Here is a 115026-nt window from a genome sequence, read left to right as displayed (position 1 = left end):
TTGTGGATGATGCGCTGCTCGGTCTGCGTGAACTCGCGGCCTTCGACGCGCGTATGAAACCGCCCGTCGCCGCCGAAGAGGTTATCCACGACGAAGAACACGAGGTTCGGATCGAACACGAACAGCGACGTGCCGCGCAGAGGCTTCACATGGACCAGGTTGAGGTTGGTCGGGATCGGCAGATTGCGCGTGAATTCGCTGTACTTCTGCACCTTCACCGGGCCGACGGAGATTTCCGCCGAACGCCGCATGAAGTTGAAGATGCCCACGCGCATGAGGCGCGCGAAGCGGTCGTTGATGATTTCGAGGCCGGGCATCCGGCCGCGGACGATGCGTTCCTGCGTCGCGATGTTGTACGGACGCACGCCGGCTGGCTTGTTTTCGTCGGAGACCTGGTCGATCTCGCCGGTGACGCCCTTGAGGAGGGCATCGACCTCCTCTTGCGACATGAACTCTTCGTGGCCCATGACTCTCTCGTTCCTTGATTGGGTGCCGGGCGCTTACTGAACGACGAATTCAGTAAAGAGCACTTCCTGGATGTGCGCCGGTTGCTCGGGCGTGCTGGCGGCGGCTTCGACGGTTGCGCGCAGTTCGTCGGCGAGCTTGCGTTTGCCGTCGATGCCCGCGAGGTCGTCCGGATGTTTGGCGGAGAGCAGCAGCAGGATGCGGCTGCGGATTTCCGGCATGCGTTCGGTGAGCGCGGCTTGGCCTTTCTCGTCCTTGAGCTTGAGCGTGAGGCCGACGCGCAGGTAATGCATGATGCCGTCGTCGGCTTGCAGGTTGACTGTCAGCGACTCGAGCGGGAAGAACACGGGCGGCGGCAGCGGCGCGGGCTTCGCGGGGCCGTGCGCGGACTTGCCGACCACGAAGTAGGCGCCGCCGGCGCCTGCGCCGAGCAGAACGATCGCCCCGATGGCGATGATCAGAATGCGCTTGAGCTTGCCGCTCTTCGCGGGAACGATGGGTTGCTGGTTTGCAGTAGTGGTAGCCATGAATGCGTGCCTCTTTCGATAGGTTGAATTGTTCGCTATCGCGGCTTGTCGTGATGGGTCGAACAGAGGGGGTTTTTGGTGCCTTTTTGGGGTTCTCGGGCGGGGGCGGGCTTTTGCGGTTGCCCGTTTCGCGAGGGTGCCGTTCGCGGTTTTTGCGCCGTAATGGTTGGGGCGCTCGTTCTTTCTTTCTTCGTTCGTGTAACTTGTATTCGTGTCGGTCTATTAGCGTTGCCCCTCCCCGGGGCGGGGGTCACTTTCTTGGCTGTCGACCAGAGTAGGCGCTTTAGCGCCGTACTCTGGTCCCATGCAAAGAAAGTAACCAAAGAAAGCAGCTTCTTTCTGGCCCGCAGCAGCGAGAGCGTGGCCACTCCGCAGAAAGCATTGGCCCTCAGCTTGAACCAACCCTGAATCACCTTCCGCGCCCGCTGAGCGCCACGTCCTCCGAGCCCCTTGGCTCGATAAAACCAATAGGACACAACGGCTCCACTCAGAAATAATCTCGTGCCAAGCCAAGCCAAGCCAAGCCAAGCCAAGCCAAGCCAAGCCAAGCCAAGCCAAATCAAGCCAGGTCAAGCCGAGCCAATCAACGACGTGCAACCGGATGTGCCAGAAGCACGTCATTAACGACGGGCGCGGGCACAGGCGCCGCGCGTCGTGGCGCCTGCGCCCCGGACGGCCGTGCCGAAGCCGAAGGTTCGGGAAATTATTGGCAGTGGTACGAAGCGCCCCACTGGGTTTATCGAGCCCAGGGGCTCGGGGGACGTGGCGGTCAGTGGGCGTGGAGGGTGATTCAGGGCTGATTCAAGCTAAGTGCCAATGCTTTTCTGCGGAGTGCACCTTCATTCAAAACCGCGGGCGAAAAAAGCTGCTTTCTTTGGTCACTTTCTTTGCAGCAGCAAAGAAAGTGACCCCCGCCCCGGGGAGGGGCAACGCCAATAGACCGACACGAATACAAGTTTCACGAACGAAAGAAAGCGGACCGCTTCAGAGCAGGACAACGCCAAAGACCGAAGCCAAAGCAACGCCCATTGGGGAAAGAGAAGCCCTTAAGCAAAAGTATCCACAAGCCCCACGGTCCGCCGCACGACCGCGGCAACGGCCCCGCCGCCAGCGGCCTCAAGACCGCCACCGCCAACACCCCGCCCTCCGCGAGACGAAGAAGAACCTCCGCCCTGACCATCCCCCTGGGACTGACGCCCAAACGCCGACCCATCCGAGACACTCGTGCTCCCAAGACTGATGCCATTGGCTTCCATCGCCTCGCGAAGCTTCGGCATGGCAGCTTCCACCGCCTCACGAACCTGCGCATGCTGCGACACGAACAGCGCATGCGCATGATTGTCGGCGACCTGAAGCGTCACCTGCAGCGGCCCGAGATCCTTCGGGTTCAACGTGAGTTCCGCGCTCTGCTGATCCGACTTCGACACGAACACGACCTTCTGGCTGAAAGCATCGTCCCAGCCGGATGCGCCCACGTGCGGCGCAATCGCCGCGCTCGTCGCCGACGTCATCGCGCCTTGCGGGCTCGACACCCCCGCATTCGCCGATGCCGCCTGCAACGCCACCGCATGCGCGGCCGCATCGGCGGACTGCTTGTACGCAGCGCTCGCGCCGTCGGCCGCCGGCGTCAGCGCGTCCTGCGCCGTCGCAAGCGCGGCGGCGTTCGTCTGCGCCGCGCTCGCAGCCGCGTTCTTCGCATCGCCCGATGCGCCGTTCGTCAACGCGATGCCGCGCGCGCCCTTCGCGCCCGCGCCGAGCAAGGCGCCCTGCGTTTCGCTCGTCGTCCCGTCCGTCGCCTTGGCGCCGTTCGCGCCGTTCGCGGCATTGCCGCCGGCATGCGCCGCCGCAGCCACAGCGGCCGCATTGGCCTGCGCGCCGTTCATCGCGGCGAGCGCGGCTTGCAGCGCATCCTGAGCCGAGTTCGCGTCGGTGCTCTTCTTCGCGTCGCCGGTCGCGGATGCGTCGCCGTCCGTCGATGCCGCCGTGGCCGCGCCAGTCGCCGCATCGGTGAGCGCGGCGAGCGTCGCGTCGTCGGCATCGGCATTCGCGGGGTCGGCGGCGTCGGCGCGCGCCTTTGCTTCGGCGGCCGCTTTCGCAGCGGCATCGGCTGCATTCGCAGGCTTCGCGTTCGCGTTGGCGTTCGCGCTCGCGGCGGGCTTCGACGCGTCCGCGCCGTCGCTCTTGTCCGCATGCTTCGGCGCGTCGTGCGTCGCGTCGGTCTTGCCGCTCGCGTCCGCCGATGTCGACGCCTGCGCGTCATCGCTCTTGCCGGCGTTCGCGCTGTCGTCGGGCTTCGGGGCGTCGTGCACGCTCGACTTGTCGCCGGACGTGAGCGCCTTCGCCGCGAGCGCGTCCGCGTTCGCGCGGTCGGTGATGCCTTGCAGCGTCTGCCCGAACGAAACGCCCGCGCTCGCCGCGCGCTTGGCCGTCGATGCGCTCGACGAGCTCGCGCCCGTGAGCGCGCCGATGGTTGAAACGGAGGACATGTTCGACCTCTGAAATCCTGTAATGAACTACACGCGGCGCTCGCTGCCATGACAGCAGCGCCGCTAAAAATCCGTCAGGCGCGCTCGGCTCGCATGCGCAGCACTTTCGCCGCGTGCTCGTCCGCTTCGCGCTGTTCGACACGCGCCGCCTTGCGCGCGAGAACCGCTTCGCCCCGTGCAGCCAGCACCTCGTAGCTGCCGACCTTCTGCTTCTTGAGCCGCCACTCCGGCTTTGCCGCCTCGATGCGCTGATCCGCGGTCACGAGCAGCATGCGCTGCTGCGCGATGGCCGAATCCAGCGTATCGACGAACGCCTGGAAGTTGCGCAGCGTCTGCGCCGTCGTGCCTTGCTGGGCAGATGCCGTGAAGCGCGCGTGATACTCGTCGCGGTAGGCAACGAGCGATTCGAGCTGTTTCTCGGCCTCGTTGCGTTCCTGCTGCAACTTCCCGAGCTTCTTGGTGGCGGCGTCGAGCTCTTCTTGCGCGAGTTCGATGAGCGTGTTGATCGGCAGATTCTTGGGCATGACGTGGCGGTTCCTGTGGTCTTCAGGGCTCTACGTGTTCTTATGACGAATGGCTCGAATACTAGTCGAAAAGCTGATGCAACAAATCAAGACTCGGTTCGAAATTTGCCTGCTCACGAAAACCTTGCTGTAAAAACGACTCCATCCGCGGATACAGCGCGATCGCGCGGTCGAGCAGCGCGTCGCGGCCGCTCGAATACGCGCCCACGTTGATGAGATCGCGGTTGCGTTGGTAGCGCGACAGCATCTGCTTGAAAAGACGCACGCGTTCGAGATGCTTGTCGTCGATGAGCGAAGTCATCGCGCGGCTGATGGACTGCTCGATGTCGATGGCCGGGTAATGCCCCGCCTCCGCCAGCGACCGGTTCAGCACGATATGGCCGTCCAGAATGGCCCGCGCCGAGTCGGCGATCGGGTCTTGCTGGTCGTCGCCTTCGGTCAGCACCGTATAGAACGCCGTGATGGAACCGCCGCCTTCCGGCCCGTTGCCGGTACGCTCGACGAGCGCCGGCAGCTTGGCGAACACCGAAGGCGGATAGCCCTTGGTCGCAGGCGGCTCGCCGATCGCGAGCGCGATCTCGCGCTGTGCCATCGCGTAGCGCGTGAGCGAATCCATCAGCATCAGCACGTGCTTGCCCTGATCGCGGAAATATTCGGCGAGCGAAGTCGTGTACGCGGCGGCCTGCATCCGCAGCACCGGCGACACGTCCGCAGGCGCGGCCACGACGACCGAGCGCGCGAGACCGTCCTCGCCCAGAATCTGTTCGATGAACTCCTTCACTTCGCGGCCACGTTCGCCGATCAGCCCGATCACGATCACTTCCGCGCTCGTATAGCGCGCCATCGTGCCGAGCAGCACCGACTTACCGACGCCGGAACCCGCGAACAAGCCCATGCGCTGTCCGCGCCCGACCGTGAGCAGCGAGTTGATCGCGCGCACGCCCACGTCGAGCACCTTGTGAATCGGCTCGCGATTCAGCGGGTTGATGACCGGCGCGGCGAGCGGCGCATCGACCTTCGCGCCGAGCGGGCCGAGCCCGTCGAGCGGACGGCCGGACGCATCGACCACGCGGCCGAGCATTTCCCAGCCGACCGGCAGACGCTTCGCGCCCGCCATCGGATCGTTGATCGGCGCGCTTTCCAGCGGATACACGCGCGCGCCGGGCAAGAGGCCGCCCATTTCGGTGGTCGGCATCAGAAACAGCTTGTCGCCCGCGAAGCCGACGACTTCGGCTTCCGCCGTCGGGATCGCGCTGCCGGGCGGCAGTTCGATCATGCATTCGGAGCCGACGCCCATCTTCAGCCCGACCGCTTCGAGCACGAGGCCGGCGGCGCGCGTGAGGCGCCCGCACGGACGCAGCGGCTTGGCGATGGCGTTGCGCGACTTCATCGCGTCGAGCTTGTCGCGCCACGCGTCGATGTGCGGATTGCCCGCGAGCTTCGCGAGTTCGGCGATGGTGTGCGCGGCGTGCGCGTCCGGCGCGGCGTCGCCTGCGGCTTCTTCGCTCGCGAGCGGCCCGAACGACGCCCGCGCGATTTCCTGTTCCAGCGCGGACAGCCCGTCCTGCGTGATGCGATGGTTCACCACGGCTTGTTCCTCCCGAGCGCGGCAGCGACGCGTTCCCAGCGCGACGCGTTGGTCGCGTCGATTTCGCCGGTCGCGGCGTGCGCTTTGCAGCCGCCGCGTTCGATGGCCGGGTCCGGACGCACCGTCCAGCCCGCCAATTCCAGTTCATCCTTCAGATACGAATCGACGATCGGCAAGTCCGCCGGGCTCACGATCAGCGTCGGCGCGCCCGACAGTTCCGGCTCGGCGGCGATCACTTCACGGGCGACGGCGACGAGCGCGGTCGGATCGAGCGCCAGATGCTGACGCACGACCTGCTGCGCGATATCGACGGCCAGCCCGGCCAGCGTTTCCGCGATGGCGGCGTCGGCGGCCTGAAGCGCGGTCTTGAACGCATCGGCGATCTGCGCGAGTTGCGCGGCCTGCGCGAGCGCTTCCTTGCGGCCGTCCTCGAAACCCTTCGCGTGACCTTGCTCGAAGCCCGCCTGATAGCCGAGCGCCTGACCGGCGACGTGCCCCTTGGCGACGCCGTGCGCGTGCGCGTCTTCTTCGATGCGGCGCAGATGCGCTTCGAGCGCCGCCTGTTCCGCCGCGCTGTTGTCGACGGTGACGGGATCGAACGACGCCATCTCCCAGCGTTGATACGCGGAGACGGGCGCCTTCTCGCCCCGGTTCTGGGTGGCGGCGTCAGACATACGCGTCCTCCGCCTTGCCGCCTAGCTGAATCTGGCCGTTTTCCGCCAGATTGCGGACGATCTGCAAAATCTTGCGCTGTTGCTGCTCGACTTCCGACACGCGCACCGGACCGCGCGAATCGAGGTCTTCGGCGAGCAGTTCGGCCGCGCGCTGCGACATGTTCGAGAGGAACTTCTGACGCAGCCCGGGCTGCGCGCCCTTCAGCGACACGATCAGCGTTTCCGACTCCACTTCCTTCAGCAGCAACTGGATCGCGCGGTCTTCCAGGTCGAGCAGGTTTTCGAACACGAACATCTGGTCGATGATCTTCTGCGCCAGTTCCGCGTCGTACTCGCGCACGTTCGAGAGCACGCCTTCTTCGTGATTGCTCGACATGAAGTTGAGAATCTCCGCCGCCGTGCGAATGCCGCCCATCGGCGCGCGCTTCAGGTTGTCGCTGCCGGAAAGCAGCGTCGTGAGCACGTCGTCGAGTTCGCGCAGCGCGGCCGGCTGAATGCCGTCGAGCGTCGCAATGCGCAGAAGCACGTCGTTGCGCAGGCGGTCGTTCAGCAGCGACACGATTTCCGACGCCTGATCGCGATCCAGGTGCACGAGAATCGTCGCGATGATCTGCGGATGCTCGTTCTTGATGAGTTCCGCGACCGCGCCCGAGTCCATCCACTTGAGGCCTTCGATACCGCTCGTATCGCTGCCTTGCAGAATGCGGTCGATGAGCGCGCCGGCTTTCGTCTCGCCGAGCGCCTTCGTCAGCACCGAGCGAATGTACTCGCTCGAATCCAGCGAAAGCGCCGTGTGCTTTTCGGCTTCGCCGACGAATTCGGTCAGCACGTTGTCGAGCTGCTCGCGCGTCACGTTCTTGAGCGCCGCCATCGTGGCGCCGATCTTCTGCACCTCGCGCGGGGCGAGATACTTGAAAACTTCGGCGGCTTCTTCCTCTCCGATCGACATCAGGAGGAGCGCGGCTTTATTGAGACCTTCAGCGTTCATCGGACACCCAGTTCTTCACGACCGTCGCAACGATTCTCGGGTCCTGGCGCGCGACCATTCGCGCGTAGTCGAGATTTCGATCGAATTTGGCCTTGTTGCTTTCATGACCGAGGAGGCTGACCTCGGCATCCTTGTCTTCGTCCTGCTTCGCTTCGCCGCCAAGCGTGGGACCGTCCAGCAGCGAGAGTTCGTCGGCTGCGGCGAGCGCGGGCGCTTCTTCCGGCGGCGGCGGGAACGCGCGGCGCATTGCCGGCTTCACCATGCTGAAGTAGAGGAACAGCGCGACGATGCCGATACCCACGTACTTCGCGAGCGAGATGCCGCGCGCAATCATGTCCGGCGTGCGCCACCAGGGCACCGCAGGCGTCAGGTCCGCGTCCGACGAGAACGCGCTATTCACCACGTTGACCGAATCGCCGCGCTTCTCGTCGAAGCCCATCGCGTCCTTCACGAGCTGCTGCACTTGCGCGAGCTTGTCGGCGGCGAGCGGCTTCATCGTGACGTTGCCCTTCGCATCGACCTGGCGCTCGTAGTTGACGACCACCGCCACGGACAGACGCTTGATGCCGCCCGTCGCCTGCTCGTAGTGGCGCACGGTGCGATCCACTTCGTAGTTCGTCGTCGTGTCCTTGCGCAGATTGGTCGGCGTGGAACGCGTCGCGGTCGTGCCCGACGCGGCGGCGTCGATCGGCGCGGACGCCGGCTGCGGCGGCTGGTTCGAGAGCGCGCCCGGCACGCCCGAGGCGCCGCTGCCCGACGTTTCGCTCGATTCGCTCGACTGCTGGCTGCGGATCGCCGTGTTCTGCGGGTTGGCGTTCGGGCCGTAGCTTTCTGCGGTCTGTTCGAGCTTCGAGAAGTCGATGTCGGCGCTCACCTGCGAACGCGCATTGCCCGCGCCGAAGAGCGGCGACAGAATCGCGTCGATGCGCTTTTGCGTGTTGTGCTCGATCTGCTGCACGTACTTCAGTTGCGACGCGTCGAGACCGTTGACGGCGCTCTGGCTCGTGAGCAGGTTGCCGTCCTGATCGACGATATTCACGTTCTTGACCGGCATGTCCGGCACGCCCGAGGCCACCATGTGCGCGATCGCGAGCACTTGGCCTTCGTCGAGCACGCGGCCGGGGTAAAGGTTCACCATCACGGAAGCGGTCGGCAGTTCCTTGTCGCGCACGAACACGCTCGGCTTCGGAATGGCGAGATGCACGCGCGCCGACTTCACCGACGAAATCGAACCGATGGTGCGCTCCAGCTCGCCTTCGAGCGCGCGCTGGTAGTTGATCTGCTCGGCGAACTGGCTGATGCCGAACTTCTGGTTGTCCATCAGTTCGAAGCCGACCGAGCCGTTCTTCGGCAAGCCCTGGCTCGCGAGACGCAGACGCGTTTCGTGAACCTGCTCGGCCGGCACGAGAATGGCGCCGCCGCCGTCGGACAGCTTGTAGGGAATGTTGCCCTGCTGAAGCGCGGTCACGATCGCGCCGCCGTCGCGATCCGACAGATTGCTGAACAGCACGCGATAGTCCGGCTGGCGCGACCACATCACGAGACCGGCGACGACCATCGCCAGAATCGCGACGGCGACGATCAGCGGCACGCGCGGGTTCGAGCGAAACTGCGAAAGCATTGGCACCCGCTGCGCGAAACCGCCGGCGGAAAGGCCCGCGCCCGCCGCAGGCGCGCCTGCCGCGCCCGGCTGCGCACCCGCCAGGCCCATTCTGGCGTCGGGCGTGATCAATGAGTTGTTGGGCGTTTCCATTAGCGTCGAAGCTCCGAATCTTGGCTTCTTCCCGCGCCGCAGTGTGGTCCGCGGTTGAGGAAGTCTTTTCACGAGATGGATTATCCGCACTACCTTGCAAGTCGATTCGGTGAATAGAGCGGGGTTTTCCCCGTTCTTCGTACGCTTCGAAACGGGGCCCGCTGCTAATCTTTTTCATACCCGGACGAGCCATTTTTACCGGCCCGTCCGAGCCGGCCAGACGCCGGCAATTTCACGGTCTGCATCAATTTGCTGTCACACGGAGTCAATATGAACTTTCCGATTAATCCGCTATCCGCCGCGATGAGCGCCATTCAGTCGATGTCGGCGCAGGCCGCCGGCGGCGCGGGCAGCGCGGCCACGGTGTCGTCCGGCGCGGTGACCGGACAAAGCGCGGGTTCGGGCGCGGCCACCGCAGGCAGCTTCGCGGACGCGCTCAAGTCGTCCATCGACAAGATCAGCGCCAACCAGACGACTGCGCTCAACGAGGCGCATGCATTCGAAATCGGCGCGCCGAACGTTTCGCTCAACGACGTGATGGTGGACATGCAGAAGGCCAACGTCGGCCTTCAGTTCGGCTTGCAGGTGCGCAACAAGCTCGTGAGCGCGTACAACGACATCATGCAGATCTCCGTCTAACGCCCGGCGAGCGCCGCCGACCGTTCCGATTCAGTCCTTCGAGCGTGGCTTTGTTCGTGGCCTGCTCTTGGTTTTCGCCCTCAAACCCTTGCGCCCTAAAGCTTTTGCGCGTTTCTCCGATAACCCCGTTAGCAGCCCGGCGAACGACGGTTCGCTCGCGAAAGCGAGCCGCGCCTTCGTATTTCGAGCCGGCGCGGATGTTCGCAGGCCGGCAAAGGCCGGGCAGACGCGGGAGCGACACGGCGACATGCCGCGTGCTCCGCGTCGCGGGAAATTACAGGTTGCAGGCGGCGCGGGTGAAGGCTTCGAGCCACGCTCGCCGGCTGCATGGATTTGCACGGGACGAGACGGGGCCGAGGCACGCGCGAACGCGCGCGCCGGCTAACCGGGGCGAAAAGCCGTAACAGTCGTCGAGACAGGAGCCATCGATGTTTTCGCAGGGACAGGCGGGAGCCAACGCATATGCGCGCGTCGGCGTTCAGACCGGCGTCATGGGAGCCAGCCCGCACCGGCTCATCGTGATGCTCTATCAGGGCGCGCGGCAGGCCATCGCGCAGGCGCGCATGCATACGCAGCAGAACAACGTGGGCGCGCGCGGCCAGGCGATCGGCAAGGCAATCAGCATCGTCGAAAGCGGGCTCCAGCAGGCGCTCAACAAGGACGCGGGCGGCGAAATCGCGCAGCGGCTCGACGCGCTCTATTCGTACATGACGCGCCGTCTCTTGCAGGCGAACATGGAGCAGAGCGAGACGATGCTCGTGGAAGTCGACAATCTGCTGGCGACGCTCGAGGAAGCGTGGGTCGGTATCGGACCGGAAGTGGCGCAAATGACCGCCGCGGCCGTCTGAACGAAAATCGGTGGGCGACTGCCGCAGAAGAATGAAAACGACAGAAGAATACTTCGCTCACTACGAAGCCATTGCCGCGCTGTCCGCCCAGATGCTGAGAGCGGCGCGCGAAGGCGACCTGGGCGATTTGAAGGCGATGCAGGGCACGTATCGCGACCTCGTCGAGCAGTTGAAGGACGCCGATCACGCATCGGCGCTCGACGAGACCGCGCGGGCACGCAAGCTGGACCTCGTGAAGAAGATTCTCGCCGACGACGCCGCCATCCGCGACCTGACATCGCCGAGTCTCGCGCGTCTGTCCGCGCTCTTCGCGGTCAACAGTCCGGCGCGCGTGCTCAAAAAGATGATAGGACTGCGTTAGGCAGACACGCCGCGAGGCTTCGCGGACGTACTTGAGGAATCTCGGCATGACAGGATTCGACTCCGCGATAGCAACGCTCCTGGCCGGCCGCTCGGACCTCGTCCTTTCCGCGATCCGCGCAGCCGACGCGGTGAACGGCGCGGCGGGCGCCGCTGCGGGACGCACGACGACGCAGGCGGGCACGTCCGCCACGGTCGATACGCCCGACACGCCCGAATCCGGCGCGGCGGGCGCGGGCCCTGCGGCATCGGCGCAGACCGAGCTTTCCAGCGTCGCGCGCACGCTCGACGTCATCTCGCGCTTGTCCGGCACGGCGTCGGCCGTTATCGGCGACGCCCCGTTGTGGCCGACGCCGCCGCGCCCCGCGAGCGCGTTCGCCGCGCTCACCACCGGTCTTTTCGATACAGCGTTCTCGTCGAACGCCGCCGCCGTCGCGGCGGCGCGCGCCGCGAGCCAGAACTTGCCGCCGCTGCCGGCGTCGGTGCTGGCGGGCGAGCTGGCGAAGACCGTCGGCGAAAGCGGGCTCTTCTACGAATCGCATCTCGCGCAGTGGCTCGCAGGCCAGCGCACGGCAGCCTCGCTCGGCAACGAGCCGCAGGCCCGCGTCGATCCGCGCGCGTTGTCGCTGCCGTTCGATCTGGCAAACGAAGGCGCGCCGGACGCGGCGCACGCTGCGCCGGCGTTTGCCGCGTCGCCCGCTTTCCCCGATCTACACGACGCCGACCCGCCGACGCCCGCGCGCGCCGTCGAGATGCCGCAGACGCCGCAGCAGGCGGCGGCGCTCGCCGCGTCGGTGCGCGACGCGCCCGCGTCGGCCCTTTCGAATTCGCAGAGCGGAGCCGCAAGCGCGAGCAGTGCGAGCGCGCAGCCCGCGCCGTCCGGTTCGGGGTCGGCGATGCAGGCTTCGGTGGCGGCGGGCGTGCATCCGGCGACGCTCGACATCGTGCGCCAGCAGCTCGATCTTCTCGCAAACGGGCAGTTCCGCTGGCAAGGCGAGGCGTGGCCGGGCACGCGCTTCGAATGGGAAATCGCCCGCGAGCCGCGCGATGCCCGTACGTCGGAACCGTCGGCGGAGGAGCGCGCGTGGCGCACCCGCATCACGCTGTCGCTGCCGGCGCTCGGCACCGTGGACGCCGAACTGGTCCTGAGCGGAGAGAAGCTCGTCGCGCGCATCAACGCGAGCGACAAGGGCGCGGCCCGGCTCGCGGCGGATGGCGCGGCGTTCGCGCGTCAACTGGATGCGGCGGGCATCGCGCTGGCGTCGTTTTCGGTGCGTTCGATCGACGGCGCGGCGGGCACCGATGTCGCGCACGACGCAGGCCATGCGGCGCCGAAGCCGGTTCGGTCGCCGCTCGAACATCTGTTTCGCGCGTCGCCGCGCAATGAAGGAGGCGCGACATGAGCACGCCGTACGGCCGCAAGCAGGCGACCGCGCTTACCTACGAAGCCGGCAATCGCGAAGCGACGCCGCGCGTCGTTGCGAAGGGCTATGGGATCGTCGCGGAAATGATCGTGCAGCGCGCGAAAGAGGCGGGCGTCTACGTGCACGAATCGCCGGACATGGTCTCGCTGCTGATGCAGGTGGACCTCGACGCGCATATTCCGCCCGCGCTGTATCAGGCGGTGGCGGAACTGCTTTCGTGGGTGTATCGGCTGGAGAACGAAGAGCCGCTGCGGGAGGCGGGGCGGGCGGTGCGGTGAGGGTGGTCGTTGCCGGCAAAGAAATCGTTGCGTGCGTCGGCGGCAGCGGCTTGTAGCTCGAGCGCATGGCAGCAGAGTCTTGGGCGCGTCCTTGGCAGAAACAGGCGGCGGTTGCTATCCGCAATACCGAAGAGCCGCTCCTGAACACTTGTCTGAGCTCTTGCTGTAAGAGTCTTAGCCCGTTGTGCCCTGCGAAATGGGGCGCCCTATGGCACGTTCTGGACAGGCTCCGGGCGTGTGCTCATCGGATCCTGAACCATACGTGACTCGTCTAGATCTGCGATGTTTAGCTGGCCTCGCTTTGACGCAAGGTCGATACGGGCTTTGCGCCAGTCTCCAATCGAGCGGATGCGTCTCTGTTGCGCACCCGCCAAAGTCGCTTGGGTGTTCAGAAGTTCAAGTATATCGGCGACGCCTGCACCGTAACGGCGGCGAGAAGCTTCATATGCCCGCCGGGCCAGTGTCAACAGTTTTTCGCTTTGCGTAACCTGGGTTGTCGCAGTACATAGAGACTGCCACGCCCGCCAGACCTCCAACCCTGCTCGATCCCGAGCCAGCTCCAGCGTACTTTCCAGAACATCTGCTTCTGCGTGTGCGTGTTCTACCTGATAGTGACGTGCGAATCCATCGAAGAACGGAATGCTGATTTGCACGCCGATATAGGCTTGGTGGGAAATGGCAGGGAAACTCGCGGTGCCCAGTCCAGGACTCGCCGGTTGGTTGTTACGACTATACTCCGCAACCAGACTTAGGCTCGGAAGACCGTCTGCGCGCGCTCTTCCAATCTTGGAAACTGCCGCCTCGTATCTACCTTCGGCAACTCTAACTGCGGGGTGAGTGCGTCGCACATCGTCGATCAACGCGCCGATGGACTCGTTTAATACAGGGGCCGGCAACAAGGCTTCACCCGCACGTTCGACAACGATTGGCTCATCTGGCCGCAATCCCATGTCGGCCGCCAGCACGCCCAAGGCCGTCCGTAGTTCGCCCTCGGCCCTATTGACGTCGGCGACGGCCTGTTCGAGTTGCGTTTGTGCTTGCAAAGCATCTGAGATTGGCGCCGCCCCCTTGTCGACGCGCACTTGCGCAGCGGCCGCGCTTTCGCGCATCGTGTGTTCCACTTCGCGCGCCACATCTAATCCGGCCTCAGCTGTCTGGGCTGTGTTGTAGTCATTCGCCGCAGTGGCGAATGTTTCCTGGAGCACCGCATCCTCTTCCGCCTCGGCTGCTGCTAGCGTTTCGACGGCGCTGCGCATGTCTGATGTACGCGCGCCGAAGTCCATCAGCACCCAATTGAGTGAGGCAATTGTTGTACGGAGCGTCGCCTGCGAGCGGGAACTCAACTGTGGTCGACCGGCTACGTCGGTCACCGACGTTTCGCGCAAGCTACGCCAACTGCCCGTGACCGAAGGCAGGAGCGCGGCACGAGCCACGCCAACTGCGGCTGCTTCGGCCTTGACGTTAGCCCATCTCTCGCGCGTCTTCGGATTGTTGCAAAGCGCTCTCGAGATGGCTTCCGCCGCTCCGAGCAAACCTCCCATTCTCCCGAAGTGACAGGATTGCGTTCCTGCCAGCGTCGGAGCTCGGTTGTCGAATGACCCGCTGACCTCGGTCAGCAGGGGATCGAAGGAATACGCATGTCCTGCAGCACATAGGAAGGTCAAAAGCGACGTCGCGCACAAGATGATGAGCTTACCGTTCATGCATGCCCTCCAGTGCACCTTCCATCAGCGGGCCGAGAAAATACTGCGCCACACTTTGTCGGCCGGTTGCGATGTCTGCGGTCACCGCCATGCCCGCCGTTAGCGGGATCCATCTGTCGTCGACCTGGATCCGGTTGTGCTTTAACCGTATGCGTGCCGTGAAAACAAGCCCCTGCCGCTGGTCTCTCGCTGCGTCGTTGGCTACAGATACAACCTCGCCCTCAAGAAGGCCGTACCGAGTATAAGGAAACGCCTCGATTTTCACGGCTGCGCGCTGGCCGACCTTGACGAACCCGATATCCTTGTTCTCAACAGTGGCCTCCACCTCGAGTGCGTCATCGGGAACGATCTCCATCAAGGCCTGCGCCGTAGTCACAACCCCTCCGAGGGTATGCGTGGCGAGCTGCTGAACAGTGCCCGCAACTGGAGCACTGAGACTCATAAGTGCCTCGCGCGTGCGTGCTTTGATTTCGTCATTGCGGCCTTGTGTCAAGGCTTGTGTGGCCTTCTCAAGCGCGTCCAGTTGCTCGCGCCTGAATTGCGATGCAATCGTCGCTGCGTTGGCGCGCTGTTCTTCCAATCCCGCCGCAAGTTCGCGAAGGTGACTACGTTGTACCGCCAGATCGTGCTCTTGTTGGATCGCTTCTTGCTCTCTCTGCAGATAGTCGTGACGAGCGACGTACTGATCGGCACTGAGCGCGCGATAGTCGTCCGCTTGGGCGCGCGCCAGCGGAACAGTCGCCTCTAGCATCGCGATTTGTGAGCGTGTACCCTGCATTTCGGCGGCGCGCTTGACGACGCCGGAATGAGCCGAAGCTAGCCTGTCCGAATACTCCGTCCACACGCCTTCGACCTGTCTTTGAAGGTCTGCTAAGCGCTCGGGCGGCGCACCATCTACGTCGCCAACTACGGGCCGTTCCGCAGACGAGCTCAGTGCACCGAGCAACGCTTGTGCGCGTGCTACTGCCAGCGCTGCGTCCAGCCGTGACGACTTGGCTTTCTCTTCATCGGCGGCTGCCTGCGTTGCATCCAGTCTCACTAGCATTTGGCCTTCTTGTACGCGCTCGCCGTCACGCACGGCGATTTCGCGCACCACTCCGGTTAGGGCCGGCTGAATAATCTTGACACGTGCAGTTGGGACGAGTTTCCCTCGCGCGGTTGCAACAATGTCCAGTTGTCCAACGAAGGTCACGAGGGCAATAAGCAGCGCAAGCAGCGCAATTGCACGACCGGCCCAACGCGGAGCGGGGTGAATGGGCTTCTCGATGATCTCAAGATGTGCGGGCTGGAAGGCTAGTTCATGCTCCAGCTTCGCGGGTATGTCGGACTCTCGACGCACGGCCCACGCCGAGTGCCAAGTCGACGCATATCGGCGGAGCAATTCGACTAGCGCCTGTAATCGGAGTTGCATTGAGTTGAGCTACCTCTTTCTAGCGATTCTGAAGCGAAACAAGCTGGGCGTAATAGCCCTGCAACGCAATGAGTTCGTCATGAGTACCTCTCTCGACGATTTTTCCCTTGTCCATAGCCACGATCAGGTCGGCGTCACGCACCGCAGTCAGGCGGTGAGCGATGATGAGGACGGTGCGGCCGGCGCTCATAGCCTTCATGTTGTTCTGTATGATGCGTTCAGTTTCGAAGTCGAGCGCACTGGTTGCCTCATCAAAGATGAGTATGCGGGGATTGGTAAGCAAAGCCCGCGCAATCGCAAGGCGTTGCCGCTGACCGCCAGAAAGATTCGACCCGTTCTCACCGACGACCGTGTCATAACCCTCCTTCAGTTGACAGATGAACTCGTGCGCGCCAGCGAGCTTAGCGGCGTGTATGACGGTTTCCAACGAGGCACTCGGGTCAGCAAGGCTGATGTTTTCGCGAACCGAGCGATTGAACAGCCGGTTCTCTTGGAGCACGACGCCAATCTGCCGGCGAAGCGAAGCCGGATCGGCCGAAGCAAGATCGATACCGTCAATGCGAACGGTCCCTTGCTCGGGGATATATAGACGCTGCAATAGCTTGGTCAGCGTGCTCTTTCCTGAACCCGATCGTCCGACGATTCCTACAACATTTCCCGCATGATTCTCGAGAGAGACGTCTTGAAGAACTGTTGTCCCGTCTGGTCGGTAACGAAAGTGGACCCCATCAAAGCTAACGCCCCCTTGAACCGAAGACAGCGTCGTGCGGCTCTTGACTGACTCTGTGCGCGTGTTGAGAATATCCCCGAGTCGACTCATGGAAATCCCTACTTGCTGAAAATCCTGCCACAGTTGCGCAAGACGGAGAACAGGCGCAGCCACTCGTTGTGACATCATGTTGAATGCGATGAGAGCCCCGACCGTCAACTTTCCACTGATTACGAGTTTGGCTCCAAGGAAGAGCGTGGCAACGGTAACGAGTTCTCCAACTAACTGGATTCCCTGTTGCCCGACGTTGCCGAGAGACGTCACCCGAAAACCTGCTGCTACATAGTCGGCTAGCTGCGTTTCCCAGCGCCTAATAAACTGAGGCTCCAAGGCCATTGCCTTGACGGTTTCCACGCCCGAAACGCTCTCGACGAGAAACGACTGGTTATCTGCTCCACGCGCAAATTTCAGATCTAGACGTACACGCAGAACGGGCGTAATACCAGCAGAGATCGCGGCATAAACGGGCAACGAAATTACAACAATGAGCGTAAGCCACACACTGTAGATGCACATCACAGCAATGAAGATCACGGAGAAGATCAGATCGATGCTAGCCGTGAGTGCCTGTCCTGTTAGAAAGTTGCGGATGCTCTCCAATTCGCGCACGCGGGCAACGGTGTCTCCGACCCGTCGACTGACGAAGTAAGGAAGTGGCAGCGCAACTAAGTGCCGGAAAAGGCGGGCGCCGAGTTCGACGTCAATCCGGTTGGCTGTATGCGAGAAAGTATGATTGCGAATTCCTGTCAGTAGAACTTCGAATACAGAGCTAATCAATAGCGCGACACAAACAACGATCAAAGTGCTGTTCGTGTGGTTCACGAGCACTTTGTCCATCACCACTTGAAAGAGCATAGGGGTGACAAGCCCGAAGAGCTGCAAAACAACGGACAGGCCTACGGTTTCGAGCAGCAAGTGCCTGTAGCGGATCATCGCGGGGATGAACCACGAGAAATCGAAGCGGGCGAGATCGCCGGAAAGGGAAGCGCGAGAAGTAAATAGGATCGCCTGGCCGGACGATCGTGCAATGACCTCATCAAATCGGACGATGGTTGACACGCGTGTGCCGGCATTTAACACCAGAGCCGATGTCCCGTCGCAGCGAGCCATGACAAAATGCTCGCCGTGGCGATCAAGCACGAGCGCGGGTAGCGGCATCCGGGAGACTCTGCTCACATCGAATGGAACGAGTCTCGCCTTCAGTCCGATGGACCGAGAAGCCCGGATCAGCGTGCCTGGCTCAGCCGGAGAATCTAAACCAGCGGCATGACGAAGTTGGGCTTCCTCTGCCTGAATGCCGTGAAAGCGCGCAATTACGACAAGCGAAGCTAGCCCTGCGTCGACTGAGACGTGGCGGTGATCGAGTTGAGACGTATTATTTGAGAACATAGAGACCAACGGTGCGTGTGCGATCGAACGAATGCCCGATAGGAGACGACGCTATTCGCACCTCTTAGAGTGCGAATAGCCACGCGTAATGTGCGGGAGCCAATTACATGTCTCCACGTCTTTCGGATGAAAAGGCCCCTGCGAGAGGTCCGACCATCAACAGTTCGCAGCTGCCAAGGCCACCTCGACCGTCGAGTCGTTGGATCGGGGCACTATAGTGGCCACGCTACAACTGTTAAACCCGGCCATATCCGAAATGAGCTTGTCTACTTGAGTTTGTACGTTTTGCGCCGTGCAGCAATCGCCACCTAGACTGGCTTGGACGCCGCGAGAAGGCGATTCGCCGTCGCTCTCCAAAGCAAGTACAACGTCTGAATCCTCGGAGCTAGCAATACGCAAACGTGCGCCCTGGAGCGTCGGGTTCGCTATCACCAAGATGCACGTCTCTGCAGGCGGATTCCAGCGGCAATCTGAGTCTCTTGCCGCTGGTGGCGTGTTCACGACATTGCCATAGGAGTCCGCGGGCAGAACTCTGCCACCAGACTGAACTGGCGCTGAGTTAATCGAAACAGGCGGCGTGTACGGTACGATCACGCTAGTAACGCCAGACGCACCCGAGAGGCTTGCCGACGCCTCTGCAGCCTCACTGAGTCGACCATTGATAATGTTCGTGTGGCCATCAGAATATTGGATCAAGACTGTGCGATTCGAAGAATCCTTTGCGTCAGTCGCTTTGTACTTCAGATTACCATTTGCATCCTTAACGTAATCGATGCCTTGCCCATTTTGGTAATCTTGCATGTGACGCCATCCATCCGTATCCGTGAACTCGCTATGTAGGAGCCCGGAAGATATGGAGCTTCCGTTATAGACTGACTCTCCAGTTTGTCCTGCGCCGTCAGTCCACGAGCGGTGAAGACGCCCTTCTTGCGTCCAGTATCTCGTGACAACTGCACTGTTGAGATCTAAGGTAGCGTGCACCTCCGTTTCCACCCAGACGATGTCAGCATCGTAGGTAGCTACAGCGCAATGCCCGTCAGTGAAGGTGCACTTGGATGTCATCTTGCCAGTTGCAGGGTCGTAGTTCTGCACCTGAGTGATGGCGCCTGAGGTTGGTTCGATAACCTTCCAGTTGACCTGCTTGCCACTAACGAAATCTGCTTCACCGACAAGGCGACCGTCCTCGTAGTGCAGATTTCGCAAATGATCTCCGGTCACGCCGTCGAACTGCTGATCCTCCTCAATCTTCCCGCTGGTCGGATCCATGCGCTGGTAGTTCGTCTTTCCACCATCCGCGTTAAACAGGACCTGAGCAGTGACGCGACCGAAATCATTCAGGTATTGGTAATTGACTTGGTGACCATTCGCAAAGTCCGCAATCGCGACAGGCTTGCCTCCTTGGAAATAAACGTTGCGCAGTTGGGTTCCCGTTACGCCGTCGAATTGTCTATCTTCAAGCAGCTCACCGGTCGCCGGGCTGATCAGCTGATAGTTCGTCCGGATGCCGTTCGGGTTGTACAGGTTTCGAGCAACAACATTGCGATTTTCATCTACATACAGGTAATCGATTTGGTGTCCGTTTGCAAAATCGGCGATAGCGGAGAGCTTATCGCCGCTATAAAAAAGAGTACGCACTTGAGCGCCGGTGACTCCGTCAAACTGGCGGTCTTCGAGAATTGTTCCCGTCTGTGCGTTCACGATCTGATAGTTGGTCCGCACGCCCTTGTCGTTATAGAGATTTCTTGCGGTGACGTTACCGCTTTCATCGAGGTACTGGTAGTCAGCCTGACGCCCATTCACGATTCGCAATTGCAGATACGCGGTCGCCAGTGTAGATCACATTGCGGATCTGGGTACCGGTTACGTCATCGAACTGCCGATCCTCCATTAATCTTCCAGTTGCGGGGTCAAGAACCTGATAGTTCGTCCGAACGCCATTATCGTTGTAGAGGCTTTGCGAAGCGACCCGACCGGCGGCGTCAATGTTCTGCCAATCTACTTGGTGCCCGTCCTTGATATTGGCAATGTTGGTTAACTTCCCTTCCGAATAATACAAGTTGCGCACTTGAGCACCGGTGACCGCATCGAACTGACGGTCTTCGATCATTAAACCAGTTCCGGGGTCAAATAGCACATAATTAGTGCGAACTCCATCGCCGTTGTATTCGTTTTCCGCAGTAAGCTTGCCATCGGAGAAGTATTGACGGTCGATCAGCTTACCCGTGATGGGATCATAGTTGCGAATTTCAGTGATCAGGCCCGTCAAGGAATCAATAGCCTTGTAGTTGATTTGCTTTCCGTCAACGAAATCCGCCGATGCATAAGGAAGACCGTCTCGGTAGAGCGTAGTTGCCTGTTGCTGACCGCTTACTGGGTCGAATCGACGATCTTCTTTCAGAAGGCCGGTCGCCGTATCATAGAGTCGAACATCGGTCCGCTTTCCCTCGGAATCGTACACGTTAGCTTCCGATAGCATACCGTTTACATAGATCGAACCCTTGACGGAGCAAACGAGATTCCCACTTGTCCCGAATTCCAGCTGTTGCTTGAGTTGATTGTTACCAGTGAATGTGGTTTGGATCGATGTTCCATCTAGTCGAAATTGATAGTCAGTCGTGACTCTTCCCATACTGTCACGGATTGACATGGTATAGCTGCCGTCTGAACCCCGGGTGTATGCGGTGGTTGCGACAAGGTTTCCAAACTGGTCGACGGTTTCCGCCGTGCTGATAAGTTCGTCGGAGAACGCGAAACGTTGGGACTGGCCGTTCGGCAGGCGTATCGTCATTGAGGTATCCGAAAGTTCGCCCCCCCACAGATCTCCAATCGGCTGCGCGAACTTATTTCCGGATGCGAAACCCTTTGGAGCGATACCCGCCGCTTCTAGATCGAACGCACCATTTTTCCCATACTCGTCGGCATAAGTGGTCCCGGGAGCGGTGCCGCTCGGATGCAGTGAGGAAAACATGTTGGCGGCGAGCATGACCATTGTCATACGATCAAGTTCGGCTGGTAGTCCATCGACCGTGTTTTTTGCATGTAACTGAGTTAACGCAGTGAAAATCGGTTGAGTCGGTGAATCATTGTCGCCGTTAAGATAGATGTTCGCCCCTCCCGCCGCCGCGATTTCCTGCCTCACCTCCCAGTTGAAATACACTGCCTCGCCCTCAGCTCGGAGCCCGATCCGTGCTAGGTTGACCCCGACGTTCGGATCGGTTGGGTTTGGATTTATAGCGTTGAAGTAATCGCGATCGTTGTCTACGTTCGCATAGTGACCCAGTTCGTGACTAAGGTTTCCTACGAACCTTTCCGCGGACCAAGTCAGCACGTAGCCCCCAAATTGAATGTTGCTTCCCACGAAGCTTAAGCTATTTGATGTGTTCGCTAGGATAGCAATCGGTTGCATTTTCCCGCTGGCAACGTCTTCCGAGTAGCGGTATAACTGCGCGAGCAAAGTTGGACTTTTATTCATTAGCGCAACTGCCCCATCTGGAAGGTTACCAGCAGCGGCTCCCCAGAAAGCTTCGTTTCCCGTAATAGTTTTAAGTTCACTCATTGCCGTCATTCCTGTACAAATTGACCCTTATCAGACACCCGTTACTATCGCTTTGAAAGACAGCGATTAATCCCTTGGTGCCGCCAAACTTATATTGAAGCGCATTCTTGAAGCCACCGCGATCATTCGGCGGACCGAAGCGCTCCAGTACGTCAATCTTCGGAACGCATGTTGATTCGCTCCGTAGGGGTACGAAGAGGATCGTAAGCACGGCATCAGGTTTAATGCTTTCGTCATAATGAACATTCCGATAGTCGATGAACGGGAATCTCACCGATGGGCCCGATGCAACTGATTCCCGATCCCGAGACACATAGTTGAACGGAAGTAGCTTGCGAAATTTCCACTCTCCCATCGCTAACTTCAACCCAAAGAGCCGCTCCACCTTTTCTGGCTCGTCCAAGTAGTCTTGCGTAGTGAAGTCTTGAAGAGTCGCCAGGAAGCTTTGAGTGAGTGCATCACTTCGACTGTTAATACCGGTTACGGCCGAACCACACGCTGACGTCAAGAAAAGCAGAGTTGATATAAGCAACAGACGAACGGTGCACGGCACGGCCTCGTCCGTAGATGAGTGTCCTTCACCTACATCGGCATGAATCTGATGTTTGATTCTTTTCCGCATAGAACTTATTCTAGAGTTGGGCGGGAGTTGCTTTTAGGCGTCGACATGCCTTCATATCAGATCACGTCACATTTGAGTTCGAGGCACTAGAGGTTTCTACGGCCAATCGGTCTGCCAAAAGCGGACTAGCATGATGACCCGACCCGACTGTGGGCGCACGTGCTAACCCAAAGCTCATGTCCGCTCAATATCGGGCAAGGCGAGAGCAATGACCGGTTCGTGCGGCGAACGATGTTCCACGCCGAACTTCTGAGCAGATTGGTATTGCATTGAAGTCTCTTGAAGATCGGATTCTTTCTGAACTGTTAGCCGCAAACTTCGTTGTATGAGGCCAGCGTTAGAACGTGCCTGCAGTAAGCATCTCTCCGCAAATACCAACAGCGGGCGGACCATTATCGGCAGTCTTCGACGCCGGGAGCCGAGCCCGCGATAGGAGGCAGTTCAGCGCGCGGCGGAAATGACAAGTCCGCCAGTAAGATCGCCGTTAAACACACAGTATCGATTCCTTTCCAAGAATCAATTCAACCCGCTGAAATACGGGCTGAGATTCTCTCCTCGCTTTCTGCGAACGACTGAATCGCGCCGGGCATTCCCGAGGGTGTTGCTCGGTTAAACGCACCAGCGACTGCGACTGCCTTTGCCCTTCCGGTTGCCGTGTTCCCTAGCCCCAAGCGGATAAGAAATTGACTTCGGGACGTAATGTCTGAAATGGCCCAATAACCTATATTCCAATCAGCCTCTTCGTCGAGTCAAACGTTCGTGCAACAACTGTGCACCCGCTTCGTCCGCGCTGCACGGGCGACGCGCTCCACAACGTTCTTTCAAGACCCAGATTACAACACTAAAACGTTTATATTGTAAGTTGTGGACTTGTAAAATTAACTGGTATTTCATACGGCAATGGCTTCGATAATCGAAATAATTCGATTGCGGCGAGTATGTTTTCGTCGTAGGTCCGTCGACGTCTGACTAAGAGGGATCTAGGCCTATGAAACTATTATCGGTATCCACGATGGTTCGGGCGGCAACTTGTAGTACCCCATCGCGGCACATGCGATTGACGCAAGGACCGACCAACAAGTCCGGCTCAATGACGCTTTCGTCCAGGGCGTCCCTCTAGCGTCGCTGAGCGCGAACAGACGGGCATGACAACGTCGATCCCATTCCGTCGTCGCTCGTGGCGCAGAGTTACATTACCAACGCGCCCCGCGATGTGGTAAGTAAAGCCGCATACGCACGGCGCCTACGACATCGCATCGGGCGTTTAAGACTGTTCTGTGAACCTCGGGCGTCTGCAATCGCCGCCGAGTTCGATGCTGCACCGAACGCTTCGTTACGCGGCGATCTCCCGCTCACGCCGTCGCACTAGCCCGCAAACGCCCGCGCCACGATCCTCGCATGGTCGAACCGCGCCGGCAGCGTGCCGTAGACGCGCCCCGTTTCGCCCCGTGCATCGCCCAGACGCGTTTCGATGAACGCCTGCGCCACGTCCTCCGGCGCATGACGCGCGAGCAACACGCCCTGCGCACATGAGACCAACTGCTGCGCGATGCGCCGCGCCGACGCTTCTCTTTCCGATGCATCGCCCGTCAGCATTCCGATGAGCGCGCCGAGCGCTGCGCCCAGCGCCGGATGCGCGGATGCCGCGTCGCGCCAATCGTCGAGGAGCGCGTGAGCCGCGTCCTGCTCGCGCTCGAACGCGCGCAGCACGTCCAGGCACATCACGTTGCCCGAGCCTTCCCAGATCGAATTGACCGGCGCTTCGCGATAGAAACGCGCCAGCGGGCCGGATTCGACATAGCCGTTTCCGCCCCAGACTTCCATGGCTTCGCCGGTGAATTCGAGCGCGCGCTTGCAGACCCAGAACTTCGCGGCCGGCGTCACGATGCGCCGCCACGCGCGCTCGGACGGCGCGCTTCCTGCCGCCGCGCTCTGCTCGAACGCGCCCGCGAGCCGCATGAACAGCAGCGTCGCGGCTTCTGATTCCAGAGCGAGATCCGCGAGCACGTTGCGCATCAACGGTTGATCGACGAGCCGCGCGCCGAACGCGCTCCGATGCCGCGCGTGATGAATCGCCTGCACGAGCGCCGCGCGCATGAGCGCCGCGCTGCCGATCACGCAGTCGAGCCGCGTGAAGTTCGCCATTTCGATGATCGTCGGCACGCCGCGACCTTCCTCGCCGATCATGACGCCGTAGGCATCCAGGAATTCGACCTCGCTGCTCGCATTCGAGCGATTGCCGAGCTTGTCTTTCAGACGCTGCACGTGAACCGCGTTCTTGCGGCCGTCCGGCGCGAAACGCGGCACATAGAAGCACGACAGCCCGCCTTCGGCCGACGCGCGCGCGAGCACCAGATGCGCGTCGCACTGCGGCGCGGAGAAGAACCATTTGTGTCCGACGAGCCGGTATTCGCCGCCGCGCCCGCCCGCGCCGAGCGGCTCGGCGCGCGTGCGGTTGCTGCGCACGTCCGAGCCGCCCTGCTTTTCGGTCATGCCCATGCCGATCATCATCGACCGCTTGCCGGCGTCGAGCGGAATGTCGCGCCGGTCGTGCTCGCGCGACAGCAGCGGTCCGGCGAGCCGCGCGTACAAAGCCGGTTCGTTGCGCAATACCGGAATGCTGGCGAACGTCATCGTGATCGGACACAGCGAACCGGATTCGAGCTGGCCGTGCAGAAAGTAGCTGGCGCAACGCGCGGCCATGGAGCCGGCGCGGGCGTGCGGTTCGAACGGCAATGCGTGCAGTCCCTCGTGCCGCAGCCGGCGCAGCAGTTCGTGCCACGCGGGATGAAATTCGATCGCGTCGATACGCTCGCCGCGCGCATCGTGCGTCGCGAGTTCCGGCGTATGGCGGTTGGCCAGATCGGCGAGCGCGAGAACATCGGGCTGCGTGAGCGCGCAGCCGTCGCGCGAGAGGGCGTCGGCGTGCCAGCCGGCGCCTTCACGCTCGACCGCCGCCGCCAGCGCGCAATCGGTGGCAAACGCGTCGTAACGCTCGAGCGGGGGCGCCTGATTCGTGACCTCGTGCGTCTGACCGAACCGGCTGGCGGGGGCATCGGCGGATGAAGCATTCATACAGCGGTCTCCTGTCTCGGGCGGCGTCGGAGCCATCTCGAATTCATGAATCATAGGCCGGCGTTTCGGCGCACGGGTAGAGGCATCGCTCTCTTCATTGGCGGCCGGGCGAGTGCGCCCGGTTGTCACAACGACGACAAGTTTTCTGAGGCGCAGTCCTAAAGGCACGAGAGCTGAGACAAATCCGATTGTTCAGTCCGCCATGCCGACTTGCAGGACCCCGAACCTATAATCGTTCGGCCTGAATCGGGCGCTCGGCCCGGTGCAACAACGCTTTTCTGGAAGTATTCTCAATGAGCATCAACCTCAATCAGTCGGTGCAGGGCGCTTTAAACGAAAGCGTGTTGCAGCATCTCGCCGCGCGCGTCGGCTGCGCGCCCGAATCCGCCAAGCGCGTCGTTTCCCTGTGCGGGCCCGCGCTCATCGGCTCGATGATGAACAAGGCGTCGTCGCTCGACGGCGCGCGCAATCTGTTCAACGCGGTCATGTCGCCGGCCGTCAACACCCATATCGCCGAAGAACTGCCGCACTTCGTGCTGAACGAGGACGGCATGCAAACGCTGCTCGCCACGAGCGCATCGGTGGACGGCGCGGTCGCCTCGCACGACAACGTCAACGCGCTCTCCGAACGTATCGCCGAATATTCGGGCGTGCCGGCGCACGTCACGCGCGTTTTGGCCGGCGTGGTCGGCGCGACCATTCTCGGGCTGCTCAAGCGCCACTTCACGCAGCACAACGGTCAGGTCGGCCAGTTGCCCACGCTGCTCGGGCACCAGTTGCCCGTCGTTCGCGCGAACATGACAGACGCCTTCGCGCAGGCGCTCGGCCTCGGCTCGGTCGGCGCGTTTCTGGCCGGCGTGGCGTCGCGGCTGAAGGCGGTGTCGTCGCATCTGGAGCATCCGTCGACGCAGGAAGCCGCCGCGTTCCCGATCCATAGCGACCTCTACCCCGCGCCCGAGAGCGAGGAAACGAAGGACAAGTCGAGCAAGCGCAAGTGGCTGTGGGTGGCGAACGCCGCCGCGCTCGCGCTATTGGCGGCGCTCGTGGCGCGCGGCTGCTCGACGGAAGACAAGCACAAGGACGCCGCGCAGGATGCGCAAGCGGACGCGTCGGCTTCGGGGGCTGCTTCCGATGCGGCGGGCGCCCCCGCGTCGTCCGACGCCGTGGGCGGCGCGGCCGTGGCCAGCCAGGCGTCCATGCCGACGCTGCTGCCGGGCAAGAACGCGCTCGCCGCGATCACCGTCGATGCGTCGGGCGTGCCGACCGTCAAGGCGACCGTCGGCAGCGACGAGGAGCGTCAACGGCTGATCGACCTGATGTCGATGAAGTTCGGCGCGGACAAGTTCCACGCGAACGTGTCGGTCGACCCGGACACGAAGCCTTCGGCATGGCTCGACAAGCTGGACACCCTCGTGCCCGTGATGACCCTGCCGGGCGCGCGCGTGCAGATAGACGGCGACAAGATTGAACTGGCCGGCAAGGCCGCCGACGTCAAACTGGGCTGGCTGGAAAAGCTGAAGGCGCTGTTCGGCTCGGGCTGGAACATCGGTCTCGCGTCGGCGCAGGCGGACGCGGCGGCCTCCAATGCGGCGGCGGCATCGGCTTCAGCGGCATCGGCGGCATCGGCGGCTGCGCCTGCATCCGCTGCGGCAACTGCGGGAACCTGTTCGGCACCTGTCATCGCGCGAATGCTGAACCTCAAGCCCATCCACTTCCGCACCGGTTCGAACACGCCGCCCGCTAGCTCGATGGCGGCGCTCGCGAAGTCCGCGCAGGCACTGAAAGACTGCGACGCCCACGGCGCGCCCATCATGCTGCGAATCGCCGGTTATTCGGACAACACCGGCAGCGCGGCGCTGAACGTCGAATTGTCGAAGAAGCGCGCGGAAGCCGTGCGCGGTTATCTTGTGAAGCACGGCATTCCGGCCAATTCGTTGAAGGCCGAGGGTCTCGGCGAAGTCAATCCGATCGCCGACAACTCGACGCCGGCGGGTCGCATGGCGAATCGCCGCATCGAGTTTACGGAAGTGAACTGACCGGGCCTGGTAATGCGGGCGCGTTGCTTCGCAACGAAAATCAGCCGCCCGCGTCCGCCTTTTTGCCCCGCGTGCGGGCGAAACCATCGGCCATGAAGTCCTGATCGAGGTTGGCGGGCAGCACTTCCCGCGCAACCTCGATCCACGCTTGCGCCGCATGCGACAGATAGCCGTTGCGCCGCCAGCCGAGCGCCATGTCCCAATGAATCTCCGGCGCGACAACCGGCCGGCACGTGAACGCGTCGGTGTCCAGGCGTCGGCAATACGGCGCAGGCAGCAGCGCGATGCCGATTCCCGCCTGCACCAGCGCCGCCATGAAATCCCAATGCCCGCTGCGCCCGACGATAGTGGGCGTGAAGCCCGCCGCGCGGCACGCGTTCATCACGATGTCGTTGAGCGCCAGGCTTTCGCCATAGAACACGAACGGCTCGGCGGCGAGATCCGCCAGCGGCACTTCGCGCACGTCCTCCCAGCGCGCGCCTTTCGGCGCCACGAGCCATAGCAACTGACGGCTGACCGGCAGCACGTCGAACATATCGGTATCGACGGGTTGCAGGACGCCGCCCAACTCCAGTTCGCCGTCCATCAGCGCGGCCTCGATCGCCTTCGATCCGCGCTCAAACAGCTTCAGCTCGACTTTCGGATACCGCCGTCTGAATGCCGCGATGGCCGGCGTGAAAAGCGCGCCGCCCATCGGCGGGATGCCGATGGTGAGCGTTCCCCGCCCAAAGGTGCCGAGGTCATTCAGTTCCGCCTCCAGCCGCGCGTGCGCCGCGAGCACGTCCACGCCGCGTTGGTAGACGATCTGCCCGGCATCGGTCAGCACCATCTGCCGGCCTTCGCGCAACAACAGCGGCGAGCCGACTTCGTCTTCCAGCGCCTTCACCATCTTGCTGATGGTCGGCTGCGTGACGAACATGTGCTCGGCGGCAGCGGTAAAGCTCTTCTGTTTGACGACTTCGACGAAATACCGCAACGCGCGCAGTTCCATGATCGGCCTCAGATTCCGGATTGGAATGAACTGGATAAGGTTAAGTCATTTTTATTATGGAAACGACGGCTCTATACTCGGCTACAGGTTAACCCTAATCGCACACCACGCCATGTCCGTCGTCCTTTCGAATGCAAGCACCACGAACCCTGCTCGCGCCGCTATCAGCCGGTTCGCCCGCGTCGCGGTGCAGGCCGGCGGCATCGCGGTGATCTGGTTCGTCGCCGATTTCGTCGCGCGCAAGCTCGCGTTGCCGGTGCCGGGCGGCGTGGTCGGTCTTGTCGCGTTGCTCGCGCTGCTGTTTTGCGGCGGCGTCGCGCCGCGCTGGGTGAAGGCGGGCGCCGACTGGCTGCTCGGCGACATGCTGTTGTTCTTCATCCCCGCAGCGGTCGCGGCCGTGCAGTACGGCGGCCTGTTCATGGAAGACGGCTGGCGGCTCGCGCTCGTCGTGGTCGCGGGCACGCTGATGGTGATGGTCGCCGTCGCGTTCGCCGTGGATCGCGCCGCGCGCCTCGAACGCCGTCTCGCGTTGCGCCGCGCGCTCGTCGCCCGTCACGCGGCGCGCGCCTCGGCACACGCCTGATCACGGCCATGCACCACTTCTACGCCTCGCTCCTCGCCGACGACGCCGCGCGCCTCATCGCCGCCGGCTGCTTCGTGCTGACGGTCGCGCTGTACTTCGCGTCGAAAAGTCTCTACGCGCGATTCCGCAGCCCGTGGCTCACGCCGATGCTTTCCGCGCCGGCCGTGCTCGCGCTGATCGTCGTGACCGCGCGCATTCCGTATTCGGTCTATTTCGCCGATACGCGCTGGCTCATGTGGCTGCTCGGCCCGGCCACCGTCGCGTTCGCGGTGCCGATCTACGAATACCGCGCGCTTCTGAAGCGCCACTGGATCTCGCTGACGGTCGGCGTCACGGTCGGCATTCTGGTTGCGGTGGGCGGATCGCTCGCGCTCGCGAAGCTCTTGCATCTGTCGCCGGAATTGCAGCGCAGTCTCGCGACGCGCTCGGTGTCCACGCCGTTCGCGCTCGCCGTCTCCGACAAGATTCACGCGCCGAAAGACCTGACCGCGCTCTTCGTGATCGCGACGGGCGTCTGCGGCATGCTCTTCGGCGAGATCGTGCTCGCGCTCGTGCCGCTGCGCACGCGGCTCGCGCGCGGGGCGCTGTTCGGTGCGGCGGCGCATGGCGTCGGCACGGCGAAGGCGCGCGAATTGGGCAGCGAAGAAGGCGTGGTCGCGAGCCTTACCATGATGATCGCGGGCGTCGTGATGGTGCTGCTCGCGCCGGCGCTCTCCGCGCTGCCGTTCTAGGCGCGCGCATCGGTAAAATGCGGCTCACGCGGCGTCGAAGATTTGAATCAGCGTGTGCTGAAACGCAAACGATCCAATAAGACTTTGCTACAATCGTCACTCGCCCCCGAGGAGCGTTGCGACGGTTGAGCGGCTTGCAATAAGCCTCATCCGCCAGGCTCGGTGGCATTCAATCCGGACGGTTCCAAAGCGCCCTAAAAAGCGCCTGCTGAGCCACCGCATTCGAACGGCGCTCACGTCAACATTTCTAGTCTTTTTTAGAAAGGAGGGCGTGATGAACGCCGCAGTTCTCGATTCCAACACCACCCAGGATTTCGTTGTCGCCGACATGTCGCTCGCCGCATGGGGCCGCAAGGAACTTGACATCGCCGAGACGGAAATGCCCGGTCTCGTGCAAATCCGCGAAGAATACAAAGCGCAGCAACCGCTCAAGGGCGCGCGCGTCGCGGGCTCGCTGCACATGACCATCCAGACCGGCGTGCTCATCGAAACGCTGAAGGCGCTGGGCGCGGACGTGCGCTGGGCGTCGTGCAACATTTTCTCGACGCAGGATCACGCGGCCGCCGCGATCGCCGATGGCGGCACGCCGGTGTTCGCGTTCAAGGGCGAATCGCTCGACGAGTACTGGGAATTCTCGCATCGCATTTTCGAATGGCCGAACGGCGAATTCGCCAACATGATTCTCGATGACGGCGGCGACGCCACGCTGCTGTTGATTCTCGGCTCGAAGGCGGAGAAGGACCGCTCGGTCATCGCCAAGCCGACGAACGAGGAAGAAGTCGCGCTGTACAAGTCGATTGCGCGTCACCTCGACGCCGATCCGACGTGGTACTCCACGCGCCTCGCGCACATTCAGGGCGTAACGGAAGAAACGACGACGGGCGTGCATCGCCTGTATCAGATGGAAAAGGACGGCCGCCTGCCGTTCCCGGCCATCAACGTGAATGATTCGGTCACGAAGTCGAAGTTCGACAACCTGTACGGCTGCCGCGAGTCGCTCGTGGACGGCATCAAGCGCGCGACCGACGTGATGATCGCGGGCAAGATCGCGGTCGTGGCCGGTTACGGCGACGTGGGCAAGGGCTGCGCGCAATCGCTGCGCGGTCTGGGCGCAACCGTGTGGGTCACGGAAATCGATCCGATCTGCGCGCTGCAAGCCGCGATGGAAGGCTACCGCGTCGTGACGATGGAATACGCCGCCGACAAGGCCGACATTTTCGTGACGGCGACGGGCAACTACCACGTCATCAACCACGACCACATGAAGGCGATGCGCAATAACGCGATCGTCTGCAACATCGGTCACTTCGATTCGGAAATCGACGTTGCCTCCACGCGCCAGTACACGTGGGACAACATCAAGCCGCAGGTCGATCACATCATCTTCCCGGACGGCAAGCGCATTATTCTGCTGGCCGAAGGGCGTCTGGTGAACCTGGGCTGCGCGACGGGCCATCCGTCGTTCGTCATGTCGAACTCGTTCACGAACCAGACGCTCGCGCAGATCGAACTCTTCACGCAAGGCGACAAGTACGAGAACAAGGTGTACGTGCTGCCGAAGCATCTGGACGAGAAGGTCGCGCGTCTGCATCTGGGCCGCATCGGCGCGGAACTGACCGTGCTGTCGGACGAGCAGGCAGGCTATATCGGCGTCGACAAGAACGGTCCGTTCAAGCCGAACCACTACCGCTATTAATCGCACGCGGCGGCGGGGCCGGCGCGGATGCGCACGCATCCGCGCCGCGCTTTGCCCGAACGACGACAAACCGGAGAACCCTCGATGACCGTGCTGCTGACATGGCTGATCAACGCGCTCGCGCTGCTGATCATCACCTATCTCGTGCCGTCCATTCGCATTCGCAGTTTCGGCACGGCGCTGATCGTCGCGGTGGTGCTCGGGCTGATCAACGCCGTGCTGCGTCCGGTTCTCATCATCCTGACGCTGCCGGTGACCATCCTCACGCTCGGCCTCTTCATCCTCGTGGTGAATGCGCTGTGCTTCTGGCTGTGCTCGTCGCTGCTGAAGGGTTTCGAGGTCTCGGGTTTCTGGTCGGCGTTCTTCGGCTCGATTCTGTACAGCATCGTATCGTGGCTTCTGTCGGCGCTCGTGTTCGGGCAGCGCAACTTCGGCTAGCCGCCGCGCTTTGTGCGCACACATCATCATGAAACCCATCGAACTCTCATTCGAGTTTTTCCCGCCGAAGACGCAGGAAGGCGTGCAGAAGCTGCGCGCCTCGCGCGCGGAGCTTGCGAAGCTCGCGCCGAAGTTCGTCTCCGTGACGTTCGGCGCGGGCGGCTCCACGCAGCAAGGCACGCTCGATACCGTGCTCGAAATGGCGGCCGAAGGCTTGCAGGCCGCGCCGCATCTGTCGTGCATCGGCTCGTCGCGCGAAAGCCTGCGCGCGATCCTCGGCGCGTACCGCGAGCACGGCATTCGCCATATCGTCGCGTTGCGCGGCGACCTGCCTTCGGGCATGGGCGAATTCGGCGAACTGCGTTATGCGTCGGAGCTGGTCGCGTTCATTCGCCAGGAGCACGGCGACTGGTTCCATATCGAAGTGGCCGCGTATCCGGAGTTTCATCCGCAAGCGCGTTCGCCGCGCGCCGATATGGAGAACTTCGCGCGCAAGGTGAAGGCGGGCGCGAACGCCGCGATCACGCAGTACTTCTTCAACGCGGACGCGTATTTCCGGTTCGTCGGCGAAGCGAAGAAGCTGGGCGTGGACGTGCCCATCACGCCGGGCATCATGCCGATCACGAACTTCTCGCAGCTCATGCGCTTCTCCGACATGTGCGGCGCGGAAGTGCCGAGGTGGATCGCGCGGCGTCTGGAAAGCTACGGCGACGACCGCGAGTCCATTCGCGAGTTCGGTCTCGACGTGGTGACGGGCCTGTGCCGCCGCCTGATCGACGACGGCGCGCCCGGACTGCATTTCTACACGCTTAACGGCGCGGCCGCGACCAGGACCATCTGCGAACGGCTCGGTTTTCAAAGCGCCTGAATCTCGCGTTTCTTGCATCACCCGCGCGGCGCTCGCCGCGCGGTTCATTCTTTCCCTCCGTTGTACCGATATCGACGTGGATCGGCACCGGCGCACTCGCGATCGAAACAATCAATGCTATTCAGTAGCTTCGGATTTTCGGAATCTTCAGATTGGGTCGCAGCCGCGTTGATGCGATAAAGGACAGATTCAACGAATCGGAGCGTGTGATGCTCGAATGGTCCAAGACGCAGTGCGTTTCAGTCGTCGTTCCTTGCTTTAATGAAGTGCGAACGCTGGGTCGCGCGCTGGAAAGTTGCCTCAGGCAGCCGGAGGTCGGGCAGGTCATCGTCGTGGACGACGGCTCGCAGGACAACTCCGTTCAGGTCGCGCAATTCTTCGCAATGAAGGACTCACGCGTCGAACTACTAAGACTGCCTGAAAACTTCGGCGCGGCTCGGGCGCGGAATCTCGGCGTGCAGCGCGCCACGCTGCCTGTGCTCGCTTTTCTGGATGCCGACGACGAATACCTGCCATCGGCATTGACCTCCGCCGTCAAGTATCTCCGCGAGCATCGCCAAATGCCCGCCATCAGGCTCAGAGTGCATCTCGCCGGCTATCCCGCAGAGGTCTACGCTTTCGCGAATTTCAACGCTATCGCGTTCAACATGAGCACCGGCATAACGAGTAGCCTGGTGATTCGCCGCGATATGTTCAATCTGATGGGCGGTTTTCCCGAAGACGAGGTTTATCGCCGTTATGGCGGCGAAGATCACGCGCTGCAGTCGGTGATTGTCGAATTGTTCGGATGCGAGCATATGTTCGACCGCCCTCACGTGCGCAACTACTGGCATCCCGAAAGCCACGTGGGGCGATACTTCATCCGAGAAATCAGAGGACTCGAAACACCGGAAGAAAATCAGGAGGTGGCCATCGCGACCGCTGCATTTTCTGAACAGGTGCGTCTCAGGCTGGCAGCGGCCGACGCGATCAAAAGCGCGTCGAATGCCGGGACCGCTCCGTCCGCTCGCGACTCAGCGCTATAAGCCCGCGCCACGTTTCCTCCTTCTCCCGCAACGCTTCGCGCTCTCCTTCTTCGCCCTGCATCCGTGGCGTGACGCGCTTCCTCGCAGAAGCTCGATCCGCCCGCACTGTGGGGAAAACTGTCTACCCACGTCATATTTGTTCGTGCTAGTGTTGCGCCCGGCATTTTCGTCCGCTAACAAAGCGGAGGACGCGATCAAGTAAGATCGCGCTACGCCGGCCAAAAGTCGGCACTGACTTGGAGGAAACATGAAGAAAAATGGCCTGTTGCGAGTCGCCCGCATGTCGGCGCTCATGGGCGCCGTCGCCACGGCAACGCTTTTCGCGGCGAGCGCCGCGAACGCGGCAATCCCGAACAAAACGCTTGTTTACTGCTCGGAAGGCAGCCCCGCCGGTTTCGATCCCGCGCAGTACACCACGGGCACCGATTTCACCGCGAACACCTTCACCGTGTATAACCGCCTCGTCGAATTCGAGCGCGGCGGCACGAAAGTGGAACCGGGTCTCGCGGAAAAGTGGGAAGTCTCGTCGGACGGCCTGACGTACACGTTCCATCTGCGTCACGGCGTGAAATTCCAGACGACGTCCTACTTCAAGCCGACGCGCGAATTCAACGCGGACGACGTGCTCTTCACGTTCAACCGCATGCTCGACCCGAACCAGCCGTTCCGCAAGGCGTACAACGTGCAGTTCCCGTACTTCACGGACCTGGGCCTCGACAAGCTGATCTCGAAGATCGAAAAAGTCGACCCGTACACCGTCAAGTTCACGCTGAAGGAAGTGAGCGCGCCGTTCATTCAGAACATGGCGATGGAGTACGCCTCCATTCTCTCCGCTGAATACGCGGACAAGCTGCTGAAGGACGGCAAGGCCGCCGACATCAACCAGTATCCGCTCGGCACCGGCCCGTTTATCTTCCGCAGCTATACGAAGGACGCGACCATCCGCTTCGACGGCAATCCGGACTACTGGAAGCCGAACGCGGTGCAAATCTCCAAGCTGATCTTCTCGATCACGCCGGACGCCGCCGTGCGCGTGCAGAAGTTGAAGAGCAACGAGTGCCAGGTGATGAGCTATCCGCGCCCGGGCGATATCGCGGCGCTGAAGTCGGCATCGAATGTGGATACGCCGTCGCAGGCCGGTTTCAACGAAGGCTACGTTGCGTATAACGTGACGAAGAGCAATCTCGGCAACGCCGACGTGCGCCGCGCGCTCGACATGGCGATCAACAAGAAGGCGATCATCGATTCCGTGTATCAGGGCGCCGGCCAGCCGGCCACCGCGCCGATGCCGCCGACGCAGTGGTCCTACGACAAGAACCTGAAGGCGAACGCCTACGACACCGCGAAGGCCAAGCAACTGCTCAGCAAGGCGGGTTTCCCGAACGGCTTCGAAATCACGCTGTGGGCCATGCCCGTGCAGCGCGCCTACAACCCGAACGCGCGTCTGATGGCCGAAATGATTCAGGCCGACTGGGCGAAGATCGGCGTGAAGGCGAACATCGTGTCGTATGAGTGGGGCGAGTATTTGAAGCGCGCGCACGCGGGCGAACACGACGCGCTGTTGATCGGCTGGACGGGCGACAACGGCGACCCCGACAACTGGCTCGGCACGCTGCTCGGCTGCGACGCGGTGAAGGGCAGCAACTTCTCGAAGTGGTGCTACAAGCCATTCGACGATCTCGTCGTGAAGGGCCGCTCGACCACGGATGTCGCCGCGCGCACGAAGGCCTACACCGACGCACAGCAGATCTTCGCGCAACAACTGCCGTTCTCGCCGATCGCGCATTCGACCGTCTATCAGCCGGTCAGCAAGAAGGTGACGAACATGAAGATCGAGCCGCTCGGCTACGTGCGTTTCGATGGCGTCGGCCTGCAGTAAGTCTTGCTGGCGGAATGCTTTTTGCACTAAACCTTAACTAGTCGAAACACGTCCGGCGGCGCGGATCAAACGATCCGGCCGCCGGTAGCGTATTTATCCCCAAGAACGAACCAAAGGGCGATCATGTTCCGATTCGTTTTGCGACGCATAGGAATGGTGATACCGACGTTCATCGGCATTACGATTCTCGCGTTCGCGCTCATCCACCTGATCCCGGGCGATCCCATCGAAGTCATGATGGGCGAACGGGGCGTGGACCCGGCGGCCCACGCCGAAGCCATGAAGCGCCTCGGGCTGGACCAGCCGCTGCCGCTTCAATATTTCCACTATGTCGGCCATGCGCTCAAGGGCGATCTCGGCACGTCCATCATCACCAATACGAGCGTGATGGGCGAATTCATGGCGCGCTTTCCGGCGACCGTCGAGCTGTCCATCTGCGCGATGATCTTCGCGCTCGTCGTCGGCTTGCCGGCGGGCGTGGCGGCGGCGCTCAAGCGCGGCACGGCGGTCGATCACGGCGTCATGGGCACCGCGCTCACCGGCTACTCCATGCCGATCTTCTGGTGGGGCTTGATCCTCATCATGTTCTTCTCGGCGAAGCTGGGCTGGACCCCCGTCTCGGGCCGCATCGCGGTGGAATACGACATCCCGCACGTCACCGGCTTCATGCTGATCGACTCGCTCTTTTCGAGCGACGAAGGCGCGTTCACGTCGGCGCTCTCGCATCTGATTCTGCCGACCATCGTGCTCGGCACGATTCCGCTCGCGGTCGTCGCGCGCATGACGCGCTCGTCGATGCTCGAAGTGCTGCGCGAGGACTACATCCGCACCGCGCGCGCAAAGGGCCTTTCGCCGTTGCGCGTGGTCGTCGTGCATGCGCTGCGCAACGCGCTGATTCCGGTCGTGACCGTGATCGGTTTGCAGGTCGGCGCGCTGCTCGCGGGCGCGGTGCTGACCGAGACGCTGTTCTCGTGGCCGGGCGTCGGCAAGTGGCTCATCGACGCCATTTCGCGTCGCGACTATCCGGTCGTGCAAGGCGGCATTCTGATGATCGCGACGCTCGTGATCGTCGTGAATCTGGTCGTCGATCTCTTGTACGGCGTGTTGAATCCGCGCATTCGCCATACTCGCTGAGGAAACATGGTCCCCTACGCTCACACTTGTTCGCTGTCCCCCAAGGGGGCGCATGCCTCATTCGAGGCGGTTCGGCGCGAGGCATAACGAATGGCTGACGTTCAAAACAATATCCCGCCCGGCGCATTGACGCCGCCGTCCGGCCGCATGGTCGCGGCGCGCGAGTTCTGGGCGAACTTCTCGCGCAATCGCGGCGCGGTGGCGGCGGGCATCATCGTGCTCGTGCTGCTCTTTATCGCGATTTTCGCGCCGTTGATCGCGCCGCATAGTCCGATCGAGCAGTATCGCGAGTACGTGAAGATCCCGCCCGCATGGCTCGACGGCGGCAACCGCATGTTTCTGCTCGGCACCGACGAAGCGGGCCGCGACATTCTCTCGCGCCTCATGTACGGCGCGCGGCTGTCGTTCTGGATCGGCTTCGTGTCCGTGGTGCTCGCGCTGATTCCGGGCGTCGTGCTCGGGCTGATGGCCGCGTTCTTCCACTGGCTCGACACGCCGATCATGCGCGTGATGGACGTGCTGCTCGCGCTGCCGTCGCTGCTGCTCGCGGTGGCCGTCGTCGCGATCATCGGGCCGGGGCTCGTCAACACGATGCTCGCCATCGCCATCGTCGCGCTGCCGGGTTACGTGCGTCTCACGCGAGCGTCCGCGCTCGGCGAATTGCAGAAGGAATACGTGACGGCATCGCGCGTGGCAGGCGCGAGCACCGCGCGGCTCATGTTCTCGCAAGTGCTGCCGAACTGCGCCGCGCCGCTCATCGTGCAGGCGACGCTGGGCTTTTCATCGGCGATTCTCGATGCCGCCGCGCTCGGCTTTCTCGGCCTCGGCGTGCAACCGCCCGCGGCGGAGTGGGGCGCCATGCTCGCCTCGGCGCGCGATTACATCGAAAGCGCATGGTGGATCGTGACGATGCCGGGCCTCTCGATTCTCGTCTCGGTGCTCGTCATCAACCTGCTCGGCGACGGGCTGCGCGACGCGCTCGATCCGAAACTGAAACGGATGGCATGACATGACCGATCTACTGACTATCCGTAACCTGCAAGTGACGTTCGGCGGCACGCAAGCGGTCGATCGCATCAACTTATCCGTGAAGCCGGGCGAAGTCGTCGGCGTCGTCGGCGAATCCGGCTCGGGCAAGAGCGTCACGATGATGGCGCTGATGGGCCTCATCGACCATCCCGGCAAAGTCACCGCCGATCAGATCACCTTCGACGGTCACGACCTGCTGAAGGCATCGGCGCGCGCTCGCCGCAAGATCATCGGCAAGGACATCGCGATGGTGTTTCAGGACGCGCTCACGAGCCTGAACCCGAGCTACACCGTCGGTTATCAGATCAAGGAAGTGCTGCGGCTGCACGAAGGCCTGCGCGGCGATGCGCTCAACAAACGCGCGCTCGAACTGCTCGATCAGGTCGGCATTCCGGACGCGAAGAACCGCATCGACACGTTCCCGCATCAGATGTCGGGCGGCATGAATCAGCGCGTGATGATCGCGATGGCGGTCGCGTGCAATCCGAAGCTCCTGATCGCGGACGAACCGACCACCGCGCTCGATGTGACCATTCAGGCGCAGATCATGGAACTGCTCGTGCGCTTGCAGAAGGAGCGCGGCATGGCGCTCGTGCTGATTTCGCACGATCTGGCGGTCGTGTCCGAGGTCGCGCAGCGCGTCGCGGTGATGTACGCGGGCGAGATCATCGAAACGAATCACGTGCCGGCCATCTTCAGCGAGCCGCATCATCCGTACACGGAGGCGTTGCTCGCCGCGATTCCCGAGCACAGCCGCGGCGCGGCGCGTCTCGCGGCGCTGCCGGGCATGGTGCCGGGCCGCGACGACCGGCCGAGCGGCTGTCTGTTCGCGCCGCGCTGCAAGTATGTGGTCGATGACTGCTGGAAGGGCAGGCCGCATCTGTATCAGCTCGACGCGCGGGATGCCGCCGTGCGCGCGCGCTGCATCAAGCCGCTGAATGTGGCGCAGGAAGTCGCGCAAGCGGTGCGCGCCGAACGCGAGGCGCAGATTGTCGAGGAGGGCGCGCGATGAACGCGGTACCGAAGGAAAAGACGCAGGACATCGTGCTCGCCGCCGACCGGCTCACGAAGCACTACACCGTAAAGCGCAGCATGTTCACACAAGGCACGGTGAAGGCGCTCAACGGCGTGTCGTTCGAATTGCAGCGCGGTCGCACGCTCGCGGTCGTCGGCGAATCGGGTTGCGGCAAGTCCACGCTCGCGCGGCAATTGACGATGATCGAAGCGCCTACGTCCGGCCGCTTGCTGATCGAAGGCGAGGACGTCGCGGGCGCGAGCAAGGCGAAAATCGCGGAACTGCGTCAGCGGGTGCAGATGGTGTTTCAGAACCCGTTTGCATCGCTAAATCCGCGCAAGACCGTCGAGCAGACGCTCGGCGAGCCGCTCGCGATCAACACGAAGCTCTCGTCGACGGAACGCGCCGAGCGCATCGCGCAGATGATGCGCACGGTCGGCTTGCGCCCCGAGCACGCGTCGCGCTATCCGCACATGTTTTCGGGCGGGCAGCGTCAGCGCGTGGCGATCGCGCGGGCGATGATTCTCGATCCGCAAATCGTCGTCGCGGACGAACCGGTGTCGGCGCTCGATGTGTCCATTCAGGCGCAGATTCTCAATCTGTTCATGGATCTGCAGCAGCAGTTCGGCACCAGCTACGTGTTCATTTCGCACAACTTGTCGGTGGTCGAGCACATTGCCGACGATGTGATGGTGATGTACTTTGGCGGCATTGCCGAACTGGGCGACAAGAAGACGATCTTCGCGAATCCGCGGCATCCGTACACGCGCTCGCTGATGTCCGCGACGCCCGCGATCTTCGAGGAAGACCGGCGCATCAAGATCAAGCTGCAAGGCGAGATGCCGTCGCCGCTCAATCCCCCGTCGGGCTGCACGTTCCATCAGCGTTGCCCGTATGCGATCGAGCGGTGCCGCGTCGAGGAGCCGGCGCTGCGAGTGGTCGATGGCCGTCAGGTCTCGTGCCATCGCGCCGAGGAGGTCGGTGAAGGCGACGCCTGAATCGCAGGCGGCGCGGCCGGTCGCTGACCGGGCGCGCCGCGTTGCATCGAGTGCGGCGGCGCTCGCGGTTTGCGCGGCGCTGTGGGTCGCGGCGTTGTTTGCTCGCGCGCGATGCATGGTTCTGGCGTCAACGATGGCGTTTGCAATCGGCCTCACCGTTTCACCCGCGAGTTTCGCCGTCACCGGATCGCGTGCGCCGCCGGGCGGCACGCCGCAGCCCGCCGGCGAGGCCAGCGCGACCGACGTGCCCGATCCGCCCGCGCAGCCGTCGCGCGTGGATCGCAGCAATGGCACCACGGCGAGCGGCCCCGTGCGCGCGCAGCCGCCGCACATGCCGTTCTACGTCGCGACGAAGGGCGCGACGACGCTCTACGTGCTCGGCACGCTGCACGTCGGTTTCGCGAGCGACTATCCGCCCGAGCAGCCTTTTCGCCAGTCGATTCTCGCGGCGCTCTATGCGTCGCCGACCCTCGCGCTCGAAATCTCCCCGGACGAACTGCTGTCGTCGCAAGACGACGTGAACCGCTACGGCATGTGCCATAGCGAATGCCTCATCGACTATTTGCCGGATTCCATGTGGAAGAAAGTCGAAGCGCGCATGCGCAGCAATCCGGCTGCGCTGAAGGAACTGCGGCATACGCGGCCTTGGCTCGCGTCGATGCTGATCGAAACCTACGACACGCTGAAGGCCGGCTTCCAGAGCGAGTACGGCACCGAGGCGCAATTGCAGAACGTCTATCTGCGCGTGCGCGGGAAGATCGTCGGATTGGAGACGTTGAACGAGCAGATTTCGACGTTCACGCGGCTCAGCTCCGCGCAGCAACGCGAGATGCTCGCGGAAGATCTGGTGCAGACGCCGGCCGAGAACATCGCCGACGTGAAGGAGCTGCATCGGCTATGGCGTATTGGCGATGCCGACGCGCTCAAGGCCTGGGACGACGCGAAAAGCAGCAAGCTCGCGCGGTCGAAGGCACTCGCCGCGCAAGTGGACAACCGCGTGGTCTACGAGCGCAACCGGCGCTTCGTCGCGCGGATGGTGCAGCTTGCCGCGCCCGACAAGCCGGTGTTCGTGGCCATCGGCGCGCTGCATTTGGGCGGGCCGCGCGGCGTGCTTGAGTTGCTGAGAAAGCGCGGGTTCGTGGTCGCGCCTTCCTGACAATCGAGCGCGACCGCCGCGTCAAATGAACATCAGCCAGTTCAGCAAGAAGATGTTCACGATCAGCAACGTCAGCGCGGTAGGCACCTGCACCTTGATGACCGCGTTCTTGTCCGGCAACTCCAAAAGCGCGGCCGGCACGATGTTGAAGTTCGCGGCCATCGGCGTCATGAGCGTGCCGCAGTAGCCCGAGAACATGCCGATGGCGACCATCGTCGCGGGATTGCCGTGGAACACGCCGACGAGAATCGGCACGCCGACGCCGCCCGTCATCACCGGAAACGCGGCGAAGCCATTGCCCATGACCATCGTGAAAAGCGCCATGCCGATGCAGTACACCGCCACCGCGACGAGCCGGTAATCCATGTTCACGTAAGCCGTCGTGACGTGCGCGACCGCCTTGCCGACGCCCGCATCCGAGAACACGAGCCCGAGCATGCCGAGCATCTGCGGCAGCACGGCGGCCCATGAGAGCGCGTCGATCAGGCGGCGCGTTTCGCGCATCGACTGGCCGACGGTATCGCGCGTCATCACGCACGCCACCGCCAGCGCGATCACGCAGCCGATGCCGAAGCCGATCAGCGTCACGTTCTTCAGTTCGATCAGCGGCTTGCCGCCGAACACGAGATGGCTCGCGCCGAGCGTGAGGATCACGGTGACGACGGGAATCGTCAGCGCGGGCACGAAGAGCTTGTTGCCGAGGCGCATGGCGCTCTGGCGGCGCGTTTCCTCGGAGAGCATCTTCGGCTTCGCGCCGGTGACGCCGCCGAAGCCCGCGATCAGCGCCATCGCCACGACCAGCACGCCGACGACCGACACCGGCAGCCAGTCGCCGATCAGAAAGATGAGCGCATAGACGAGCCAGAACGTGCCCGCCGAAAGCCGCCGCGGATGCGATTTGTCCGTGAGAATCATGCCCGCGACGACCACGAGCACGATGCCGACGAGATAGAACAGATAGTTGATGGTGAGCGTCATGCCTTTTCTCCCGCGACGTTGCGCGTCAGTGCGTCGAGTTCGCGCGTCAGTTGGCGGTCGAGCAGCCACAGCCGGAAGCCGTGGATCAGGAACGCGCAGATGGCCGTGGGGATGCCCCAGACGGCGACGTGCATCGGCTCCACGACAATGCCCGCTTCCTTCAGGAACGTGACCATCAGCACGATCGCGCCGAACGCCACGAAGATGTCTTCGCCGAAGAAGAGGCCCACGTTGTCGGTCGCCGCCGCATACGCGCGCAGCTTGAAGCGCACGGCGTCCGAGAGCTTGCCGTGACGCGCTTCGGTCGCGCCTTCGGCCATCGGCGCGAGAAGCGGCCGCACCATCTGCGGATGACCGCCCAGGCCCGTCAGCCCGACCGCCGCCGTCAGCTCACGCACGAGCAGATAGACGATCAGAAGACGCCCGGCCGTCGCCGCGCGAATGCTCGAAATCCAGATCTGCGCGCGCTCGCGCAGCCCGTGGCGTTCGAGCAGGCCGATCACCGCGAGCGGCAGCAAAATGATGAGCGGAATGTTGCGCGTCTTCAGAAAGCCGCTGCCGATGGCCGTGAGAATGCGCTCCGGCGGAAAGTGCGCCGCCAGGCCGGTGACGATCGCGGCGGCGGCCACGATCAGCATCGGATTGAAGCGCAGCACGAAGCCCACGATGATGACGGCCACGCCAATGAGCGGCCATAAATTGACTGCGGTTGCCATGAGATCTCCAAACGGTTTGTCGATTCAAACATCGCGCCTCGATGCGGGCGCGTGGTGACAGCGAACGACTATCGGCTCTTGCGGCCGCTTGCTAAAACGCCCCGGCAAGGCGGGGCGTTCGATGCTTCAAAAAAGGCTCAGGCGGCTTGAGCGGCGCGAACGCCGATGCCCGCATCCGCGAGCGCGCCGCGAATGCGCCGGGCGAACGCCAGCGCGTGCTCGCCGTCGCCGTGCAGGCAGATGGTCTGCGCGTTGAGCGGCACCCAGTCTCCCGAAACGGCCTGCACGCGCTGGTCGCGGACCATCGAGAGCGTGCGTTCGAGCACGGCGTCTTCGTCGTCGAGCAGCGCGCCCGGCTCCTTGCGCGGCACGAGCGAACCGTCCGCGCGATAACCGCGATCCGCGAACACTTCTTCGATGGCGACGAGCCCCGCGCGCCGCGCCGCGTCGATGAGTCCGCTATTCGCGAGACCGAACACGAGCAGCGACGGATCGAAGTCGCGCACGGCGGCGGCGATGGCATCCGCGATTTCGGGCGTCCTGGCCGCCTGGTTGTAGAGCGCGCCGTGCGGCTTCACATGCGCGATGCGCCCGCCTTCCGCCTTCGCGATCGCCGCGAGCGCGCCGAGTTGATACAGCACGCCGGCGTAGATTTCGTCGGGCGGCAGGTCCATTTCCTTGCGGCCGAAGTTCTCCGGATCATTGAAGCTCGGATGCGCGCCGATCGCGACGCCCTTTTGCACCGCCCAGCGCACGCAGTCGCGCATGGCAGTCGCGCCACCCGCATGCCAGCCGCACGCGATGTTCGCGGAGCTGACGAGGTCGAGCAGGGCTTCGTCGGAGCCGCAGCCTTCGCCGAGATCGGCGTTCAGATCGATCTGCATGATGATGTCGTTTGAAGTAGTCGTTGCGTTGCGTTGTCCTTCATCGCCCGATGCGTTCTTCGTGCATGGCGATGGCCGTTTCCACCTGGCTCACGTACTGGCGTTCTTCGGCGAGCGCGTGGCGCGCTTCCTCCACCGATGTCTCGACGAAGCGCACGCCGCCGTTCAGCCGCACTTGCGCGAGCTTCCACAAGTCGGCCTTGATGACCGCCCCGATCTTCGGATAGCCGCCCGTGGTCTGCGCGTCGCCCATGAGGATGATCGGCTGGCCGTTCGGCGGAACCTGAATCGTGCCGGGCAGCACCGCGTGCGAGAGCAGTTCCGTCTTCGCGCGGCGCTCGAGCGGCGTGCCGGCGAGCCGGAAGCCCATGCGGTTGCTATTCGGCGTGATGGTCCATTCGTCGTCCCAGAAGTCGCGCTGCGACTCGTCGGTGAAGCTCGCGTACTCCGGGCCGCGCAGCACGCGGATCGGCGCGGCCCACGCGAGGCCGGGCGCGTGGCGGCCGCGACGCACGGGTTCATCGACGAGAACGAACTTGCACCACGCGGGCGCTTTCACGCCGAACGCGGGTTCTTCCGGCGAGAACGCGATGCCTTTGTGCGGCTGCGGCACGCCAACCGGCAAGCGATCGCCGTCGCGCAGCGCGCGTCCGCCGAGTCCGCCGAAGCACGCGCCGAGATCGGTGCTGCGCGAGCCGAGCATCGGCAACACGTCGATGCCGCCCGCGATGCACACGTAGCAGCGCATGCCGCGCTTGGCCGCCCGCAGCGTCAGTTCCTGGCCCGCGCGAACAGGCAGGCTCCACCACGAATAGACCGGCACGTCGTCGAGCGTCGCGCCGAAGTCCGTGCCCGTGATGGCGATGCGCGTCGCGCGCTTGAAGCGCAGCACGGTCGGCCCGAACGTCACTTCGATGCCCGCCGCATCCGGCCGGTTGCCGACGATGCGATTGCCGATTTCGAGCGACAGCGCATCGAGCGCACCGCCCGAACTGACGCCGAGATGCCGGTAACCGGGGCGGCCCAGGTCCTGCACCGAGGAGAGCACGCCCGCGCGAATCACGTCGATCATGCGCGCACCTCCACCGCGGTGAAGCGCACACGGTCGCCGGGCTGCATCAGCGTCGGCGGATTGCGCGCCGGGTCGAAGAGCTTCACGTCCGTGCGGCCGAGCAGTTGCCAGCCTCCCGGCGACGTCGCCGGATAAATGCCCGTCTGCGCCCCGCCGATGCCAACCGATCCCGCCGGCACTTCGAGACGCGGCTCGCGGCGGCGCGGCATGTGCAGCGCGGGATCGAGCCCGCCGAGATAGGCGAAGCCCGGCTGGAAGCCGAGAAAGAACACGATGTATTCGGCTTGCGTATGACGCTTCACGACTTCATCGACCGACAAGCCGACGTGCTCGGCCAGCGCCACGAGGTCGGGGCCGTCGTCGCCGCCGTAGCGCACCGGAATGTCTATCTGCGTGCCTTCCGTGTCGGCGTGGCCCGCGACGTCCCATTGCGCGTCGAGTTGCGCCGCGAGGCTGTCGTAGTCGGCCTCGAGCGGATCGAACACGATCGTCAGATTGTTCATGCCCGGCACGACTTCCACGACATGCGGCAAGAGGCGCGCGTAATCCGCGAGCGTCCAGATGCGGCGCTGGCAGTCGATCGTGGCGGGCGGCGCGACGTCGCAGACGAGCGCGCTTTCGCCGAGCGGATAGATTCGTGGTCTGGTCATGCGTTCGAGTATGTCCTTCGAGCACGGCGGCGTTTTCGTGGGAGACCGCTTTCGCCACGCCGTCTCAGAATGTTACATTGTCAATAAATTATCAAGAAATTATCAATACGCGTTTGTCTGGAGTGTGGCGCGAACGCATTGCGCTACACTGCGACGCACTTTTCTACGGTCATCGCCATGTCGCGTCAGCCAACCAAGATCGTGTCGTCCGAGCACCTCGTCTCCGAAACCAGCGCGGAACTCTCCGAATTCGAGTACGCGCTCATCATGGCGAGCAACGCGTTCAACCGATGGATGGTGCGCTGCATGTCGGCGGCGGGCGCGAAGGACATGACGGCGGTGGAAGTGTCGCTGCTGCATCACGTGAACCATCGCGACCGCAAGAAGAAGCTCGCGGACATCTGCTTCGTGCTGAATATCGAGGACACGCATGTGGCGACCTACGCGCTCAAGAAACTCGTGACGCGCGGCTATGTGACGAGCGAGAAGGCCGGCAAGGAAGTGTTCTTCACGACGACACCGGCGGGGCGCGAGCTGTGCGGCAAGTACCGCGAGGTGCGGGAAAGCTGCTTGATTTCCGCGCTGCGCGAAAGCCGGCTGACCAACGAACAGATCGGCGAGGCGGCGCAACTGATGCGCAACGCATCCGGCCTCTACGACACCGCCGCGCGCGCGGCAGCGTCGCTCTAGGCGCGACTCAGTAGCGCGCCGCTTCGGTGACGATCGCATCGAGCGGCATGTCGTGCGATTCGCGCGGCAGCGCGCCGAGCTTGCCCATTTCATACGCTATGCCGATGGTCGCGGGCTTCTTCGCGACCGGCCACGCGGCGAGCGTGCGGTCGTAATAGCCGCCGCCGTAGCCGAGGCGGTATCGGTCCGAATCGAACCCGACGCACGGCACGAGCAGCAATTCAGGCACCACGACTCTCTCTTCTTCCGGCACCGGAATGCGATAGCGGCCCGGCTTCATCGGCGATTGCGCGTGCCATGCGTGAAAGGCCATCGGCGCATGCGGCTGCACGACGACCGGCAGCGCGGCCTCGCGATCATCGTCCGATGCGAGCCAATCCGCGATGACCGCGCGCGCGTCGAATTCGCCCGCCACCGGCCAGTAAAAACCGATGCGCCGGACCGCGCGCTCATCGAGCAGCGCGCGCAGCCGTTCGCCCAGCGCCGCGTTGCGCGCCGCTTGCGCCGGGTCTTCGGCTTGCGCCTCGCGGCGCGCGAGCAGCGTGGCGCGCAGGGCGCTCTTCGGCTCCGCGCGGACAGGTTCCGCGCAAACGTTGCGTGCTATGCTTTCAACCGATCTTTGGACCACCTCGCGCTCCAGTAATAACGATGTCAAAACGCTTCAACCGAGTATATCTTGCGGTCGGTTACGCCCTTGCCGCCGCGACGCTCGTCGCCTGCGGAACGGCCTCGGCCGTGCGCCCGGACGCCGACTTTTCGCCGTCCGCCGACGACCGCGTCTTCATGCAGTTGCGCGAGGCGGCCCGGGCGAACGACGCCGGCCGTGCCGCCGCGCTCGCCGCGCAAATTCCGAATTATCCGGCGCCGGGTTACGTCGAATACTTCACGATCAAGCCGCAGCTTTTCGATGCGCAAGGCCACGCGCGCCCGGACGCGCCCGACGCGCCAGTGCTCTCGTTCCTGCAACGCTACGACGGTCAGGCCATTGCCGACCGCATGCGCAACGACTACCTCGTGGTGCTCGGCGGCCGTCACGACTGGCGCAACTTCGAGCAGCAATATTCCCGCTTCGTGCTCAATGACGACACACAGGTCAAATGCTATGCGCTCGAAGCGCGGCAGTCGCGCGGCGAGAACATTGCGGAGGCGGCGCGCGCGCTGCTCGTCGATCCGAAATGGTACGGCGACGGCTGCGTCGATCTGATCGCGGCACTCGCGGAGTCGGGCCAGTTCACGAGCGATGACATCTGGCAGCAGATCCGCCTCGCCTATGAGCAAAACTACACGACGACCGGCGCGAATATCGTCGATGCGCTCGGTCAGGAACGGCCGAAGCCCGAACTGCTCGACAACGCCGTCAACAAGCCGCCGCTGTATCTCGCGCGCGGCGTCATGCCGAACACGCCGGCGCATCAACTGACGCTGCTCGCGATCACGCGCCTCGCGCGCAACGATCCGGCGATGGCCGCGGCCACGTTCAGCTCCGTCGCGCCGAGTCTCACGCCGGCGGAGCGCGCGATCGGCTGGGGCACCATCGGCTATCAGGCGGCGTTGAAGCGCATGCCGTCGGCGGCGGACTGGTACCGGCTGTCGGCAAATGCGCCGTTGTCGAATCCGGCGTACGAATGGCGCACGCGCAGCGCGCTGCTCGCGGGCGACTGGAACATGGTGCGCTGGTCCGTCGAGCAGATGCCGCCCACGCTGCGCAGCCAGCCCGCGTGGGTCTACTGGCATGCGCGCGCCGTCAAGCAGGCGGGCGACGCGGCCACGGCGAACCAGGAATTCCAGAGCATCGCGGATCAATACAACTTCTACGGCCAGCTCGCGCTGGAAGAACTCGGCCAGAAGATCACGCTGCCGCCGCGCACGACCGTCTCGGACGCCGAGATCGCGCAGATGCAGTCGGTGCCGGGCTTCGCGCTGTCGCAGCGTTTCTATGCGCTCAACATGCGGCTGGAAGGCAATCGCGAATGGAACTGGCCGCTGCGCAGCATGACTGACCGCCAGTTGCTTGCCGCCGCGCAATATGCAAAGCGCATCGAGTTGTACGACCGCACGGTGAACACCGCCGACAAGACCAAGACCGAGCACGATTTCACGCTGCGGTATCTGTCACCGTTCCGCGAGATCGTCGAGCGCGACGCGCAAAGCACCGGGCTCGACACCGAGTGGGCCTACGGTCTGATTCGCCAGGAGTCGCGCTTCATCATCAATGCGCGCTCGGAAGTGGGCGCGGGCGGCCTCATGCAGTTGATGCCCGGCACGGCGCAACTCGTTGCGAAGAAGATCGGTCTCGGCTCGCTGTCGCGCGCGCAGATGAACGACATCGACACCAACATTCTGCTCGGCACGAACTACCTGTCGATGATCTACAATCAGTTCGACAACTCGCCGGTGCTCGCCACCGCCGGCTACAACGCCGGTCCGGGCAGGCCGCGCCAATGGCGGCAGGATTTGCGCGCGCCGGTTGAGGGCGCGGTTTTTGCTGAAACCATTCCGTTTTCCGAGACGCGCGATTACGTGAAGAACGTGCTGTCGAACACCGTGTACTACGCGGCGCTGTTCGAAGGCCGTCCGCAATCGCTGAAGGCGCGGCTGGGTTATATCGCGCCGTAAGCGCGCTTCACGCCACGCCGCGCTCGGCCATCCGTTCATCGGAAGCACGCGCGGCGGCTCGTCCTTACCTCGTAGCCCCGCATTCGTCAGCGCAAGCGGACAGCCGCGACACAAGAGGCGAACATGCAACATCAGAACGTGGCGATCATCGGCGGCTCCGGCTTTATCGGCAGCCATCTCGTCAACGCGCTGGTCGATCTCGGCAAGAACGTCCGGATTGCGACACGGCGTCGCTCGAACGCCGCGCATCTCACGTTATTGCCCGTGGACGTGCTCGAAACCGATGTCCACGATCCCATCAAGCTCGCCGCGTTCGTCGCGGAAGCCGATGCGGTCATCAATCTCGTCGGCGTGCTTCAAGGGCGGCGCGGCGATCCGTACGGCCCCGAGTTCGCGCGGGCGCATGTCGAACTGCCGCGCAAGATCGTCGCGGCGTGCGCGGCGAAGGGCGTGCGCAGGCTCATTCATATGAGCGCGATCGGCGCGGACTCCGAAGGTCCGAGCATGTATCTGCGTTCGAAGGGCGATGGCGAGAAGCAGGTCCGCGAATCCGGCCTCGACTGGACCATTTTCCGCAGTTCGGTCGTGTTCGGTCCCGAGGACAATCTGCTCAACCAGTTTGCGTTTCTCGAACGGCTCTTTCCGGTGATTCCGCTTGCCTGCGCCGACGCCGAATTCCAGCCGGTTTTCGTCGGCGATGTCGCGAAGGCCATCGTCAACGTGCTCGACCTCGATGCCGCGAACCGCATGGTCTACGAACTGGCGGGCCCCGCCGTCTATACGCTCGCGGAACTCGTGCGCTTCGCGGGCGCGACCATCGGCAAGCGTGCGCGCATCGTCAAGCTGCCGGAGAGTCTTGGCCGTCTTCAGGCGATGACGCTCGAAATGGCGCCCGGCGAACCGCTGATGTCGCGCGACAACCTGGATTCGATGAAGACGCCGAGCATTGCGAGCGGGCCGCTCGCGCCGGAACTGGGCATCGGCGAGCCGGCGAGCATCGAGGCCATCGCGCCGCTGTATCTCACCGGCATGTCGCCGCGTTCGCGCTTCAATACTTTCCGCGCCACGGCGCACCGTTGATTCCCCGACCGCATGAAACTCGTTATCGGCGACAAGAATCTGTCATCCTGGTCCATGCGTCCCTGGGTGCTGCTCAGGCATTTCGGCATTCCGTTCGATGAAGCGCTCATCCGGCTCGGCCAGCCCGGCACCAAGGCGAAGATTCTCGATGTGACGCCGTCGGGCAAAGTGCCGTGCCTCATCACCGATAGCGGCGAGACAGTGTGGGAATCGCTCGCCATCATGGAAACGCTCGCCGAACGGTATCCGCAGCATGCGCTCTGGCCGCGCGATGCCGCCGCCCGCGCGCATGCGCGCAGCATCAGCGCGGAGATGCATGCGGGCTTCGCCGACTTGCGCCAGAACATGCCGATGCACATCACGACGCGCGAGCCCGGCATCGGCGCGACGCCCGGCACGCTCGCGGATATCGCGCGGATCGATGCCATCTGGACCGGCTGTCTCGCGCAGTCGAACGGGCCGTTCCTGTTCGGCGATTTCTGCATAGCGGACGCGATGTTCGCGCCCGTCGTCATGCGCTTCAACTCGTATGCGCCCGCCATCAGCGAAGGCGCGCGCGAGTACGCGGCTCGCGTGACGGCGCTGCCGGCCGTGGCCGCGTGGATCGACGATGCAAAGAAGGACGACGCGCGATGAATATTTACGCGGTAGGCGGCGCGATTCGCGACGCGTTGCTGGGCGTGCCGGTGGTGGACCGCGATTACGTGGTCGTCGGCGCGACGCCCGAGCAAATGGTCGCGCAAGGGTACAAGCCCGTCGGCAAGGACTTTCCGGTGTTCCTGCATCCGGTGACGCACGAGGAATACGCGCTCGCGCGGACCGAGCGCAAGACGGCGGCGGGCTATCACGGCTTTCAGTTCTACTATTCGCCGGATGTGACGCTGGAGGAGGACTTGGCGCGCCGCGATCTCACGATCAACGCGATGGCGCGCGAAGTGAACGCGGCAGGCGAGCTGACGGGCCCGGTGATCGACCCGTTCGACGGACAGAGCGACCTGAGCGCGAAGCGTTTCCGGCATGTGGGCGATGCGTTCATCGAAGACCCGGTGCGCATACTTCGGCTCGCGCGGTTTGCGGCGCGTTTCGCGGATTTCACCGTCGCGCCGGACACCGAAGCGTTGATGAAGAAGATGGTCGCAGCCGGCGAAGTCGATGCGCTCGTTCCCGAGCGCGTGTGGCAGGAGATTTCGCGCGGGCTGATGGAGAAGCGGCCGTCGCGCATGTTCGAGGTGCTGCGCGGCTGCGGCGCGCTCGCGCGGATTCTGCCGGAAGTGGATGCGCTCTGGGGCGTGCCGCAACGCGCCGACTATCACCCGGAAGTGGACACGGGCGTGCATGTGATGATGGTGGTCGACTACGCGGCCTCGCAGGGCTATGCGCTGCCGGTGCGCTTTGCCGCGCTCACGCACGATCTTGGCAAGGCGACGACGCCCGACGATATCTTGCCGCGACACATCGGGCATGAGGGACGCAGTGTCGACTTGCTGAAGCCGTTGTGCGAACGCCTGCGCGTGCCCAACGAATGCCGCGATCTGGCGCTGCTCGTCGCGCGGGAGCACGGCAATATTCATCGCGTGATGGACATGGGCGCGGCGGCGCTCGTGCGGCTTTTCGAGCGCACGGATGCGCTGCGCAAGCCGGCGCGCTTTGCCGAGGCGCTTCAGGCTTGTCTCGCGGATGCGCGCGGGCGGCTCGGGCTCGAGCACAAAGAGTATCCGCAGGCCGAGCGGCTGCGCGAGGCGCTTGTCGCGGCGCGGTCGGTCGATGCCGGGGCGGTGGCGCAGCGGTTCGCGCATGAGCCTTCGCGGATCAAGGATGCGGTGCATGAGGCGCGGGTGGAGGCGGTTGGGAGCGTGTTGAGCGGGGGCCGCTCGGGGGCGCTTTCTTCTTCTTGAACTTCGTGTGCTTGTTGGTGATTAGCGCGCTGTTCTTTCTTTCGTGAAACTTGTATTCGTGTCGGTCTATTAGCGTTGCCCCTCCCCGGGGCGGGGGTTACTTTCTTTGCTGCTGCAAAGAAAGTAACCAAAGAAAGCAGCTTTTTCTTGGCCCGCAGCAGCAAAAGCCTGGTCACTCCGCAGAAAAGCATTGGCACTCAGCTTGAACCAACCTTGAATCACCCTCCGCGCCCGCTGACTGCCACGTCCTCCGAGCCCCTTGGCTCGATAAAACCAGCGGGACACTTTGCATCACTAGAAATGGATTCGACGAGGACCAATGCCGTAGGCGCCGCGCGCCGCATGCATGCCTCAGCTCGCCCCTGATGACGATGCTTCTGGCGCAATCTCTTGCCAATCTTCTTGGCTTGCCACGTTTCCATTTCCAAGCACAGCCGCTGTGCCCTGTGGGTGTCGTTGAGCGGCAATGCTTGTCGCGCATCGACTTGCACGTCGTCGCCTTGCTTGGCTGACGATGTAGCCACATTGAGCGATGTAGCCACTTTGAGCACAGCCGTTATGCCGGGGTGAGTTCGATCAAGCGGCGAAGCGTTTGCCGGTCCTTTAGCACGCCGTTCATCACGCTCGGCTTGCCATATGTTCGTTTATAGCGAAGCCGTTGTGTCCCACTGGTTTTATCGAGCCAAGGGGCTCGGAGGACGTGGCGCTCAGCGGGCGCGGAAGGTGATTCAAGGTTGATTCAAGCTGAGTGCCAATGTTTCTCTGCGGAGTGACCACGCCGTAATTGCTGCGGGCCAAAAAAAGCTGCTTTCTTTGGTTACTTTCTTTGCAGCAGCAAAGAAAGTGACCCCCGCCCCGGGGAGGGGCAACACTAATAGACCGACGCGAAAACAAGTTTCACCGAAACAAACCGTCAGAAGACCAAGCACTATTGCGGAGCTAGGCCGAGCTGAAAGACAAAAAATCAAAGCGCCCGAGCAATCAAAGAAAGCAAAATAGAAATGACCACCGTAGACATGAACGGAAACGAATACTCCCGCCCAAAAATCCGCAAAGTAAAATCCCCGGGCAACCGCCCAATGCCAAACTTCCTAAGCCAAGGCATCGACCCGGAAAGAATCGCAAGCGCGATAAACGTCGTGACTACCCAGCGAATCATGACCGCAGCCTCATAACGCGTGCGAACGATCGCCCGCAGCGAATGCATCGAGCGTGCCTTCGATGCCGCGCGAAAACGCGATTACCTTGAATAGCTCGCCCATCTCCGCTTCCGAAAGCAGCTTCTGCACCGCATTCGCCGCAGGCAGAAATCGCTTCACGTCCGAAGGATCGAGCGCGCTGAGCGCATCGGTAATTCCGGCGTTAAGAAGAAACCGCGCCTGCGACGTAAAGCCAAGCAAATCCGCACCCGTTTCCACGCCAGCCTCCGCGATGCCCGTGAACTCGACGTGCGCCGTCAAATCCTGCAATCCCGGATAAAGGAACGGGTCCGCATGCGCGCGATGCCGGTAATGACACATCAACGTGCCCGTCGCGCGCTGCGCGTGATAGAACTCGCGTCGCGGAAAGCCATAGTCGATGAAAAACGCCGCGCCGCGCGTGAGCATCGTGCAAACCGTCTTCGTGAACGCGAGCGCGGCCTCGTGCGTCTCCGTCAGGTATTCGGTGAATGGCTCGTCGTCGTTCGCTTCGTCGATGGCCGCGTCGATCAACTCGATCTGCGCATCCGCCGTAACCGCGCGATCGTCGAAAGCGAAGCCTTCGCTCTGAATCACCACGCCGCGTTCATGCCACGCGCCCAGCTTGCGCACGACGAGGCGAACCGGCATCGCGTCCAGCACTTCGTTGCCGATCACCACGCCTTCGAACGCATCGGGCAGCGCGTCCAGCCATTCGACCTTCGCGGCCTGAGCCGACGCTTGCGCTTCGATCGTCGCGCGCTGACGCTCGCGCAGTTCGCCGGACAGATCGACGATCGCGTAACCGTCGATTTCCACGCCAAGGTCGGCCAGCGCCGTCAGCAAACCCGCCGCGAGCTTGCCCGTGCCCGCGCCGAATTCCATCACGCGTCGCGTGCCGCTCTCCTGCAAAGCCTGCGCGATGGGGCGCGCAAGCGTCGTCGCAAAGAGCGGCGACAACTCGGGCGCGGTGATGAAGTCGCTGCCATCGTCGGCGCGGCGGCCGAATTTCATGGCGCCGCCGCTGTAGTAGCCGAGGCCGGGCGCGTACAGCGCGAGCTCCATGTACTGGTCGAACGGCAGCCAGCCGCCCGCCGCCGCGATGCGTTCGCGTATCACTTCAGTCAGCGCGGCCGATTGCGCGAGCGCGTCGGGGCCGGGAGCAGGTAAACTATCGGTTGGTCGATTCGGATTCATCCCAGTATTGTAAATGAGCGCCTCCACGCCGCTTTCTCCCGCCAATTCGCCGCCTTCGGGCGTGAATGCGCCTCTCGCGTCGGCGTCATCCACGCAGCGCAAGCGCGCCGTGCTCGTGACGGGCGCGGGAAAGCGCATCGGGCGAGGCATCGCGCTGGAATTCGCGCGGCAAGGCTGGGACGTCGCCGTGCATTACGGCCGCTCGGAGCAGGAAGCGCGCGAAACCGTCGCGCAAATCGAGTCGCTCGGGCGACGCGCGGTGGCGCTGAACGCGGATCTCGGCATCGAAGCGGAAGTCGCGCGGCTCGTGCCGTCGTGCGTCGAAACCTTCGGCGCGTTGCATTGCGTCGTGAACTGCGCATCGCGTTTCGATGAAGACACCGCCGCGGACTTCGGCTACGCGAAGCTCATGCAGATGACCGCCGTCAACGTCGCCGCGCCGCTCACGCTCGCGCGCACGCTGCACGAAGCCACGCCCGATGCCGCCGAAGACGACGAATCGCTGCGCGCCGTGGTCATCAACGTGCTCGACCAGAAGCTCTACAACATGAACCCGGATTACCTGTCGTACACGCTGACGAAGGCGGCGCTCGACACGGCTACCGTCGCGCTCGCGCAGGCGCTCGCGCCGAAACTGCGCGTCGTCGGACTCGCGCCGGGGCTCACGCTGATCTCCGCCGCGCAGACGCCCGAATCGTTCGAAGCGGCGCATCGTGTGACGCCGCTCAAGCGCGCATCGACGGTTGCGGACGTGGCGCAGGCCGCGTGCTATCTGGCGAACGCGCACGGCGTGACGGGCACGACGCTCGTGGTCGATGGCGGCCAGCATCTCGTGCCGAGCCCGCGCGACGTGATGTACATGATCGGCGCGGAAAAAACCTGAACCGCGCCGCGATAACTATTGGATAACGCCATGCTTGCCGCACTTTCTCATCCCCGGCTGACCGATTGCCGGCGGCTTTTCCTGCGCAACTACGAAGTGCGCATCAATATCGGCGTGCATGACTTCGAAAAGCGCGGCGAGCAGCGCGTGGTGTTCAATGTCGAGCTATTCGTGCCGCTCGCGCTGTCCACGCCCGTCGCGGACAAGCTCTCCGAAGTGGTCGACTACGACTTCATGCGCTCGACCATCGCGGCGCGCGTGAATCGCGGTCACATCCACCTTCAGGAAACGCTGTGCGACGACGTCGCCGCCGCCTTGCTCGCGCATCCGAACGTGCGCGCGGTCGCGGTATCGACGCAAAAGCCCGACGTCTATCCCGACTGCGACGCGGTGGGCGTCGAAGTCTTTCGCATCAAAGAGGAACGAGCATGAACGCGCGTGAAGCCATGGAACACGCAGAAGAGCAGAAGCCCGCGCGCGAGGCGTTGACCAAGCGCCAGCAGAAGGAAGCGTACGAGAACAACAAGCTCTTCAAGCGGATCGTGCGTCAGGTCGGGCAGGCGATCGGCGACTTCAACATGATCGAGCAGGGCGACAAGGTCATGGTCTGCCTGTCCGGCGGCAAGGACAGCTACGCGATGCTCGACATTCTCATGCGCCTGCGCGAGCGCGCGCCGATCGACTTCGATATCGTCGCCGTCAATCTCGATCAGAAGCAGCCGGGCTTTCCCGAGCACGTGCTGCCCGAGTATTTAGCCAAGCTCGACATTCCGTTTCACATCGAGAACCAGGACACGTACAGCATCGTCAAGCGACTGGTGCCGGAAGGCAAGACGACGTGTTCGCTGTGCTCGCGGCTGCGGCGCGGCATTCTGTATCGCGTGGCGGGCGAACTGGGCGCGACGAAGATCGCGCTCGGGCATCATCGCGACGACATTCTGCAAACGCTTCTGCTCAACATGTTCTACGGCGGCAAGCTGAAGGGCATGCCGCCCAAGCTGCAATCCGACGACGGCAAAAACGTCGTGATTCGTCCGCTCGCCTATGTGAAGGAAACGGACCTCGAAAAGTTCGCCGAACTGCGCGAATTTCCGATCATCCCGTGCAATCTGTGCGGCAGCCAGCCGAACCTGAAGCGCGCGGAAATGAAGGCGCTCATTCGCGAGTGGGACAAGCGTTTTCCGGGGCGCGTCGAGAACATGTTCAATGCGCTCTCGAACGTAGTGCCGTCGCATCTGATGGATTCCGCGCTCTTTCCGTTCGCGAGCCTGCGCGCCACCGGCGAGGCCGATCCGCAAGGCGATATCGCGTTCGACGAAGAACCGTGCGCAAGCGAACCGTCAGCATCGCGAAACGCCATTTCAATTGTTCAGTTCGACGATCTGTGAAAGCCTGTAGAACGAGACGCGGCGTGGCTTCCGCGGGCGTTTTCGAAAAAGTTCGCATGCTATATTGGCGCGACCTGAACCCTGCAAGACTCAAGCGATGAACATCGTGATCCTGGCTGCCGGCATGGGCAAGCGCATGCGCTCCGCCCTGCCGAAAGTCCTTCATCCTCTGGCGGGCCGGCCGCTCCTCGCGCATGTCATCGACACGGCGCGCACGCTGTCGCCCACGCGCCTCGTCGTGGTGGTCGGACACGGCGCCGAGAAGGTGCGCGAAGCCGTCGGCGCGCCCGACGTGCAATTCGCCGTGCAGGAGCAGCAGCTCGGCACGGGGCACGCCGTGCATCAGGCGCTGCCGCTTCTGGATTCTTCCGTGCCTACGCTCGTTCTGTACGGCGACGTGCCGCTCACGCGCGCCAGCACGCTGAAGCGTCTGCTCGACGCCGCCGGCACCGAACGCTACGGCGTGCTGACCGTGACGGTGGACGATCCGACCGGCTACGGGCGCATCGTGCGCGACGCGGACGGCGCGGTGCGAAAGATCGTCGAGCAGAAAGACGCGAGCGAAGCGGAGCGGCGCATCACCGAAATCAACACGGGCATCGTCGTTTCGCCGACGCGCACGCTCGAACAATGGCTCGCGTCGCTGAAGAACGACAACGCGCAAGGCGAGTTCTATCTGACCGACGTGGTCGAGCGCGCCATCGAAGCGGGCGTCGAAGTCGTCACCGCGCAGCCGGACGCCGAATGGGAAACGCTTGGCGTGAACAGCAAAGTGCAACTGGCCGAACTGGAGCGCATTAACCAGCGCAACGTCGCGTATGCGTTGCTCGAAGCGGGCGTGACGCTCGCCGATCCGGCGCGCATCGACGTGCGCGGCACGCTCGAATGCGGCGCGGACGTGACCATCGACGTCAACTGCGTGTTCGAAGGCCGCGTGACGCTTGGCGACAACGTGAGCATCGGGCCGAACTGCGTGATTCGCGATGCGTCGATCGGCGCGGGAACGCGCGTCGAGGCGTACACGCATATCGAAGGCGGCACGGCCGGCGCGAACGTCGTGCTCGGACCGTACGCGCGGCTGCGTCCGGGCGCCGTGCTCGGCGACGAAGCGCATGTCGGCAATTTCGTCGAAGTGAAGAACGCGGTGATGGGCCGTGGCTCGAAGGCGAATCACCTCACGTATATCGGCGATTCGGATATCGGGGCGCGCGTGAACGTAGGCGCGGGCACCATCACTTGCAATTACGACGGCGCGAACAAGCATCGCACCGTGATCGGCGACGACGTGTTCATCGGCTCGGATACGCAGCTCGTGGCGCCGGTGCGCGTGGGGCGCGGCGTGACCATCGCGGCGGGCACGACCGTCTGGAAGGATGTCGGCGAAGGCGAACTGGTGCTCAACGAGAAGCGCCAGGTCAGCAAGACGGACTACATCCGGCCGACCAAAAAGAAAGTGTGAAGCGCGCGAGGCCGGGCCGGAAGGCTCGGCTTTTTTTCATTGTGCGTTCGGTTTTGACATCAAAGGAATAACGCCATGTGCGGAATTGTCGGCGCGGTTGCGCAACGGAATATCGTCTCGGTGCTCGTCGAAGGATTGCGGCGGCTCGAATATCGCGGCTACGACTCGTGCGGCGTGGCCGTGCTGAGCAACGGCGAGCCGCGCCGGGCGCGCAGCGTCGCGCGCGTGTCGGATCTCGACGCGCAAGTGCGGGAAACGGGCATCGGCGGCATGACCGGCATTGCGCATACGCGCTGGGCGACGCACGGCGCGCCCGTCACCGACAACGCGCACCCGATCTTTTCGCGCGATACCGTCGCGCTGGTGCATAACGGCATCATCGAGAACTACGAGTCGCTGCGCGCGATGCTGCGCGACAAGGGCTACGAGTTCGTGTCCCAGACGGACACCGAGGTCATCGCGCATCTGATTCACAGCATGTATCGCGGCGATCTGTTCCAGACCGTGCGCGAGGCCGTCAAGCAACTGCACGGCGCGTACGCCATCGCGGTAATGCACAAGGACCAGCCGCATACGGTGGTGGGCGCGCGCCAGGGTTCGCCGCTCGTCGTGGGCGTGGGCGAGGGCGAGAACTTTCTGGCATCGGACGCGCTCGCGCTCGCCGGCAGCACGGACCGCTTCGCGTTCTTGGAAGAAGGCGATGTCGTCGAGATTTCGCTCGATGGCGTGAAGATCGCCGACCGCGACGGCCTGCCCGCAGAGCGCGAAGTGCGCGTCGTGACGGCTTACGGCGGCGCGGTGGAACTCGGGCCGTATCGTCATTTCATGCAGAAGGAGATTTTCGAGCAGCCGCGCGCGATCACGGACACTATTCCGCAAGCCGACAGTTTCGAGCCGCGTCTCTTCGGCGAGGAAGCGAGCGACGTGTTCGCCGGCATCGACAGTCTCCTGATTCTCGCGTGCGGCACGAGCTATTACTCGGGGCTGACGGCGAAGTACTGGCTCGAATCCATCGCGAAGATTCCGACGCAAGTCGAGATTGCGAGCGAGTACCGCTATCGCGAGTCGGTGCCGAATCCGAAGGCGCTGGTCGTCGTGATCTCGCAGTCGGGCGAAACCGCCGATACGCTCGCCGCGCTCAAGCACGCGCAATCGCTCGGACACGCGCATACGCTCGCCGTCTGCAATGTCGGCACGAGCGCGATGGTCCGCCAGACGGAACTCGCGTTTCTGACGCACGCGGGGACGGAAATCGGCGTGGCGTCGACCAAGGCGTTCACGACGCAGCTCGTCGGCCTGTTCGTGCTGGCGGTGACGCTGGCGAAGATGCGCGGCCGCGTCGATGCGAAGCAGGAAGCGGCGTATCTCGGTCAGTTGCGTCACTTGCCGGCGGCGTTGAATAGCGTGCTGGCGCTGGAGCCGCAGATCATCGCGTGGTCGGAAGAGTTCGCGCGCAAGGAAAACGCGCTGTTCCTCGGGCGCGGCTTGCATTACCCGATCGCGCTCGAAGGCGCGCTGAAGCTGAAAGAGATCTCGTATATCCACGCGGAAGCGTATCCGGCGGGCGAACTGAAGCACGGGCCGCTCGCGCTCGTGACGGAGGCGATGCCGGTTGTGACCGTCGCGCCGAACGACGCGCTGCTGGAGAAGCTGAAGTCGAACATGCAGGAAGTGCGGGCGCGTGGCGGCGAGCTTTACGTGTTCGCGGATGCGGATACGCGCATCGTCAGTGAGGACGGGATTCATGTGATCCGGATGCCGGAGCACTACGGGGCGCTGTCGCCGATTCTGCATGTCGTGCCGCTGCAGTTGCTCGCGTATCACACGGCCTGCGCGCGGGGTACGGATGTCGACAAGCCGCGCAATCTGGCGAAGTCGGTGACGGTGGAGTGAGTTGTTAGCGTCGGCTTCCTAGCTCGAAAGCGTCTCTTCGGAGGCGCTTTTTTTGTGCCCGTCGAGCGCGTCGCTGTGGACAACCCTGTGACCACCGCAGCGCGAAACCTGTTCGCCGTTTCTGCATAAGTCTGCGCCCCGTAGAAGGCGCTGAAAGTTGTCCTCTCGTCGCGCCGTAAACTGCGCTGCCATACCGAAGTTGTTTACTTCGCAAGTGTCTGAAGCGAAACGCGAGAAGCGGGTTATCCACTGTTTCATGGGAGGCTTGTTAACTACTACCACATATACATATGCGATTCTTTTGTTTACTTAGACGCGCGGTTGGGCTGCTGAGAATCGAGGCTTGCAACAGAGAAGCGGGAACGGCACAAAAATAAGACGTCGTATAACATGTAGGCCACAGAAGCGCCGTGCAATGGTACGTATGCGGGTTAACTCGGCTGTTCTAACCCACATCAACGACGGTACGCTAGATAAGACGTCAGACAACTAACCGCCAGACGCAAACTTCCCGAAGCGCGCAGCCACCTCAAGGAGGCACCATGCCGTCGTCGACCCCGTACCAACCGTTGCCCAACGCCTTCAGGACTTCACTACGCGCCCGCGAGAAGCTCATCGGCTGCTGGGCGTCGCTGGCGAGTCCGATCGTCACGGAACTGCTTGGCGTCGTCGGCTTCGACTGGATGCTGCTCGATGCCGAGCACGCGCCCAACGACACGCTCACGCTCATCCCGCAACTGATGTCGCTCAAGGACAGCGTGAGCGCGCCGGTCGTGCGGCCGCCCGCGAATGAGCCCGTCGGCATCAAGCGGCTGCTCGACGCCGGCTTCGTCAATTTCCTGATCCCGTTCGTCGACAGCGCCGCCGACGCCGCGCGCGCGGTCGCCGCGACGCGCTATCCGCCCGAAGGGATTCGCGGCGTGTCGGTCGGGCATCGCGGGAACCGCTACGGCACGGTCGCGGATTACTTCAAGATGGCGAACGACAATATCAGCGTCGCCGTGCAGATCGAGAGCCGCGCAGCCGTCGATGCCATCGACGAAATCGCGGCCGTGGACGGCGTCGATGCGCTTTTCGTCGGTCCATCGGATCTCGCCGCCGCATACGGTCAGCTCGGCAACGCGAATCATCCGGACGTGCAGGCGGCCATCGCGCACGTCTTCGAGCGCGCGCACGCGGCCGGCAAGGCGAGCGGCATTCTCGCGCCCGTGCAGCAGGACGCCGAGCGTTATCTGTCGATGGGCTGTACGCTCGTCGCAGTGTGCGCCGATCTCGGCATGCTCAGAAACGCGGCGCAGGCCGTGAAAAAACACTTCATCGCAGAATAGGGCGCGAGCGGCACGCTCACCCGACCAGAACCCGAACACAAGGAGCAGATTCATGGCGACGAAAGCAGGCTTCATCGGACTCGGCATCATGGGGCATCCCATGGCGGCGAATCTCGTCAAGGACGGCGTTGAGCTGGCCGCGTTCACGCGCAGCGGCGTGCCGGCCGAACTGACGCAGGCGGGCGCCACCGCGTGCAACAGCCCGGCAGAAGTGGCCGAGAAAGCCGACATCGTCTTCCTGATGGTGCCGGACACGCCCGATGTCGAGCGCGTGCTCTTCGGCGAGAACGGCGTCGCGCAATCGCTGCGCGCCGGTCAGATCGTCGTGGACATGAGTTCGATTTCGCCCATCGCGACGCGCGAGTTCGCGGCGAAAGTTCGCGAGCGCGGCGCGGATTATCTGGATGCGCCCGTGTCCGGCGGCGAAGTCGGCGCGAAAGCGGCATCGCTCACGATCATGGTCGGCGGCGCGCAGGCCACGTTCGACAAGGTCAAGCCGCTCTTCGACATGATGGGCAAGAACGTCTCGCTGATCGGCGATGTCGGCGCGGGACAGGTCTGCAAGGTCGCGAATCAGGTGATCGTCGCGGCGACCATCGAGGCGGTCGGCGAGGCGCTCCTGCTTGCGTCGAAAGCAGGCGTCGATGCGGAAAAGGTCCGCACGGCGTTGATGGGCGGCTTCGCGTCGTCGCGAATTCTCGAAGTTCACGGCGAGCGGATGACCAAACGCACCTTCAATCCCGGCTTCCGGATCGAACTGCATCAGAAGGATTTGAATCTGGCGCTCTCGACGGCGCAATCGCTCGGCGTCTCGCTGCCGAACACGGCGACGTGCCAGGCGCTCTTCAACGCGTGCGCGGCGCACGGCGGCAAGGCGTGGGATCACTCGGGGATGGTGCGGGCGCTCGAGCTTCTGGCGAACCACGAGATCGGGCAGGGGGCGAAGTAAGGGCGGTTCGCGCTTGCATGCGTGGGAGGCGTTCAACCGGACGGCGCGGAACCACGCATCCCGCTGTCGCAACGCGGGCAGTAGGATCCTAAAGCCGGCCGGTCGCAAGGCCAGCGGCGCGAGCGGCCGACGACTGGGAGCGCCTGCGCACGAAGAGGCGATGACGCCCGGAGCAGTCGTGGTCTCCCAGAAGCGGCGTAAGCGTGTTACGCCTTCAACGACTCAAGATGAGCGGCTTGCTCTCATGCGAAGCCGAAATGGATGCGGCACCCCGCTCGCAGAGCGTTTTCCGAGTGCGCGCGTGACGCTCGATGCCCACGGCGCGTGGTCGCTTGCCGAGCCTTCGGTCTGTGCCGCGAAAGAACCGCGTCTCGGTCTACGCGGGCGATCCGTGCGGTGCGCAGAAAGGCTACTTGGAGCTGTGCACTATCGAATTCCGAACTCGATTACGACAACGGACCGCCTTGTCAGTTTCCAGTCTTTAAGAATTTTCGACTGTCGCCGAGCCGGCCGACTGTTTAAGATTGGCGGATTTCTCCCTCCACGCGTGTTCGACAGCGGATCTCCCACGAGCTCGGACGAGCCGCCTCGGCAGAAACGGTCACCGCAAAGGACCTCTGAAATTAAACAAAGAAGATGCTGGGGCCCGTATTAACTCATCCGAAAGACCGGCCGCAACTCGGCGCGTAGTAGGGTTTCACCAGTTCGAGGCAATTCCTTGGTGAGAAAAATCGGTGGCGCGCACGACGGCAAGGAAGCGCAAATAGATTCGACACACGATGGGATGCGCAAGCATCGCCTGCGCTTGCCACCGTTGAATGCTGTGAAGGCATTCGAGTCTGTGGCACGTCTCGGATCACTCGCGCAAGCAGCGCATGAATTGAATGTTACGCCGTCCGCAGTTAGTCAACAGATCAAAACACTTGAGGACTATATCGGTCGAAGGCTGTTCGTTCAAAGGAAACAGCGGCTCGATTTGACTGAAACCAGCCGGATGGCGGTTGCTGATATTTCACATGCGCTTGACCTCATCATGCGAGCATTCCAGCCGAAAGAGGAGCGTACGTCGCGTGTGGCCGTCAGCGCGCTGCCAGCATTCGCGAGCCGCTGGCTCAACCCGAGGCTGCCAGCCTTTCTGAAGGGGAATCCTGAGATAGAACTGTACGTGGACGGTTCGCAACGCCTTGTTGACTTCTCGAACGAATCATTTGATATGGCCTTTCGATTCGGCGCAGGAAAATATGAAACTTTAAGCGCTGACCTTCTGTTCAAGGAGCGATTCCAGGCGGTATGTGCCCCGTCAGTCAAACGAGAGATAGAAGAATTCATCGCCCAAGGACGGCTCAATAAGATCTGCTTCATACTGGACGTCGGTATGCGATCCGGAGAGCAGGTTACTTGGGATGACTGGTTCGAAAGGCGAGGGTTTCCGCCGATCACGCTTGAGCGAAAGATGGTTTGCACTGATGCCAACGCTTCGATAGAAGCAGCTGTCAGCGGCTGTGGACTGTTGCTTGGTCGTCACTTGCTCATTGGTAATTTGCTCGAGCAAGGCGCCCTAACGCCGCTCGACGAATATAGCTTCGAAACAGAACTGGGCTATTTTCTTGTCTATCCCTCCTTTGTCGGTTTGTCGCCTATGGCCCGCGCGCTGCGCGATTGGGTGCTGAGTCAAGCCGTTCAGACGCATCAGAAACTGGACCGGCTCGCAGGATATTGAGATACGGAAAATTTCTAAGTATCCCGAAGAAAAACTAAATTCTCAGCAGACTTCGACGCTCCCATAATCGTGCATATCGGCAGTCGACTGCGAGGCACGAATGAACGAATGGGCGTTTATCAAAGAAGGGTCGCTAATACGCGAGGTACAGAGACGCGGTCACTTGTTAGCGGGGGTTAGCAAGGGGATCGTTGGCCTTTCTTATTGCGACGATTCGAATCCGTCGTCGGCGCATTGGCGTGGCTTCGATGTCGACCTCGCCCGTGCTGTCGCTGCCGCAGTCCTTGGAGACGCGACGGCCATCCAGTTCCAGCCAATTACTCCGGATCAGCGGTGCGTCGCGGTGGAGACGGGGCGGGTGGATATTGGAACATTCAACGCCAGTGCGACGTTAGGCCGAGAGTTGCGCTATGGGGTCGTCTTTCCACAAGCCATGTTGTACGACGGCGAAGCGCTTATGGTTAAGGCGTCAGACATGGTTGACGTTGCTCCCACCGTGGGTGTCGCTGCGCTGCGCAGGCGCGTCGTTGCGGTGCAACGCGGAGCCACGACGGAAGTAAATCTTGAACGCTACTTTGGCGCGCGTGGGCTCGCATACACGATGCGGCCTTACGCGACGCCAGCTGAGGCGCTCCGGGCGTATGCCGAGGGCGAGTGTACGGTGTACGCACTCGACCGCATTCCATTGACGGGGGAGCGCCTGCGTCTTCCCAACCCGCGCGGTCATATCATCCTCGATCACCAGATCTCCAAGGAAGCGATGGGCCCGGTGGTTCGCTACGGCGATCCGGCGTGGCAGCGCGCCGTCACATGGATCATGCGTGTCCTAATCGAAGCCGAGGAACTCGGAATCGATAGCCGGAACTGCAATCAACTTGCGGCTAGCGGGCCGGCTTACATTCGTGATTTTCTACATCCCCTCAGGGAAACGTCTCAGGCGCTCGGACTGCAAGACAGCTTTCCGTTGCGCATCGTCCAGCAGGTCGGGAACTACGCCGAGATTTTCGCGCGCAACCTCGGCGATAGGTCTGCCCTGAACCTGCCCAGGAATATGAACGATCTATGGTCGCGAGGCGGGCTGCTAATGTCGCCAGACTTTCACTAGCGGCAGGATCAAGGCCGCGATGGCGGTGTGGCTAACTTGAGGCAAAAAGCAACGAGACGAACATGACGACAGTCCAGAGAGCAGACCAGCCTGTTGACGACCGTTCTAGCGTGTCGCCAAACCGAGGAACTATCGTGCTTGGAGTCGCCGCCAGCGATCCGCATGTGGTCGCCAATCATCTGATTGCGATGTATCTCCGTCGTCAACGATTCAAGGTGATTAATCTCGGTGCATGTACTCCGACCGAGGAGTTCATGAAAGTGGCGAGCGAGGTCGATGACCTGGTTGCCATTTTGATCGGCAGTCTGAATGGCCATGCCAGGGCAGATCTAGCCGACTTGCCTGAATGGCGCGCTCGCTACAACGTCTCAGCGCCGGTCATGGTCGGCGGGAATTTGTCCGTTGGTGCGATCAAGAATGACCGAGTTATCGATGACTTGCATGCGCTTGGAGTTGACATGGTGCTTCGCCATCCGAGAGACGTCATGCATGTTCTATCTGATCGGACGCCCGCGCAACTGTCGCGGTAGATCAAGGTGCAAGCATAGTAGGCGAATAAAAATATGAAAGGAGATTGAGTGTGAGATATTCCCCCGTCAGGATCGCTATCGCTGGCGCGACAGGCGCCGTAGGAAAGGAATTGTTGCGCCTCATGGAGGAGCGCAATGTCGATGCGGAGCTGGCAGGCGTCGCGGCGTCGAGCCGATCAGCCGGGCAAGAAGTGCGTTGCCGCGGTGAGAGCCTACGTGTCGCTGATCTAGAGCACTTCGATTTCAGCAAGGTCGACCTCGCCTTCTTCTCGGCGGGCTCCGCTGTAAGCCGAGTCCATGCACGGCGCGCGGCCGCGCAGGGCGCGTTAGTCATCGACAACACCAACGCCTTTCGCATGGACGACGACACGCCGCTCGTGGTGCCACAAGTCAACGCCCGGCGCTTAGCGACGCGTCCGCAATCGAACATCATCGCGAATCCGAACTGTTCCACGATACCGGTTGTGCGTTTGCTGGATCCGGTTCACAAGGTGAATCCTGTGCTCAAGGTCATCGCGTCGACCTATCAAGCTGCTTCAGGTGCGGGACTCACGGGACTTGACGAACTCGACGAATCCATCAAGGAGGTTCTGGACGACTCACCGGGGCAACCAGTGCACCGGCGCTTCGTCGCTCCGCTGGGTTTCAACGTAGTTCCGTCCATTGATGTTCTGGAGGAGGACGGGTTCACGTTGGAGGAACGCAAAATGGTGCAGGAAACACGCAAGATCCTCGATGCGCCGGCAATCCATCTGAGCGCAACCTGCGTACGTGTGCCTGTGCGCAATTGCCACAGCGCAGCGGTCTACGTCGAATGCGGCGGGCCGCTTGATTTGGCGGACTTGAAGAGACTCTGGCGTGACGCTCCCGAGATTCAAGTGTACGACGGCGTTGACGCGGCTGACTTCCCCTCACCGCGCGTGATCGGCTCGTCTGATCTTGTGCATGTTGGTCGGATTCGTCGCGATCCGGAAAATCCGAACGCCTTCTGGTTTTGGGTCGTCTCCGACAATATTCGTATCGGCGCAGCGCTCAACGCTGTGCAAATCGCCGAAACGCTGATTAGTCAGCAGCGGTTCGACATCCGTAATCCCAGCCGCCTCATCAGCGTTTGAGTCACCGAATCGATCTCGGCATGAGGAACAATCATCTTTTCCGCGTTATGAAGTTTGGCGGCTCGTCGTTCGCTGATGAAGGGCGCATGCGTTCCGTCTGTCAGTGGGTTAATCGCGAACTCGCTCATAGGGGTCCCGCGCATAGGATCGTATGCGTGGTGAGCGCGCCAACCGGGCTGACCGAGCAGTATCGAGACACCCTGCTTGGCCTCAATGCAGCTACGCCCGATCGCTTGATCGACGCAGGGCTTCCCCTTGCGGATAGCATTGGTGCCGTTCTTTTCGCCGCTGCCCTGCACGCTTCGGGTCTCAGGGCAACGGTCTTGCTTGGCAGTCAGATCGGATTACGGACAGATTTGAACTACACGCGCGCTCGCCTGCTCTCGGTCGATGTCCGGCGTCTGGCTGATTCGTTCCAAACGCACGACGTCATCGTAATTCCGGGAGGCCAGGCGTCTGCTCAGGAGACCGGTGAGACGACCTGGATGGGAAAGAACAGTTCCGATTTGTCGGCTATAGCACTCGCCGCCGCTTTCGGTTGCGAGGAAGTTGAGATCTGCTCTGATGTTCCCGGCGTCTATAGTTGCGACCCCAATCTCGTAGCAGATGCGCATCTATTGCCAACACTGTCTTATCGACAAGCGAAGACGATGTCACTCTGCGGAGCCAAGGTGCTGCATCACCGAGGCGTGGAATATGCCGATGAACATGGCATTCGCATCGTCTGCCGAGCGAATCATGGCGACTTTGGCGTTGGCACAGTCATCGATGCACACTCGCCGTTCATACCTGCGGTCATTCCCGATACACGCTCTCGCGCCTTCGCTGGCGCACACGATGAGCGGAAAAGAGGCGCTGCCGCTCTTGTGCAAGCTGACGTACCGCATCTCAGTCTGGAGGGTGCCGACGGTGACGGCAAACTCGTCGTGACATGTGGGTTCTTCGACTCGCAGCGATTTCTTATTGAAGACCTTGGTCTGGCACTGAAACCGGACGATGCTCGGCTTCTCACCATCGCAATGGCTGACGGAAGCGTTTCGCACGAATTAGTCGCGTCGCACGCATTGGCTGGTCGCACTCTCGCACAGCACATGCGCCACTGCTCGCAGGAGACCGGCAACAGTTTGTTGGCTTCCAGCCGAGCTGTACCGTTCGACAGAAGACTTGCAGTGTGGGGGCAGACGGAGCACGAGCGTCATGTTTGACCAACATCTTCAATACGCAACGCACTTGCAGCTTGAGACGCCCGATGCGGATGAGGTCATCGATTACCTGCACCGCCTGCCCAAGCAAACTGTTCACGCCCGGCTGCTGGAAGCGCGTCGCCATAACCGCATGTTGGTTCAACCCCGATGTGGAGTTGGAAGTCACGAAGGTATGCGTGGTTTGATCGGGGGGCTCGAGGCTATTGCTGCGCCGGATATCGCGACGATCACCATCGATGCGCACACTCGGCTCAAGCGATTCGAAATCGCCGCTCGTCTAGCCCGTGAAGAGCCACAAGAATTGAACGGCTATCCGCTGGTCGCACATGGATGGCGCCTTGGCAGGGAGCTTAACGAACTCGTCATTGCTCCCGTGCAAGTCCGTCATGGCTCCCCGGATCCCCGGTTGCTATTTGAGGTCGCCGTGGCCTCAGGTTTCAGCGCGTTCGAGGGCGGAGGTATCGGGTACAACATTCCGTATTGCAAAGACGTGCCGTTGCGCGATTCGCTCAATTGGTGGGCCGATGTAGATGCGAAGTGCGGTGAGCTCGCACGCCAGGGCGTGATAGTGGACCGGGAGTTCTTCGGCACCTTGACGGCAGTCTTGATGCCACCGTCCATTCAATTGGCCATGGCTTTCCTGGAGGCGACCATGGCGCACACAGCGGGCGTTCGTTGTCTCTCCATTGCTGTGTGCCAAACCGGTCACATCGTTCAGGACATCGCGATGTTGCGCGCAATCCCCCGCCTAGCCGCAACGTTATTGCCCGACTGCGTGGACTACGTGTTTCCGGTGTTTCATCAATTCATGGGTGCGTTCCCTCACGAGAGGCACGATTGCGATGCGCTCATTCTCCGAGGCGCGATGGTTGCCAAGGCGGGTGGCGCCATCAAGACAATCAACAAGACTTATCAGGAGTCGGCAGGTGTGCCTTCGCTCGAGGCTAACGTGAGCGGAGTGCTGATGAGCAAGGCAGCGAATAGTTGGATTCTTGACTTGGTCGATACTTGCAGGGATTCTGTCGAGGAAGAATTGGCTTGGATACTCGATGAAGTCACTGCGCTGCTTTCGCCAGTGCTCGAGGCAGACGATTTGATTACGTCAATCGTTGACGCCTTTCAAAACGGTCGGCTGGATGTACCGTTCAGTGCTAGTCGACACGCGCTTGCGCAAGTCGTACCCATGCGCGCACCCGACGGCGCGATCCGTTTGTTCGATTTTGGAAAGTTGCCTATTCCGTCGCATTTGAAGCGGCGTCATCGCAATGCGCTAGACCATGTGAACGACGACGACATTTTCCACAAACTTGAAGCCGACATCATGTGGTTCTGCCGCCATCAGAACCACGAGCTAATCACCCCTGCGGGCGTCGCCTGACTTCATATTTTCCCTTATTGCCTGGAGCATTGCCTTTGAAGACACATCGCCTGACAGAAGCGCAAAAAGCGGCGCTTACCTCTGCGTATGCATCGATTGCATTACCTCACGAAAACTATCCCAAAGCGCTCGCTAGTCTATATCGGGTATTTGCCGGATTATCCGACGATCTGATAGAAGACATTTTCCGATTTGCGCGCGATCCGTCGAGTCCCGGTGTCATGCTGATCGACGGACTTCCTATTGACGAATCCCTGCCTGCCACCCCGGTCAGGGGACAGCCCGGGAGTACGCTCGCGGACACCTCCGAAAAGTCTTTGCTAGGACTGGCCCAACTGATCGGAGTTCCGGTCGGTTATATGTCGGAGAAGTCTGGACAGATTGTTCACCATGTCGTTCCGATGCCAGGTGGTGAGTACACGCAATCCAATCGCAGTTCGAAGATCTTCCTGAATTTCCATAACGACTCAATGTTCGACGAGTCGATGGTGTTCAATTCGCATAATCCGGACTTTCTATTGCTGCTTTGTCTGCGCGCGGATAAGGCCGGCACTGCGCGAACGCTATATGCGGATGCACGAGACGTGACGACCCTTCTGGACGCGCAGGCGCACGCGATCTTGCGTCAACCGCGTTTTCGGATGGCGGCGCCCAGCAACTACACGTTGTTGATCCGCGGTGCGGCTGACGGCGAAAAGGTCTGGTCGGCACCCGTCCCGGTCCTATCGGGGCCGCATACTCACCCGGAAATCTTCATCGCCGCTAATGGAGTTCAGCCCCTCGATGCAGAAGCGGAGCGTGCCTTGAAAAAGCTGCTCGACGCCTGTCAGCGAATCGGTGAAAGCAACGGCATTGGACTCAAGCCAGGACAAGCGCTGTTGATCAATAACCGAAAAGGCGTGCACGCGCGAAGCGCTTTTTCGGCGTCATACGACGGTTCGGATCGGTGGCTCCTGCGGGCAAACATACGTAACAACCTGTGGGATATACGCGATCGTGCCACCGAAAACAGCTTGGTATTCGCGTGATCTGGGCCACGGCGAAGCAGTTTGAGAGGAGTAAATCAATGAGTGAACAACACGAACCCTATATTTTGATTCTTGGCGGCGAGTTCCCACTCCGAGAAAGAGTGCTAGCTGGAGCGCTGCGCGCAGGCAACGGATTGCGTGTCTTTACCTTGGCCAAGGCGCGCACTTCCAACACCATCAAGTTTTTTGACGGATTCATTGCTGGCGATGTGTCCGATCCCGAAGGCGTGCTTTCGGCAGTGCTGCTGTTCGAAAGAGAGCACGGGGCTCGCCCGGCAGCTGTCATTCCGATGAACGATTTCACGGTGCGTAGTGCCCTTGAGGTTTCGCGCCATTACGGACTCAACTACAACTCAGCCGAAACCGTAAATAGATGCCGCGATAAGTACCTCATGAAACAGGTGCTGGCCGGAGCTGGCTTGCCGGTGCCGCGTTTCGGCGCGTTCAGGACGCTCGACGAGTTGAAGGAGCTGGCGCGTGAGTTCGGTATGCCTGTGGTCATCAAGCCTCGCGAGCTCGCGGGAAGTGTCGGCGTGATAAAGGTGACGAGCTTCGATGCACTCGCATCTGCGTTTGAGCAGTGCGTAGCAGATGTCAAGGCGCTCAACGGAGCCTACATGACGCCCGAAGACGTCTTCGTGGTCGAGGAATATATCTCTTCCCGTAATGAGGTGAGCGTCGAAGTATTCAACCAGGGCGACGTGCATCGCGTGATCGCGGTGACGGACAAATATCTCGGGCCGGAGCCTTATTTTGTCGAGACCGGCCACTCCGTGCCGTCCGTCCATAGCGACAACGAGAAACTTCGCGATGTGGCGGAACGCGCGTGCGAGGCGCTTGGTATTCGCTACGGCATTGCGCACTTCGAGGCGCGCATCACCGAGGCCGGCGAGGTGCGAATCATCGAAGTTGGGGCGCGCACAGGCGGCGATGCGATCATGGATCTGGTTGAGCGTAGTTATGGAATCAATCCGTATCAATTACACGTGGCCTCATACCTTGGAATACCGGTGAATCTGCCGGAAAAACTGCCGTCGCGTGGGCTTGCCGCAATTTCGTTCCTCAAAGCCCAAGAAGGCGTGATCGCGCACGTGAAGAGTCCAAAGGAACTCCCGGAGATAGTCGTCAACATGCAAATCACCGCAAAGCCTCTGGATGTTTCAGAGAAGCCGCTATCGTGGCGAGCCCGCGAGGGGTCGGTCGAGTTCTTCTGGAAGGGAAGGGAGCCAGAGCAGAGGTTCTCTGACCACCTGCGATTCGCCCAGCGACTTTCTCAAGAGATTTTCTCTGTCAGGCAGCCCGGCGGGTAGGACAAGCGAATCAGGGTCTCGCGCTCACTCGCGAGACCTGCGATTTTCGAAAAACGGAATCTTCCCCGAAATCACTTACGGATAAACCACTGGTGCCATGCCGCATGCCACTCTCCGATTGAAGCGCTTCGTCGCCGCACGATTCTTGAGTGCCCTCGCTGATCAGTTTCTCTTGTTCGCGGTACCGCTGACGATTTTCAAGAGCACGGGCGATCTCAAGTATTCCGGGCTTGCATTCGTGATTGAATGGGTTCCAAGAATCATCTTCTTCCCGCTGGCCGGATTCGTCGCTGACCGATTGAAGCCGAGCCATCTCTTCTCCGGCATCGAATTCGGACGTGCGTTCGTCCTAGCGGTGGCGCTTGCGCTGATTGCAAGCGGCGTGAGCAAGTTCGCCGTTCTTTCGGTCATGATGGCGATTCTTTCTATCGCCTATATTCTTTCGTTCGTCGGCTCGGAAGCTATGCTTCCACGCAATCTCGATGCTTCGGAATTGCCCAAGGCGCATTCTATGCTCCAGGCAGTCGAGCAGATTACGCAAGTGGCCGGACCAGCGCTTGCTGCACTCATTTCCGTTTGGGACGGATTGAATCCGCTTCTCCTTATCGGCGCGGCGATGTTCGGCGGTGCATCGCTAATTCTATTCGGCTTCGAAACTCAATCCCTTCCGACTACGCAATCCTTCTCTTTGCGGGCCTTACGACATTCAAACCGGCAAGCCTTCGGCGTTCTGATGCAGAACAAGGTGCTGTTCTATCTCTCTGCATTGACATGGGTGGTCAATCTTGTCTACGGTGCAGCCTTGGTTGTGAGTGCCGCGGTTGTCGTGAAGGTCTTAGGGCTTCCGGAAAGCAGCTTCGGCATGCTCCAGACGGCGGCGGCGGTTGCATCGATCGGTGCGTGCGCAGTCGTGCCGCGAATTGCCCGAAAGTTCGGTTTACCCGTGCTCGGAATCACGTCGTTCTGTGCGATGATCTTCGCCGGTCTAGTGCTCGCGTTGTCCAAGGAGTATGTGGTTTACCTTGTTGGATACAGCGCATTGATGGCTTGCGATGGAGCTTTCAGCATATACATTCGTACGGTGCGCAGTCAGCTCATTCCAAAAGAGCACCTAGGAATCACGACCGGTCTTATCGGTCTAATGAATATGTGTTCCATCCCATTGAGCGCGGCGCTCGTCACAGCGTTATCGGCACACTTCTCGCCATCCGGGATTTTTGGAATCATTTTCGCGGTTGCCGCGACGCTTGGAATCGTATTGGTCGTCCTTGGTCGGACGGTGTTTGGTTACGACACGCTGCTTCCACCTGTTGAGGTCAATTGATGGATGCGCTCGTACAATGTCTCTGCCGCAATCAGAGTAGATGCATCTTCGCAATCTGTCGACAAACAGTAAGTATGAATTCGCTAGCGCTCAGGCTTGAGCCGATCACATAGCGCCATCGCGGCGGCAGGATTAGCGGCCTTGTGTCCGCTGATGACGTAGAGATAAACATCGCGCGCCGACGCCTTCGACGGCGCCTTGCCGACCATCTGCAAATCCTCCGGCGCGCCGCCCGCCGCCCATTCCGTCGCGCGCGCGGCCCAGCGATCGAGCGCCGCCTTCGAATAGCCGAGCTTCTGCTTTTCGGTCGTGCCCATGATGCGCGCATAGACGAACGGCGCGGTGATATCCGCGATCTGCGGATACGTCGAATCGCCCGCCACGACCACCGCGATACCGTACTTCTTGAGCAGCGCGACGAACGCGGCATCGGCGAAACTCTCGTGCCGCACTTCCACGGCATGACGAATCGCGCGGCCTTCGACGGTGGCGGGCAGCAGCTTCAGAAAGCGCTCGAAGTCCTCGGGATCGAAGTGCTTCGTCGGCGCAAACTGCCAGTTGATCGCCCCGAGCTTGTCCTGCAATTCGAGCACGCCGCTCGCAAAGAACCGTTCGATGGAATCGCCCGCTTCGGCCAACACCCGGCGATTCGTGGCATAGCGCGGCGCCTTCAGCGAGAACACGAAGTCGTCGGGTGTTTCGTCGCGCCACTTGGCGAACGTGTCGGGCTTCTGCAAACGGTAGAACGTGCCGTTGATCTCGATGCTCGTGAGCGCGCGGCTCGCGTACTCGAGCTCGCGCTTATGCGTGAGACCTTCGGGATAGAACGTGCCGCGCCACGGCTCGAAATCCCATCCGCCGATACCGACACGAATGCGTGCCGCGTTCTCCGTCTTCTTCTTCGCCGCCATCGGGCCTCTCCGGTCTCATGCAAGATCGCTGGATGACACGAGTGTAGCGAACCCTCGGCGAACCGGCATCGAAGCGGCACGAGCGTGCGCCGCGCGGCTTGGCGCTATTTGCGACCGACGAGATAACTCACGCCTTGCGGCCCGTATTGTTCGGAATGCTCGACGTTGGCTTGAAGATGAAAGACATCGCCCGCGCGATACAGCCGCGCCTCGCCGCCGACGCGCAAGGTGATTTCGCCTTCGACGATGAGCGCCTTCGCTTCGAACGGATGTGCGTGAAGGTCGAGCGAGACGTCCGGTTCGCGCGTGACCGTCACGACTTCGTGAAAGCCTTCGGCGGAAAGCTGAGCGAGGAACGTGTCGCGATGCATGAGGTGGCCTTGGGAGGGAGAGTGAAAAGGGGCGCGTCCGCGCGGACGGAAAGACGCGCCCTCGATGCAGCGATGCGAACGCAAGTGTTTATCAGTTGCCAAAGAAGATGTCGCACTGCGGGCCGCGCACGCACGGCTTCGAGATCGGGTCGCGGCGCATGGCGGCCGAGCCCATATCGCTGCGCGTGGAGGAAACGCCGCCGTAGGACATGTCGCCGGTCTGGCTCTGGGTGTCGGCGGACTGCGTCCACGTGTCGGGCGTGGCCTGGCCCGGCACCTGTGCGGTCCGATAGTAGCTCTGCTGCGCCGAGGCGACGCCTGCCGCAGCAAGCAACGAGGCGGCGACGGCCGCCATGACGAGACGTGATTTCATGTTGTGCTCCTTGATAGTGACGCGCTGGCGCGCGGGCCGCGCATCGGTATCGCGCGGTGCCGGCGCTGACGCAATGACTCGCGGCACGGTGTCATGTCGCTGCATCGCGTTCAGCAACCTGCGCGCCGCACGCAATTCAAGTTATAGGCCGCGTTTCTGCAATGAACAGCAGATTCGCTTATACGCTCGCGATCCGGTCGGCGACATGACACGACGCAGGCGCGCGCGACATGCGCCGTGTACGCACCGCGCCGCGCGGCCCTAGAATGCGAGCATCCACAGTCACACGGAGCGCGCCATGACCGTCACCATCTATCACAACCCGAAGTGCGGCACCTCGCGCAATACGCTTGCGCTGATCCGCAACGCGGGCATAGAGCCGAACGTCGTCGAATATCTGACGGCGCCGCCGAGCCGCGAGACGCTCGTCGCGCTGATCGCCCGTTCAGGCCTCAGCGTGCGCGAAGCGTTGCGGGAAAAGGGCACGCCGTACGCCGAACTCGGACTCGACGATCCATTGCTGAGCGACGACCAACTCATCGACGCGATGCTCGCGCATCCCATTCTCATCAACCGGCCGTTCGTCGATACACCGCTCGGCGCTCGGCTGTGCCGTCCGTCGGAACTGGTGATCGACCTGCTGCCGTCGCCGCAGAAGGGACCCTTCGCGAAGGAAGACGGCGAAGTGATCATCGATGAGACCGGCAAGCGCGTGCGCTAGCGCTCCATGCCGTTACGTCGCGTTACCTTTCTGGCATCGCTGTTGCACCTGTGTCAGGCGTCGCTCTCTAGACTGCATCTGACTCACACGGCACTCGGTGCAGGGAGGAAAGCGAAATGAACAAGAAACTTCTTGGTACGGTTATCGGGCTCGCAGGCATGGCGGCGCTGGCTGCATCCGCATCGGCGTCCGCGCATGTCGATGTCGCAGTGGGAATCGGCGTGCCGGCCTATGGGGTGCCTTACTACGCGCCGGCGCAGCCGGTGTACGTGCAGCCGGCTGTGCCCGTTGCCTATGGATACGGCTACGGCTATGGCAATAGCGGCGACCGCTGGCGCGAGCGCGAATGGCGTGAGCGGCGCGAATGGCGCGAGCACGAATGGCGGCGCGAGCGGCGCGAAGAGCGTTGGCACGATCGCCACGGCTGGTAATGCAAGACGCTACGGGAAGACGCGGCGAGCCGAAGGGTTTTCGCCGCGTTTTTTTTTGCGGCGCGTCGGCAATCCTTCGAGCCAATCCTTCGGGTAAGCCGCGCCAATTTTGACGCGCTAACGTAGCGGACCCTGCACTCGATACCACGCCATGAGCCATCCACCGAAATTCTCGATGATCGACGGCGCGCCGACGCCAGTCGGCCCGTTCTCGCACGCGGCCGAAGCCGACGGCTGGGTGTTTCTCACCGGCCAGATGCCGACCGATCCCGACGACGACAGCGCGCCGCTGCCCGAAGGCGTCGCGGCACAAACGCGGCGCGTGATGAACAACCTGATTCTCGTCTTGACCGGCCTCGGCCTGACGCTCGATCAAGTCGTGAGCGCGCGCATCTTCCTGACGGAATTCAAGCGCGACTACGACGCGATGAACGCCGTCTACCGATCGTATTTCCTGCCGAAGCCGTTGCCGGCGCGCACCTGCATCGGCGTGACGGGGCTCGCGCGCGATGCGCTCGTGGAGATCGACTTCATCGCGCGGCGGCCTTGATTCGACGGCTACTTGCGGGCTTTCGACGCGTCCACCCAGCGAAACGTGAGATTGATGCGCTCGCCGCGCGCGCCCGGCTCTTTCGGCACGCGATGCACCCATTCTTGCTGCGTGCGTCCGCGCATGACAAGCAGGCTGCCGTGCGTCAGCGAAAGCGCGTGCGTGGCGTGCGTGCGCGCGTGGCGGAATTCGAATGTGCGCGTCGCGCCCAGACTGACCGAAGCGATCACCGGCTCCGGGCCGAGCTCGCGTTCCTTGTCGGCGTGCCAGCCCATGCTGTCTTGCCCGCCGCGGTATCGGTTGATGAGCACGCTGTTGAAGCGGGCGCCGCACGTGGCCTGCGCGGCGTCGCGTAACTGCGCGACGGCGGGCGTCCACGGCTGCGGCACGTTGCGGATGCCCGAATAGACGTACACCGCGTCAGGCTCGCCTTGCCACGCGGTGAGGCGCGGCAGCGGCACCCGGCCGCCCGGCGTGTTCATCGTGTCCTGCTGCCAGCGCACTTCGTCGATCAGCGCGGCCATCAGGTCGGAGCCGGCGTCCGCGTCGATCCAGTCCGGATACCACGCGATATCGGGCTTGGGAATGTCATCGAAGAGATCGAACATGGCAGTGCGGGTGCAGCCGAAAGAATCAAGATAGCAGAGCCGTCGCGCGGCGGCATTGCGGTCTCTTCCTGTCCGACCGTGCGGCGTGTGCTACAGTCGGCCGATCATCTCAATAAAGTGCGAAGACTGCGCATGACTTTCAACGCCGAAACGAATCACGGCGCGCTGGGCCGCCGTATCCTCCTCGTCGATGACAGCGCCGATGCGGCCTTCGCCCTGTCGATGCTGCTCGAGGCGCTCGGCCACGAAGTGCGCACCGAGTCCGACGGCGTGTGCGCGCTCGACTCCATCGACGACTTCCGGCCGGACGTCGTGGTGCTGGATATCGGCTTGCCGGGCATGAACGGGCTCGACGTCGCGCGCGAGATGCGCAAACGCGATGCGACCCGCGACGCGCTTCTGCTCGCGCTCACCGGCTACGGCAGCGCGGAGGACCGGCAGACCGCGCTCGACGCCGGCTTCGATCATCATCTGACCAAGCCGGTTTCGATCAACGATCTCGAGGCGCTGCTTACGCGTCCCTGAGTTGCGCCCCTGAGCGCGTTCAATCCGCTATGCGCAGCTTCGCCATATAAGGCAAGTGATCGGAGAGCCACGCGGTATCCTGCGTCGGCACGATCCACTGCACCGGCTTCAGACCGCGCACGAACATCTTGTCGAGCGCGAGCGCCGGCGAAAACGCCGGAAACGTGCGCCCCGATTCACCGAGCATCGTCGCCACTTCGTTCATGCCGAGTTCGCCGAAGAGCGGCACGGAATCGTTGCGCCAGTCGTTGAAGTCGCCCGCCAGCACGAGCGGGCCTTCGGGCGCTTCCTTCGCGATCCAGTGCGCAATCCAGTTCATTTGACGCAGCCGGGCGGCGCGCGTCAGCGCGAGGTGCGCGCACAAGAGCGTGATCGCGTGTCCCGCGAAGGTCGCGCGCGCGACGAGGAGCCCGCGCTTTTCGAACCGATGCGCCGAGATATCCCAGCGTCCGGATAGATCCAGCGGATGCGGCGAAAGAATCGCATTGCCGTGCCGCCACGACGGCTTGAAGACGTTCGGCCCGAGCGCGATCTGCAATTCGAGCGCGGTGGCGATTTCGGTAGCCTGGCAATGCCAGACATCGTCGAGCGGCGCGGAAAGTGGCTTGCCGAAGCCGCTTGCGAGCACCGGCTGCGGCAGCCGCCGCGCCATGGCTTCCTGAAGAAAATAGACGTCCGCGTTGGTGGTCTGCACCCAGCGCTGCATGGCGTTCCATGCGCGCAGGCCGAGCGGCGAGCGGCCCTTATGCAGATTCCAGCTCACCGCCGTGAAATCCGGCGTGACCGCATTCGCGGACGGTGCTGGCGGAAGATGTTCGGGATTTCGCATGCGTTCGTTTTTGTGTGCGTGGTGCGCTGGCTTACTGCGCCGGCGCGGACGAAGCCAGGCTCGCGCGCACCCGGTACAGCAGCGACGGATTGCTGTCGATGATCTGCCACTGCGCCCATTCGCCCGGTTTCAACACGAGGCCGGGATGCGACGCGGCCACCTGACGCGGCGTCGGCGGCACCTTGCAGCCCGAGGCCGACGTCTGCGAGGCGTCGCTCTCAAGCGTCTCCTGCGCCTCGATGGCGAGCGTGATGTCGTCGGCGCTCGCGTGCGTCGGCGAAACGGTGAGCGTGCGTTGCAGGTCGATGTCGCCGGCCGGCTTGTCCGCGCAACCGACGCGGTTCTGCACGATGTTGTGATGCGTATCGGTTTTCGCCTGGCCGACGTTCGTGGTGGCAGAGAAAGAGTCGATCTGCTGGCCGTCGCGCACCACTTGCAATTCCCAATTGACCGGTTGCGGCGTGCTTTGCGCAAAAGCGCCATGGCTTGCGGCGAGGCACGCGCAGGATATGAGCGCGGATCGGATGAGACGCGGAAATGCGATGCGATTCGTTTTAGTCATTGAAAGCTTCTCCGGCGCTCGGGCTAATCGGATGGCAGCCGACGCGCGCAACTCACATGGCGCGGCGGCCGCCGAACGCGTGTTGCCCGGCGACTTCGTTCTGACAAGACGGACGGGGCGCGGTTCAGCGCATCAACGGATCATGTGAGGCCGCGTCCCGTCGATTCCAACCTCGCGGCTTGATGAGCACGTTCCGAACCCGCCCGCCGCGGCATCGCGACGATGATACTCGCGTGCGCCGTGCGCGCTCCGCTTTCTCAAAATTGGCAGCAGACGCCCGCGACTGCTCGCTTGCGCGTGATTCTTTCATCGATACACTGAACTCGTCGAAGCGAAAAAAGACGGGGTGCGACATGACGACGGCCGTGGTCAAACAAGAACTGGCAGTGGCGTCGTTCAGCAAGGTCTACAGTCTCGACGACGTCGAGACCGCGCTGAACGATCTCTCCGAGGGCGCGAGCGAAGCCTTGCGCGCGACCTACGAAAAGATGCTGAAGGTGGGCAACCTGCGCTTCTGCGTGAAGCCCAACCGCATGCCTTCCATCGACGATCTCGCGGCATCGCTGCCGAATTTCGAGGAACCGCTCGACGATATCCGCAAGCAGATCGCGCTGTGTCTCGAAACCGAAGACCGCCTCGAACTCATGCCGATGCTGCTGCTTGGCGAACCGGGCATCGGCAAGACGCACTTCGCCAAGCAGCTCGCGCGGCTGCTCGGCACGTCCTGCCACTATGTCGCGATGAGCTCGCTCACGGCCGGCTGGATTCTGTCGGGCGCGTCGTCGCAATGGCGCAATGCGAAGCCAGGCAAGGTCTTCGACGCGCTCGTGAACGGCAGCTACGCGAACCCCGTGATGACCGTCGATGAAATCGACAAGGCCACCGGCGACGCGCAATACGATCCGCTCGGCGCGCTCTACGCCTTGCTGGAACACGATACGGCGCAGAGCTTCATCGACGAATTCGCCGAGGTGCCGATCAACGCGGGCAATGTCGTGTGGATCGCCACGGCCAACGACGCGCGCGCGATTCCCGAGCCGCTTCTCAACCGCATGAACGTGTACGAGATTCCGGCGCCCGACCGCGACGGCGCACGGCGCATTGCGCAGGCCATCTACGCGGAGATTCGCGAGGCGCACGCGTGGGGCAGCCGCTTTCCCGAGACGCTCGGCGACGCGCCGCTCGATGCGCTCACGCAGGCGTCGCCGCGCGGCATGCGGCGCGCGATGCTGAACGCGTTCGGCAACGCACGCATCGACGGCAGACACCACGTCGAGGCGCGCGACATCGAACTGGACCGGCAGTCGCGCCGCAAATTCATGGGCTTCTAGTCAGCCGCGGTTTCGCGATTCGCGCGAAACGCCGTCGAACCGCGCTATTTTCAGCATCTGGCGGCCAGATTCTTGCCTTTTTCCGAATTACACCGGAAAACGCTGCTCGCTGCGTGCGTTATTGTGCGACGCGCAATAATCCCGCACGTAGAATAGGTCGCATCGAGAAGGCGCGGGAAAGGACATGGATCGGATCGAATGCGTGGTAATCGGGGCGGGCGTCGTCGGGCTCGCCATCGCGCGGGCGCTCGCGTTGCGCGGGCGCGAAGTGATGGTGCTGGAAGCGGGCGAAGCCATCGGCATCGGCACGAGTTCACGCAACAGCGAGGTGATACACGCGGGCATCTACTATCCGCGCGGCTCGCTCAAGGCGGAACTGTGCGTGCGCGGCCGCGAAATGCTGTACGCGTTCTGCGAGGCGCACGGCGTGCCGCACCGGCAGTGCGGCAAGCTGCTCGTCGCCACGGCGCGCAATCAGATTCCGCAGCTCGCGGCGATCGAGCAGAAGGGCGTCGAGAATCGCGTGGAAGGGCTCGTGCGAATCAGCGGCGCAGCAGCGCGGGACATGGAGCCGCAACTGCAATGCGTCGAAGCGGTGTATTCGCCGCGCACGGGCATTGTCGATAGCCATCAATACATGCTCGCGCTGCAAGGCGACGCGGAGAATCACGGCGCAGGCGTGGTGTTTCATACGCCGGTTGCGAGCATCGAGGCGCGCGAAGGCTGCTTCATCGTGGAAACGGGCGGGCAGGCGCCAGCGCGCTTCCGGGCGTCGTACCTCATCAACAGCGCTGGCTTGCATGCAAACGACATCGCGCGGCGCATTCGCGGCCTCGACGACCGTCACGTGCCGCCGCTCTACTTCGCGAAGGGCAACTACTTCAGCGTGAGCGGACGCGCGCCGTTCGAGCGCCTCATCTATCCGATGCCCAACGAAGCGGGACTCGGCGTGCATCTGACGATCGATATGGGCGGGCAGGCGAAGTTCGGCCCCGACGTGGAATGGGTGCCGTCGATCAACTACGACGTCGATCCGCGCCGCGCCGATTCCTTCTACGCGGCCATTCGCGCGTATTGGCCCGGCTTGCCCGACGGCGCGCTGCAACCGGCGTACGCCGGCATTCGGCCGAAGCTCTCCGGTCCCGGCCAGGCGGCGGCGGATTTCATGATTCAGGGCAAATCGGCGCATGGCGTGCCGGGGCTGGTGAACCTGTTCGGCATGGAATCGCCGGGGCTGACGGCGTCGCTCGCCATCGGCGAACGGGTCGCCGACATGTTGCGCTGAGCGTTCCTTAGCGCTTATCTCCGACATTTGTCGCCATCGAAACGCTGCAGTGTTGTTATGCTCGGGCATCGCCGTCGTCAGAACGGCGCTTTCCCCCAATACAACATGGAGCGAGTCACCATGAAGACATCCCGTCGCACATTTTTGATGACGAGCGTAGGCGTTGCGTCGACGCTCGCGCTCGGCTCGCGCGTCGCTTTCGCCGATGCGCCGAAGGTCGAGGAAAGCGATCCCACCGCGCAGGCGCTCGGCTACAAGATGGACGCGAGCAAGGTCGACAAGGCCAAGTTCCCGAAGTACGCAGCGGGGCAGGAATGCGGCAACTGCCAGTTCTATCAAGGCAAGGCGTCCGATCCGTTCGCGCCGTGCCCGATGTTCGGCGGCAAGCAGGTCGCCGCGAAGGGCTGGTGCAGCGCCTACGCGAAGAAGGCCTGACCTAGAACCGACGACCTCGACGAAGCGCGCCCGGCTGCGAAGCCCGGCGCGCTTTTCTTCGTTGCTTGTCGCTTGATAAGGCCACGCGCGGTCTTTACACTCGCCAAGGAAAAAATATCCCGGCCGCGCAAGCCCGGCGCCGATCGATCAATCTACAGGGATTTGCATGGCAGACAGACCATTGAATGCCCGCGCGGTGAGCGCGGCGGTGATCGGCAACGCGTTGGAATGGTACGACTTCGTCGTATTCGGCTTCATGACGGTGGTGATCGCGCGGCTCTTCTTCCCGAGCGAGAGCGATTATTCGTCGATTCTTCTCACCACGGCCAGTTTCGGCGTGGCCTTCGTGATGCGGCCCGTGGGCGGCATCGTGCTCGGGCTGTACGCCGACCGCGCCGGGCGCAAACCGGCGCTCACGCTCGTCATCGCGCTGATGACGCTCGGCATTCTGCTGCTCGCGATTGCGCCGCCGTACTCGGCCATCGGCATCGGCGCGCCCATTGTGATCGTCGTCGCGCGGCTGTTGCAGGGCTTCTCGGCGGGCGGCGAGTTCGGCAGTTCCACCGCGCTTCTGATCGAGGCCGCGCCGTTCTCCAAGCGCGGTTTCTACGGCAGCTTCCAGATGGCGAGTCAGGCGGCGGCGCTCTTGCTCGGCGCGGTCGTGGGCGCGGCGATCTCGCGCGGGCTGTCGCCGCAAGCGCTGGAGTCGTGGGGCTGGCGTGTGCCGTTCATCATCGGGCTCGTGATCGGGCCGATCGGCTTGTATATCCGCCGCAACATGTCGGACACGGAAGCCTTCATGCACGTGAAGAAGACCGCGCGCCGCGCGACGCTCGGCGAGGTCTTCCGCACGCATGGCCGTGAAGTGCTGTGCGGTCTCGGCGCGGTGATCGCGCTGACGGTGACGGTCTATGTACTGATCGCGTATCTGCCGACCTTCGCGGTCAAGCAACTCAAGCTGCCGTACGGCCAGTCGTTCACGGCGCTGATCGTCGGCAATCTGCTGTTGACGGTGCTCTCGCCGGTGGCGGGCGCGTGGTCCGACCGCATCGGACGCAAGGCGCTCACGCTGTGGTCGCTCGGGATCACGCTCGTGATTATCTATCCGCTCTTCGCGTGGCTCGCGGCGGAGCCGAGCGTGATGCGCCTCGTGATCGTGCAGGCTGCGCTCTCGATCGTGCTGTCGGGCTACTACGGGCCGTTCGGCGCGCTGCTCTCGGAGCTGTTTCCCGCGCACCTGCGCTCGACCGGCCTTTCACTCGCATACAACATCGCGGTGATGATCTTCGGCGGCTTCGGGCAATTCATCGTGACGTGGCTCATTCGCGTCACCGGATCGCAACTCGCGCCGACGTTCTATGTGATGGGCGGCGTCGTGCTCTCGCTGATCGCGGTGGCGGCGATCCCCGCGACGCGCCACGCCGACGTCGACGAAGCGCGCGAATTCACTCGCTAGGCGGCATCGCATGAAAGTGATCGAAAGCGGCAAGTTCACGGCCGAGCGCGCGTGGGGCGCGCTCGATATCTGCGTGATGAACGGCACGTCGTGCCGTCTGCACTGGACGGATGCGCCGTATAAATGGCACGTGAATGACGGCGAAGAAGTGTTCGCCGTGATGGACGGCGTGGTGCGGATGCACGTGCGCGACGCAGAAGGCGAGCGCACGCTGACGCTGAAAGCGGGCGATATCTTCCACGCCCAGGCCGGCGACGAGCATTACGCCGAGCCGGTCGGCGCGGCGCGCATTCTCGTGATCGAGAAAGAAGGGAGCGTCTGAGCGACGCTCAGCGCGAAAGGCCCGCTGCGACCAGCAGTTCGGCGAGCGCTTCGGTCATGCCGCCTTCGTGCGTTTCGGCGCGTTCCTTCAGTTGCTTCACGAGCTTTTCGTCGAGCTTGCACGCGAAGGGAACGAGCCCTTTCGCCTGATCGAGCTTGCGCTGCTCGCGTCGGTCGGCTTTCGGCGCGTCGGCCGCGCCCACGCGTGCGCGCCCGCCTTGCTTGAGATCGTTGGCGAGTTTGAACGCCTTGTTCTGTTCCAGCTGAAATTTGTTCACGTGATGCTCCGGAGCCGCAGTGTCGATGGAGCCGTATTGTACTGGCCCGGCTGCCGCGCTTGCCCGTGCTCGCTTCAAGCCGGACCGGTTTCCGCCATCGCGTCGATGCGCGCGCGCATGCGCCGCCAGTGCGAGCCTTCCCAGAAGACGCGCCGGTAGACATCGCAGGTGACGAAGCGCGTGTGACGTTCCCGCACGCCGTCGGGCACGCGGCCGGCGATCTCGTCGGGCGCGGCGGCGCGCAGCGGCGCGTTGCACATTAGGCACAGGCGAAACGCGCGCACATGGGCGGCGAGATTCAGCCGGTCCGCGACCTCGCGCCATTGCTCGTCGGGTTGCAGCGCGCGCACGTAGCAGCCGTGCAGCACGGTGCGGCGCTTGAGCAACTCGCGGTCGCGCGTGAGCACGACGCGCGATTCTTCGTGCGCGAGGCGCTCGATTTCATCGTCCGGGAAGTTGTTGTCGTAGCGCGTGTCGAAGCCCGCGAGCCGCAGCAGTTGCGCGAGCCCGCCAAGATGCGCGTCGGCGATGAAGCGCAAATTCGCCGGCTGCAAAGGCGGGCGCAGCAACGAGCCACCATCCGCGACATCGGGCGGCGCGTGGCCCGCCGGATAAACCTCGATGCAATCACCGGGCTGGATCTGCGCGTCGAAGCCAGCGGGCACGCCGTTACGCACGATCAGGCCGACTTCGGTGTGCGGCACGCCGAGCGCTTCGATCATGTGCTTCGTCGACGATGTCGGCGGGCACGCGCACTCGAACGTTCGCCCTCGCTGCGGCCGGGCGAGGAAGTCGTTCAGTTCATCGTGAAAATGAAAGCGCGCGTTGACCATGCGAGCAAGTATGGCATTGCGCGCCGCTGCGTGCTGCCGGGCGATGTGCTCTACTGGCGCACGGCCGCGCGCCGTGGGCGCGACGGGAACTCAGTGAAAGGAGCACAGGCAATGGATATCGGATTCATCGGATTGGGCGAGATGGGCGGCGCGATGGCGAGCAACGCGCTCAAGGCAGGCCACTCGGTGCGCGTATGGAACCGCTCGCGCGAGAAAACCCGGGCATTGGCGGACCAGGGCGCGTCGGTGGTCGATACCCCCGAGCAGGCGTTTTCCGGCGATGCCGTGTTCTCCATGCTCGCCGACGACAACGCGCTGCGTTCGGTTCTCGTGGAAGGCGGCTTGCTCAAGCATGCGTCGAAGGGCCTCGTGCACGTGAACATGGCGACGATCTCGACTGCGCTCGCCGTCGAACTCACGCAGTTGCACGCGCAGCACGGCGTCGGCTATGTGGCGGCGCCGGTGCTCGGCCGGCCGGATGTCGCCGCGGCGGGCAAGCTCAACATTCTCGCCGCGGGCGCGGACGCGGACATCGAACGCGTGCAGCCGGTGCTGGACGCAATGGGCCAGAAGACGTGGCGCGTCGGCCAGCAGCCGGAGCACGCGAACGTGCTGAAGCTCGCGGCGAATTTCATGCTCGGCTCGGCGATCGAAACCGTCGGCGAAGCGGCGGCGCTCGTCACGGGTCACGGCATCGAGGCGCAGACTTTTCTCGATGTCATCACGAACTCGCTGTTTCCGGGGCCGGTGTATCAGGGCTACGGGAAGATGATTGCGGAGCGCCGCTATGAACCCGCGCTCTTCAAGGCGCGTCTCGGGCTGAAGGACGTGCGCCTCGCGATTGCAGCCGGCGAAGCCGTGAACGTGCCGTTGCCCGTGGCGAGCGTGGTGCGAGACAACCTCGTCGACGCCCTCGCTCACGGCGACGGCGAGAAAGACTTTGCCGTCTTGGGGCAAGTGGCGGCGCGGCGCGCCGGGCAGTGATTTCGAGACGAGAAGACGCGGCATAATCGCAGTCCCATTCTTCTTAGGTAGGCCGCAATGAGTCTGCATGTCTGGTGGATGTTCGTCGCCACGGTGTTTGTCATATCCGCGATTCCGGGGCCCAACATGCTGCTCGTGATGACACACGGCGCGCGTTTCGGCCTGCGCCGCTCCGTCGCGACGATGGCCGGCAGTCTCAGCGCGCTCGTTTTGATGCTGTCGGTATCGGCGGCGGGGCTGGGCGTGTTTCTCGAAGCGTGGCCGCGTTTCTTCGATGCGCTGCGCCTCACGGGCGCGGCGTACCTTGTCTGGCTCGGCGTGAAGAGCTGGCGCTCGAAGGCGAGCGCGGTCGAAGTGCGCGACGAAAGCGGCGGCGCGCGTGCTCGGTCTACGGGGCCATCGGCGCTTTATCGCAACGGCTTTCTGGTTGCGGGTAGCAATCCTAAGTCGATCCTCTTCGCGGCGGCGCTGCTGCCGCAATTCATCGACGCGGCGCGGCCCGTGCTGCCGCAGTTCGCCGTACTCGTCGCGACGCTCGCGGTGATCGAGGTGAGCTGGTTCACGGTCTATGCGGGCCTCGGCGCGCGCATCGGCGAGAAGCTGAAAAGCGCGGCGGTAGCGCAGGCGTTCAATCGGCTGACGGGCGGCCTGTTCGTCGGCTTCGGCGCGATGATGGCGCTGCTCCGGCATTGAGCTTTCACCGCCGATGTTATGTGCGCTAGCGCTCGAAGCGTCGAGCGAACGGGCGCACGGTTTGCTCGATTTGTGTTGAGTTTGATTCGATGCCGAACATACGCGGGCAAGCGAGCGATGGATAGTGGCCTCAGTCATCGGTCTTATGTTTGCGGCGAAACCGTTCGCAGGCTCGTGTTTGGCGGAGCAGTTTAGGCGGACTTCGATAAGGGTTCGCGCTGCAGCGGGCGGCACACCGCGCGGTGAGAATGCCGAGACGCTGAAGGCGCCTGATGCTTTTCCAACGCACGCCGTGCCTGCGCTCAACGGTTTAGCCGCGGCGCACGAGGTTTGCGGGAGCCGCGATGCTTGGGCTGGCTGCGCGTGCGTAGGCGCGGACTGTGAGGCGTTGGCTTGGGACGGAGTTGAGTTGCGGAAAACGGCGGAACGCGATGCATGGCGCTGCACGAAAGGCTAAAGCCTAAGTACGGCCGACCGCGATGCATGAAGCCGCACCACGGACTACAACCCTGACTGCGGCCGACCGCGACGCATTAAGCAGCACGAAGAGCGAAACCCTAATTGCCGCCCGACCGGGATGCACGGAGCTGTAAAAAAGGCCGAACCCCCAAAGCGTCAGACGGCGATGCATGAAGCAGCACTAAGAGCTAAGGCCCTAAGCGCAGCCGACCGCGATGCATGTAGCCGCACTGAGGCCAAAGCCCTAAGTGCGGCCGACCGCGATGCATGGGACCGCATTAAAGGCCAAAGCCCTAAGCGCAGCCGACCGCGATGCATGTAGCCGCACTGAGGCCAAAGCCCTAAGTGCGGCCGACCGCGATGCATGGGACCGCACTAGGACCAAAGCCCTAAGTGCAGCCGACCGCGATGCATGGGAGCGCATTAAAGGCCAAAGCCCTAAGTGCAGCCGACCGCGATGCATGGGGCCGCACTAAGGGCTAAAGCCCTAAGCGCGGCCGACCGCGAATGCATGGGGCCGCACTAAGGGCTAAAGCCCTAAGTGCGGCCGACAGGAGACACGGATGCAAGCGAAGATTTCAGGCGTCGCGCTCGCCGCACTTTATTGCGGTGTGCTGACGACCACGACCGCCGCCCGCGCCGACGATACGCCCAGCCCCTGCGATGCGCTCAAGCACATCGTCGCGGCATCGCCGACATTCTCCTCGCTCACGGCAAGCGACGGCCGGCCGCTCGCGTTGCCTTACGGCGACGACGCGCAGTGCGCCGCCTCGCAGGCGAACTATCGCTGCACCTGGACGCCCCACGGCGGCTCCAGCGCCGATGCGCTGCAAGGCGTGGCCGCGGACATCGCCTCATGTCTGCCGGACGCGACGCACGATCAAAACTCGCCCGCGCGGCAGCATTTCTATCTCGGCGCACGCGGCGCGCGCACGGAAATCACGGCGGCATCCGCCGGTTCCAACAAGCTGAAGCTCGAAATCTCCGCCAACCGGTGAGGCCATCATGACCAAGCGCATCCTGATAGCCGATGACGACGACGACGCGCTCGCCGGCCTCGCGCATCTGCTCAACGGCATGGGTCACGAAGTGGCGCTCGCCGCCAACGGCGCGCAGGCCGTGGAAGTGGCGGCGCAGTTCGCACCCGAAGTGGTGATTCTCGATCTCGGCATGCCGCTCGTCGACGGCCTCGCCGCCGCGCGGGCGCTGCGCGAATCGCCGAACGGAGCCGCGATGCTGCTCGTCGCGCTAACCGGATGGGGGCAGCCGCAGCATCGCGATATGACGCTGGAGGCGGGCTTCGACATCCACCTCGTCAAGCCTATCTCGGCGGATCAACTGCAATTCATCCTGTCGATGACACAGCCCTAAGCGCTTGTTGCAATGCATCAAATTTCTTGCTACAGTGGTCCCTGTCTCCTCCATGTCTCCACTGATATGGATTCAGCCCGCCGACCTAGGCGGGCTTTTTTTCGTCCGTCGGTTTCATGTTGCGGCGCATGAAAAAGCCGGCCCGCAGGCCGGCTCGTCCTCGACACGGTGTCTGAATCAGCGCACTCAGCGCGCCAGCCCCGTCGCTTCGTCGGCGCCGATGGCGAGGTTCATGCACTGAATCGCCGCGCCCGACGCGCCTTTGCCCAGATTGTCCAGCCGCGTCACGGTGACAAACCGCTCGTCGTTGCCGAACACGAAGACGTCGACGCGATTCGTGTCGTTGCAGGCTTGGGCGTCGAAGAAGCCGTTGTCCAGATTGCTGTCCGCGTCGAACGGCATCACGCGCACGAACGGCTCGCCCGCATAGTATTCGGCGAGCAGGTCGCGCACGTCCTGCGGCTTGGCGGCGCGCGCGAGCTGGTCGGGCGAGAAGTAGGTCGTGACCGCGAGACCCTTCAGGAACGGTCCGACGATCGGCGTGAAAATCGGCGCGCGCGACAGACCGGTGCGCACGGACATTTCCGGCAGATGCTTGTGCGTCAAGCCGAGCGCGTAGGCGCGCGGGCTATTGAGGCGCGCGTCGCCGCCCGCTTCATATTCCGCGATCATCTTCTTGCCGCCGCCGCTGTAGCCGGTGATCGAATAGGCGTGCGCGTGGAAATCGGCCGGCACGAGCCCGCCCGCGACGAGCGGCTGCATGGACAGCACGAACGCCGATGCGTGGCAGCCCGGCACCGCGATGCGCTTCGCCGTGCGCAGCCGTTCACGCTGCGCGCGCGAAAGCTCGGGCAGCCCGTACGCCCAGTCGTCGTGCGTGCGAAAGGCGGTGCTCGCGTCGATCACGCAGGTCCGGTCGTTGCCCGGCTCGACCAGCGAAACCGACTCGCGCGAGGCGACATCCGGCAGGCACAGAAACGTCACGTCCGACGCGTTGATCAGGCGGCGACGCTCCTCGACATCCTTGCGCTTCGCCTCGTCGATGCGCAGCACTTCGATGTCACGGCGCTGCGACAGATATTCGAAAATCTTCAGGCCGGTGGTGCCTTCCTGTCCGTCGACAAATACTTTCGTGGTCATCTCGATCTCGCTGGTTCGTGGCCGCCGCGCGTGCGCCGCCGCAAAACTGCCATTTTAAGTCGATTTCGCGACCGGTTGATGTCGATTCCTGCGCGGAATTCGAAGGCAAAGTCGCTAGCGGAATAGCGGGGTTCATCGAAGCGGGCGCACGCTCTTAGACTCGAGGAGACAAGCCGGGCAGCGCAGCGTGCGTTTTAGCCCGGCCCGGCCCGGCCCGGCCCGTTTCTAAGCGGTCGGCGGCACCCGAAGCGTACGCATCGTCGATCCGGACGGGCGCGTCCGCGGAATCAGGAGACTGGCCGCCGACCGCGCGTAGCGGCGGCCGCTGACGCGTCACGGCGTGACCGGCGCCGCGTCCGCTGCGCCCGCACGGTCCGCCCACCGCGCGGCGACGGCGGCGATGCGCGCGCCGAAGGTCTTCGCCGTCTCGATATCGCCGGGCGGCGGCGCTTCTTCCGGCGACGCATCCGCGGGCGCTTGCGTAAGCAGCCCCGTGAAGCCGCCGACGAAGTTCAGGTCGTTGCGCGTGGCGGCTTTCGTGTTCGACGGCATCAGGCCCGCGCCTACCCAGATCATGCCGTGCTGCATCGCCAGCGTGACGAAGTAGGAAATGGTCAGGAACTTATCGCCGTTCATGTGCGCGGAGTTGGTGAAGCCCGCCGCGATTTTGTCTTTCCACTTCTGCTCGAACCAGGGTTTGGAACTGGCGTCGGCGAATTTCTTGAAGTCGGCGGACGGTCCGCCCATGTAGGTCGGCGCGCCGAAGACGATGGCGTCGGCGGCTTCTAGCTCGGCCCACGCGGCGTCGTCCATCTCGCCGACGGGCATGAGCCTGCCGTTCGCGCCGGCGTCGGTGGCACCGGCGAGCACGGCTTCCGCGACCTTCTTCGTGTGACCGTAGCCGCTGTGATAGACGATGACGATGTTCGGCATGATTCCCTCTTGCCGCGCGTGGCGGCGCGCGCGAGCGACGCGCGTGTTGCATGGTGAGCGGCGGTCGTGTCCGGATGCGCGGTTCGCGGCGATGCTTGGCGGGTGGACGCACGGACGCAGTCAGTCTAGCGCAGCCAATTTCCGTACTACCGGGGCTACCGCACGCTCACACGCACGCGGCGAAACAATCGCGCGGGCGCTATCGTCCGACGGAAAAGGTCAGTTGCGCGCTCGCGATGGCGGTCGCGCGGATTTCGTGATCGAACATGAGCGCGGGCGTGCCCTGACGCAGGCGCAAGTCGTCGCGGTTCAGCGCGTACACGGTCACGACGTAGCGGTGCGGCTTGCCGGGCGGCGGGCAGGGGCCGCCGTAGCCGTCCGTGTCCCAGTCGTTGCGCGCTTCGACCGCGCCGATCTTGCCCAGCGCGCCCGAGGCGCTCGCATTCGCCGGCAAGTGCGTCACGGTCGGCGGAATGCCGGCGACGGCCCAGTGCCACCAGCCGCGTCCCGGCGCGTCAGGATCGAAAATCGTCACGGCGAAACTGCGCGTCTGACCGGGCGCGCCGCGCCACGAAAGCTGCGGCGAGCGGTTGCCGCCCTTGCAATCCGAATCGTCGAAAAGCAGTTCGTGCCGGATGGTCTTGCCCAGCGCCAGTTCCGGGCTCGTCACGGAAAACACGTCTTGCGCGACTGCGCCGCGCGCGTGACACAGAAGCGCCGCCGCACTCGCGACCCCGAGCGTGAATGCAGTGACAGCGTGACCGGAACGCACGATCCGACTTGCGACGCGCATGGCTGACTCCTGGCAGCGACTGGAACTCATAAGCAGCGTTTCGCCGGCTGCAACGATGTTTTTTGTCTCAGTGATGCGCTTCGTAGGAGGTTGCAGTTTAACATTGCAACAAAGCATTAAAAGCTTGATCCTTGGGGCCAAACCTATGGCGCGAAATCAGTCGTCTTTCTTTGTGCGCGCGGCTGATGGTGAAGACTCAAACTCGTAGATCAACATATGAACCATTTGAACTTGATTCGCGTGGCAGTCAGTCGACCGGATTTGGGAGAAGAATAAATGAGCCAGCGAATTCAGGTCATCATTGCAGACGACCATCCTGTGATTTTGTTCGGTGCCGCGCAGGCGCTCAGCAAGTTTCCGGAAGTCGATGTCGTTGGCCAGGCGCGTCAATCCACTGAACTCGTCCAGCTTTTGCAGAAAACGCCGTGCGACGTGCTGGTGACGGATCTCGCCATGCCCGGCGGTTCATACGGCGACGGCATGCCGCTGCTCGGCTACATCGGCCGCCAGTTTCCGAAAGTGCGGCTCGTCGTGCTGACCATGCTCGAAAATCCGGCTTTGCTCAAACGTTTGCGCGAAGTCGGCGTCGTGTCGATCATCAACAAGGCCGACGACATGAACCACATCGGCTGGGTCATCCAGCATGTGATGCGCGGGCAGGAGTACCTCGGGCCGTCGGTGAAAGCGGCGCTCGACAGCATGGGCATCGGCGCGTCCGGGCAGCAGCGCGGCGTCATTCTGTCGAAGCGCGAACTCGAAGTGGTGCGCCTTTTCGTGTCCGGCATGACCATCACGGAAATCGCGGGGCAACTGCGGCGTAGTATCAAGACCATCAGCACGCAGAAGAACACGGCAATGCGCAAACTCGGCATCGAACGAGACTCGGAATTATTCCAGTACGCGCAAAGCAACGGATTAATGAACCTTTCCGCCTATACAGGCGACGGTTCGCTCGAAGATACACCGCTGTCGGATTCGAAATCGTTATAGACGCGACACTGGCAAAACAAAAAAGCCGCTGACTGAAATCAGCGGCTTTTCATTTTAATGGCTTGCTAGCAATGATTATTTATTGCGGCGTGGCAGTGGCTCCGCCATGAGCGGCTGACCATTCGGCCGGCGCGTGCAGGAATTTCTCGACTTCGTCGAGCGTCTTGGTTTCGAAATAGCCCTGTTCCTTCGCGACGCGCAAGACGTCCCACCACGTGGCGAGCGCGTGGAGATCCACGTCGATGTCCTTCAGCACGGACACGCTCTCCTTGAAGATGTTGTAGTGGAAGAGCACGAAGCAGTGGTTCACCGTCGCGCCGGCCGTGCGCAGCGCGTTGATGAAGTTGATCTTGCTGCGGCTGTCCGTGGTCAGGTCCTCGACCAGCAGCACGCGCTGGCCTTCGGTCAGCAGACCTTCGATCTGCGCGTTGCGGCCGAAGCCCTTCGGCTTCTTGCGCACGTACTGCATCGGCACCATCAGGCGATCGGCGATCCACGCGGCGAACGGAATGCCGGCGGTCTCGCCGCCCGCGACGGCGTCGATCTGCTCGTAGCCGACATCGCGCAGAATGGTCGCTTCGGCCATTTCCATCAGGCCGCGACGCACGCGCGGATACGAAATCAGCTTGCGGCAGTCGATGTACACCGGGCTCGCCCAGCCGGACGTGAAGATGAACGGTTTTTCCGCGTTGAAATGCACCGCCTGCACTTCGAGCAGCATCTTGGCGGTGGTGTCGGAGATCGTCTGGCGATCGAAGCCTGTCATGGGCGAATCCTTGGACTGATGTGGCGCTTCTGGAAGCGGAAGGCGGCCGCGAGGGCCCTGGCGCATGAACCGGACGCCGACGAGCCGTCTTTCGAAGGGCTGTCCGGCGATTTTCTGCGCGCGTGTCGACGGGACCCGGCGCTAAAAGCGCTGCGTTGTCCCATGCACAGCTAGCCCGCGATTTTACCCGAGCCTGCGCGGCGGGGCGAGCAGCGCGGCGGCACGCGTCCCGAGCGACTTTTTTCCGGTTGTGACGGCGGGCCGCTCGCCAGTACACTCGCCGCGCCTTCCGATTCATTTTTGCGATGAGACCCGCTTCCCGCCCGACCGATTCTTCCGATTTGCCTGCTCCGTCGCCCCGCCACGCGTGGCATGCGCTCGCCGCATCCGTGCTCGGCTACGCGATGGACGGCTTCGACCTGCTGATTCTCGGCTTCATGCTTCCCGCGATCGCTGCGGACTTGCACCTGACGCCCGCGCAATCCGGCGCGCTCGTCACGTGGACGCTCGCGGGCGCGGTGGCGGGCGGCGTCGTGTTCGGCGTGCTGTCGGACTACTTCGGGCGCGTGCGCATGCTCACGTGGACCATTCTGGTGTTCGCCGTCTTCACGGGCCTTTGCGCGCTAGCACGCGGATACGGCGACTTGCTGTTCTATCGCACGATGGCGGGCGTCGGGCTGGGCGGCGAGTTCGGCATCGGCATGGCGCTCGTCGCGGAAGCGTGGCCCGCGCGGCAGCGGGCGCGCGTGTCGTCGTATGTCGGGCTCGGCTGGCAGCTCGGCGTGCTCGCCGCAGCGCTCCTCACGCCGCTGCTTCTGCCGATGATCGGCTGGCGCGGCATGTTCGCCGTCGGCCTGATGCCGGCCGTCGTCTCGTTTCTGGTGCGGCGGCGCGTGGCCGAACCCGCGCTTTTCACCGCGCGCCGCACCGAAAACGCCGCGCGCAAGTTGCCGCTGAAGCGCCTGTTCAACAATGCGCGCACCGCACGCGCGAGCCTCGGCGTGATCGTGCTGTGCTCGGTGCAGAACTTCGGCTATTACGGCCTGATGATCTGGCTGCCGAGCTATCTTTCGAAGACGTTCGGCTATTCGCTCACGAAATCCGGCGTCTGGACGGCCGCGACCGTGCTCGGCATGGCGCTCGGCATCTGGCTGTTCGGCATGGCGGCCGACCGCTTCGGACGCAAACCCGCGTTTCTCGCCTATCAGATCGGCGCGGTCGCCATGGTCTTCGTCTATTCGAATCTGACGAGCCCGGCCGCGCTCCTGATCGGCGGCGCGGCGATGGGCGTGTTCGTCAACGGGATGATCGGCGGCTACGGCGCGCTGATTTCCGAGATCTATCCGACCGAAGCGCGCGCCACTGCGCAGAACGTACTGTTCAACATCGGGCGCGCGGTCGGCGGACTCGGGCCGGTCGTCGTGGGCGCGCTCGCTGCGCGCTATACGTTCGCGGTGGCGCTCGCGTTTCTTGCCAGCATCTATCTGCTGGATGTCGCCGCGACGCTCTTTCTGATCCCCGAAAAGCGCGGCGCGGAACTCGACTGAAAGGCGCGGCGTGCGTCTTCTTCCGACGAAACGCACGCCCAGCAACGCTTCCGCATGAAATGCTGCGTCGCGCCATTTGGGATACGCGGTGTACACTGAACAACCAAAAACAAGGCTCCGTTCGCCCGCTTCATCCCTGCCGGGCGGCACGCTGCGTCTATCCGACGCGCCGGGTGACTAACAACATTGGTCCATCTATTTACATCCCGCCCACAGTGCCGAGCGGCCGCCGGCTGTGAACCCTGTTCAAAAAATTTCTAACGTCTCAGGCTAATCATGGACGAACAACTGAAGCAAAGCGCTCTCGCGTACCACCAGAATCCGCGTCCCGGCAAGATTTCCGTCACGCCGACCAAACCGCTCTCCAACCAGCTCGACTTGTCGCTCGCGTATTCGCCGGGCGTCGCGGCTGCGTGCATGGCGATCTACGACGAACCGCTCGACGCGCAGAAGTACACGTCGCGCGCGAACCTCGTCGGCGTCGTGACGAACGGCACGGCCGTGCTCGGCCTCGGCAACATCGGCCCGCTCGCGGCCAAGCCGGTCATGGAAGGCAAAGGGTGCCTGTTCAAGAAGTTCGCGGGCATCGACGTGTTCGACATCGAACTGAACGAGACGGACCCGGACAAGCTCGTCGACGCGATCGCGATGCTCGAACCGACGCTCGGCGGCATCAATCTGGAAGACATCAAGGCGCCGGAATGCTTCTACATCGAAAAGAAGCTGCGCGAGCGCATGAAGATTCCCGTCTTCCATGACGATCAGCACGGTACGGCGATCATCGCGTCGGCGGCGATTCTCAACGGCCTGAAAGTGGTCGGCAAGACGCTCGACAACGTGAAGCTAGTCTGCTCGGGCGCGGGCGCTGCGGCCATCGCGTGTCTGGACCTGCTAATCGATCTCGGCCTCAAGAAGTCGAACACTATCGTCGTCGACTCGAAGGGCGTGATTTACGAAGGGCGCGGCAATCTGGATGCGTCGAAGGAGCGGTATCAGGCGAGCACCGACGCGCGCACGCTCGGCGACGCGATGCACGGTTGCGACGTATTCCTCGGCTGTTCGAGCGCCGGCGTGCTCAAGCCGGAAATGGTCGCGACCATGGCCGACAAGCCGCTGATTCTCGCACTGGCTAACCCCGAGCCGGAGATCCGGCCGGAAGAGGCGAAGAAGGTGCGCCCGGACTGCATCATCGCGACGGGCCGTTCGGACTACCCGAACCAGGTCAACAACGTGCTGTGCTTCCCGTTCATCTTCCGTGGCGCGCTCGACGTCGGCGCGACGACCATCACCGAAGAGATGAAGCTCGCCTGTGTGCGCGCGATCGCGGAACTGGCCGAAGAAACCGATCAGGGCGATGAAGTCGCGAAAGCGTACGAAGGCCATTCACTCGAATTCGGTCCGGAGTATCTGATTCCGAAGCCGTTCGATCCGCGTCTCATCATCAAGATTGCGCCGGCTGTCGCGCAGGCCGCGATGGATTCCGGCGTCGCGACGCGTCCGATTCAGGACATGGACGCGTATCGCGAGACGCTCGGCGCGACCGTGTACCGCACCGGCATGGTGATGCGCCCGGTGTTCGCGGCCGCGAAGGCAGCGCCGGCGCGCATCGCGTTTGCGGAAGGCGAAGACGAGCGCGTGCTGCGCGCAGCGCAGTTCGTGCTGCTGGAGAAGATCGCGAAGCCGATCATCATCGGGCGGCCGGCGGTCGTCGAAATGCGTCTGCAGAAGATGGGCTCGAAGCTGAAGCCGGGCGTCGATTTCGAGATCGTGAATCCGGAAGACGATCCGCGCTATCAGAAGAGCTGGCAGGCGTATCACGAGATCGCGGCGCGTCAGGGCGTGACGCCGGAAAGCGCGAAGGCGGCGCTGCGCAAGTTCAACACGCTGATTGGCGCGATTCTGGTTCATACGGGCGATGCGGACGGCATGATCTGCGGCCTCATCGACACGTATCAGGATCACCTGAAGTTCATCGATCAGGTGCTCGGCAAGGCGGAAGGCGCGGACAACTTCGCGGCGATGAACCTGCTGATGCTGCAAGGGCGCAATATTTTCATCAGCGACACGTACGTCAATGAATTGCCGACGCCCGAGCAACTCGCCGACATGACGATTCTCGCGGCGCGCGAAATCGAGCGATTCGGCATTCAGCCAAAGGTCGCGCTGGTGTCGAACTCGAACTTCGGCAGCGTGCCGAGCGCATCGAGCAAGCGCATGGCGGAAGCGCGCAAGCTGATCGCGGAACGCGCGCCGGACCTCGAAGTCGATGGCGAAATGCACGGCGATGCGGCTTTGTCGGAAACCGTGCGTAAGGCGGCGTTCCCCGGCACGACGCTTTCGGGCGAGGCGAATCTGCTCATCATGCCGAACGTGGAAGCGGCGAATATCACGTACAACTTGCTCAAGATGGTGAGCGGGGAAGGCGTGACTGTTGGGCCGTTCCTGCTCGGCGCTTCGAAGCCGGTTCATATTCTGACGCCGGCGGCGACCGTGCGGCGGATTATTAATATGACGGCGGTGGCGAGTGCGAATGCCAGCGTGATGAAGGCGAAGTAAGGCGACTTAGCGTAGAAGTAATGGACGGCGATTCGGGAGACTGGGTCGCCGTTTTTTTTTAGACGTCTTATCCTGAACAGTCGAATCTTTACGGTCTCTCCCGTGATTCAATTCGGGATACGAATCAATTAATGGAGCGGTCGTTGGAGATCATCGTTGCGACGTTCCGTGCGCGGGGCGAAAATTCGGCGTCACCGTGCGCGTGCGCCCGTTAGCGGGCCAAGGGTTCAGCACTGATCTCCGCGTCGAGTGCAGCAAAAGCATGCGTGCGCAGTATCCGATCGGTACGCTCTTTCGCCTGGACGTGAGGTTGATTCATCGTTTGGGAACGCCGTTGCTGTACGCGCATCACGCAGCGCCGTTCGAGCGAGTCGGCCTCGACGAAGGGTGCCGATTCATCGAAACGATGTTTGGTAACGCGGACGCATCGAAACAAAAAAGGCGATTCGCTTTCGCGAACCGCCTCCGAGCGTGAAGTGGCGAGAATCAAGCCACCTGCCGCTTCTGCCCACCTTCGTTCGAACGCCACCGCGCCAGCAGCTTTTCCCACTTGACCTTCGCCGCCTTCACGTTGTTCTCCTTGATATGCCCATATCCGCGCATGGAATCGGGAAGACTCGCCAGTTCGACAGCCAGCGGCAGCTTCTGCGGCGTCAATCCAGCGATCAGTTCCTTCACCAGCGCCTCATACTCGCCGATCAACGCCCGCTCCATCTTCCGCTCTTCCGTGCGCCCGAACGGATCGAGCGCTGTCCCGCGCAGGAACTTCATTCGCGCGAGCACGCGCATCGCGGACATCATCCACGGACCGTACTGCTTTTTCACCAGATGCCCATGCGCGTCCTTCTTCGACATCGACGGCGGCGCGAGATGGAATTTGATCTTCCAGTCGCCTTCGAAACTCCCGCGAACCTTCTCGATGAACGCCGGATCGGCATAGAGACGCGCGACTTCGTACTCGTCCTTGTAGGCCATCAGCTTGTGCAGATTCTTCGCGACGGCCTCGGTCAGCAGATAGTCGCCAACGCCTAACTCGGCTTCCGCCGCGCGCACTTGCGCGACGAGCCGTCCATACTGCGCAGCGTAGGCGGCGTTCTGATACTTCGAGAGATAGTCGAGGCGCTTGTCGATCAGCGCATCCAGCGCCTTCGGCGTATGCAGCGCGATGACCTTGCTCGGCGTCGCATCCTGCGTCCCTTGCGCGAGACGCGTGACAGCCGGGAGATCGTGCGCGGCGCGGCGGCCCCATTCGAACGCGGCTAGATTCTTCTCGACCTGCACCGCGTTCAGCTCGATGGCGCGCACGATCGACTCATGCCGCAGCGGCACCCAGCCCATCTGCCAGGCATAGCCGAGCACGAACGGATTCGTGTAGATGGCGTCGCCCATCAGCGCGACGGCGAAGCGGTTCGCATCGACGAGCGCGACATGCTCGCCCGCGGCCGCGCGAATATCGGCTTCCGCGCTCGCGCCCGGAAAGCGCCAGTTCGGGTCTTTGATGAACGCGGCCGTCGGCGTCTGCGCGCTGTTCACGACCACGCGCGTGCGACCCGGCTGCATCCGCGAGCCGCATTCGTCGCTGGCGGTGACGATCGCATCGCAGCCGATGACGAGATCCGCCTCGCCCATCGCGATGCGCGTCGCGTGAATGTCGGTGGGGCGGTTCGCGATCTGCACGTGGCTCATCACGGCGCCGCCTTTCTGCGCGAGGCCGGTCACGTCCAGCACGGTGACGCCCTTTTGCTCCAGATGCGCCGCCATGCCGAGCAGCGCGCCGATGGTCACCACGCCCGTTCCGCCGACGCCCGTCACCAGCACGCCGTACGGCCGGCCGATGTCGGGTAGTTCGGGCGTCGGGACGGACGGCATTGCATCGCCGGCCACGCTCGTCGCCTTCGGCTTCTTCAACTGGCCGCCTTCCACCGTCACGAAGCTCGGGCAGAAGCCGTTCAGGCAAGAGAAGTCCTTGTTGCACGTCGACTGGTTGATCTGCCGTTTCGTGCCGTACTCGGTGTCGAGCGGCTCGACCGACAGGCAGTTCGACTTCACCGAGCAATCGCCGCAGCCTTCGCATACGGCCTCGTTGATGACGACGCGCTTCGCCGGGTCCGGATACGCGCCGCGCTTTCTGCGGCGGCGCTTCTCGGTGGCGCAAGTCTGGTCGTAGATCAGGATCGACGTGCCGGGAATCTCGCGCAACTGGCGCTGAATGTCGTCGAGCTGGTCGCGATGATGCACATCGATGCCCGGCGCGAGGCCGACGTCCGGCGTGTACTTCTCCGGCTGATCCGTGACGATGACGATCTTCGCCGCGCCTTCCGCCGCGAGTTGATGCGTGATCTGCGGCACCGTCAGCACGCCGTCGACCGGCTGGCCGCCTGTCATCGCGACCGCGTCGTTGTACAGAATCTTGTACGTGATGTTGACCTTCGACGCGATCGCCGCGCGAATGGCGAGCAGGCCCGAGTGGAAGTACGTGCCGTCGCCGAGATTGGCGAACACGTGCTTGTCGTTGGTGAACGGCGCTTGCCCGACCCACGCCACGCCTTCGCCGCCCATCTGGCTGAATGTGCTCGTGTTGCGGTCCATCCAGACCGTCATGTAGTGACAGCCGATGCCCGCCATCGCACGCGATCCTTCCGGCACGTTCGTCGACGTGTTGTGCGGACAGCCGGAGCAGAACCACGGCTTGCGCTCGGCTTCGACGCGCGGCCGCGCGAGCGCCTTTTCCTTCGCCTCGATCACGGCGATGCGTGCGGCAATGCGCGCGCGTACGTCGGCGGGCAGGTCGAACTTCGCGAGCCGCGCGGCAATGGCCTTCGCGATGATCGCCGGCGAAAGCTCGTAGTGCGCGGGCAGCAGCCAGTTGCCCATCGGCACGGACCATTCGCCGCCCGCGCCGTCTTTTTCGTCGAACTTGCCGAAGACGCGCGGACGCTGCGCATCCGGCCAGTTGTATAGCTCTTCTTTGATCGCGTATTCGAGAATCTGGCGCTTCTCTTCGACGACCAGAATTTCCTTGAGGCCGCGCGCGAACTCCTGCGCGCCTTGCGCTTCGAGCGGCCACACGCAGCCGACCTTGTACAGGCGAATGCCGATCTGCGCGCAGGTTTCATCGTCGAGGCCGAGATCGGTCAGCGCCTGACGCACGTCGAGGTACGCCTTGCCGCCCGTCATGATGCCGAAGCGCGCGTGCGGCGCATCGATCTCGATGCGGTCGAGCTTGTTCGCGCGCACGTAGGCGAGCGCGGCGTACCACTTGTAGTCGAGCAGACGCGCTTCCTGCACGAGCGGCGTATCCGGCCAGCGGATGTTCAGGCCGCCGTCGGGCATCGCGAAATCGGTCGGAATCACGATTTGCGTGCGATGCGGGTCGATATCCACCGACGCCGACGATTCCACCACGTCGGTCACGCATTTCATCGCGACCCAGAGGCCGGAGTAGCGGCTCATCGCCCAGCCGTGCAGGCCGAAGTCGAGATATTCCTGCACGTTCGACGGAAACAGCACCGGCAGCCCACACGCCTTGAAGATGTGCTCGGACTGGTGCGCGAGCGTCGATGACTTCGCCGCGTGGTCGTCGCCGGCGAGCACCAGCACGCCGCCGTGTTGCGACGATCCGGCGGAATTGCCGTGCTTGAAGACATCGGCGGATCGGTCGACGCCGGGGCCTTTGCCGTACCACATGGAGAAGACGCCGTCGTACTTGGCGCTCGGGTAGAGGTTGACTTGCTGCGATCCCCAGACGGCGGTGGCCGCGAGATCTTCGTTCACGCCCGGCTGAAACACGACCTGATGCGCGGCGAGATACTTCTTCGCCTTCCAGAGCGACTGGTCGAGACCACCGAGGGGAGAACCGCGATAGCCGGAGATGAACCCGGCGGTGTTGAGGCCTGCGGCTCTGTCGCGTTCTTGCTGAAGCATCGGCAGGCGAACCAGCGCCTGGATGCCGCTCATGTACGCGCGGCCGCGTTCGAGGGTGTACTTGTCGTCGAGCGTGACGGATTTCAGCGCGGCTTCTAGCGAAGCTCTTTGTTCTGCGTCTAGCGGGGCGTTCATTCTGTGTGCTCCTCCACCCGAGTTTGGGATCGCCAAAGCATGATTCGGGCCGTTGCGTCTTGTGAACGCGCAGGCCGGGACTTCAAGTTTGCCGATGCCCGCGCTTTCGAGACAGTGGTAGAAACCCGTTAAAAAATCCTCACTTAGATGCAGTTTGCGTCAAAACGATGAAGCGCGGCGCGGGGCGTCGAGACGTTTGTTACAGGGTGTAAATGTGACCGATGCGCGGAACCCCCGGTCGCGGTTCTGTCTAAACGGGCGCTTGCGCGGTTTCGCGTACGGTTTTCGAAAGCGCGGAACGGCGGGCAGCCGTACACACGCAGTCAGAAGGAGAAAAGAATGAAGCAACGCCACATCCAGAGTTTCCTGATGGTCTCGGCGGCCTTTTTCGCGATCAGCGCGCCGATGGGCGGCGCGCGGGCGAACGGCGCGCCGCTCGGGGCCACGTCGGTACCACCCGTCGCGCAAGTGCGCACGCAGACGCCGCAGACGCGCGGCGGCGAGCGCCGCGAGGCCGAGCGCAGCAACGACGAGAACGCCGCCTGAAAGCATCGCTAAAAAACGAAAGGGACATGAACGCTGCGTTCATGTCCCTTTTTTTGCGCCTTTTCGGTTCTTACGCGCTCGTGTCTTTCAATACGCCGCGCCGCATCTGGTCCAGTTCGATGGATTCGAACAGCGCCTTGAAATTGCCCTCGCCGAAGCCCTGATTGCCCTTGCGCTGAATGATCTCGAAGAAGACCGGGCCGATCTGATTTTCCGTGAAGATTTGCAGCAGGATTTCGTCGCGAATGCCGTCGATCAGAATCTTGCGCTTTTTCAGTTCCGCGACCGATTCGCCGTGATTCGGCACGCGCCGGTCGACGAGTTCGTAATACGTGTCGATGGTGTCGAGCAGCGCAATGTTCGACGCGCGCAGGCCGTCGACCGTCTCGTAGATATTGTCCGTGCCGAGCGCGATGTGCTGAATGCCTTCGCCGCGATACGCGTCGAGATATTCCTGAATCTGGCCGGCGTTTTCCGAACCTTCTTCGTTGATCGGAATGCGAATCTTGCCGCACGGCGAGGTCATCGCTTTCGACTTCACCGCCGTCACCTTGCCTTCGATGTCGAAGTAGCGCACTTCGCGGAAATTGAAGAGGCGCTCGTAGAACTCGGCCCATTCGATCATCCGGCCGCGATGCACGTTGTGCGTCAAATGGTCGATGTACGTCAGTCCGTGGCCGACCGGATTCGGATTCGCGCCGGGAATCGGCTCGAAGTCGACGTCGTAAATGCTGATATCGCCGATGCTGCCCGGCTCGGCGCCGTTCTTGCCGCGCCAGCGGTCCACGAAATAGATCAGCGAATCGCCGATGCCCTTGATCGCCGGAATGTTCAGTTCCATCGGGCCGGTCTTGTTGTCGAAGCCCCACGCGCCGAGTTCGAGCGCGCGCTTGTACGCTTTCGCCGCGTCCGCGACGCGAAACGCGATCGCGCAAATCGACGGTCCATGCAGGCGCGCGAAGCGTTGCGCGAAGGAATCCGGCTCCGCGTTGACGATGAAGTTGATCTCGCCCTGCCGGTACAGCGTCACATTCTTGTGCCGATGCCGCGCGATGGCCGTGAAGCCCATCTGCTCGAACAGCTTGCCGAGCGCGACCGGGTCCGGCGCGGTGTATTCGATGAATTCGAAGCCGTCGGTACCGACGGGGTTCTCCCAGGTCGTGGTGTTCATGCGTGTCTCCGGTTTTCTATGCGTCGCTTTGCCGCGACGTGGAGAGAAGTTTAGCTATCGAACGGCGGCAAAAACTTGCGAAAGAAATCGCGCGTTCCTAAGATGGCGCACGAAACTGCCACCGATTCGCCGAATGGAGACCGAAAATGGCCGAGCCCGAACTCGATACGATCGACCGCAGAATCCTCGCGATTCTTCAGGAAAACGGGCGCCTGTCGAATCAGGAGATCGCGGATCGCGTGAATCTTTCGCCGAGTCCGTGTTTGCGGCGAATCCGGCGGCTGGAGGAGACGGGCGTGATTCGCGGCTACGTCGCGCTGCTGGACGCGAAGAAGCTCGGTTTGGGCCTGCTGGCTTACGTGAACGTGCGGCTGGAGAAGCGCGGCGGCATGCCCGCGTCGGCCGGCACGCCGAATCCGCCGACGCACGGCGATCTTTTCCGCGAAGCCGTGCGGTCATGGCCGGAAGTGGTGGCCTGCGACGCGATGACCGGAGAGATGGATTTCCTGCTGCGCGTGCAGGTGCGGGACATGGACCACTTCTCGCGCTTCGTGCAGGACCAGCTGCTGCATCACCCTTCGGTGATCGACGTGCGTTCGAGTTTTTCGCTGGAACGCATCAAGGAGACGACCGCGCTGCCGCTGCGTTGAGCGCGTTCCGACAACGAAAAGGGCGGCCTGCGCCGCCCTTCGCATGGTGTTGCTCGCGGCGCCAACCGCGCTGCCGATGAACTCAGGCCGCGTTGGCCGTCGGCATGAACGCCCGGAAAACTTGCGACGCGCGATGCGCCTGGCGCTTGATCGCGTAGTCGAACACGGCGGCTTGCTCTTGCAGCATTTCAGCCATGATGCTCGTCTGATCCGCAGGCGGCAGCGAGAGATACGCGTCGGCTTCACCGTAGGCGTATTCGATCTTCATGCCCGATTTGCGCGCGATGTGCATCATCCGCGCGTTGCGCGACAGGCAATGCATGTACAACACGGAAACGCGCGTGTTGCGGCTGCGCATGGCGGCGCGCTCGAACAGCTTGCTGCCGATGCCGCGACCGCGCGCGCTTTCGAGCACCGAGACGCCGAATTCGGCAGTGCGCTTCTCGCCTTCCGCCGGCAGATACGCCAGATGACCGACGCCGAGCAGTTCCAGCGAATTGCCGAACACCCCGAACACCGTGTCGTTCGTAAAGTTCAGGTTCTGAACGTAGTTTTCGATGACGTGGTCCGGCACGATCTGCCCGAAGCGGAGCAAGCGGTCGTCTTCGTCAAGCGCGAGGAAATGGGTGAGCAGGCGCTCACGGTCAGCGGAGGACAACTCGCGAACGAGAACCGGCAAGCGCGCGGCGTCCGGCAGCGGCCGATCAGCGGCGGCTATCTGCGGCGCGGGGCGGTTGAAGGTCAGTTCCACGGTGTTCTCCTTGTTCGTATGCTGCAAAGCAAAACGAATTTTATCCCTTCCAAGGAAAACGCGTACGGGAAAACCCTTAAAAGTAGTGGAGGAGGCGTTCTAGGTTTGCCTATTTGTCCTCAGAATCAGCCGGTTAGACGACAGCGGAAGAGTGACGCAGCGCAGCACAGGTCTAATCGGCGGCCAGTCCGTGCTCGATCATCTCGACGACCTGTTCCGCGAAATCGCGATAGCCGAGCTTGCCGCCCGGCTTCAGCCACGTGAACGTCCAGTTGATCATCCCGAACACCATCATCGTGAGCGCGGTCTGATTTTCTTTGGTCACGCGCTTCGGATAAGCGCGGGCGAGTTGGCGCGTGAACGCGGCGACGATATCCCGCTGACGGTCGAGCACGACTTCGCGCTGCGCGTCTTCGAGATACTTCACGTCGTTGAGCAGCGCCACGTGCCGGCTATGCGACGTCTCGTATTCCGCCAGAAAAGCGCGCACGAGTTCCGCGAAGGCTTCGCGCTCGCCCAGGCCGCGCCGCTGGCTCGCGCCTTCCACTTCCGCGATGATCAGCATGAGCCGCTTCGTGTAGCGGTCGAGCAGGTCGAAGAGGATCGCTTCCTTGCTCTCGTAATAGTGATAGAGCCGCGCCTTCGAGGTGCCGCTTGCGGCGGCGAGGTCCGACATCGACGTGCTCGGATAGCTGGTCTGCGCGAATTTGGCGGCGGCGAGTTCGAGAATCTGTTCGCGTTGAGTGTCGTGGTCAGGCGCTTTGGTGCGGGCCATGTGTCGGAAGCGTTTTTTCGGCTTATTCGGCCTGAGTCGATGAGCGTCGCAATTCGGCGTGAGCCATATCCGACGGCGTGCCGCGTATTTTAAGCCGGCCCGCCGTGACCAGTTCCCGACAGCGCCAGAACGCCACCGAATCGCTCATGAGAAAGTCGAAGCGCCGCGCCATCGCGCCCGCGGCGATGCGATTAGCAGGCTGCCACTCCGAAGTGGCGAGTTCGAGCAGCGTGTCATCGACATCCAGCCATGTTCCCGACACCAGCATGTTGTCGCGCAGCCGACGGTTTTCCGCGCTCGAATGCTTGGCCTCCTGCCATTCGAGCGCGAGCCGGCTGATGCGCAGCACGGATATAGGCGCGGCTGTCCGCAGCTTCGCGAGAAGTTGCCGAGGCGAGAACATGCCGACGGACGTCGCCCGGTCCGCCCGGCGCACGGTTTCGGGATGCGCGTCCGGCGCCTCGATGGCGAGGTCGTCGAAGGTCAGTTTCGCTTCGTTCAGGCGCTGCGGCGCATTGCGCAGGAAGTACGCCACGCGCCGAAGCGTGAGCTGATCCGCCGCGCTTTGGCCGTGCCAGACGACGACCTGTCCGTCGCCGCGCGCAAGCCGTCCGAGCAGCGCAAGCTGGCCCTGCAACTGATCTTCGATATCGGCAGGCGTGCTGGACACCTGACGCCAGAACGCCGCGCGCGCGACAGGCGATTCGTCGATGTCGCGCAACGGCCCGACAGCGAGATCGTCGCGCAGCGCGATGACCTGTTCCGTGCGTTCGGCGAGCCGCAGCGCATTGGAGAGAGCGTCGGCCGCGCAGTCGCCATTGGTGACGTGAATCGTATTCATGGGTGTCGGCTTGCCGGAAAGACGAAGGACCGCTCGAGAAGAGCGGTTCCAGTTTAGCCAATCCGCAAACGCGCCGGTGTGGGTTGCCGCGCGGAATCAGCGTTCGTCGAAGCTCACGACCACGCGCTCGCTCACCGGATGACACTGGCACGTCAGCACGAAGCCGTCGTCGATTTCGTGCTGCTCCAGCGTGTAGTTCTTGTCCATTTTGACTTCGCCTTCGAGCACTTTCGCGCGACAGGTGCAGCAGACGCCGCCCTTGCACGCGTACGGCAGCGCGAGTCCCGCTTTCAGGCCGACGTCGAGCACGCTCACGCCTTCATACGGCAGGCGCAGCTTGCGCTTTTTCCCGTCGATGACGAGTTCGAGATCGGCCGCAGGCGTGCTTTCCGTGATCTCGATCTGCGGCGCGCCCGCCTGCGGCAACGGCGTGCCGAACCGTTCGACGTGAATGCGCTCCGGCGCGACGCCCGCTTCCTTCAGCGCGGCTTCGGCGGCGTCCATCATCGGGCCGGGACCGCAAATGAACGCTTCGTCGATCTCGCCGGGCGGCAGGAGCGATTCGAGAAACGCCTTGCACTTGGCCTTGTCGAGCACGCCGTTAAAAAGCTCGACGTCCTGCAAATCGTCGGACAGCACGTGATACAGCGAGAACCGGCTCATGTAGCGGTTCTTCAGGTCTTCGAGTTCCTCGGCAAACATGATCGCGTCGACGCTGCGGTTGCCGTAGACGAGCGTGAAGCGGCTCGTCGGCTCCATGTCGAGCGTGGTCTTGATGATCGCCAGCACCGGCGTGATGCCCGAGCCGCCGGAAAACGCGACGTAATGCTTTGCGTGGTCCGCGTTCAGATGCGTGAAGAAGCGGCCATCGGGCGTCATCACGTCGATTTCGTGGCCGGGCTTGAGCGTGTCGAACGCGAAGTTCGAGAAGCGCCCGCCGCGCACGCGCTTGATGCCGATGCGAAGTTCGCCGTCGCGGTCGTAGTCGGTCACGCCGACGCAGATGGAATACGAGCGGCGCGTTTCTTCGCCATCGATATGCGTCTTCAGCGTCACGAACTGGCCCTGCGTGAAACGAAACGCGTCGCGCAGTTCGGGCGGCACGTCGAAGGAAACCGTGACCGCGTCGGCCGTCTCGGGGCGCACGTCGCGGATACGCAGCGGGTGGAATTGCGGAGTCGCCATAAGAGTCGTGTCGTGGAGAGGTCAGTACGGCTTGAAGTAATCGAACGGCTCGCGGCAATCGAGACAGCGATAGAGCGCCTTGCACGCCGTCGAGCCGAATTGCGCGAGCTTTTCCGTGTGCGTGGAGCCGCAGCGCGGACAGGCGATGACTTCCTTCTTGTACGGCACGAAGCGCATCGGCTTTTCCGTGCTGCTGCATGCGCCCGCCGGCGGCGCGATGCCGTAGCGGCGCAGCTTGTCGCGCGCTTCGTCCGTGATCCAGTCGGTGGTCCACGCCGGCGCGAGCACCGTTTCCACGCGATGCGCGCCAAGTTGCGCCCGGTCGATCGCCTCGGCGATGTCTTCCGCGATCTGCGACATCGCCGGACAGCCGGAGTACGTCGGCGTGATGACGACTTCGAGCACGCCGTCGTCGCCGTGGCGCACGTCGCGCAAAATGCCGAGTTCGCGGATCGACACCACCGGGATTTCGGGGTCCGGCACGGCTTCGAGCACGGACCACGCGCGTTCTATCGTCGTATCCATGATCACCACGTCGCGCCCGGATGCTGCCGCGCGAGGCTTTGCATTTCCGCGAGCAGGTAGCCCATGTGCTCCGAATGCTCGCCGAGCTTGCCCGTGCTGACGTGCTTGACCTCGGCGGGCGCTTGCAGCGTGGCTTCGTCGAGCGCGGCTTGCACGTCGTCGCGCCAGACGGCTTCGAAATCGCTCGCGAGCGGCGCGATGCCGGCTTCGGCCACTGCGCGCTCCACCGCGTCCGGGTGAAAGAACTCGCGCGTGTACGGCATCAGAAAGTCCAGCGCCGCTTGCGCCCGGCGATGCGATTCCTCCGTGCCGTCGCCGAAGCGCACGAGCCAGTCGCGGGCGTGATGTACGTGATACCGCGTTTCCTTGATCGACTTCGCCGCGATGGCCGCGAGTTGCGTGTCCGACGAAGCCTGAAGCGCGGTCCAGACGTGGGCCATGAAAGCCGAGTACAGGAAGTTGCGCACGATGGTCACGGCGTAATCGCGTTCGGTTCGCGCCGTGCCCGCGAGCGGGCCGAAGTGCGGCAACTCGACCAGCGTGTAGTTCGCGAATTCGCGTTCCGTGCGGAAATACGCGTAGTCGTCTTCGGTCTTTGCCGCGCCCGTCAACGCCGATTCGAGCGTGGCCGCGTGCGAATACAGCAGCCGCGCCTGCCCGATCAGATCGAGACTGATGTTCGCCAGCGCAATGTCCTCTTCCAGCGCGGGCCCGTGGCTGCACCATTCGGCGTTGCGCTGACCGAGAATCAGCGCGTTATCGGCGAGGCGCAGCACATAGGCGAGATGTTCGGTGCTCATGTCGCGCGCTCACATGTGGTTGATTTCGTCAGGCAGCACGAAGAACGTCGGATGCCGGTAGATCTTGTCGCCTGCCGGTTCGAAGAATTCGCCCTTGTCCGCCGGGTCCGACGCCGTGATCGCCGACGACGGCACCACCCAGATGCTCACGCCTTCCTGACGGCGCGTGTACACGTCGCGCGCCATGCGCAGCGCGGTCGCGGCGTCGGCGGCGTGCAGGCTGCCGCAATGCTTGTGATCCAGTCCCTGCTTGCTGCGCACGAAGACTTCCCAGATCGGCCATTCCTTGCTCATGTCGATGTCTCCCGTTCAGGCGGCTTGCTTGTGCGCGCGCGCCTTCTGTTTTTCGGCGTAGGCGAGCGCGGCTTCGCGGACCCATGCCCCTTCGTCGTGCGCCTTCACGCGCGTGGCGAGACGCTCTTTGTTGCACGGACCGTCGCCGTTGACGACGCGCCAGAATTCGTCCCAGTCGATCTCGCCGTAGTCGTGCGCGCCGCGCGCCGCGTTCCACTTGAGGTCGGGATCGGGCAGCGTGACGCCGAGAATCTTGGCCTGCTCGACGGTGGCATCCACGAATTTCTGGCGCAGGTCGTCGTTCGAAATGCGCTTGATGCCCCACGCGAACGACTGCCCGCTGTGAATCGAATCCTTGTCGCTCGGGCCGAACATCATCAGCACCGGCCACCACCAGCGGTTCACCGCCTGTTGCACGAGGTCCTTCTGCGCCTGCGTGCCTTTCATCATGGCGAGCAGCGCGTCGAAACCTTGGCGTTGGTGGAACGACTCCTCTTTGCAGATGCGGATCATCGCGCGGGCGTACGGTCCGTACGTGCAGCGGCAGAGCGGAATCTGGTTCATGATCGCGGCGCCATCGACGAGCCAGCCGATCACGCCGACGTCGGCCCATGTGGGCGTCGGATAGTTGAAGATGCTCGAATATTTCGCCTTGCCCGCGTGCAGCGCGGCGACGAGTTGATCGCGCGAGACGCCGAGCGTTTCGGCGGCGCTATATAGATAGAGGCCGTGGCCGCCTTCGTCCTGCACCTTCGCGAGCAGAATCGCCTTGCGCTTGAGACTCGGCGCGCGGCTGATCCAGTTGCCCTCCGGCTGCATGCCGATGATTTCCGAATGCGCGTGCTGCGAAATCTGCCGGATGAGCGTTTTGCGGTAGGCCTCGGGCATCCAGTCCTGCGGCTCGATTTTGCCGTCGGCTTGCATGACCGCGTCGAAGCGTTGCTGCTGCGTGGAGGCGTCGGCGGGCGCGTCGGACGCGGTCGGCTGGCCGGGAAGGTCGAGAGATTGGGTGTACATGGCGAACACTCGCTCGTAGGAAAGTCGCTGTGCGCCGATTATAAACCGACCGGCCGGTCGGTGAATCGCATTTTTCGGGATAGGCGGGTTTTTCCTGAGGCGATCAAGTGGCGAAAAAAATGCGGCGCGGCCGGTTTCAGGACGCACCGCTTCGTTAAACGTGGATTTATCCCGTCGTGTTCGCCATATCGGGCGCAACGCGGTTGGCCGATGCATCGAGGCGCGAGAAAAAACGGCGCGGCCGTTTCGGGGCGCACCGCTTCGCTGAACCAAACTTCTGCTGTCTTGTTCGCTTCTCACGCGCTGTCTCTCGAAGCAGGGCGATTGGCTGATGCATCGAGGCATTAAAAAAAAGCGGCGCGGCCGTTTCCGGTCGCACCGCTTTTCATGGCCAGATTGCTCCGAGCACGTTACTCGACGCGTTGTCCCTCGAAGTCTTCGGCGTCCACGTCATAGCCCGACGGTTCCCAGCGCACCGCCATCAGCGCGACGAGCCCGGCGAGCGGCGCGACGGCGATGATCCAGAACACTTTCGTTCCGAGCGCCGCCGACAGCACCGGAAACAGGAAGAGCGAGACGGTCGAACTGGCGCGCATCAACGTCTGATTGAAGCCGACGCCCACGCCGCGCAACGACGTCGGATAGCTGAGCGAGGCGAACGTCATGCTGTGCGAGCCCGGCCCGACGCCTTGCCCGAGCAGAAAGGCGGCGAGCAGCGCAATCGCGATGACGACCTGCGCGCCCGTCGCCGGTTTGCCGACTACCGCCAGCCCGACCAGCGCCACGAGCTGGAACGCGTAGCCGACGACCGTCAGCTTCCACGCGCCGAACTTCGGCACCGTGCGCACCGCGAAAAGCCCGCCGGCAAACGCGAAGCAGAGATTCAGCGCGAGCGAGGCGAGAATCGTCGTGAGCATCGACTGCGCGAGGAAACTCGAGATGATGACCGGCAGACCGAACGCCACCGCGTTGTACGCGAAGGATGACGCAATCGCGATGATCGTCGCCAGCACCGTGCGCCGCAGATACACGCCGCGCAGCAGCGCGCCGTAGTTGCTCCACGTCGCGCCGCGCGGTTTCGCCGCTTTCGATGCGGCGAGCGCGTCCGGATCGACGCGGGCATCGACGCCATAGGAGCGTTTCAGGATCGCGGCGGCGGCCGGCAAATCGCCCTGATTCGCGGCCCAGACAGGCGATTCGCTCATGTAGCGGCTGCGGATGGCGATGATCGCGATGGCCGGCACCGCGCCGAAGCCGAGAATCAGCCGCCAGAGCCAGCCCGCGTTATGCGCGGGCAGCGCTGCGTACAGTCCGAGCACGAGCAAGTACGAAACGCTGATCGCGGCGTACCACGTCGGGCACCACATCGCGACGCGAGCGGCCTTGTTCCCGCGCCCTTGCAGCCGCGAGAATTCCGCGAGAAACGCCATCGCGACGGGCAAGTCGATGCCGACGCCGAGTCCCATCACGAAGCGCGCTCCGCCCAACACCCAGGCGTTCGGCGCGAGCGCGCAGGCGATCGCGGCGACGACGAAAAAGAACATGTCGGCCATGAAGACGCGGTAGCGGCCGATCTTGTCAGTGAGATAGCCGCCGAAGAACGCGCCGATGATCGCGCCGAACGTGATCGCGGAGGCGACGAAACCGGTTCCGGTCGGCGTCAGCGAAAACTCGCGGGCGATGTCCTTGACGCCGAATGCGAGCGCGCCGAGGTCATAGGCATCGAGGAAGATGCCGCCGAGCGCGATCGCGACGACGATGCGCGCATCGCTGCCGATGGCCGCGCCGCGATTGACGAGATTCGAGACGTCGGCGGCGCTGCGGATGACGGGACGCGCATCGGCGGCGCCGGCCCGGGAAGGTGTTCGCTCGGGCGCGATAGATACGGACATGATCGACGGAATGTAGAAAGTTGTGGACGCAAGGAATCGCCGGATCGTATCCGGCTGGCGGGCGGCGACCAAATTCTTTTTTGTTATTTAATGACTTACGGCCGGGCGCACGCCTTCGTCCGCCAGCCATCGAACGCGATGCGACAATGTCGCTCTTCGTTTTCTAGTTTTCTCGCGACCTGGCATGACCTCAGTTGAAAACATCGAATCCGTGCAAGTCGCGGTCGTCGGCGGCGGACCGGCCGGGCTCATGGCGGCGGAGGCGCTGGCGGCGGGCGGCGTGAGCGTCGATGTATTCGACGCGATGCCGTCGGTCGGACGCAAGTTTTTGATGGCGGGCAAGGGCGGGATGAATCTGACGCATTCCGAGCCTGCCGACGCGTTCATCGCGCGCTACGGCAAGCGTCGCGCGGACATGGCGCCGCTGCTCGCGCGCTTCGACGCCGCCGCGTTGCGCGAGTGGGTGCACGGGCTGGGCGTGGAAACCTTCGTGGGAAGCTCGGGCCGCGTCTTCCCGACGGACATGAAAGCCGCGCCGATGCTGCGGGCATGGCTGCATCGACTGCGCGCGTCCGGTGTCAGGCTGCATATGCGGCATCGCTGGCTCGGCTGGACGGACGCGGGCGTGGGCGAATCGCGGTTCGCGACGCCTGACGGCGAAAAGCGTGTGCGCCACGATGCGCTCGTGCTGGCGGTCGGCGGCGCGAGCTGGCCGCAACTCGGCTCGGACGGCAGCGCGATGACGCATCTGGCGGCGCGTGGCGTCGATGTGCGGCCGTTTCTGCCGTCGAATTGCGGTTTCGACGTGGACTGGTCGCCGCATTTTCGCGAACGCTTCGCGGGCGAGCCTCTGAAGTCGGTCGCGATCGGGCTCGAACGGGCGGACGGCGCGGTGGATTGGCGGGTCGGTGAATGCTTGCTGACGGAGCATGGCATCGAAGGCAGTCTGATCTACGCATTGTCGGCGCAGATTCGTGATCGTCTGATGGAGCAAGGCGACGCCGGCGCGCGCATTCTCGTCGACCTCCTGCCGCAGTTGTCGGCCGGGCGCGTCCGGGACGAGGTGCGGCATCCGCGCGGCGCTCGGTCTCTATCGAGTCATTTACAGAGCCGGCTGCATCTCGCGGGCGCGAAGGCCGGCCTGTTGCGCGAATGTCTGACGAAAGAGGAATTCGCCGACCTCGACACGCTCGCCGCGCGCATCAAGGCGCTGCCGGTGCGCGTGCGACGTCCGCGGCCGATTGCGGAAGTCATCAGCAGCGCGGGCGGCGTCGCGTTCGAATCGCTCGATGAGCGCTCGATGCTCACCGCGCTGCCCGGCGTGTTCGCCGCGGGCGAAATGCTGGACTGGGAAGCGCCGACCGGCGGTTATCTGTTGACGGCGTGCTTTGCGAGCGGGCTCGTCGCGGGCGAGGGCGCGCTTGCGTGGCTTCGCGAGCGAGCGTGACTAGCGAACGCGAGCATGCGCTGCGAGGTGGACGGTCAACGTTCGGGCGGTGAAGTGCCTTCTGACGCCCGTTCGGCAACGGCCGCGATGCGTCGAGCTACGTGCACGAAGCGGCCGGGTTTCTGGCGTCGAACCGTCGCGATTCGCGTCCGAGGAACGCAATCTAGCGTCGCGCAGGACCAAGCGCATGCCGGATGCAACGAGGCCGAGCCGCAAGCGTCATTCAGTAACAAGCCGAAACCCGGCAACCCCGCGCCTCACGCCGCAACCAGCCGCCAAAGCGACGTCACCTCCGCCGATCGCGCCGCGTGCAGCGGGTCCGACTTGTCCGCCGCGCGCGGATGATGCGGTTTCACGTCGATGCGGCCATCGACCTTCAACCCGGCAGCATCGATCCATTCCTGAAGCTGAGCACGCGTGCGCAGCCCGAGATGCTCGGCAAAGTCGGACAAAATGAGCCAGCCTTCTCCGCCGGGCGTCAGATGCGCGGCGAGGCCGCCGAGAAAACCGCGCAGCATCCGGCTTTCCGGATCATAGATTGCGTGTTCGATTGCCGAACTCGGGCGCGCCGGCAGCCACGGCGGATTGCACACGACGAGCGGCGCGCGTCCTTCCGGGAACAGATCGGCCTCGACGACCTGGACCTGCTTGCGCAGCCCGAGCCGGTCGATGTTCTCGCGAGCGCAGGCGAGGGCTCGCGCATCGACATCTGTGGCCACGACGCGCTCCACTCCGCGCCGCGCCAGCACCGCCGCGAGCACGCCGGTACCGGTGCCGACGTCGAACGCGAGCGATGTCGACGGCAACGGCTGATTCGCGATCAGATCGACGTACTCGCCGCGCACCGGCGAAAAGACGCCGTAGTACGGATGGATGCGGCCGCCCGTCGCCTTGATCTCGACGCCCTTCTTGCGCCACTCGTGCGCGCCGATCAGACCGAGGACCTCGCGCAACGACACCACGGACGGCTCCTGCGGCGGGCCGTACGCTTCCTCGCAGGCTTCGCGCACGTCCGGCGCGCGGCGCAGCGGGATGACGTACTGCTCGTCGAGCGGAAGCACGAGCATCGCGAGGGTGCGCGCCCGCTGCGACTGCGCGAGACGGTGCAGATTGAAGGTATCGATTGGGGACAGCGGTTTGTCTTTGTCCGACGCCGCTTTCTTTGCCTTGCGCGGCTTGTTGTCGATTCGCCGGGCCATCGCCTGCAAGAGCTGCCGCGCGTTCTGGAAATCCCCGCGCCAGAGAATGGCCGTGCCCTCGCAGGCGAGGCGGTAGGCGTGATCCGCGGTCATTTGATCGTGACCGATGACGAGACGCTTCGGCGGCTGATTACCGCTTTCGGAGCGCCAGCGGGCAGAACGGCTTTCGCCGTCCTCTTCCCAATGGAGTCGGGGCGTGGAGCTTTCGGGTTGCATAGAGATACGTCGTGAAAGGATTGGCTGCATTGTGAGGCCAATCGATGCGGGCGGGTCGGTGACGCGCGTTTTCTTCCCGGTTCGGCGGCGCGTTCGCTGTGACGATCGGGCACAATTTAGACTTTTTCCGAACGCCACCGCCGAATGAAGCCCAAGTATCTCGCCGCACTCTGCGCGGCCGCGCTTGCTTTCCCGTTCACCGCCGCGCCGCTGGCGTTCGCCGCCGAGACCGCCGGATCGCCCGCAAACGACCATTGGGTCAGCGCCTGGGGCACGGCGCTTCAATCGATTCCGCAACTCGCGAATCTGCCGCCGCTTTATCGCGCGCCTGAAGTCGGGGGCCGAACGGTCCGGCAAGTGATCTATCCGCAGCTTGCCGGCAAGCAAATGCGCTTGCGCATAAGCAACGTGTACGGAACCGCGCCGCTCGTTGTCGAGTCGATGAGCGTCGCGCGCGCCATCAGCGGCAGCAGCCCCGCGATTCAGGGCGGCAGCGCCCGGCCCGTTCTTTTCGCCGGCAACAAGACGGTGACGGTCGCGCCCGGCGGGCAAGCCACGAGCGATCCACTCGCGTTCGACGTGGCCGCCGGTCAGCCGCTTGCCGTCAGCATGTTCATGGGGAAGGAGCAAAAGCTCGTCGCGTGGCATCGCGTGGCAAGCCAGGTCAATTACGTCTCGACGCCCGGAGACCGCACGGACGACGCTTCTTCCGCAGCCTTCCGTACGCGATTTACCCAGTACGCCTGGCTCACGAACGTGTCAGTCGAGAATCCGACGGCGCGGGCAGTCGTGGCCATCGGGGATTCGATTACCGACGGCATGCGCTCGACGCTGAACGCCAATCGGCGCTGGCCCGACGCTCTCGCACGCGAAATCGCTCAGAAGAACGGCGTGCAGGCGGCGGTCGTCAACGTGGGCATCAGCGGAAACCGGCTGCTCAGCAATTCGCCTTGCTACGGCGAGGCGCTCGTGAGCCGCTTCGATCGCGACGCGCTGCGGCAGCCGGGCGTGCGCGCGGTAATCGTGCTGATCGGCATCAACGACATCAATTTCGCGGCGATGCCGGCGCACGGCGGCCTCGACTGCGATGCGCCGCATACAGAGGTCAACGCCGACGCGCTGCTGCGGGGGTATCAACGACTCATCGCGCAGGCGCACCAGCGCGGGCTCAAGATCTACGGAGCCACGCTCACGCCGGCGTCGCTGCCGCCGGAACGCGAGGCGATTCGCACGGCGGTCAATGCGTCGCTCCGCGCGAGCCGGGCGTTCGATGGCGTCATCGACTTCGATCAGGCGCTGCGCGATCCTGCCCGACCGAGCGCGCTGCACCGGCGTTTCGACAGTGGCGACCACATTCATCCGAGCGACGCCGGATAC

107 protein-coding genes, 1 pseudogene and 1 riboswitch (2 of these 109 running past the window's edge) are annotated in these 115026 nt (G+C 63.0%); of the genes and pseudogenes, 59 read left to right on the top strand and 49 right to left on the bottom strand.

From position 1 onward, the window contains the following. From fliM to fliF, 8 genes are all read right to left on the bottom strand, one after another. Positions 1–467 carry the 5' portion of a flagellar motor switch protein FliM gene (gene fliM, locus JYK05_RS12760; RefSeq protein WP_175938539.1) on the bottom strand. Its footprint begins 535 nt before the window's first position, so 467 of the gene's 1002 nt are visible here — the first part of the coding sequence; the start codon lies at positions 465–467; its stop codon lies beyond the left edge, outside the window. 33 nt (positions 468–500) lie between these two features. Then, a complete protein-coding gene (gene fliL, locus JYK05_RS12755) occupies positions 501–992 on the bottom strand; it encodes a flagellar basal body-associated protein FliL (RefSeq protein WP_175938537.1) in 492 nt (163 codons plus the stop codon). A gap of 1046 nt (positions 993–2038) precedes the next feature. Continuing rightward, the gene (locus JYK05_RS12750) at positions 2039–3478 is read right to left on the bottom strand and encodes a flagellar hook-length control protein FliK (protein WP_206467221.1); all 1440 of its coding nucleotides are present in this window, start codon (positions 3476–3478) and stop codon (positions 2039–2041) included. A gap of 74 nt (positions 3479–3552) precedes the next feature. Continuing rightward, positions 3553–4002 (bottom strand): flagellar export protein FliJ, encoded by a 450-nt coding sequence (gene fliJ / locus JYK05_RS12745; protein ID WP_206467220.1) that lies wholly within the window; start codon positions 4000–4002, stop codon positions 3553–3555. A 61-nt stretch (positions 4003–4063) separates the two neighbouring features. Beyond that, positions 4064–5590, bottom strand: coding sequence for a flagellar protein export ATPase FliI (fliI, locus tag JYK05_RS12740; RefSeq protein WP_206467219.1), 1527 nt, complete (start codon positions 5588–5590; stop codon positions 4064–4066). After that, entirely contained in the window at positions 5584–6264 is a 681-nt protein-coding gene (fliH, locus tag JYK05_RS12735) for a flagellar assembly protein FliH (RefSeq protein ID WP_206467218.1), read from the bottom strand. The genes fliI and fliH overlap by 7 nt, the downstream gene beginning before the upstream one ends. Next, positions 6257–7252 (bottom strand): flagellar motor switch protein FliG, encoded by a 996-nt coding sequence (gene fliG, locus JYK05_RS12730; RefSeq protein WP_206467217.1) that lies wholly within the window; start codon positions 7250–7252, stop codon positions 6257–6259. The genes fliH and fliG overlap by 8 nt, the downstream gene beginning before the upstream one ends. Then, complete coding sequence (gene fliF / locus JYK05_RS12725; RefSeq protein ID WP_206467216.1) at positions 7242–9005, bottom strand: flagellar basal-body MS-ring/collar protein FliF; 1764 nt, start codon at positions 9003–9005, stop codon at positions 7242–7244. The genes fliG and fliF overlap by 11 nt, the downstream gene beginning before the upstream one ends. Positions 9006–9275: 270 nt before the next feature. On the opposite strand from fliF, the gene fliE reads away from it, so the two are divergent. From fliE to JYK05_RS12700, 5 genes are all read left to right on the top strand, one after another. Continuing rightward, entirely contained in the window at positions 9276–9644 is a 369-nt protein-coding gene (gene fliE / locus JYK05_RS12720) for a flagellar hook-basal body complex protein FliE (protein ID WP_206467215.1), read from the top strand. A gap of 428 nt (positions 9645–10072) precedes the next feature. Continuing rightward, positions 10073–10492: a flagellar export chaperone FliS gene (fliS, locus tag JYK05_RS12715; protein WP_175938522.1), complete on the top strand. Its 420-nt coding sequence runs from the start codon at positions 10073–10075 to the stop codon at positions 10490–10492. A 31-nt stretch (positions 10493–10523) separates the two neighbouring features. Further along, complete coding sequence (locus JYK05_RS12710; protein WP_175938520.1) at positions 10524–10853, top strand: flagellar protein FliT; 330 nt, start codon at positions 10524–10526, stop codon at positions 10851–10853. 46 nt (positions 10854–10899) lie between these two features. Further along, entirely contained in the window at positions 10900–12255 is a 1356-nt protein-coding gene (locus tag JYK05_RS12705; RefSeq protein ID WP_206467214.1) for a flagellar hook-length control protein FliK, read from the top strand. Then, positions 12252–12554 (top strand): EscU/YscU/HrcU family type III secretion system export apparatus switch protein, encoded by a 303-nt coding sequence (locus tag JYK05_RS12700; RefSeq protein WP_206467213.1) that lies wholly within the window; start codon positions 12252–12254, stop codon positions 12552–12554. Before JYK05_RS12705 ends, JYK05_RS12700 begins: the two co-directional genes overlap by 4 nt. A gap of 206 nt (positions 12555–12760) precedes the next feature. On the opposite strand, the gene JYK05_RS12695 is transcribed toward JYK05_RS12700, so the two are convergent. From JYK05_RS12695 to JYK05_RS12665, 7 genes are all read right to left on the bottom strand, one after another. Then, positions 12761–14257 carry a TolC family protein gene (locus JYK05_RS12695; RefSeq protein WP_206467212.1) on the bottom strand — a complete coding sequence of 499 codons (1497 nt, stop codon included), beginning with the start codon at positions 14255–14257 and terminating at the stop codon, positions 12761–12763. Continuing rightward, a complete protein-coding gene (locus tag JYK05_RS12690) occupies positions 14247–15596 on the bottom strand; it encodes an HlyD family type I secretion periplasmic adaptor subunit (RefSeq protein ID WP_371826385.1) in 1350 nt (449 codons plus the stop codon). Before JYK05_RS12690 ends, JYK05_RS12695 begins: the two co-directional genes overlap by 11 nt. A 91-nt stretch (positions 15597–15687) precedes the next feature. Beyond that, a complete protein-coding gene (locus JYK05_RS12685) occupies positions 15688–17826 on the bottom strand; it encodes a type I secretion system permease/ATPase (RefSeq protein WP_206467210.1) in 2139 nt (712 codons plus the stop codon). Positions 17827–17982: 156 nt separating this feature from the next. After that, on the bottom strand, positions 17983–19635 hold the full coding sequence (locus tag JYK05_RS12680; protein ID WP_206467209.1) for a hypothetical protein: 1653 nt from the start codon (positions 19633–19635) through the stop codon (positions 17983–17985). Next, complete coding sequence (locus JYK05_RS12675) at positions 19607–21382, bottom strand: hypothetical protein (protein ID WP_206467208.1); 1776 nt, start codon at positions 21380–21382, stop codon at positions 19607–19609. The genes JYK05_RS12680 and JYK05_RS12675 overlap by 29 nt, the downstream gene beginning before the upstream one ends. Continuing rightward, positions 21375–22004, bottom strand: coding sequence for a hypothetical protein (locus JYK05_RS12670; RefSeq protein WP_206467207.1), 630 nt, complete (start codon positions 22002–22004; stop codon positions 21375–21377). The genes JYK05_RS12675 and JYK05_RS12670 overlap by 8 nt, the downstream gene beginning before the upstream one ends. Before the next feature lie 1365 nt (positions 22005–23369). Next, positions 23370–25079, bottom strand: coding sequence for an isovaleryl-CoA dehydrogenase (locus JYK05_RS12665; RefSeq protein ID WP_206467206.1), 1710 nt, complete (start codon positions 25077–25079; stop codon positions 23370–23372). 293 nt (positions 25080–25372) lie between these two features. Here JYK05_RS12665 and JYK05_RS12660 point away from each other — a divergent pair, with 293 nt between their 5' ends. Next, the gene (locus JYK05_RS12660; protein ID WP_206467205.1) at positions 25373–27115 is read left to right on the top strand and encodes an OmpA family protein; all 1743 of its coding nucleotides are present in this window, start codon (positions 25373–25375) and stop codon (positions 27113–27115) included. A 40-nt stretch (positions 27116–27155) separates the two neighbouring features. Here JYK05_RS12660 and JYK05_RS12655 read toward each other — a convergent pair whose 3' ends face one another. Then, complete coding sequence (locus JYK05_RS12655) at positions 27156–28106, bottom strand: LysR family transcriptional regulator (RefSeq protein WP_175938510.1); 951 nt, start codon at positions 28104–28106, stop codon at positions 27156–27158. 112 nt (positions 28107–28218) lie between these two features. Between JYK05_RS12655 and JYK05_RS12650 the strand changes: the two genes are divergently transcribed. The 12 genes from JYK05_RS12650 (at position 28219) to JYK05_RS12595 (ending at position 40658) form a co-directional block, all read left to right on the top strand. Continuing rightward, positions 28219–28689, top strand: a complete 471-nt coding sequence (locus tag JYK05_RS12650) for a CidA/LrgA family protein (protein WP_175938509.1) — start codon at positions 28219–28221, stop codon at positions 28687–28689. A gap of 8 nt (positions 28690–28697) precedes the next feature. Next, a complete protein-coding gene (locus JYK05_RS12645; RefSeq protein ID WP_175938507.1) occupies positions 28698–29420 on the top strand; it encodes an LrgB family protein in 723 nt (240 codons plus the stop codon). Between the two features lie 102 nt (positions 29421–29522). Then, positions 29523–29662, top strand: a riboswitch (S-adenosyl-L-homocysteine riboswitch). Between the two features lie 32 nt (positions 29663–29694). Next, positions 29695–31116 (top strand): adenosylhomocysteinase, encoded by a 1422-nt coding sequence (gene ahcY / locus JYK05_RS12640; RefSeq protein WP_175938505.1) that lies wholly within the window; start codon positions 29695–29697, stop codon positions 31114–31116. Between the two features lie 84 nt (positions 31117–31200). Continuing rightward, positions 31201–31554 carry a phage holin family protein gene (locus JYK05_RS12635; protein WP_206467204.1) on the top strand — a complete coding sequence of 118 codons (354 nt, stop codon included), beginning with the start codon at positions 31201–31203 and terminating at the stop codon, positions 31552–31554. 28 nt (positions 31555–31582) lie between these two features. Then, on the top strand, positions 31583–32422 hold the full coding sequence (gene metF, locus JYK05_RS12630; protein ID WP_175938501.1) for a methylenetetrahydrofolate reductase [NAD(P)H]: 840 nt from the start codon (positions 31583–31585) through the stop codon (positions 32420–32422). A gap of 209 nt (positions 32423–32631) precedes the next feature. Continuing rightward, entirely contained in the window at positions 32632–33447 is an 816-nt protein-coding gene (locus JYK05_RS12625) for a glycosyltransferase family 2 protein (protein WP_206467203.1), read from the top strand. 247 nt (positions 33448–33694) lie between these two features. Beyond that, positions 33695–35326, top strand: a complete 1632-nt coding sequence (locus tag JYK05_RS12620) for an ABC transporter substrate-binding protein (protein WP_175938497.1) — start codon at positions 33695–33697, stop codon at positions 35324–35326. Between the two features lie 123 nt (positions 35327–35449). After that, on the top strand, positions 35450–36460 hold the full coding sequence (locus JYK05_RS12615; protein ID WP_206467202.1) for an ABC transporter permease subunit: 1011 nt from the start codon (positions 35450–35452) through the stop codon (positions 36458–36460). A 90-nt stretch (positions 36461–36550) separates the two neighbouring features. Further along, positions 36551–37468, top strand: a complete 918-nt coding sequence (locus JYK05_RS12610) for an ABC transporter permease subunit (RefSeq protein ID WP_175938494.1) — start codon at positions 36551–36553, stop codon at positions 37466–37468. Between the two features lies 1 nt (position 37469). Further along, positions 37470–38501, top strand: a complete 1032-nt coding sequence (locus JYK05_RS12605; protein ID WP_206467201.1) for an ABC transporter ATP-binding protein — start codon at positions 37470–37472, stop codon at positions 38499–38501. Then, positions 38498–39502 (top strand): peptide ABC transporter ATP-binding protein, encoded by a 1005-nt coding sequence (locus tag JYK05_RS12600; RefSeq protein WP_175938490.1) that lies wholly within the window; start codon positions 38498–38500, stop codon positions 39500–39502. Before JYK05_RS12605 ends, JYK05_RS12600 begins: the two co-directional genes overlap by 4 nt. Next, positions 39447–40658 (top strand): TraB/GumN family protein, encoded by a 1212-nt coding sequence (locus tag JYK05_RS12595; protein ID WP_206467200.1) that lies wholly within the window; start codon positions 39447–39449, stop codon positions 40656–40658. The genes JYK05_RS12600 and JYK05_RS12595 overlap by 56 nt, the downstream gene beginning before the upstream one ends. Positions 40659–40679: 21 nt before the next feature. Here JYK05_RS12595 and JYK05_RS12590 read toward each other — a convergent pair whose 3' ends face one another. The 5 genes from JYK05_RS12590 to pxpB all read right to left on the bottom strand — a co-directional run bounded on the left by JYK05_RS12590 (position 40680) and on the right by pxpB (position 44958). Then, the gene (locus tag JYK05_RS12590) at positions 40680–41636 is read right to left on the bottom strand and encodes a DUF979 domain-containing protein (RefSeq protein WP_206467199.1); all 957 of its coding nucleotides are present in this window, start codon (positions 41634–41636) and stop codon (positions 40680–40682) included. Next, entirely contained in the window at positions 41633–42352 is a 720-nt protein-coding gene (locus tag JYK05_RS12585; protein ID WP_175938485.1) for a DUF969 domain-containing protein, read from the bottom strand. Before JYK05_RS12585 ends, JYK05_RS12590 begins: the two co-directional genes overlap by 4 nt. A gap of 137 nt (positions 42353–42489) precedes the next feature. Further along, a complete protein-coding gene (gene pxpA, locus JYK05_RS12580) occupies positions 42490–43236 on the bottom strand; it encodes a 5-oxoprolinase subunit PxpA (RefSeq protein WP_175938483.1) in 747 nt (248 codons plus the stop codon). A 40-nt stretch (positions 43237–43276) separates the two neighbouring features. Continuing rightward, positions 43277–44308: a biotin-dependent carboxyltransferase family protein gene (locus tag JYK05_RS12575; protein WP_175938481.1), complete on the bottom strand. Its 1032-nt coding sequence runs from the start codon at positions 44306–44308 to the stop codon at positions 43277–43279. After that, on the bottom strand, positions 44305–44958 hold the full coding sequence (gene pxpB, locus JYK05_RS12570; RefSeq protein WP_175938479.1) for a 5-oxoprolinase subunit PxpB: 654 nt from the start codon (positions 44956–44958) through the stop codon (positions 44305–44307). The genes JYK05_RS12575 and pxpB overlap by 4 nt, the downstream gene beginning before the upstream one ends. A gap of 177 nt (positions 44959–45135) precedes the next feature. Here pxpB and JYK05_RS12565 point away from each other — a divergent pair, with 177 nt between their 5' ends. Continuing rightward, positions 45136–45648, top strand: coding sequence for a winged helix DNA-binding protein (locus JYK05_RS12565; RefSeq protein WP_175938477.1), 513 nt, complete (start codon positions 45136–45138; stop codon positions 45646–45648). Positions 45649–45655: 7 nt separating this feature from the next. On the opposite strand, the gene JYK05_RS12560 is transcribed toward JYK05_RS12565, so the two are convergent. After that, complete coding sequence (locus tag JYK05_RS12560; RefSeq protein WP_371826423.1) at positions 45656–46288, bottom strand: 5-formyltetrahydrofolate cyclo-ligase; 633 nt, start codon at positions 46286–46288, stop codon at positions 45656–45658. Positions 46289–46296: 8 nt separating this feature from the next. On the opposite strand from JYK05_RS12560, the gene JYK05_RS12555 reads away from it, so the two are divergent. The 4 genes from JYK05_RS12555 to JYK05_RS12540 all read left to right on the top strand — a co-directional run bounded on the left by JYK05_RS12555 (position 46297) and on the right by JYK05_RS12540 (position 51239). After that, positions 46297–48264 carry a lytic transglycosylase domain-containing protein gene (locus JYK05_RS12555; RefSeq protein ID WP_206467197.1) on the top strand — a complete coding sequence of 656 codons (1968 nt, stop codon included), beginning with the start codon at positions 46297–46299 and terminating at the stop codon, positions 48262–48264. Positions 48265–48387: 123 nt separating this feature from the next. Continuing rightward, complete coding sequence (locus JYK05_RS12550; RefSeq protein ID WP_206467196.1) at positions 48388–49344, top strand: complex I NDUFA9 subunit family protein; 957 nt, start codon at positions 48388–48390, stop codon at positions 49342–49344. A 12-nt stretch (positions 49345–49356) separates the two neighbouring features. After that, positions 49357–49980, top strand: coding sequence for a glutathione S-transferase family protein (locus tag JYK05_RS12545; RefSeq protein ID WP_206467195.1), 624 nt, complete (start codon positions 49357–49359; stop codon positions 49978–49980). After that, the gene (locus tag JYK05_RS12540) at positions 49977–51239 is read left to right on the top strand and encodes a multifunctional CCA addition/repair protein (RefSeq protein WP_206467194.1); all 1263 of its coding nucleotides are present in this window, start codon (positions 49977–49979) and stop codon (positions 51237–51239) included. The genes JYK05_RS12545 and JYK05_RS12540 overlap by 4 nt, the downstream gene beginning before the upstream one ends. A gap of 964 nt (positions 51240–52203) precedes the next feature. Here JYK05_RS12540 and JYK05_RS12535 read toward each other — a convergent pair. Both JYK05_RS12535 and JYK05_RS12530 read right to left on the bottom strand, forming a co-directional pair. Next, entirely contained in the window at positions 52204–52398 is a 195-nt protein-coding gene (locus tag JYK05_RS12535) for a DUF2905 domain-containing protein (RefSeq protein WP_175940549.1), read from the bottom strand. A gap of 10 nt (positions 52399–52408) precedes the next feature. Further along, entirely contained in the window at positions 52409–53614 is a 1206-nt protein-coding gene (locus JYK05_RS12530; RefSeq protein ID WP_206467193.1) for a class I SAM-dependent methyltransferase, read from the bottom strand. A gap of 13 nt (positions 53615–53627) precedes the next feature. Between JYK05_RS12530 and JYK05_RS12525 the strand changes: the two genes are divergently transcribed. The 16 genes and pseudogenes from JYK05_RS12525 (at position 53628) to JYK05_RS12450 (ending at position 72229) form a co-directional block, all read left to right on the top strand. Beyond that, complete coding sequence (locus tag JYK05_RS12525; protein ID WP_206467192.1) at positions 53628–54497, top strand: SDR family oxidoreductase; 870 nt, start codon at positions 53628–53630, stop codon at positions 54495–54497. 30 nt (positions 54498–54527) lie between these two features. Then, on the top strand, positions 54528–54929 hold the full coding sequence (locus JYK05_RS12520; protein WP_175938461.1) for a dihydroneopterin aldolase: 402 nt from the start codon (positions 54528–54530) through the stop codon (positions 54927–54929). Beyond that, positions 54926–55885 (top strand): tRNA 2-thiocytidine(32) synthetase TtcA, encoded by a 960-nt coding sequence (gene ttcA / locus JYK05_RS12515; RefSeq protein WP_206467191.1) that lies wholly within the window; start codon positions 54926–54928, stop codon positions 55883–55885. The genes JYK05_RS12520 and ttcA overlap by 4 nt, the downstream gene beginning before the upstream one ends. A 97-nt stretch (positions 55886–55982) precedes the next feature. Continuing rightward, positions 55983–57344, top strand: a complete 1362-nt coding sequence (gene glmU, locus JYK05_RS12510; RefSeq protein WP_206467190.1) for a bifunctional UDP-N-acetylglucosamine diphosphorylase/glucosamine-1-phosphate N-acetyltransferase GlmU — start codon at positions 55983–55985, stop codon at positions 57342–57344. 75 nt (positions 57345–57419) lie between these two features. Next, a complete protein-coding gene (gene glmS / locus JYK05_RS12505; protein WP_206467189.1) occupies positions 57420–59237 on the top strand; it encodes a glutamine--fructose-6-phosphate transaminase (isomerizing) in 1818 nt (605 codons plus the stop codon). Between the two features lie 542 nt (positions 59238–59779). Further along, entirely contained in the window at positions 59780–60565 is a 786-nt protein-coding gene (garL, locus tag JYK05_RS12500) for a 2-dehydro-3-deoxyglucarate aldolase (protein ID WP_206467188.1), read from the top strand. Positions 60566–60581: 16 nt separating this feature from the next. Beyond that, positions 60582–61514: pseudogene (locus JYK05_RS12495) on the top strand (2-hydroxy-3-oxopropionate reductase); the annotation flags it as partial. A 721-nt stretch (positions 61515–62235) separates the two neighbouring features. Next, positions 62236–63234, top strand: coding sequence for a LysR substrate-binding domain-containing protein (locus JYK05_RS12490; RefSeq protein WP_241269909.1), 999 nt, complete (start codon positions 62236–62238; stop codon positions 63232–63234). A gap of 100 nt (positions 63235–63334) precedes the next feature. Then, entirely contained in the window at positions 63335–64339 is a 1005-nt protein-coding gene (locus tag JYK05_RS12485; protein ID WP_206467186.1) for a transporter substrate-binding domain-containing protein, read from the top strand. A gap of 62 nt (positions 64340–64401) precedes the next feature. Continuing rightward, positions 64402–64869, top strand: coding sequence for a cobalamin-dependent protein (locus JYK05_RS12480; protein WP_175938355.1), 468 nt, complete (start codon positions 64402–64404; stop codon positions 64867–64869). A 50-nt stretch (positions 64870–64919) separates the two neighbouring features. Continuing rightward, a complete protein-coding gene (locus JYK05_RS12475; RefSeq protein ID WP_206467185.1) occupies positions 64920–65984 on the top strand; it encodes an aspartate-semialdehyde dehydrogenase in 1065 nt (354 codons plus the stop codon). Between the two features lie 20 nt (positions 65985–66004). After that, a complete protein-coding gene (locus JYK05_RS12470) occupies positions 66005–67189 on the top strand; it encodes a hypothetical protein (protein ID WP_206467184.1) in 1185 nt (394 codons plus the stop codon). After that, positions 67182–68567, top strand: a complete 1386-nt coding sequence (locus tag JYK05_RS12465) for a hypothetical protein (RefSeq protein WP_206467183.1) — start codon at positions 67182–67184, stop codon at positions 68565–68567. The genes JYK05_RS12470 and JYK05_RS12465 overlap by 8 nt, the downstream gene beginning before the upstream one ends. Positions 68568–68602: 35 nt before the next feature. Next, positions 68603–69595 (top strand): TauD/TfdA family dioxygenase, encoded by a 993-nt coding sequence (locus JYK05_RS12460; protein WP_175938349.1) that lies wholly within the window; start codon positions 68603–68605, stop codon positions 69593–69595. Between the two features lie 38 nt (positions 69596–69633). Next, entirely contained in the window at positions 69634–70905 is a 1272-nt protein-coding gene (locus JYK05_RS12455; RefSeq protein WP_206467182.1) for an acetyl-CoA carboxylase biotin carboxylase subunit family protein, read from the top strand. Positions 70906–71002: 97 nt separating this feature from the next. Beyond that, positions 71003–72229: an MFS transporter gene (locus JYK05_RS12450; RefSeq protein WP_175938345.1), complete on the top strand. Its 1227-nt coding sequence runs from the start codon at positions 71003–71005 to the stop codon at positions 72227–72229. 83 nt (positions 72230–72312) lie between these two features. Here JYK05_RS12450 and JYK05_RS12445 read toward each other — a convergent pair whose 3' ends face one another. The 3 genes from JYK05_RS12445 to JYK05_RS12435 all read right to left on the bottom strand — a co-directional run bounded on the left by JYK05_RS12445 (position 72313) and on the right by JYK05_RS12435 (position 73884). Beyond that, positions 72313–73140 (bottom strand): DUF72 domain-containing protein, encoded by an 828-nt coding sequence (locus tag JYK05_RS12445; protein ID WP_175938343.1) that lies wholly within the window; start codon positions 73138–73140, stop codon positions 72313–72315. Between the two features lie 104 nt (positions 73141–73244). Next, positions 73245–73511, bottom strand: coding sequence for a cupin domain-containing protein (locus JYK05_RS12440; RefSeq protein ID WP_175938341.1), 267 nt, complete (start codon positions 73509–73511; stop codon positions 73245–73247). A gap of 91 nt (positions 73512–73602) precedes the next feature. Next, the gene (locus tag JYK05_RS12435) at positions 73603–73884 is read right to left on the bottom strand and encodes a hypothetical protein (protein WP_175938338.1); all 282 of its coding nucleotides are present in this window, start codon (positions 73882–73884) and stop codon (positions 73603–73605) included. 298 nt (positions 73885–74182) lie between these two features. Between JYK05_RS12435 and arsC the strand changes: the two genes are divergently transcribed. From arsC to JYK05_RS12420, 3 genes are all read left to right on the top strand, one after another. Further along, complete coding sequence (gene arsC, locus JYK05_RS12430; RefSeq protein ID WP_175938337.1) at positions 74183–74605, top strand: arsenate reductase (glutaredoxin); 423 nt, start codon at positions 74183–74185, stop codon at positions 74603–74605. Between the two features lie 116 nt (positions 74606–74721). Then, positions 74722–75036, top strand: a complete 315-nt coding sequence (locus JYK05_RS12425) for a hypothetical protein (protein WP_175938335.1) — start codon at positions 74722–74724, stop codon at positions 75034–75036. A gap of 151 nt (positions 75037–75187) precedes the next feature. Further along, complete coding sequence (locus JYK05_RS12420; RefSeq protein ID WP_206467181.1) at positions 75188–75586, top strand: RidA family protein; 399 nt, start codon at positions 75188–75190, stop codon at positions 75584–75586. A gap of 8 nt (positions 75587–75594) precedes the next feature. On the opposite strand, the gene JYK05_RS12415 is transcribed toward JYK05_RS12420, so the two are convergent. Beyond that, positions 75595–76194, bottom strand: coding sequence for an alpha-ketoglutarate-dependent dioxygenase AlkB (locus JYK05_RS12415; RefSeq protein WP_206467180.1), 600 nt, complete (start codon positions 76192–76194; stop codon positions 75595–75597). A gap of 132 nt (positions 76195–76326) precedes the next feature. Between JYK05_RS12415 and JYK05_RS12410 the strand changes: the two genes are divergently transcribed. After that, entirely contained in the window at positions 76327–76719 is a 393-nt protein-coding gene (locus JYK05_RS12410; protein WP_206467179.1) for a response regulator, read from the top strand. Positions 76720–76738: 19 nt separating this feature from the next. Here JYK05_RS12410 and JYK05_RS12405 read toward each other — a convergent pair whose 3' ends face one another. Then, positions 76739–77548, bottom strand: a complete 810-nt coding sequence (locus tag JYK05_RS12405) for an endonuclease/exonuclease/phosphatase family protein (RefSeq protein WP_206467178.1) — start codon at positions 77546–77548, stop codon at positions 76739–76741. Between the two features lie 31 nt (positions 77549–77579). Further along, positions 77580–78110: a hypothetical protein gene (locus tag JYK05_RS12400; protein ID WP_206467177.1), complete on the bottom strand. Its 531-nt coding sequence runs from the start codon at positions 78108–78110 to the stop codon at positions 77580–77582. Positions 78111–78463: 353 nt separating this feature from the next. Between JYK05_RS12400 and JYK05_RS12395 the strand changes: the two genes are divergently transcribed. The 5 genes from JYK05_RS12395 to JYK05_RS12375 all read left to right on the top strand — a co-directional run bounded on the left by JYK05_RS12395 (position 78464) and on the right by JYK05_RS12375 (position 82939). Beyond that, positions 78464–79441 (top strand): AAA family ATPase, encoded by a 978-nt coding sequence (locus JYK05_RS12395; RefSeq protein ID WP_206467176.1) that lies wholly within the window; start codon positions 78464–78466, stop codon positions 79439–79441. A gap of 184 nt (positions 79442–79625) precedes the next feature. Next, positions 79626–80726, top strand: a complete 1101-nt coding sequence (locus tag JYK05_RS12390; protein WP_206467175.1) for an NAD(P)/FAD-dependent oxidoreductase — start codon at positions 79626–79628, stop codon at positions 80724–80726. 120 nt (positions 80727–80846) lie between these two features. Then, positions 80847–81161, top strand: a complete 315-nt coding sequence (locus JYK05_RS12385) for a high-potential iron-sulfur protein (RefSeq protein ID WP_206467174.1) — start codon at positions 80847–80849, stop codon at positions 81159–81161. 166 nt (positions 81162–81327) lie between these two features. Further along, positions 81328–82617: an MFS transporter gene (locus tag JYK05_RS12380; protein ID WP_206467173.1), complete on the top strand. Its 1290-nt coding sequence runs from the start codon at positions 81328–81330 to the stop codon at positions 82615–82617. Positions 82618–82627: 10 nt separating this feature from the next. Continuing rightward, positions 82628–82939: a cupin domain-containing protein gene (locus JYK05_RS12375; RefSeq protein ID WP_206467172.1), complete on the top strand. Its 312-nt coding sequence runs from the start codon at positions 82628–82630 to the stop codon at positions 82937–82939. Positions 82940–82946: 7 nt separating this feature from the next. Here the strand turns inward: JYK05_RS12375 and JYK05_RS12370 are convergent, their stop codons facing one another. Together JYK05_RS12370 and JYK05_RS12365 are read right to left on the bottom strand one after the other, a co-directional pair. Continuing rightward, a complete protein-coding gene (locus tag JYK05_RS12370) occupies positions 82947–83216 on the bottom strand; it encodes a hypothetical protein (protein ID WP_175938313.1) in 270 nt (89 codons plus the stop codon). Between the two features lie 74 nt (positions 83217–83290). After that, the gene (locus JYK05_RS12365) at positions 83291–84049 is read right to left on the bottom strand and encodes a Mut7-C ubiquitin/RNAse domain-containing protein (protein WP_206467171.1); all 759 of its coding nucleotides are present in this window, start codon (positions 84047–84049) and stop codon (positions 83291–83293) included. Here JYK05_RS12365 and JYK05_RS12360 point away from each other — a divergent pair. From JYK05_RS12360 to JYK05_RS12345, 4 genes are all read left to right on the top strand, one after another. Further along, a complete protein-coding gene (locus JYK05_RS12360; RefSeq protein ID WP_206467170.1) occupies positions 84029–85033 on the top strand; it encodes an NAD(P)-dependent oxidoreductase in 1005 nt (334 codons plus the stop codon). The genes JYK05_RS12365 and JYK05_RS12360 overlap by 21 nt on opposite strands. A gap of 57 nt (positions 85034–85090) precedes the next feature. Beyond that, positions 85091–85726 (top strand): LysE family translocator, encoded by a 636-nt coding sequence (locus JYK05_RS12355; protein WP_206467169.1) that lies wholly within the window; start codon positions 85091–85093, stop codon positions 85724–85726. 1022 nt (positions 85727–86748) lie between these two features. Next, a complete protein-coding gene (locus tag JYK05_RS12350) occupies positions 86749–87183 on the top strand; it encodes a hypothetical protein (RefSeq protein WP_206467168.1) in 435 nt (144 codons plus the stop codon). Positions 87184–87190: 7 nt separating this feature from the next. Further along, positions 87191–87556 carry a response regulator gene (locus tag JYK05_RS12345; protein WP_206467167.1) on the top strand — a complete coding sequence of 122 codons (366 nt, stop codon included), beginning with the start codon at positions 87191–87193 and terminating at the stop codon, positions 87554–87556. 186 nt (positions 87557–87742) lie between these two features. Here the strand turns inward: JYK05_RS12345 and argC are convergent, their stop codons facing one another. The 3 genes from argC to JYK05_RS12330 all read right to left on the bottom strand — a co-directional run bounded on the left by argC (position 87743) and on the right by JYK05_RS12330 (position 90422). Continuing rightward, positions 87743–88696, bottom strand: coding sequence for an N-acetyl-gamma-glutamyl-phosphate reductase (gene argC / locus JYK05_RS12340; protein ID WP_206467166.1), 954 nt, complete (start codon positions 88694–88696; stop codon positions 87743–87745). Between the two features lie 333 nt (positions 88697–89029). Next, complete coding sequence (locus JYK05_RS12335; protein ID WP_175938297.1) at positions 89030–89629, bottom strand: flavodoxin family protein; 600 nt, start codon at positions 89627–89629, stop codon at positions 89030–89032. Positions 89630–89828: 199 nt separating this feature from the next. After that, positions 89829–90422: a YbhB/YbcL family Raf kinase inhibitor-like protein gene (locus JYK05_RS12330; protein WP_206467165.1), complete on the bottom strand. Its 594-nt coding sequence runs from the start codon at positions 90420–90422 to the stop codon at positions 89829–89831. A 276-nt stretch (positions 90423–90698) separates the two neighbouring features. Here JYK05_RS12330 and JYK05_RS12325 point away from each other — a divergent pair, with 276 nt between their 5' ends. Beyond that, on the top strand, positions 90699–91412 hold the full coding sequence (locus JYK05_RS12325) for a response regulator (RefSeq protein WP_206467164.1): 714 nt from the start codon (positions 90699–90701) through the stop codon (positions 91410–91412). A 79-nt stretch (positions 91413–91491) separates the two neighbouring features. Here JYK05_RS12325 and JYK05_RS12320 read toward each other — a convergent pair whose 3' ends face one another. Beyond that, positions 91492–92178 (bottom strand): orotate phosphoribosyltransferase, encoded by a 687-nt coding sequence (locus JYK05_RS12320; RefSeq protein ID WP_175938293.1) that lies wholly within the window; start codon positions 92176–92178, stop codon positions 91492–91494. Between the two features lie 305 nt (positions 92179–92483). Here JYK05_RS12320 and JYK05_RS12315 point away from each other — a divergent pair, with 305 nt between their 5' ends. Next, complete coding sequence (locus JYK05_RS12315) at positions 92484–93725, top strand: MFS transporter (protein ID WP_206467163.1); 1242 nt, start codon at positions 92484–92486, stop codon at positions 93723–93725. Between the two features lie 276 nt (positions 93726–94001). Then, positions 94002–96281, top strand: a complete 2280-nt coding sequence (locus tag JYK05_RS12310; protein ID WP_175938289.1) for an NADP-dependent malic enzyme — start codon at positions 94002–94004, stop codon at positions 96279–96281. A gap of 211 nt (positions 96282–96492) precedes the next feature. On the opposite strand, the gene JYK05_RS12305 is transcribed toward JYK05_RS12310, so the two are convergent. Beyond that, positions 96493–96771 carry a hypothetical protein gene (locus tag JYK05_RS12305; RefSeq protein ID WP_206467162.1) on the bottom strand — a complete coding sequence of 93 codons (279 nt, stop codon included), beginning with the start codon at positions 96769–96771 and terminating at the stop codon, positions 96493–96495. Next, positions 96768–100340, bottom strand: coding sequence for an indolepyruvate ferredoxin oxidoreductase family protein (locus tag JYK05_RS12300; protein WP_206467161.1), 3573 nt, complete (start codon positions 100338–100340; stop codon positions 96768–96770). The genes JYK05_RS12305 and JYK05_RS12300 overlap by 4 nt, the downstream gene beginning before the upstream one ends. A gap of 339 nt (positions 100341–100679) precedes the next feature. Between JYK05_RS12300 and JYK05_RS12295 the strand changes: the two genes are divergently transcribed. Next, a complete protein-coding gene (locus JYK05_RS12295; RefSeq protein ID WP_175938283.1) occupies positions 100680–100886 on the top strand; it encodes a hypothetical protein in 207 nt (68 codons plus the stop codon). 70 nt (positions 100887–100956) lie between these two features. Here JYK05_RS12295 and hppD read toward each other — a convergent pair whose 3' ends face one another. Continuing rightward, on the bottom strand, positions 100957–102057 hold the full coding sequence (gene hppD, locus JYK05_RS12290) for a 4-hydroxyphenylpyruvate dioxygenase (RefSeq protein WP_206467160.1): 1101 nt from the start codon (positions 102055–102057) through the stop codon (positions 100957–100959). A 146-nt stretch (positions 102058–102203) separates the two neighbouring features. Here hppD and JYK05_RS12285 point away from each other — a divergent pair, with 146 nt between their 5' ends. Further along, on the top strand, positions 102204–102707 hold the full coding sequence (locus JYK05_RS12285) for an Lrp/AsnC family transcriptional regulator (protein ID WP_175938279.1): 504 nt from the start codon (positions 102204–102206) through the stop codon (positions 102705–102707). Between the two features lie 82 nt (positions 102708–102789). Here JYK05_RS12285 and JYK05_RS12280 read toward each other — a convergent pair whose 3' ends face one another. The 9 genes from JYK05_RS12280 to JYK05_RS12240 form a co-directional block, all read right to left on the bottom strand. Then, positions 102790–103452 (bottom strand): GNAT family N-acetyltransferase, encoded by a 663-nt coding sequence (locus JYK05_RS12280; RefSeq protein WP_371826422.1) that lies wholly within the window; start codon positions 103450–103452, stop codon positions 102790–102792. A 178-nt stretch (positions 103453–103630) separates the two neighbouring features. Continuing rightward, positions 103631–104233, bottom strand: coding sequence for a TetR/AcrR family transcriptional regulator (locus JYK05_RS12275; RefSeq protein WP_206467158.1), 603 nt, complete (start codon positions 104231–104233; stop codon positions 103631–103633). A 22-nt stretch (positions 104234–104255) separates the two neighbouring features. Further along, on the bottom strand, positions 104256–105074 hold the full coding sequence (locus JYK05_RS12270; protein WP_206467157.1) for a DUF1835 domain-containing protein: 819 nt from the start codon (positions 105072–105074) through the stop codon (positions 104256–104258). A 96-nt stretch (positions 105075–105170) separates the two neighbouring features. After that, a complete protein-coding gene (gene paaE, locus JYK05_RS12265) occupies positions 105171–106259 on the bottom strand; it encodes a 1,2-phenylacetyl-CoA epoxidase subunit PaaE (protein WP_206467156.1) in 1089 nt (362 codons plus the stop codon). Between the two features lie 21 nt (positions 106260–106280). After that, positions 106281–106784: a 1,2-phenylacetyl-CoA epoxidase subunit PaaD gene (paaD, locus tag JYK05_RS12260; RefSeq protein ID WP_206467155.1), complete on the bottom strand. Its 504-nt coding sequence runs from the start codon at positions 106782–106784 to the stop codon at positions 106281–106283. A gap of 2 nt (positions 106785–106786) precedes the next feature. Next, positions 106787–107584, bottom strand: coding sequence for a 1,2-phenylacetyl-CoA epoxidase subunit PaaC (gene paaC / locus JYK05_RS12255; RefSeq protein ID WP_206467154.1), 798 nt, complete (start codon positions 107582–107584; stop codon positions 106787–106789). A gap of 9 nt (positions 107585–107593) precedes the next feature. Beyond that, complete coding sequence (gene paaB / locus JYK05_RS12250; RefSeq protein ID WP_159837210.1) at positions 107594–107878, bottom strand: 1,2-phenylacetyl-CoA epoxidase subunit PaaB; 285 nt, start codon at positions 107876–107878, stop codon at positions 107594–107596. 15 nt (positions 107879–107893) lie between these two features. Next, a complete protein-coding gene (paaA, locus tag JYK05_RS12245; protein ID WP_206467153.1) occupies positions 107894–108895 on the bottom strand; it encodes a 1,2-phenylacetyl-CoA epoxidase subunit PaaA in 1002 nt (333 codons plus the stop codon). A gap of 410 nt (positions 108896–109305) precedes the next feature. After that, on the bottom strand, positions 109306–110787 hold the full coding sequence (locus JYK05_RS12240) for an MFS transporter (protein WP_206467152.1): 1482 nt from the start codon (positions 110785–110787) through the stop codon (positions 109306–109308). Between the two features lie 184 nt (positions 110788–110971). Between JYK05_RS12240 and JYK05_RS12235 the strand changes: the two genes are divergently transcribed. Further along, positions 110972–112234 carry a TIGR03862 family flavoprotein gene (locus tag JYK05_RS12235; RefSeq protein WP_206467151.1) on the top strand — a complete coding sequence of 421 codons (1263 nt, stop codon included), beginning with the start codon at positions 110972–110974 and terminating at the stop codon, positions 112232–112234. 257 nt (positions 112235–112491) lie between these two features. Here JYK05_RS12235 and JYK05_RS12230 read toward each other — a convergent pair whose 3' ends face one another. After that, positions 112492–113649, bottom strand: a complete 1158-nt coding sequence (locus tag JYK05_RS12230) for a class I SAM-dependent methyltransferase (RefSeq protein ID WP_206467150.1) — start codon at positions 113647–113649, stop codon at positions 112492–112494. A gap of 144 nt (positions 113650–113793) precedes the next feature. Between JYK05_RS12230 and JYK05_RS12225 the strand changes: the two genes are divergently transcribed. Beyond that, positions 113794–115026 carry the 5' portion of an SGNH/GDSL hydrolase family protein gene (locus tag JYK05_RS12225; RefSeq protein WP_206467149.1) on the top strand. The gene runs 54 nt beyond the window's last position, so 1233 of the gene's 1287 nt are visible here — the first part of the coding sequence; its start codon is at positions 113794–113796; its stop codon lies off the right edge, out of view.

It is taken from the genome of Caballeronia sp. M1242, from assembly GCF_017220215.1.
Taxonomy (GTDB): domain Bacteria; phylum Pseudomonadota; class Gammaproteobacteria; order Burkholderiales; family Burkholderiaceae; genus Caballeronia.
Note: the sequence above shows the minus strand (reverse complement) of the source record. Positions and strands in the feature narration are given on the sequence as shown.

Bases quoted from the DNA above. Each gene is read 5' to 3' on its own strand.
- fliL (WP_175938537.1), bottom strand. From the start codon at position 992: ATGGCTACCACTACTGCAAACCAGCAACCCATCGTTCCCGCGAAGAGC.
- JYK05_RS12750 (WP_206467221.1), bottom strand. From the start codon at position 3,478: ATGTCCTCCGTTTCAACCATCGGCGCGCTCACGGGCGCGAGCTCGTCG.
- fliJ (WP_206467220.1), bottom strand. From the start codon at position 4,002: ATGCCCAAGAATCTGCCGATCAACACGCTCATCGAACTCGCGCAAGAA.
- fliH (WP_206467218.1), bottom strand. From the start codon at position 6,264: ATGTCTGACGCCGCCACCCAGAACCGGGGCGAGAAGGCGCCCGTCTCC.
- fliG (WP_206467217.1), bottom strand. From the start codon at position 7,252: ATGAACGCTGAAGGTCTCAATAAAGCCGCGCTCCTCCTGATGTCGATC.
- fliF (WP_206467216.1), bottom strand. From the start codon at position 9,005: ATGGAAACGCCCAACAACTCATTGATCACGCCCGACGCCAGAATGGGC.
- fliE (WP_206467215.1), top strand. From the start codon at position 9,276: ATGAACTTTCCGATTAATCCGCTATCCGCCGCGATGAGCGCCATTCAG.
- fliS (WP_175938522.1), top strand. From the start codon at position 10,073: ATGTTTTCGCAGGGACAGGCGGGAGCCAACGCATATGCGCGCGTCGGC.
- JYK05_RS12710 (WP_175938520.1), top strand. From the start codon at position 10,524: ATGAAAACGACAGAAGAATACTTCGCTCACTACGAAGCCATTGCCGCG.
- JYK05_RS12705 (WP_206467214.1), top strand. From the start codon at position 10,900: ATGACAGGATTCGACTCCGCGATAGCAACGCTCCTGGCCGGCCGCTCG.
- JYK05_RS12700 (WP_206467213.1), top strand. From the start codon at position 12,252: ATGAGCACGCCGTACGGCCGCAAGCAGGCGACCGCGCTTACCTACGAA.
- JYK05_RS12695 (WP_206467212.1), bottom strand. From the start codon at position 14,257: ATGAACGGTAAGCTCATCATCTTGTGCGCGACGTCGCTTTTGACCTTC.
- JYK05_RS12685 (WP_206467210.1), bottom strand. From the start codon at position 17,826: ATGTTCTCAAATAATACGTCTCAACTCGATCACCGCCACGTCTCAGTC.
- JYK05_RS12675 (WP_206467208.1), bottom strand. From the start codon at position 21,382: ATGAGTGAACTTAAAACTATTACGGGAAACGAAGCTTTCTGGGGAGCC.
- JYK05_RS12670 (WP_206467207.1), bottom strand. From the start codon at position 22,004: ATGCGGAAAAGAATCAAACATCAGATTCATGCCGATGTAGGTGAAGGA.
- JYK05_RS12665 (WP_206467206.1), bottom strand. From the start codon at position 25,079: ATGAATGCTTCATCCGCCGATGCCCCCGCCAGCCGGTTCGGTCAGACG.
- JYK05_RS12660 (WP_206467205.1), top strand. From the start codon at position 25,373: ATGAGCATCAACCTCAATCAGTCGGTGCAGGGCGCTTTAAACGAAAGC.
- JYK05_RS12655 (WP_175938510.1), bottom strand. From the start codon at position 28,106: ATGGAACTGCGCGCGTTGCGGTATTTCGTCGAAGTCGTCAAACAGAAG.
- JYK05_RS12650 (WP_175938509.1), top strand. From the start codon at position 28,219: ATGTCCGTCGTCCTTTCGAATGCAAGCACCACGAACCCTGCTCGCGCC.
- JYK05_RS12645 (WP_175938507.1), top strand. From the start codon at position 28,698: ATGCACCACTTCTACGCCTCGCTCCTCGCCGACGACGCCGCGCGCCTC.
- ahcY (WP_175938505.1), top strand. From the start codon at position 29,695: ATGAACGCCGCAGTTCTCGATTCCAACACCACCCAGGATTTCGTTGTC.
- JYK05_RS12635 (WP_206467204.1), top strand. From the start codon at position 31,201: ATGACCGTGCTGCTGACATGGCTGATCAACGCGCTCGCGCTGCTGATC.
- metF (WP_175938501.1), top strand. From the start codon at position 31,583: ATGAAACCCATCGAACTCTCATTCGAGTTTTTCCCGCCGAAGACGCAG.
- JYK05_RS12625 (WP_206467203.1), top strand. From the start codon at position 32,632: ATGCTCGAATGGTCCAAGACGCAGTGCGTTTCAGTCGTCGTTCCTTGC.
- JYK05_RS12620 (WP_175938497.1), top strand. From the start codon at position 33,695: ATGAAGAAAAATGGCCTGTTGCGAGTCGCCCGCATGTCGGCGCTCATG.
- JYK05_RS12615 (WP_206467202.1), top strand. From the start codon at position 35,450: ATGTTCCGATTCGTTTTGCGACGCATAGGAATGGTGATACCGACGTTC.
- JYK05_RS12610 (WP_175938494.1), top strand. From the start codon at position 36,551: ATGGCTGACGTTCAAAACAATATCCCGCCCGGCGCATTGACGCCGCCG.
- JYK05_RS12605 (WP_206467201.1), top strand. From the start codon at position 37,470: ATGACCGATCTACTGACTATCCGTAACCTGCAAGTGACGTTCGGCGGC.
- JYK05_RS12600 (WP_175938490.1), top strand. From the start codon at position 38,498: ATGAACGCGGTACCGAAGGAAAAGACGCAGGACATCGTGCTCGCCGCC.
- JYK05_RS12595 (WP_206467200.1), top strand. From the start codon at position 39,447: ATGGCCGTCAGGTCTCGTGCCATCGCGCCGAGGAGGTCGGTGAAGGCG.
- JYK05_RS12590 (WP_206467199.1), bottom strand. From the start codon at position 41,636: ATGACGCTCACCATCAACTATCTGTTCTATCTCGTCGGCATCGTGCTC.
- JYK05_RS12585 (WP_175938485.1), bottom strand. From the start codon at position 42,352: ATGGCAACCGCAGTCAATTTATGGCCGCTCATTGGCGTGGCCGTCATC.
- pxpA (WP_175938483.1), bottom strand. From the start codon at position 43,236: ATGCAGATCGATCTGAACGCCGATCTCGGCGAAGGCTGCGGCTCCGAC.
- JYK05_RS12575 (WP_175938481.1), bottom strand. From the start codon at position 44,308: ATGATCGACGTGATTCGCGCGGGCGTGCTCTCCTCGGTGCAGGACCTG.
- pxpB (WP_175938479.1), bottom strand. From the start codon at position 44,958: ATGACCAGACCACGAATCTATCCGCTCGGCGAAAGCGCGCTCGTCTGC.
- JYK05_RS12565 (WP_175938477.1), top strand. From the start codon at position 45,136: ATGTCGCGTCAGCCAACCAAGATCGTGTCGTCCGAGCACCTCGTCTCC.
- JYK05_RS12555 (WP_206467197.1), top strand. From the start codon at position 46,297: ATGTCAAAACGCTTCAACCGAGTATATCTTGCGGTCGGTTACGCCCTT.
- JYK05_RS12550 (WP_206467196.1), top strand. From the start codon at position 48,388: ATGCAACATCAGAACGTGGCGATCATCGGCGGCTCCGGCTTTATCGGC.
- JYK05_RS12545 (WP_206467195.1), top strand. From the start codon at position 49,357: ATGAAACTCGTTATCGGCGACAAGAATCTGTCATCCTGGTCCATGCGT.
- JYK05_RS12540 (WP_206467194.1), top strand. From the start codon at position 49,977: ATGAATATTTACGCGGTAGGCGGCGCGATTCGCGACGCGTTGCTGGGC.
- JYK05_RS12535 (WP_175940549.1), bottom strand. From the start codon at position 52,398: ATGATTCGCTGGGTAGTCACGACGTTTATCGCGCTTGCGATTCTTTCC.
- JYK05_RS12530 (WP_206467193.1), bottom strand. From the start codon at position 53,614: ATGAATCCGAATCGACCAACCGATAGTTTACCTGCTCCCGGCCCCGAC.
- JYK05_RS12525 (WP_206467192.1), top strand. From the start codon at position 53,628: ATGAGCGCCTCCACGCCGCTTTCTCCCGCCAATTCGCCGCCTTCGGGC.
- JYK05_RS12520 (WP_175938461.1), top strand. From the start codon at position 54,528: ATGCTTGCCGCACTTTCTCATCCCCGGCTGACCGATTGCCGGCGGCTT.
- ttcA (WP_206467191.1), top strand. From the start codon at position 54,926: ATGAACGCGCGTGAAGCCATGGAACACGCAGAAGAGCAGAAGCCCGCG.
- glmU (WP_206467190.1), top strand. From the start codon at position 55,983: ATGAACATCGTGATCCTGGCTGCCGGCATGGGCAAGCGCATGCGCTCC.
- glmS (WP_206467189.1), top strand. From the start codon at position 57,420: ATGTGCGGAATTGTCGGCGCGGTTGCGCAACGGAATATCGTCTCGGTG.
- garL (WP_206467188.1), top strand. From the start codon at position 59,780: ATGCCGTCGTCGACCCCGTACCAACCGTTGCCCAACGCCTTCAGGACT.
- JYK05_RS12485 (WP_206467186.1), top strand. From the start codon at position 63,335: ATGAACGAATGGGCGTTTATCAAAGAAGGGTCGCTAATACGCGAGGTA.
- JYK05_RS12480 (WP_175938355.1), top strand. From the start codon at position 64,402: ATGACGACAGTCCAGAGAGCAGACCAGCCTGTTGACGACCGTTCTAGC.
- JYK05_RS12470 (WP_206467184.1), top strand. From the start codon at position 66,005: ATGAGGAACAATCATCTTTTCCGCGTTATGAAGTTTGGCGGCTCGTCG.
- JYK05_RS12465 (WP_206467183.1), top strand. From the start codon at position 67,182: ATGTTTGACCAACATCTTCAATACGCAACGCACTTGCAGCTTGAGACG.
- JYK05_RS12455 (WP_206467182.1), top strand. From the start codon at position 69,634: ATGAGTGAACAACACGAACCCTATATTTTGATTCTTGGCGGCGAGTTC.
- JYK05_RS12450 (WP_175938345.1), top strand. From the start codon at position 71,003: ATGCCGCATGCCACTCTCCGATTGAAGCGCTTCGTCGCCGCACGATTC.
- JYK05_RS12445 (WP_175938343.1), bottom strand. From the start codon at position 73,140: ATGGCGGCGAAGAAGAAGACGGAGAACGCGGCACGCATTCGTGTCGGT.
- JYK05_RS12440 (WP_175938341.1), bottom strand. From the start codon at position 73,511: ATGCATCGCGACACGTTCCTCGCTCAGCTTTCCGCCGAAGGCTTTCAC.
- JYK05_RS12435 (WP_175938338.1), bottom strand. From the start codon at position 73,884: ATGAAATCACGTCTCGTCATGGCGGCCGTCGCCGCCTCGTTGCTTGCT.
- arsC (WP_175938337.1), top strand. From the start codon at position 74,183: ATGACCGTCACCATCTATCACAACCCGAAGTGCGGCACCTCGCGCAAT.
- JYK05_RS12425 (WP_175938335.1), top strand. From the start codon at position 74,722: ATGAACAAGAAACTTCTTGGTACGGTTATCGGGCTCGCAGGCATGGCG.
- JYK05_RS12420 (WP_206467181.1), top strand. From the start codon at position 75,188: ATGAGCCATCCACCGAAATTCTCGATGATCGACGGCGCGCCGACGCCA.
- JYK05_RS12415 (WP_206467180.1), bottom strand. From the start codon at position 76,194: ATGTTCGATCTCTTCGATGACATTCCCAAGCCCGATATCGCGTGGTAT.
- JYK05_RS12410 (WP_206467179.1), top strand. From the start codon at position 76,327: ATGACTTTCAACGCCGAAACGAATCACGGCGCGCTGGGCCGCCGTATC.
- JYK05_RS12405 (WP_206467178.1), bottom strand. From the start codon at position 77,548: ATGCGAAATCCCGAACATCTTCCGCCAGCACCGTCCGCGAATGCGGTC.
- JYK05_RS12400 (WP_206467177.1), bottom strand. From the start codon at position 78,110: ATGACTAAAACGAATCGCATCGCATTTCCGCGTCTCATCCGATCCGCG.
- JYK05_RS12395 (WP_206467176.1), top strand. From the start codon at position 78,464: ATGACGACGGCCGTGGTCAAACAAGAACTGGCAGTGGCGTCGTTCAGC.
- JYK05_RS12390 (WP_206467175.1), top strand. From the start codon at position 79,626: ATGGATCGGATCGAATGCGTGGTAATCGGGGCGGGCGTCGTCGGGCTC.
- JYK05_RS12385 (WP_206467174.1), top strand. From the start codon at position 80,847: ATGAAGACATCCCGTCGCACATTTTTGATGACGAGCGTAGGCGTTGCG.
- JYK05_RS12380 (WP_206467173.1), top strand. From the start codon at position 81,328: ATGGCAGACAGACCATTGAATGCCCGCGCGGTGAGCGCGGCGGTGATC.
- JYK05_RS12375 (WP_206467172.1), top strand. From the start codon at position 82,628: ATGAAAGTGATCGAAAGCGGCAAGTTCACGGCCGAGCGCGCGTGGGGC.
- JYK05_RS12360 (WP_206467170.1), top strand. From the start codon at position 84,029: ATGAAAGCGCGCGTTGACCATGCGAGCAAGTATGGCATTGCGCGCCGC.
- JYK05_RS12365 (WP_206467171.1), bottom strand. From the start codon at position 84,049: ATGGTCAACGCGCGCTTTCATTTTCACGATGAACTGAACGACTTCCTC.
- JYK05_RS12355 (WP_206467169.1), top strand. From the start codon at position 85,091: ATGAGTCTGCATGTCTGGTGGATGTTCGTCGCCACGGTGTTTGTCATA.
- JYK05_RS12350 (WP_206467168.1), top strand. From the start codon at position 86,749: ATGCAAGCGAAGATTTCAGGCGTCGCGCTCGCCGCACTTTATTGCGGT.
- JYK05_RS12345 (WP_206467167.1), top strand. From the start codon at position 87,191: ATGACCAAGCGCATCCTGATAGCCGATGACGACGACGACGCGCTCGCC.
- argC (WP_206467166.1), bottom strand. From the start codon at position 88,696: ATGACCACGAAAGTATTTGTCGACGGACAGGAAGGCACCACCGGCCTG.
- JYK05_RS12335 (WP_175938297.1), bottom strand. From the start codon at position 89,629: ATGCCGAACATCGTCATCGTCTATCACAGCGGCTACGGTCACACGAAG.
- JYK05_RS12330 (WP_206467165.1), bottom strand. From the start codon at position 90,422: ATGCGCGTCGCAAGTCGGATCGTGCGTTCCGGTCACGCTGTCACTGCA.
- JYK05_RS12325 (WP_206467164.1), top strand. From the start codon at position 90,699: ATGAGCCAGCGAATTCAGGTCATCATTGCAGACGACCATCCTGTGATT.
- JYK05_RS12320 (WP_175938293.1), bottom strand. From the start codon at position 92,178: ATGACAGGCTTCGATCGCCAGACGATCTCCGACACCACCGCCAAGATG.
- JYK05_RS12315 (WP_206467163.1), top strand. From the start codon at position 92,484: ATGAGACCCGCTTCCCGCCCGACCGATTCTTCCGATTTGCCTGCTCCG.
- JYK05_RS12310 (WP_175938289.1), top strand. From the start codon at position 94,002: ATGGACGAACAACTGAAGCAAAGCGCTCTCGCGTACCACCAGAATCCG.
- JYK05_RS12300 (WP_206467161.1), bottom strand. From the start codon at position 100,340: ATGAACGCCCCGCTAGACGCAGAACAAAGAGCTTCGCTAGAAGCCGCG.
- JYK05_RS12295 (WP_175938283.1), top strand. From the start codon at position 100,680: ATGAAGCAACGCCACATCCAGAGTTTCCTGATGGTCTCGGCGGCCTTT.
- hppD (WP_206467160.1), bottom strand. From the start codon at position 102,057: ATGAACACCACGACCTGGGAGAACCCCGTCGGTACCGACGGCTTCGAA.
- JYK05_RS12285 (WP_175938279.1), top strand. From the start codon at position 102,204: ATGGCCGAGCCCGAACTCGATACGATCGACCGCAGAATCCTCGCGATT.
- JYK05_RS12275 (WP_206467158.1), bottom strand. From the start codon at position 104,233: ATGGCCCGCACCAAAGCGCCTGACCACGACACTCAACGCGAACAGATT.
- JYK05_RS12270 (WP_206467157.1), bottom strand. From the start codon at position 105,074: ATGAATACGATTCACGTCACCAATGGCGACTGCGCGGCCGACGCTCTC.
- paaE (WP_206467156.1), bottom strand. From the start codon at position 106,259: ATGGCGACTCCGCAATTCCACCCGCTGCGTATCCGCGACGTGCGCCCC.
- paaD (WP_206467155.1), bottom strand. From the start codon at position 106,784: ATGGATACGACGATAGAACGCGCGTGGTCCGTGCTCGAAGCCGTGCCG.
- paaC (WP_206467154.1), bottom strand. From the start codon at position 107,584: ATGAGCACCGAACATCTCGCCTATGTGCTGCGCCTCGCCGATAACGCG.
- paaB (WP_159837210.1), bottom strand. From the start codon at position 107,878: ATGAGCAAGGAATGGCCGATCTGGGAAGTCTTCGTGCGCAGCAAGCAG.
- paaA (WP_206467153.1), bottom strand. From the start codon at position 108,895: ATGTACACCCAATCTCTCGACCTTCCCGGCCAGCCGACCGCGTCCGAC.
- JYK05_RS12240 (WP_206467152.1), bottom strand. From the start codon at position 110,787: ATGTCCGTATCTATCGCGCCCGAGCGAACACCTTCCCGGGCCGGCGCC.
- JYK05_RS12235 (WP_206467151.1), top strand. From the start codon at position 110,972: ATGACCTCAGTTGAAAACATCGAATCCGTGCAAGTCGCGGTCGTCGGC.
- JYK05_RS12230 (WP_206467150.1), bottom strand. From the start codon at position 113,649: ATGCAACCCGAAAGCTCCACGCCCCGACTCCATTGGGAAGAGGACGGC.